General features: G+C 40.9%; 93 protein-coding genes and 1 pseudogene (1 of these 94 running past the window's edge). 39 read left to right on the top strand and 55 right to left on the bottom strand.

All coding sequences use genetic code 11. The features are described from left to right. The 9 genes from H6G28_RS15545 to H6G28_RS15505 form a co-directional block, all read right to left on the bottom strand. A protein-coding gene (locus tag H6G28_RS15545) for a beta strand repeat-containing protein (protein WP_190671920.1) crosses the window boundary here: on the bottom strand, nt 1–430 show its 5' portion. The gene continues 2,015 nt to the left of window position 1, outside the view; 430 of the gene's 2,445 nt are visible here — the first part of the coding sequence; its start codon is at nt 428–430; its stop codon lies off the left edge, out of view. A gap of 86 nt (nt 431–516) precedes the next feature. Then, nucleotides 517–2,961 carry a beta strand repeat-containing protein gene (locus tag H6G28_RS15540; RefSeq protein WP_190671917.1) on the bottom strand — a complete coding sequence of 815 codons (2,445 nt, stop codon included), beginning with the start codon at nt 2,959–2,961 and terminating at the stop codon, nt 517–519. 66 nt (nt 2,962–3,027) lie between these two features. Further along, complete coding sequence (locus H6G28_RS15535; RefSeq protein WP_190671914.1) at nt 3,028–5,481, bottom strand: beta strand repeat-containing protein; 2,454 nt, start codon at nt 5,479–5,481, stop codon at nt 3,028–3,030. Between the two features lie 65 nt (nt 5,482–5,546). Continuing rightward, nucleotides 5,547–8,177 (bottom strand): two-partner secretion domain-containing protein, encoded by a 2,631-nt coding sequence (locus H6G28_RS15530; protein ID WP_190671911.1) that lies wholly within the window; start codon nt 8,175–8,177, stop codon nt 5,547–5,549. Between the two features lie 63 nt (nt 8,178–8,240). Continuing rightward, nucleotides 8,241–10,688, bottom strand: a complete 2,448-nt coding sequence (locus H6G28_RS15525; protein ID WP_190672028.1) for a two-partner secretion domain-containing protein — start codon at nt 10,686–10,688, stop codon at nt 8,241–8,243. A 91-nt stretch (nt 10,689–10,779) separates the two neighbouring features. Beyond that, nucleotides 10,780–13,227, bottom strand: a complete 2,448-nt coding sequence (locus tag H6G28_RS15520) for a two-partner secretion domain-containing protein (RefSeq protein ID WP_190671908.1) — start codon at nt 13,225–13,227, stop codon at nt 10,780–10,782. 85 nt (nt 13,228–13,312) lie between these two features. Beyond that, on the bottom strand, nt 13,313–17,455 hold the full coding sequence (locus H6G28_RS15515) for a two-partner secretion domain-containing protein (protein WP_190671906.1): 4,143 nt from the start codon (nt 17,453–17,455) through the stop codon (nt 13,313–13,315). Nucleotides 17,456–17,520: 65 nt separating this feature from the next. Further along, nucleotides 17,521–19,977 carry a two-partner secretion domain-containing protein gene (locus H6G28_RS15510; RefSeq protein WP_190671903.1) on the bottom strand — a complete coding sequence of 819 codons (2,457 nt, stop codon included), beginning with the start codon at nt 19,975–19,977 and terminating at the stop codon, nt 17,521–17,523. A gap of 461 nt (nt 19,978–20,438) precedes the next feature. Then, the gene (locus tag H6G28_RS15505; RefSeq protein WP_190672025.1) at nt 20,439–22,178 is read right to left on the bottom strand and encodes a ShlB/FhaC/HecB family hemolysin secretion/activation protein; all 1,740 of its coding nucleotides are present in this window, start codon (nt 22,176–22,178) and stop codon (nt 20,439–20,441) included. An 820-nt stretch (nt 22,179–22,998) separates the two neighbouring features. Between H6G28_RS15505 and H6G28_RS15500 the strand changes: the two genes are divergently transcribed. Together H6G28_RS15500 and H6G28_RS15495 are read left to right on the top strand one after the other, a co-directional pair. Next, nucleotides 22,999–24,285: a GAF domain-containing sensor histidine kinase gene (locus H6G28_RS15500; RefSeq protein WP_190592901.1), complete on the top strand. Its 1,287-nt coding sequence runs from the start codon at nt 22,999–23,001 to the stop codon at nt 24,283–24,285. Nucleotides 24,286–24,560: 275 nt separating this feature from the next. After that, nucleotides 24,561–26,306 carry an ABC transporter ATP-binding protein gene (locus H6G28_RS15495; protein ID WP_190672022.1) on the top strand — a complete coding sequence of 582 codons (1,746 nt, stop codon included), beginning with the start codon at nt 24,561–24,563 and terminating at the stop codon, nt 26,304–26,306. A gap of 256 nt (nt 26,307–26,562) precedes the next feature. On the opposite strand, the gene H6G28_RS15490 is transcribed toward H6G28_RS15495, so the two are convergent. From H6G28_RS15490 to H6G28_RS15480, 3 genes are read right to left on the bottom strand one after another with little or no spacing between them, the layout of a single operon-like run. Then, entirely contained in the window at nt 26,563–27,180 is a 618-nt protein-coding gene (locus tag H6G28_RS15490; protein WP_190592902.1) for a response regulator transcription factor, read from the bottom strand. Next, entirely contained in the window at nt 27,177–27,992 is an 816-nt protein-coding gene (locus H6G28_RS15485) for a S1C family serine protease (RefSeq protein ID WP_190671900.1), read from the bottom strand. The genes H6G28_RS15490 and H6G28_RS15485 overlap by 4 nt, the downstream gene beginning before the upstream one ends. Before the next feature lie 26 nt (nt 27,993–28,018). After that, on the bottom strand, nt 28,019–28,924 hold the full coding sequence (locus H6G28_RS15480) for a S1C family serine protease (RefSeq protein ID WP_190671897.1): 906 nt from the start codon (nt 28,922–28,924) through the stop codon (nt 28,019–28,021). Nucleotides 28,925–29,818: 894 nt separating this feature from the next. Between H6G28_RS15480 and H6G28_RS15475 the strand changes: the two genes are divergently transcribed. Together H6G28_RS15475 and H6G28_RS15470 are read left to right on the top strand one after the other, a co-directional pair. After that, nucleotides 29,819–30,895 (top strand): M4 family metallopeptidase, encoded by a 1,077-nt coding sequence (locus H6G28_RS15475; RefSeq protein WP_190671894.1) that lies wholly within the window; start codon nt 29,819–29,821, stop codon nt 30,893–30,895. 260 nt (nt 30,896–31,155) lie between these two features. Next, nucleotides 31,156–31,458: a protealysin inhibitor emfourin gene (locus tag H6G28_RS15470; RefSeq protein WP_190592906.1), complete on the top strand. Its 303-nt coding sequence runs from the start codon at nt 31,156–31,158 to the stop codon at nt 31,456–31,458. 124 nt (nt 31,459–31,582) lie between these two features. Here H6G28_RS15470 and H6G28_RS15465 read toward each other — a convergent pair whose 3' ends face one another. Continuing rightward, entirely contained in the window at nt 31,583–32,509 is a 927-nt protein-coding gene (locus tag H6G28_RS15465; protein WP_190671891.1) for a cobalamin-binding protein, read from the bottom strand. Nucleotides 32,510–33,084: 575 nt separating this feature from the next. On the opposite strand from H6G28_RS15465, the gene H6G28_RS15460 reads away from it, so the two are divergent. The 6 genes from H6G28_RS15460 (at nt 33,085) to H6G28_RS15435 (ending at nt 40,382) form a co-directional block, all read left to right on the top strand. Then, the gene (locus tag H6G28_RS15460) at nt 33,085–35,196 is read left to right on the top strand and encodes a hybrid sensor histidine kinase/response regulator (protein WP_190671888.1); all 2,112 of its coding nucleotides are present in this window, start codon (nt 33,085–33,087) and stop codon (nt 35,194–35,196) included. Nucleotides 35,197–35,570: 374 nt separating this feature from the next. Then, complete coding sequence (locus H6G28_RS15455; RefSeq protein ID WP_190672019.1) at nt 35,571–36,521, top strand: J domain-containing protein; 951 nt, start codon at nt 35,571–35,573, stop codon at nt 36,519–36,521. Next, nucleotides 36,521–37,735: an ATP phosphoribosyltransferase regulatory subunit gene (locus H6G28_RS15450; RefSeq protein WP_190671885.1), complete on the top strand. Its 1,215-nt coding sequence runs from the start codon at nt 36,521–36,523 to the stop codon at nt 37,733–37,735. The genes H6G28_RS15455 and H6G28_RS15450 overlap by 1 nt, the downstream gene beginning before the upstream one ends. A 113-nt stretch (nt 37,736–37,848) precedes the next feature. Next, complete coding sequence (locus H6G28_RS15445; protein ID WP_190671881.1) at nt 37,849–38,073, top strand: ferredoxin family protein; 225 nt, start codon at nt 37,849–37,851, stop codon at nt 38,071–38,073. A gap of 324 nt (nt 38,074–38,397) precedes the next feature. After that, nucleotides 38,398–39,138, top strand: coding sequence for a PEP-CTERM sorting domain-containing protein (locus H6G28_RS15440; protein WP_190671877.1), 741 nt, complete (start codon nt 38,398–38,400; stop codon nt 39,136–39,138). A 500-nt stretch (nt 39,139–39,638) separates the two neighbouring features. Further along, nucleotides 39,639–40,382 carry an ABC transporter ATP-binding protein gene (locus H6G28_RS15435; RefSeq protein ID WP_190671875.1) on the top strand — a complete coding sequence of 248 codons (744 nt, stop codon included), beginning with the start codon at nt 39,639–39,641 and terminating at the stop codon, nt 40,380–40,382. Between the two features lie 56 nt (nt 40,383–40,438). On the opposite strand, the gene H6G28_RS15430 is transcribed toward H6G28_RS15435, so the two are convergent. Genes H6G28_RS15430 through H6G28_RS15420 form a run of 3 tightly spaced genes read right to left on the bottom strand, consistent with a single transcriptional unit; the run spans nt 40,439 to nt 41,431 of the window. Beyond that, entirely contained in the window at nt 40,439–40,849 is a 411-nt protein-coding gene (locus H6G28_RS15430; protein WP_190671872.1) for a DUF5615 family PIN-like protein, read from the bottom strand. After that, entirely contained in the window at nt 40,842–41,168 is a 327-nt protein-coding gene (locus tag H6G28_RS15425; RefSeq protein WP_190671869.1) for a DUF433 domain-containing protein, read from the bottom strand. The genes H6G28_RS15430 and H6G28_RS15425 overlap by 8 nt, the downstream gene beginning before the upstream one ends. A 41-nt stretch (nt 41,169–41,209) precedes the next feature. Next, a complete protein-coding gene (locus tag H6G28_RS15420; RefSeq protein WP_190671866.1) occupies nt 41,210–41,431 on the bottom strand; it encodes a hypothetical protein in 222 nt (73 codons plus the stop codon). 212 nt (nt 41,432–41,643) lie between these two features. On the opposite strand from H6G28_RS15420, the gene H6G28_RS15415 reads away from it, so the two are divergent. Continuing rightward, a complete protein-coding gene (locus tag H6G28_RS15415; protein WP_190671863.1) occupies nt 41,644–43,137 on the top strand; it encodes an IS1380 family transposase in 1,494 nt (497 codons plus the stop codon). Between the two features lie 382 nt (nt 43,138–43,519). On the opposite strand, the gene H6G28_RS15410 is transcribed toward H6G28_RS15415, so the two are convergent. Continuing rightward, complete coding sequence (locus H6G28_RS15410) at nt 43,520–45,178, bottom strand: serine/threonine protein kinase (protein WP_190671860.1); 1,659 nt, start codon at nt 45,176–45,178, stop codon at nt 43,520–43,522. A gap of 134 nt (nt 45,179–45,312) precedes the next feature. On the opposite strand from H6G28_RS15410, the gene H6G28_RS15405 reads away from it, so the two are divergent. Next, nucleotides 45,313–46,932, top strand: coding sequence for an ArnT family glycosyltransferase (locus tag H6G28_RS15405; RefSeq protein ID WP_190671857.1), 1,620 nt, complete (start codon nt 45,313–45,315; stop codon nt 46,930–46,932). A gap of 82 nt (nt 46,933–47,014) precedes the next feature. Here the strand turns inward: H6G28_RS15405 and H6G28_RS15400 are convergent, their stop codons facing one another. The 8 genes from H6G28_RS15400 to H6G28_RS15365 form a co-directional block, all read right to left on the bottom strand. Then, entirely contained in the window at nt 47,015–48,205 is a 1,191-nt protein-coding gene (locus H6G28_RS15400; RefSeq protein ID WP_190671854.1) for an MFS transporter, read from the bottom strand. Nucleotides 48,206–48,274: 69 nt separating this feature from the next. Then, on the bottom strand, nt 48,275–49,447 hold the full coding sequence (moeB, locus tag H6G28_RS15395) for a molybdopterin-synthase adenylyltransferase MoeB (protein ID WP_190592915.1): 1,173 nt from the start codon (nt 49,445–49,447) through the stop codon (nt 48,275–48,277). Nucleotides 49,448–49,509: 62 nt separating this feature from the next. Next, the gene (locus H6G28_RS15390; RefSeq protein WP_190671852.1) at nt 49,510–49,983 is read right to left on the bottom strand and encodes a M67 family metallopeptidase; all 474 of its coding nucleotides are present in this window, start codon (nt 49,981–49,983) and stop codon (nt 49,510–49,512) included. Beyond that, a complete protein-coding gene (locus H6G28_RS15385) occupies nt 49,980–50,339 on the bottom strand; it encodes a four helix bundle protein (RefSeq protein WP_190592917.1) in 360 nt (119 codons plus the stop codon). The genes H6G28_RS15390 and H6G28_RS15385 overlap by 4 nt, the downstream gene beginning before the upstream one ends. A 160-nt stretch (nt 50,340–50,499) precedes the next feature. Further along, complete coding sequence (locus tag H6G28_RS15380) at nt 50,500–51,228, bottom strand: carbonic anhydrase (RefSeq protein ID WP_190671849.1); 729 nt, start codon at nt 51,226–51,228, stop codon at nt 50,500–50,502. 425 nt (nt 51,229–51,653) lie between these two features. Continuing rightward, nucleotides 51,654–52,367, bottom strand: coding sequence for a carbonic anhydrase (locus tag H6G28_RS15375; RefSeq protein WP_190671846.1), 714 nt, complete (start codon nt 52,365–52,367; stop codon nt 51,654–51,656). A 140-nt stretch (nt 52,368–52,507) separates the two neighbouring features. Next, nucleotides 52,508–52,933: a hypothetical protein gene (locus H6G28_RS15370; RefSeq protein WP_190671843.1), complete on the bottom strand. Its 426-nt coding sequence runs from the start codon at nt 52,931–52,933 to the stop codon at nt 52,508–52,510. Nucleotides 52,934–53,014: 81 nt separating this feature from the next. Then, nucleotides 53,015–53,497, bottom strand: coding sequence for a universal stress protein (locus tag H6G28_RS15365; RefSeq protein ID WP_190671840.1), 483 nt, complete (start codon nt 53,495–53,497; stop codon nt 53,015–53,017). 65 nt (nt 53,498–53,562) lie between these two features. Here H6G28_RS15365 and H6G28_RS15360 point away from each other — a divergent pair, with 65 nt between their 5' ends. Further along, nucleotides 53,563–53,742: a hypothetical protein gene (locus H6G28_RS15360; protein ID WP_190671837.1), complete on the top strand. Its 180-nt coding sequence runs from the start codon at nt 53,563–53,565 to the stop codon at nt 53,740–53,742. 112 nt (nt 53,743–53,854) lie between these two features. Here the strand turns inward: H6G28_RS15360 and ppsA are convergent, their stop codons facing one another. Then, nucleotides 53,855–56,296: a phosphoenolpyruvate synthase gene (ppsA, locus tag H6G28_RS15355; RefSeq protein ID WP_190671834.1), complete on the bottom strand. Its 2,442-nt coding sequence runs from the start codon at nt 56,294–56,296 to the stop codon at nt 53,855–53,857. 276 nt (nt 56,297–56,572) lie between these two features. Here ppsA and H6G28_RS15350 point away from each other — a divergent pair, with 276 nt between their 5' ends. Further along, nucleotides 56,573–56,848, top strand: coding sequence for a hypothetical protein (locus H6G28_RS15350; protein ID WP_190671831.1), 276 nt, complete (start codon nt 56,573–56,575; stop codon nt 56,846–56,848). Between the two features lie 97 nt (nt 56,849–56,945). On the opposite strand, the gene H6G28_RS15345 is transcribed toward H6G28_RS15350, so the two are convergent. Continuing rightward, on the bottom strand, nt 56,946–57,746 hold the full coding sequence (locus tag H6G28_RS15345) for a pentapeptide repeat-containing protein (RefSeq protein ID WP_190592582.1): 801 nt from the start codon (nt 57,744–57,746) through the stop codon (nt 56,946–56,948). Nucleotides 57,747–57,756: 10 nt separating this feature from the next. Beyond that, complete coding sequence (gene ccmP / locus H6G28_RS15340) at nt 57,757–58,398, bottom strand: beta-carboxysome protein CcmP (RefSeq protein WP_190592583.1); 642 nt, start codon at nt 58,396–58,398, stop codon at nt 57,757–57,759. A 107-nt stretch (nt 58,399–58,505) separates the two neighbouring features. Here ccmP and H6G28_RS15335 point away from each other — a divergent pair, with 107 nt between their 5' ends. Beyond that, nucleotides 58,506–59,249 (top strand): maleate cis-trans isomerase family protein, encoded by a 744-nt coding sequence (locus H6G28_RS15335; RefSeq protein ID WP_190671829.1) that lies wholly within the window; start codon nt 58,506–58,508, stop codon nt 59,247–59,249. A 20-nt stretch (nt 59,250–59,269) separates the two neighbouring features. Here H6G28_RS15335 and H6G28_RS15330 read toward each other — a convergent pair whose 3' ends face one another. The 8 genes from H6G28_RS15330 to ftsH all read right to left on the bottom strand — a co-directional run bounded on the left by H6G28_RS15330 (nt 59,270) and on the right by ftsH (nt 68,945). Further along, a complete protein-coding gene (locus tag H6G28_RS15330; protein WP_190671826.1) occupies nt 59,270–60,757 on the bottom strand; it encodes a DNA methyltransferase in 1,488 nt (495 codons plus the stop codon). 5 nt (nt 60,758–60,762) lie between these two features. Beyond that, complete coding sequence (locus H6G28_RS15325; protein WP_190671823.1) at nt 60,763–61,833, bottom strand: XcyI family restriction endonuclease; 1,071 nt, start codon at nt 61,831–61,833, stop codon at nt 60,763–60,765. Between the two features lie 252 nt (nt 61,834–62,085). Further along, a complete protein-coding gene (locus H6G28_RS15320) occupies nt 62,086–62,883 on the bottom strand; it encodes a tRNA(His) guanylyltransferase Thg1 family protein (RefSeq protein WP_190671820.1) in 798 nt (265 codons plus the stop codon). Beyond that, on the bottom strand, nt 62,873–63,322 hold the full coding sequence (locus H6G28_RS15315; RefSeq protein WP_190671818.1) for an AAA family ATPase: 450 nt from the start codon (nt 63,320–63,322) through the stop codon (nt 62,873–62,875). Before H6G28_RS15315 ends, H6G28_RS15320 begins: the two co-directional genes overlap by 11 nt. A gap of 18 nt (nt 63,323–63,340) precedes the next feature. Next, nucleotides 63,341–64,732: a histidine--tRNA ligase gene (gene hisS / locus H6G28_RS15310; RefSeq protein WP_190671815.1), complete on the bottom strand. Its 1,392-nt coding sequence runs from the start codon at nt 64,730–64,732 to the stop codon at nt 63,341–63,343. Nucleotides 64,733–65,011: 279 nt separating this feature from the next. Next, a complete protein-coding gene (locus tag H6G28_RS15305) occupies nt 65,012–65,458 on the bottom strand; it encodes a DUF3598 family protein (protein ID WP_190592590.1) in 447 nt (148 codons plus the stop codon). 69 nt (nt 65,459–65,527) lie between these two features. Further along, nucleotides 65,528–66,808, bottom strand: coding sequence for a 3-phosphoshikimate 1-carboxyvinyltransferase (gene aroA / locus H6G28_RS15300; protein ID WP_190671812.1), 1,281 nt, complete (start codon nt 66,806–66,808; stop codon nt 65,528–65,530). Between the two features lie 199 nt (nt 66,809–67,007). Further along, nucleotides 67,008–68,945 carry an ATP-dependent zinc metalloprotease FtsH gene (gene ftsH / locus H6G28_RS15295; protein ID WP_190671809.1) on the bottom strand — a complete coding sequence of 646 codons (1,938 nt, stop codon included), beginning with the start codon at nt 68,943–68,945 and terminating at the stop codon, nt 67,008–67,010. Nucleotides 68,946–69,208: 263 nt separating this feature from the next. Here ftsH and H6G28_RS15290 point away from each other — a divergent pair, with 263 nt between their 5' ends. Together H6G28_RS15290 and H6G28_RS15285 are read left to right on the top strand one after the other, a co-directional pair. Next, entirely contained in the window at nt 69,209–69,403 is a 195-nt protein-coding gene (locus H6G28_RS15290; protein WP_190592593.1) for a hypothetical protein, read from the top strand. A gap of 66 nt (nt 69,404–69,469) precedes the next feature. Next, entirely contained in the window at nt 69,470–70,606 is a 1,137-nt protein-coding gene (locus tag H6G28_RS15285) for an AI-2E family transporter (protein WP_190592594.1), read from the top strand. 105 nt (nt 70,607–70,711) lie between these two features. Here the strand turns inward: H6G28_RS15285 and rimJ are convergent, their stop codons facing one another. The 6 genes from rimJ to H6G28_RS15255 form a co-directional block, all read right to left on the bottom strand. Beyond that, entirely contained in the window at nt 70,712–71,287 is a 576-nt protein-coding gene (gene rimJ / locus H6G28_RS15280; protein WP_190592595.1) for a ribosomal protein S5-alanine N-acetyltransferase, read from the bottom strand. A 247-nt stretch (nt 71,288–71,534) separates the two neighbouring features. Further along, entirely contained in the window at nt 71,535–72,239 is a 705-nt protein-coding gene (locus tag H6G28_RS15275) for a hypothetical protein (RefSeq protein WP_190592596.1), read from the bottom strand. A 500-nt stretch (nt 72,240–72,739) separates the two neighbouring features. Beyond that, a complete protein-coding gene (locus H6G28_RS15270) occupies nt 72,740–73,462 on the bottom strand; it encodes a Uma2 family endonuclease (RefSeq protein WP_190592597.1) in 723 nt (240 codons plus the stop codon). Between the two features lie 415 nt (nt 73,463–73,877). Continuing rightward, complete coding sequence (ndhD1, locus tag H6G28_RS15265; RefSeq protein WP_190592598.1) at nt 73,878–75,455, bottom strand: photosynthetic/respiratory NAD(P)H-quinone oxidoreductase subunit D1; 1,578 nt, start codon at nt 75,453–75,455, stop codon at nt 73,878–73,880. A 282-nt stretch (nt 75,456–75,737) separates the two neighbouring features. After that, a complete protein-coding gene (locus H6G28_RS15260) occupies nt 75,738–77,876 on the bottom strand; it encodes a PAS domain-containing sensor histidine kinase (protein ID WP_242054590.1) in 2,139 nt (712 codons plus the stop codon). A 336-nt stretch (nt 77,877–78,212) separates the two neighbouring features. Continuing rightward, nucleotides 78,213–78,689 carry an NAD(P)H-quinone oxidoreductase subunit 4 gene (locus H6G28_RS15255; RefSeq protein ID WP_190592599.1) on the bottom strand — a complete coding sequence of 159 codons (477 nt, stop codon included), beginning with the start codon at nt 78,687–78,689 and terminating at the stop codon, nt 78,213–78,215. A 566-nt stretch (nt 78,690–79,255) separates the two neighbouring features. On the opposite strand from H6G28_RS15255, the gene H6G28_RS15250 reads away from it, so the two are divergent. Next, nucleotides 79,256–79,525 (top strand): UPF0175 family protein, encoded by a 270-nt coding sequence (locus H6G28_RS15250; RefSeq protein ID WP_190671806.1) that lies wholly within the window; start codon nt 79,256–79,258, stop codon nt 79,523–79,525. Between the two features lie 71 nt (nt 79,526–79,596). On the opposite strand, the gene H6G28_RS15245 is transcribed toward H6G28_RS15250, so the two are convergent. The 3 genes from H6G28_RS15245 to H6G28_RS15235 all read right to left on the bottom strand — a co-directional run bounded on the left by H6G28_RS15245 (nt 79,597) and on the right by H6G28_RS15235 (nt 83,445). Then, nucleotides 79,597–81,687, bottom strand: coding sequence for an NAD(P)H-quinone oxidoreductase subunit 5 (locus H6G28_RS15245; protein ID WP_190592602.1), 2,091 nt, complete (start codon nt 81,685–81,687; stop codon nt 79,597–79,599). 239 nt (nt 81,688–81,926) lie between these two features. Beyond that, on the bottom strand, nt 81,927–82,313 hold the full coding sequence (locus H6G28_RS15240; RefSeq protein ID WP_190592603.1) for a thioredoxin family protein: 387 nt from the start codon (nt 82,311–82,313) through the stop codon (nt 81,927–81,929). Nucleotides 82,314–82,722: 409 nt separating this feature from the next. Further along, a complete protein-coding gene (locus tag H6G28_RS15235) occupies nt 82,723–83,445 on the bottom strand; it encodes an NnrU family protein (RefSeq protein WP_396020689.1) in 723 nt (240 codons plus the stop codon). A 207-nt stretch (nt 83,446–83,652) separates the two neighbouring features. Here H6G28_RS15235 and H6G28_RS15230 point away from each other — a divergent pair, with 207 nt between their 5' ends. The 3 genes from H6G28_RS15230 to H6G28_RS15220 all read left to right on the top strand — a co-directional run bounded on the left by H6G28_RS15230 (nt 83,653) and on the right by H6G28_RS15220 (nt 87,332). Then, nucleotides 83,653–84,666: a LysR family transcriptional regulator gene (locus H6G28_RS15230; RefSeq protein ID WP_190592604.1), complete on the top strand. Its 1,014-nt coding sequence runs from the start codon at nt 83,653–83,655 to the stop codon at nt 84,664–84,666. 81 nt (nt 84,667–84,747) lie between these two features. Further along, a complete protein-coding gene (locus tag H6G28_RS15225) occupies nt 84,748–86,109 on the top strand; it encodes a serine/threonine-protein kinase (RefSeq protein ID WP_190671803.1) in 1,362 nt (453 codons plus the stop codon). 188 nt (nt 86,110–86,297) lie between these two features. Further along, nucleotides 86,298–87,332: a PstS family phosphate ABC transporter substrate-binding protein gene (locus H6G28_RS15220; protein ID WP_190671801.1), complete on the top strand. Its 1,035-nt coding sequence runs from the start codon at nt 86,298–86,300 to the stop codon at nt 87,330–87,332. Nucleotides 87,333–87,955: 623 nt separating this feature from the next. Here the strand turns inward: H6G28_RS15220 and H6G28_RS15215 are convergent. Next, nucleotides 87,956–88,714, bottom strand: coding sequence for a Crp/Fnr family transcriptional regulator (locus tag H6G28_RS15215; RefSeq protein ID WP_017654928.1), 759 nt, complete (start codon nt 88,712–88,714; stop codon nt 87,956–87,958). A gap of 542 nt (nt 88,715–89,256) precedes the next feature. Here H6G28_RS15215 and H6G28_RS15210 point away from each other — a divergent pair. Next, a complete protein-coding gene (locus H6G28_RS15210; RefSeq protein WP_242054589.1) occupies nt 89,257–89,865 on the top strand; it encodes a glutamate acetyltransferase in 609 nt (202 codons plus the stop codon). Between the two features lie 182 nt (nt 89,866–90,047). Here the strand turns inward: H6G28_RS15210 and H6G28_RS15205 are convergent, their stop codons facing one another. The 6 genes from H6G28_RS15205 to H6G28_RS15180 form a co-directional block, all read right to left on the bottom strand. Further along, nucleotides 90,048–90,908, bottom strand: a complete 861-nt coding sequence (locus H6G28_RS15205) for a Cof-type HAD-IIB family hydrolase (RefSeq protein ID WP_190592608.1) — start codon at nt 90,906–90,908, stop codon at nt 90,048–90,050. 314 nt (nt 90,909–91,222) lie between these two features. Next, nucleotides 91,223–91,678: a PPC domain-containing protein gene (locus H6G28_RS15200; protein ID WP_190592661.1), complete on the bottom strand. Its 456-nt coding sequence runs from the start codon at nt 91,676–91,678 to the stop codon at nt 91,223–91,225. Nucleotides 91,679–91,751: 73 nt separating this feature from the next. After that, nucleotides 91,752–92,435, bottom strand: a complete 684-nt coding sequence (locus H6G28_RS15195) for a ComF family protein (RefSeq protein ID WP_190671795.1) — start codon at nt 92,433–92,435, stop codon at nt 91,752–91,754. Nucleotides 92,436–92,440: 5 nt separating this feature from the next. Then, on the bottom strand, nt 92,441–92,923 hold the full coding sequence (locus tag H6G28_RS15190; protein ID WP_190592610.1) for a GNAT family N-acetyltransferase: 483 nt from the start codon (nt 92,921–92,923) through the stop codon (nt 92,441–92,443). A gap of 178 nt (nt 92,924–93,101) precedes the next feature. Next, a complete protein-coding gene (locus H6G28_RS15185; protein ID WP_190671792.1) occupies nt 93,102–95,798 on the bottom strand; it encodes an EAL domain-containing protein in 2,697 nt (898 codons plus the stop codon). Nucleotides 95,799–96,121: 323 nt separating this feature from the next. Beyond that, nucleotides 96,122–96,829 carry a CAP domain-containing protein gene (locus tag H6G28_RS15180; protein WP_190671789.1) on the bottom strand — a complete coding sequence of 236 codons (708 nt, stop codon included), beginning with the start codon at nt 96,827–96,829 and terminating at the stop codon, nt 96,122–96,124. A gap of 364 nt (nt 96,830–97,193) precedes the next feature. Here H6G28_RS15180 and H6G28_RS15175 point away from each other — a divergent pair, with 364 nt between their 5' ends. From H6G28_RS15175 to H6G28_RS15155, 5 genes are all read left to right on the top strand, one after another. Continuing rightward, nucleotides 97,194–97,874: a HEAT repeat domain-containing protein gene (locus H6G28_RS15175; protein ID WP_190592613.1), complete on the top strand. Its 681-nt coding sequence runs from the start codon at nt 97,194–97,196 to the stop codon at nt 97,872–97,874. A gap of 71 nt (nt 97,875–97,945) precedes the next feature. After that, nucleotides 97,946–98,509: a phycobiliprotein lyase gene (locus H6G28_RS15170; protein WP_190592614.1), complete on the top strand. Its 564-nt coding sequence runs from the start codon at nt 97,946–97,948 to the stop codon at nt 98,507–98,509. A gap of 53 nt (nt 98,510–98,562) precedes the next feature. After that, nucleotides 98,563–98,751 (top strand): hypothetical protein, encoded by a 189-nt coding sequence (locus H6G28_RS15165; RefSeq protein ID WP_190592615.1) that lies wholly within the window; start codon nt 98,563–98,565, stop codon nt 98,749–98,751. Between the two features lie 149 nt (nt 98,752–98,900). Then, complete coding sequence (locus tag H6G28_RS15160) at nt 98,901–99,125, top strand: hypothetical protein (protein WP_190592616.1); 225 nt, start codon at nt 98,901–98,903, stop codon at nt 99,123–99,125. Nucleotides 99,126–99,250: 125 nt separating this feature from the next. Continuing rightward, on the top strand, nt 99,251–99,409 hold the full coding sequence (locus tag H6G28_RS15155) for a type II toxin-antitoxin system RelE/ParE family toxin (protein ID WP_242054588.1): 159 nt from the start codon (nt 99,251–99,253) through the stop codon (nt 99,407–99,409). 129 nt (nt 99,410–99,538) lie between these two features. On the opposite strand, the gene H6G28_RS15150 is transcribed toward H6G28_RS15155, so the two are convergent. After that, on the bottom strand, nt 99,539–101,017 hold the full coding sequence (locus H6G28_RS15150; protein WP_190671787.1) for a site-2 protease family protein: 1,479 nt from the start codon (nt 101,015–101,017) through the stop codon (nt 99,539–99,541). A 256-nt stretch (nt 101,018–101,273) separates the two neighbouring features. Between H6G28_RS15150 and H6G28_RS15145 the strand changes: the two genes are divergently transcribed. Further along, nucleotides 101,274–101,960 (top strand): MBL fold metallo-hydrolase, encoded by a 687-nt coding sequence (locus H6G28_RS15145; RefSeq protein ID WP_190592619.1) that lies wholly within the window; start codon nt 101,274–101,276, stop codon nt 101,958–101,960. Nucleotides 101,961–102,120: 160 nt separating this feature from the next. Here H6G28_RS15145 and ctpA read toward each other — a convergent pair whose 3' ends face one another. Beyond that, nucleotides 102,121–103,368 carry a carboxyl-terminal processing protease CtpA gene (gene ctpA / locus H6G28_RS15140; protein WP_190592620.1) on the bottom strand — a complete coding sequence of 416 codons (1,248 nt, stop codon included), beginning with the start codon at nt 103,366–103,368 and terminating at the stop codon, nt 102,121–102,123. Nucleotides 103,369–103,734: 366 nt separating this feature from the next. Here ctpA and petB point away from each other — a divergent pair, with 366 nt between their 5' ends. From petB to H6G28_RS15115, 5 genes are all read left to right on the top strand, one after another. Next, nucleotides 103,735–104,382 carry a cytochrome b6 gene (petB, locus tag H6G28_RS15135; RefSeq protein ID WP_062297765.1) on the top strand — a complete coding sequence of 216 codons (648 nt, stop codon included), beginning with the start codon at nt 103,735–103,737 and terminating at the stop codon, nt 104,380–104,382. 227 nt (nt 104,383–104,609) lie between these two features. Further along, nucleotides 104,610–105,092 (top strand): cytochrome b6-f complex subunit IV, encoded by a 483-nt coding sequence (gene petD, locus H6G28_RS15130; RefSeq protein ID WP_190592621.1) that lies wholly within the window; start codon nt 104,610–104,612, stop codon nt 105,090–105,092. Between the two features lie 375 nt (nt 105,093–105,467). Then, nucleotides 105,468–105,902, top strand: a complete 435-nt coding sequence (locus H6G28_RS15125) for an ATP-binding protein (protein ID WP_190592622.1) — start codon at nt 105,468–105,470, stop codon at nt 105,900–105,902. Between the two features lie 179 nt (nt 105,903–106,081). Beyond that, nucleotides 106,082–107,248, top strand: a complete 1,167-nt coding sequence (locus tag H6G28_RS15120) for a glycosyltransferase family 4 protein (protein ID WP_190671784.1) — start codon at nt 106,082–106,084, stop codon at nt 107,246–107,248. Nucleotides 107,249–107,326: 78 nt separating this feature from the next. After that, nucleotides 107,327–107,698, top strand: coding sequence for a hypothetical protein (locus H6G28_RS15115; RefSeq protein ID WP_190671782.1), 372 nt, complete (start codon nt 107,327–107,329; stop codon nt 107,696–107,698). A gap of 241 nt (nt 107,699–107,939) precedes the next feature. On the opposite strand, the gene H6G28_RS15110 is transcribed toward H6G28_RS15115, so the two are convergent. Next, nucleotides 107,940–108,686: a DsbA family protein gene (locus H6G28_RS15110; protein WP_190592625.1), complete on the bottom strand. Its 747-nt coding sequence runs from the start codon at nt 108,684–108,686 to the stop codon at nt 107,940–107,942. 524 nt (nt 108,687–109,210) lie between these two features. On the opposite strand from H6G28_RS15110, the gene trpS reads away from it, so the two are divergent. The 6 genes and pseudogenes from trpS to H6G28_RS15080 all read left to right on the top strand — a co-directional run. Further along, a complete protein-coding gene (gene trpS, locus H6G28_RS15105) occupies nt 109,211–110,218 on the top strand; it encodes a tryptophan--tRNA ligase (RefSeq protein ID WP_190671779.1) in 1,008 nt (335 codons plus the stop codon). 172 nt (nt 110,219–110,390) lie between these two features. Continuing rightward, nucleotides 110,391–111,320, top strand: coding sequence for a methylenetetrahydrofolate reductase (locus tag H6G28_RS15100; RefSeq protein WP_190671776.1), 930 nt, complete (start codon nt 110,391–110,393; stop codon nt 111,318–111,320). A gap of 216 nt (nt 111,321–111,536) precedes the next feature. Next, nucleotides 111,537–112,676: a DUF262 domain-containing protein gene (locus H6G28_RS15095; RefSeq protein ID WP_190671774.1), complete on the top strand. Its 1,140-nt coding sequence runs from the start codon at nt 111,537–111,539 to the stop codon at nt 112,674–112,676. Next, a complete protein-coding gene (locus H6G28_RS15090; protein WP_190671772.1) occupies nt 112,673–113,782 on the top strand; it encodes an AAA family ATPase in 1,110 nt (369 codons plus the stop codon). Before H6G28_RS15095 ends, H6G28_RS15090 begins: the two co-directional genes overlap by 4 nt. A 3-nt stretch (nt 113,783–113,785) precedes the next feature. Next, on the top strand, nt 113,786–114,736 hold the full coding sequence (locus H6G28_RS15085; protein WP_190671770.1) for a hypothetical protein: 951 nt from the start codon (nt 113,786–113,788) through the stop codon (nt 114,734–114,736). Nucleotides 114,737–115,012: 276 nt separating this feature from the next. Then, nucleotides 115,013–115,343: pseudogene (locus H6G28_RS15080) on the top strand (helix-turn-helix domain-containing protein); the annotation flags it as partial.

Raw genomic sequence — 115,343 nt, 5'->3', positions numbered from 1 at the left:
CACTAAATTCTGAACCATCAGCAAATTTAATGCTATTAGCAGTTGTGGCAACAAAGGAACCACCAATATTCAAACTGGCATTTTTGCCAAAGATAATCCCGGCTGGGTTGAGTAAAAATAAATTGGCACTATACTGGGCGCGGATTTCACCATCAATGTTGGAAATCTGACCACCAGTCACTCGACTAAAAATATTTTGAATATCAATGTCATTTTCAAATGATGCAGAACCATTTGTCGGGATAGAGAACTGACTAAAGCTATGAAATAAATTGTTGCCGACGCGAGTGCCTTTTGTAATGCTGTAACTACTACTCACATCTGTGTTGAGAGTCCCGTCAGGAGTGACTTGTGCATGAACACCATTGTCGCAAACAGCAGAAATACAGATTGCACAAAAAACGGCAACCCCAGCAAAAGTTAATTTCATAAAATAGGATCTGAATCTTATAGTTTATTCCGTATATATTTTTCCCATTTTGGTTATTTATGTAACATAAAATACTGCTAATTTAACTAATTTTCAGGTATGGACGCACAGGTTAAAGCTATTTGTACTTGAGCGGGTAATTTAGCCGCAATTAATTCAATTTTGCCTTGGGGATTACGTCGCCAAGAAGTAGCTTGGATAAGTGTTGTGGGTGATTTTGGTGTTTGTGCTTGTTGTTTGGTGTGGAATGCAGAAATGTCACGAGTATCCGACCAAATGCGATCGCTACTCAATTCCTCTGTGGGATTTTGCGGCACACCACCCCTTCCTGTAGCGACAAAACTACTACCAGTATTCGCAAAACAACCACTGGCAATTTGTTGAGAAGGATCGGTGACATTAGCTGGTAATTCGACTAAACCAGAATTGGGGTCAACACCAATGTTATTAATTTCCACTGTCCCATTCACCCCAAACTCGGAACTGGCGGTGATGTCATTTTCTGGTGTCAGTTGGGAACGGTATTCTAAACCAATAATTCCCTGAGTGGAGATGTTAATATTACCGCCTTTACCTCGCACAGCATTGGCAGTGATATCGCTGTTTTCTAAGCCGACAATAGTAGGTGAATTAATGGTAATATTACCGCCATTACCCGTACTGCCTGCGGTGGTTGTAATTTTACTGCGATCGCGCATCAGTAGCACATCTCCTACTTGCAAACTGATATCACCACCATTACCCGATTCTGTTTGCGCCTGAATTAAAGCTTGATTTTTCAATTGGATCTGATCAGCAATAATTTGCAGATTTCCGGCATTCCCTGTACCTTGACTAGTAACTGTGACTGTTCCGCCGTCGGTGAGTGTGAGTTTTGGTGTAGTGATACTCACACTACCTGCATTTGCTGATAGTATATTTGGCAACTTAAACAATTGACGTAATTGTGGACTTAAACGCACAACCGAAGAATTGATATTACTGTTATTATTACTACTGCTACCACTAATGGCGATCGCTTCACTAGCATTGATTTGGACATTACCGCCATTACCGATAAAGAATGCAGATGAACCAATAGTGCCACCATTGAGTATTTGCAAAGTCCCTGTATTTAAGATTAAATCTTTGGCATTTCCATTGGCAAATGAAGTAATACTAATGTTGCTGTATAGTCCAAAAGGGTTTTCACCCATGACGGTGGTATTTTGATTGTGAACTATCACCTGACCACTAGAGCCACTACCAAATGTCACTGATGATAATGAACCTCCCCCAGAGATGAGTAAATTATTCCCATTCACCACGATATCTCCAGCCGCTCCTTTTCCATAAGTACTAGTAGCAATGGAGGTTACACCAGTGGGATTGAGGGGTGAAAAACCTGATACTTCTATATCTGCGGCTTGAATCTGAATGTTACCACCGTGAGCAGTTCCATAGGTTAAAGCATTAATTCCTGAACCTTCTTGCATGATCAAGCGGGGAGTAATAACGCTGATATTGGCACTAGATCCAGTTCCCAAAGCTTCCGCACGAATCCAACTACGAATTTTAGCATCGGGTGTAGTGCCAATAATGGCGATCGCTTCTGATGCTTGCAAATTAATTTCCCCCGCCGCCAGATTGCCATAATTCTGCGAGAAAATCAACGAACCATCGGTAAATTTTATATTTCTTCCCCGGAGTTGAACTGCACCGGAGTTAAACCCACTCACATCTAATAGTGACTTCTGCGCTAGTTGAATATCAGCAAAACTTTGTCCTTGCTCATACCCCAACTTATAGCCTTGGGTGATTGGTACTAAACTAACTAATCCTGCTCCTTCCAGACTCCCTAATTCTATTTGACCTTTTGCCGCGCTCAGAGTCGCACCATCCAAACTGATATTTCCACCCACTAATGCCAAAGTTTTTCCTGACGGCACTTGTAATTTTGTAGAGCTAGAATTGGAAATTACAGGAGAAAAAGTATTAAGACTATTTAGGCTATGTCCTGTACCTTGGACTTGTATTGGTGCGGGATAATTACCCATTTGCAACCCAATGGGTACAGTCATTGTTAATAATGGTTTAGCGGCAGTATCCACAGCACTAAACTCTTGCCCATCAGCAAATTTAATACTGTTAGCTGTTGTTGCTACAAATGAACCACCAATATTTATGCTGGCATTTGCCCCAAAAATAATCCCGGCTGGGTTGATTAAAAATAAGTTGGCACTACCATTGGCATTTATGGCACCATCTATATTGGAAACATTACCACCAGTTACCCGACTAAAAATATTCTGAATATCAGCGTCATTATTAAATGATGCAGAACCATTTGTCGGGATAGAGAATTGACTAAAGCTATGAAATAAATTGTTGCCTACACGAGTGCCATCCTTGATACTGTAACTATTGCCACTACTTTCTACAAGCGTTTTGAGGGTGTTATCGGGAGTTACTTGTGCGTGAACACTATTGTTATAAACAGCAAATAAGCTGATTATACTTAGCACACCAAACCCGACAAAAGTTAATTTCATTGATCCAGTTCTTGTTTCTGATTCTGCAATTTATTGTTCCCAATAGAGTCAGTTTTGTAACGGTAATTAATTTTCGGCTACAGATGCACAGGTTAAGGCTGATTTTATCTGCGAAGAAGATTTAGCAGCAATTAATTCAATTTTGCCTTGGGCATTACGTCGCCAAGAGGTAGCTTGGACAAGAGGCTGTGGTGATTTTGGTGTTTGGGCTTGTGCTGGTTGTGTTTGATGGAATGCAGTCAGATTGCGGGTGTCTGACCAAGGGCGATCGCTCCTCACTTCTTGCATCGGATTTTGCGGTACACCACCCCTACCTGTAGCAACAAAACTACTACCAGTATTGGCATTACAACCACTAGCAATTTTTTGGGAAGGATCAGTGATATTTGTAGGTAATTCTACTAGCACAGAATTGGGATTAACACCAACATTTTTAATTTCCACTGTGCCATTAACACCAAATTGAGAACTTGCAGTGATGTCGTTTTCTGATGTGAGTCCGGGACGATATTCTAAGCCGATAATTCCCTGAGTAGTGATGTTAATATTGCCACCACGACCTTGCACTGCATTGGCGATAATATCACTATTTTCTAACCCAATAATCACAGGTGAGTTAATCGACAAATTACCACCATTACCTGTCCCCGCAGAATTGGCAGAAATTAAGCTATCGTGCCGCATCAGCAGGTAATCTTGCAGATTCAAGTGAATATTTCCCCCGTTACCAGAGGCGGTTGAGGCTGAGATACTACCTTGGTTGTTGAGAAAAATTGAGTTGGCGTTAATTTGTATATCTCCAGCTTTACCTGGGCCATCATTTTTCACCGTGACTAATGCGCCATCCTTAACCCGTAATGATGGGGTGTTAATCGTCAAAGCACCTGCATCACCAGTGGGAATGGCTGGTAGCCCATAAATGGCTTGAAAAACAGGGTCGAGAATTTCCGAGGTGGAAGCAATGCGACTCGATGTGATTGATCCAGGTGCGCGACCACTCACCTCGATAAAATCTGAAGCATTAATCGTCACACTTGCTGCTGAACCCTGACCGAGAGTGCTAGATCCGAGAAATCCTCCGTCTCGAATAATTAATCTGGATGTGTTGACCACGGTGTTATTTGCATTACCCATAAAAAGCGTTGACGAAGTAATTGAGCTGGGTAATTTTGAAATAGGGTGATTGCCAGCAATTTCGATCAGGTCTTTGGTATTGACCTGTACTTTTCCAGTTTGTCCAGACGCTACACTAGAAGAACCAATACTACCCCCATTCCCTATTCTGAGGTTAGTGGTAGAAACAAGAATATCACCTGCATTACTAGAGCTAGTGGTGATTGTGACAATCGAAGAGGGGATAGACGGATTACCAGGGACAAAGCCATTCAAGTCCATCAAGCCTTCAACATTGAAAGTAATATTCCCACTAACTGCTTTGGTAAAGATCGAATGCCAAATTTGCCCCCCATCTGCCAGGGAAAGTTGATTAGCTCCAATCAAAATATCTCCGGATGAACCTGTTCCCAAATTCTCAATTTTGATTATGCTGCCTAGTCTTTGGTCTGAAGTATTACCTGTTAAACTCAAAGACTCTGTGGCGTGGACAGTAATTCCTTGTGATTGTTCCCCCAAGTTTTGCAGCACGACAGCCGAGCCTGCGCTCAAGTTGATGTTTTTTCCTTGGATTTGAATTGAGCCATTGCTACCACTAGCATCTAGCAGAGATTGTTGCCCTAGATGGATATTATTAAATTTCTCAACTTGGGAATAATCTCCTACCCATCCTGTCCGAGTAGAATTGAGCCTGACTTTACCCTGTTCCACACTCCCTAGTTCTAGATGTCCACCTCCATTGATTGCCACAATACCACCTGAGAAATTCACCTCATTACCTATTAGTGCTAAGGTATTGCCTGCCTTAACTTGTAAACCTGTAGGATTCTGAGTGCGATCTAAAGGTGTAAAAACATCACCAGTTATCCGATGCCCTAAACCCTCGACAGTAATCCCCCCGGAATTTTGACCCATTTGCAAACCCACAGGTACACTCATTGTCAGCAAAGGTTTATCTGCACCTTGTACCGCACTAAATTCTGTGCCATCGGCAAATTTGATGCTATTGGCTGTAGTTGCGACAAATGAACCACCAATATTTAAGCTGGCATTCTTACCAAAAATAATCCCGGCAGGGTTGAGTAAGAATAAGTTGGCACTACCATTGGCACTAATAGAACCATCTATGTTGGAAATATTACCACCAGTCACTCGACCAAATATATTTTGAATATCGGTAGCATGATCAAATGATGCTGAACCACCTGTAGGTACAGAAAATTCACTGAAACTATGAAATAAATTGTTACCGATACGAGTGCCATTGGTGATAGTGTAATTATTACTGCCAGTCACCAAGGTATTTAGGGTGTTATCTTGAGTTACTTGGGCGTGAACACTATTGTTGTCAATAGCAGATATGCAGATTGCACTCAGAACACCAAACCCAACAAATGTTAATTTCATTCACCGATTTCTGATTTTTTGTTACGTATTAATTGTTCCCAAATTAGTATAGTTTATAACATTTATTAGTTTTCAGCTACAGCAGCACAGGTTAAGCCTACTTGCACCTGACTAGGAGATTGATAGGCAAATAACTCAATTTTGCCTAGGGCGTTACGTCGCCAGCCAGTGGCTTCTACTAGAACTTCTGAGGATTTTGGTATTTGTGCTTGTGCTGGTTTTGTGGTGTGGAATGCAGAGATATCGCGGACATCAGACCAAGTGCGATCGCTCCTCAATTCCTGTGTCGGATTTTGCGGTATGCCACCTCTGCCTGTGGCGACAAAACTACTACCATTGGTATTAGCACAACTACTTGCTATTAGCTGTGATTGATCAGTGACGTTTCCCGGTAATTTCACTAACCCAGAGTTGGGATCAACGCCAATACTACTAACTTCAACTGTGCCGTTTACTCCAAATTGGGAACTGGCGGTAATATCGCTGTCGAGAGTTAGCTGATCACTAAATTTTAGTCCCAAGATACCGCCAGTAGTGATTTGAATATTGCCACCACTTCCCAAGACAGCGTTAGCGGAAATATCGCTGTTTTCTTTTGGTACAGTCACAATCAAGCCTGCATTGATATTGATGTTACCTCCTGTAGACAGGCCGCGAGCATTGGTAGTAATATTACTGCCCTGGCGTAATAACAGGACTTCATTGGCCTGAAGTTGGATATTACCTTGATCGCCTTCATTTACTTCGGAACGCAGACTTGCGCCATTCTTAAGGAAAATTCTGTTGGCGGAAATATTCAGATTACCAGCATCACCATTACCTATATTACTGACGGTTATTTCTCCATCATTGCGAACATTGACTGTATCAGATTTGATATTAATTGACCCCGCCGTAGAGTTAGTTGTTGAAGATGCGGCGATCGCACTATACAGGTAATTACCGTTAACTGTGGTGGGGGAAATTCCTTGGACATCAATGTCTTTCACTTGTAGGTTAATATTACCTGCATTTCCCCGCCCTTGAGTAGAAGCGGTAATCTGTCCACCTTTAGAAACTTGGAGACGATCTGCGGTCAAGTTAATTGTCCCACCAGTACCTGTGACATTCTTACCCACAGAAACCGTAATGCCACTGGCTAGTTGACTCAATTGATCTAATACTGGTTCACTGACAATTACTTCTGTAGCTTGAATATTAATATCTCCCGATGTCCCATTTCCAGCTGCGGCACTGCTAATAATTCCCCCGTTGCTGAGTTGTAACCTTCCAGCCGTAATTGTAATGTCTCCAGCCTGACCTCCCCCAGAAGGTTGAAGCGCGGTGGTTACTCCAGAGCGCAAACCACTGGGTGTTCCTCCAGAAATTTCAAAACTCTCATTAGCGCGGATAGAGACATTACCACCATTCCCGGTAGCAATGAGATTATTCAAGCCCAGAGTTTGCCGCAAGTTAAATATACTGCCACTGATCAATCCACCATCAACAGTACGCAAGCGATTGGTTTCAATGATAATATCGCCACCTTGATTATTTGTTCCCGCCATAATCAAGGTAGTAATATCGGTAGGTACAAAAATACCAGCCGCATTCGGCAGAGGATTAGCCCCGATTACTTCTACATCTGAGGCTCGAATAGTCAAATTTCCGGTTCTGGAGTTGCTACCAAAGGTGGTAGATTGCAACCAAGCTCCATTATTCATGTATAGCTTGCCAGTTTCAATTAATACATCTCCGGCTCGCCCGGTGGCTGGTGGCCCGAATACAGCCCCTACCGAAGTTCCAATTCCTGGATTGAAAATAGGTCTGGGGCTTGAAGCTCCCAACAAATTAATAAATTCCGTGGTTTTGACAACAATACCTTTTCCGACTCCAGACTGGGTAACAGAAGTAATATTTGAGTTTTCTTTAACCGTTAATCCCCGCCCTTGAATTTGGATTGCACCGCCGTTAGTGCCATTAACATTAATCAATGAGCCTTGCTGCAAAGTAATTGTACCCCAGTCAGCCGCAGCCGCAGAACTCCCTAATTGCCATCCTGTTTGATTGTCCATCTTGATGTCAGCATTTCTGACCGCCCACAACTCCACCCGACCATCTGCGGCTCTCAGGGTGGCTTGTGTCATGTCAATTTGACTACCAACCAAAGCCAAAGTTTTGCCAGTAGGAACTTGTAGTGTTCCTTGAACTTGGACAGATCCGGCATCACTTCCCAGTTGCAAACCAATCGGTACCTTCATGGTTAACAAAGGGGATTGAGTTATGTCAGTGCTGAACACATTACCATCATCAAATTTAATCCCATTGGCAGTTGTACCGACAAATGAACCACCTATTCTCAAACTGGCATTTTTGCCAAAAATAATCCCGGCAGGGTTGAGTAAAAATAAGTTGGCATTACCATTGGCACTGATTCGACCATCAATATGGGAAACCTGACCACCAGTCACCCGGCTAAAAATATTTTCTACAGTAGGATCATTACCGAATGATACGGAGACACCTGTAGGGATAGAGAACTGACTAAAGCTATGAAATAAATTGTTGCCGATGCGAGTGCCTTTTGTAATGCTGTAACTATTAACATCTGTGTTGAGAGTCCCATCAGGAGTTACTTGGGCGTGAACACTATTGTTATAAACAACGGATATGCAAAAGACACTCAGCAAACCAAACCCAGCAAAATTTACTTTCATTAGTCAGTTTTTGTGTTTATTACGTATATATTGTTCCCAGTTGGGTAAGTTTTGTAACGGGAATTAATTTTCGGCGACAGCCGCACAGGTTAATGCTGTTGATATCTGCAAAGGTGATTTAGCTGCAATTAATTCAATTTTGCCGTTGGTGTTACGTCGCCAGCCAGTCGCTTGCACTAGTACTTCTGGAGACTTGGGTATTTGGGCTTGTGTTGGTTGTGTGGTGTGGAGTGCAGAGATATCACGAGTATCTGACCAGGTGCGATCGCTCCTAATATCCTGTGTTGGATTTTGCGGTATGCCACCTCTGCCTGTGGCGACAAAACTACTACCAGTATTTACATTGCAACCACTGGCAATTTGTTGAGATGAATCGGTAAAATTGGCTGGTAATACCACTAAACCAGAGTTGGGGTCAACACCAACATTATTTACTTGTACTGTACCATTCACCCCAAACTCGGAACTGGCGGTGATATTGTTTTCTGCTGTCAGTTGGGAACTGTATTCTAAACCAATGATTCCTTGAGTGGTGATGTCAATATTACCGCCTTTACCTTGAAAAGCATTAGCAGTGATATCGCTATTTTCTAAGCCGACAATGATAGGTGAATTAATGGTAATATTACCGCCATTACCTGTACTGCCTGCGGTGGTTGTAATTTTACTGCGATCGCGCATCAGTAGTACATCTCCTACTTGCAAACTGATATCACCACCATTACCCGATTCTGTTTGCGCCTGAATCAAAGCTTGATTTTTCAACTGGATCTGATCGGCAGTAATTTTCAGATTTCCCGCATTCCCAGTACCTTGACTAGTAACTGTGACTGTTCCACCATCTGTAAGTGTGAGTTTTGGTGTCGTAATACTCACACTCCCTGCATTTGCTGTGAGGATATCTGGCAAACCGAACAATTGACGTATTTGCGGACTTAAACGCACAACAGCAGAGCGAATGTTACTATTATAACTAATACCACGACCACTAATGGCGATCAACTCACTAGCAGTGATTTGGACATTGCCACCATTACCAACAAATAACGCAGATGAACCAATTACTCCACCATTTAATATTTGCAAGTTTCTAGTATCTAATCTCAAATCTTGGGAATTGCCGTTAGCAAAGGCAGTCATACCAATAAAACTAGCAAGCCCAAAAGGATTCTCACCAATGACGCTGGTATTTTGATTACGAATCATAATCTGACCAGTAGAACCGCTACCAAATGATACCGACGATAATGGAGATCCTCCAGAGACTAATAAATTATTCCCATTAACCGAGATATCTCCCGCAGATCCTTTTCCAAAAGTGCTAGTGTTAATGGCTGTGACTCCAGTGGGATTGAGGGGTGAAAAACCTGATAATTCTATATCTCCTGCTTGAATCTGGATGTTACCACCCTTAGCTGTTCCAAAAGTTAAAGTACCTATTCCTGAACCTTCTTGGAGCGTCAAACGGGGGGCAATTATATTGATATTGGCACTAGATCCAGTTCTCAAAGATTCCGCACGAATACCACTGCGAATTTTTACATCGGGTGTGGTGCCAATAATAGCGATCGCTTCTGATGCTTGCAAATTAATTTCACCCGCCGCCAGATTGCCGTAATTCTGGGACAAAATCAACGAACCATCGGTAAATTTGATATTTCTTCCCTGGAGTTGAACTGCACCGGAGTTAAACCCACTCACATCTAATAGTGACTTCTGCACTAGTTGAATATCAGCAAAACTTTGTCCCTGTTCATACTTCAATTTATAACCCTGTGTAATTGGTACTAAACTCACTACTCCTGCTCCTCCCAGACTACCTAGTTCTATTTGACCTTTTGCTGCATTCAGAGTCGCACCATCTAAACTGATATTTCCACCCACCAATGCTAAGGTTTTTCCTGGCTGTACTTGTAATTTTGTCAAGCTAGGATTGGGAATTACAGGGGAAAAACTATTGGTTATATCTAAGCTATGTCCTGTACCTTGGAGTTGTATCGATGCAGGATTCTGCCCCATTTGCAAACCAATGGGGACATTCATTGTTAATAATGATTTAGCAGCAGTATCCACAGCACTAAATTCTGACCCATCAGCAAATTTAATACTATTGGCTGTTGTCGCTACAAATGAACCACCAATATTTAAGCTGGCATTTTTACCAAAAATAATCCCGGCTGGGTTGAGTAAGAATAAGTTAGCACTACCATTGGCACTTATTCGACCATCTATATTGGAAATATTACCACCAGTCACTCGACTAAAAATGTTTTGAATATCAGTTGCATTATCAAATGATGCAAAGCCATTACTAGGAATAGAGAATTGACTGAAACTATGAAATAAATTATTGCCGACCCTAGTGCCGCCAGTAATGTTGTAACTACTACTTCCAGACACAGCAGTGCCGAGAGTACTATCGGGTGTCACTTGTGCCTGAACATGGCTGTTACCAATACCCAAGATGTAGACTGCACCAATTAAACCAAAGTTAGCAAAAGTTACTTTCATCATCCAAAGTTGTAATTATCTACCTTGTGTCTAGTCTTCCCAAGATAAATTTTGCTATTTGGGTGGCTGTGTAATTTTATGGTGAGTTTTTTCAGCTTTTATGAACAGCAGCACAAGTTAATGATGGTGCTAAATTTACAGAAGATATATCGGCAATTAATTCAATTTTGCCGTTGGTGTTACGTCGCCAGCCAGTCGCTTGCACAAGTGTTTCTGGAAATTTAGAGATTTGGGCTTGTGCGGGTTTTGTGGTGTGGAATGCAGAGATGTCACGCACATCAGACCAGGTGCGATCGCCCCAAAGTTGTTGCGTCGGATTTTGTGGTATTCCACCCCTACCCGTAGCGACAAAACTACTACCATTCGTATTAGAACAACCACTTGCTATTTGCTGTGATGAATCACTCACATTTGCTGGTAATTCCACTAAACCAGAGTTGGGGTCAATACCAACATTATTTACTTGTACCGTACCATTTACCCCAAACTCGGAACTGGCGGTGATATTGTTTTCTGCTGTCAGTTGGGAACTGTATTCTAAACCAATAATTCCTTGAGTGGTGATGTTAATATTACCGCCTTTACCTTGGAAAGCATTAGCAGTGATATCGCTGTTTTCTAAGCCGACAATGATAGGTGAATTAATGGTAATATTACCGCCATTGCCTTTACTACCTGCGGTGGTTGTAATTTGGCTCTGATCGCGCATCAGTAACACATCTTTTACTTGCAGGCTAATATCACCACCATTACCTGATTCTGTTTGCGCTTGAATTAAAGCTTGATTTTTCAACTGGATCTGATCGGCAATAATTTGCAGATTTCCGGCATTCCCAGTACCTTGACTAGTAACTGTGACTGTTCCGCCGTCTGTGAGTGTGAGTTTTGGTGTGGTAATACTGAGACTACCGGCATTCGCTGTGAGTATATCTGGCAAACCAAACAATTGGCTTAATTGTGGACTTAAACGCACAGCAGAAGAATTGATATTACTGTTATTAGCACTACCACGACCACTAATGGCGATCGCCTCACTAGCATTGATTTGGACGTTACCGCCATTACCAACAAATAACGCAGATGAACCAATTACTCCCCCATTTAATACTTGCAAGTTTCCAGTATCTAATCTCAAATCTTTGGCATTGCCATTAGCAAAGGTAGTGATACTCATATTGCTATACACTCCAAAGGGATTTTCACCCATGACGGTGGTATTTTTGTTGCGAATTATGACCTTACCAGTGGAGCCACTACCAAATGTTATTGATACTAAGGATGCTCCGCCAGACATTAGTAAATTATTCCCATTCACCACGATATCTCCAGCCGCTCCTTTTCCAAAAGTGCCAGTGGTAATGGCTGTGACTCCCGTGGGATTCAGGGGTGAAAAACCGGATAACTCTATATCTGCTGCTTGAATCTGGGTGTTACCACCCTTAGCTGTTCCATAAGTTAAATTACTGATTCCTGAACCTTCTTGGAGTGTTAAACGGGGACTAATAATACTGATATTTGCACTATCTCCAGTTCCCAAAGCATCAGCACGAATCCAACTGGGAATTTTTGCATCAGGTGTGGTACCAATAAGTGCGATCGCTGCTGATGCTTGTAAGTTAATATCTCCACTAGGAAGATTGCCGTAATTCTGGGACAAAATCAACGAACCATCGGTAAATTTGATATTTCTTCCCTGGAGTTGAACTGCACCGGAGTTAAACCCACTCACATCTAATAGTGACTTCTGCACTAGTTGAATATCAGCAAAACTTTGTCCCTGTTCATACTTCAATTTATAACCCTGTGTAATCGGTACTAAACTCACTACCCCTGCTCCTCCCAGACTCCCTAGTTCTATTTGACCTTTTGCTGCACTCAGAGTCGCACCATTCAAACTGATATTTCCACCTACTAACGCTAAGGTTTTTCCTGACTGTACTTGTAATTTTGTGGAGCTAGAATTGGGAATTACAGGGGAAAAACTATCGGTTGCATCTAAGCTATGTCCTGTCCCTTGGACTTGTATCGATGCGGGATGATTACCCATTTGCAACCCAATGGGTACAGTCATGGTTAATAATGGTTTAGCGGTAGTATCCACAGCACTAAACTCTGACCCATCAGCAAATTTAATACTATTAGCCGTAGTTCCGATGAAGGAACCACCAATATTTAAGCTGGCATTTTTGCCAAAAATAATCCCAGATGGGTTGAGTAAAAATAAGTTGGCACTACCATTGGCTTGAATTAAACCATCAATATAGGAAACATTACCGCCTGTGACACGGCTAAATATATTTTGGATATCTGCGGCATTGTTAAAGACTGCGGAACCATTACTGGGAACTGAGAATTGGCTGAAGCTATGAAATAAATTATTACCGACACGAGCGCCATTAGTGATGCTGTAATGATTACTCCCACTCACAGCAGTATTGAGAGTCCCATCAGGAGTGACTTGTGCCTGAACACCACGAGCGCAAACGGTAGAGATGCCGATCGCACCAACAACGGCAAACCCAATAAAAGCTAATTTCATGAGAATATATTTTAATCTTGTATTTTATTCTGTATAAATTCTTCCCTTTTTTGTAGCTTATCTAACATTGAGTCTTTTAAGTAAATTAATTTTGAGGTATTGCTGCACAGGTTAATGCGGTTTGTCCCTGACTAGGAGATTGATCAGCAATTAATTCAATTTTGCCTTGGGCATTACGTCGCCAAGAGGTAGCTTGGACAAGAGGCTGTGGTGGTTTTGGTATTTGGGCTTGTGCAGGTTGTGTTTTGTGAAATGCAGATATATTGCGGGTATCAGACCAGGTGCGATCGCCCCAAATCTGCTGTGTGGGATTTTGCGGTATGCCACCTCTACCTGTGGCGACAAAACTACTACCACTGGTATCTGCACAACCACTAGCAATTTGCTGCGATGAGTCAGTAATATTTGCAGGTAATTCCACTAAACCAGAATTGGGATCAACACTGACATTGTTAATATCGACTGTACCGTTCACACCAAATTGCGAACTGGCGCTGATGTCGTTTTCTGGAGTGAGTTGATGACGGAATTTTAGCCCAAATATACCTTGAGTAGTAATGTTAATGTTCCCACCACGACCACGGACAGCGTTGGCAATAATATCACTATTACCAGTGCCGATGATCAAGGGGGTATTGATAGTAATGTTACCACCATTGCCTGTAGTGCCAGCTTCGGCGTTGAGGAGACTGCGATCGCTCACTCGCAACAATTCAGACAGATTTAACACTAAGTTACCGCCATCACTAGAGACTGTAGAGGCGTTGATTTGAGCATTTTCCTTGAGAATCAATGATCGCCCGGTAATCTCAACCGTCCCACCATTACCAGTTCCGGTGCTGCGACTGGTAATTTGTGAGCCAGTTTGCAAGTTAATGCGATCGCTGGCGGTAATGTTTAAGTTACCTGCTTTTCCTGATTGGGAGGAGGCGGTGGAAACAGTAGCATTGTCAATTAAATCTAAAGTTCCAGTGGTAAATTTCACCGTACCACTGTCACCACTACCCGAAGATTGACTACTAATGGTGCTTTGATTGAGTGCGATCGCGTTAGCTATGACATCGATTGCACCTGCATTACCAATACCTGTGGTGTTACTGGAGATGATACTTTGATTGCTGAGTTGTAAAGTGCCTGTATCCAGTGTAATTTCACCACCCTTACCACTACCACTGGTACTAGCTGAGATTGTACCATTGTTAAGTTCTACGGTGTTAGCTGCCTGAAGCTTGATATTTCCCGCATCGCCACTTTCAGATAAGGATTGACTAGTAATGTTGCTTTGATTAAGTGCGATCGCGTTAGCTTTAACATCAATTGCACCAGCATTACCACTACCTGTGGTGTTGCTGGATATAATACTTTGATTATTTAGTCGTAAATTGCCTGTATTGAGTGCAATTTCTCCACCCTTGCCACTACTACTTGTACTGGCTGAGATTGTACCATTGTTAAGTTCTACGGTGTTAGCTGCCTGAAGCTTGATATTTCCCGCATCGCCACTTTCAGATAAGGATTGACTAGTAATGTTGCTTTGATTGAGTGCGATCGCGTTAGCTTTGACATCAATTGCACCGGCATTACCAATACCTGTGGTGTTGCTAGAGATGATACTTTGATTGTTGAGTTGTAAAGTACCTGTATTCAGGGCAATTTCTCCACCCTTGCCACTACCACTTGTATTAGCTGAGATTTTACCATTGTCAAGTTCTACAGTGTTAGGCACATTAAATATAATATCTCCCGCATTGCCACTGGCAGATGTTGAGGAGTTAATGGAACTGCCATTGAGGAAGGAGAGGCGATTTGTGGTGACATTGACATCTCCAGCTTGTCCAGTACTCTTTGTAGTGGTGAAAATTTGACTATTATTCAATGTCGTTAAACCAGGACTGGTAAGGGTGACATTACCGGCGGAGTCCCTACCTTTGGTATCGCTTTCAATTAGGGTGTTAGTTAGAGTAAGGTTCCCCGCACTACTAATGTTGACATCACCTGATCGCCCTTTGCCATCAGCCGGAATGTTGATTGTGCCTGTTAATGCGGTTCTGATGGTGATTGGTTTACTTGTTTGGATGGCCAGATCAGCGATCGCCAAATCGCCCTGTCCCAAAATCGACACCATCCCTGCCTCAGCAGCAGAAGATGTTGTTACTACTGTCAATCCAGATATCTGGTTTAGAGCATCTAATCTTACAGAACCACCATTGTTTGCAGTTCCTTGGGGCGCAACGCTAAAACTATACAAGTTACTGCCGTTGCCCAAAATATCCCCGTTTTGTGCAGTCAGGGCGATATCACCACCCTGACCGCTATTCCCTACTGCTGAGTATGAGAATGAGTTTAAATTGCTCTGGTTAGAGAGGTTGCCATTGATTGCTGTCAGGGTGATATCGCCGCCATTACCACTATTACCCGTTAAGGAGTGGGACAGGGATGACAACTCGGCTTGGTTAGAGAGTTTGCCATTGATTGCAGTGAGAGTGATATCGCCGCCTTTGCTACCATTCCTCGCCGTTGATTCCATTCGGCCCTGGCTGGAGAGGTTGCCATTGGTTGCAGTGAGGGCGATATCGCCGCCATTACCACTCTTCCCGAATATTGAGTTGGAAAAAGACAATAAACTGCGCTGGCTGGAGAGGTTGCCATTGGTCGTGGAAAGAATTATCTTGCCGCCATTGCCACTTGTACCATAAAAGGTCAACAGGTATGAAGATGCGCCGTCGACAGAAAGATTGCCGTTAGTGGTAGTGAGGGTAATATCGCCGCCATTCCCTCCTTGATTGAGTCCGAATACTGATGAATCTAGACCGCCATTGACAGAAAGATTGCCGTTAGTGGTAGTGAGGGTAATATCGCCGCCACTCCCACTTGTAAGGAATGAAAGAGAAGATGAGTTCACATTGCCATTAATCGAGATATTGCCATTAGCGAACAGCTTGATATCGCCACCATTGCCACTATTCCCAAAATACAACAAAGCCGAGGAATCTAAGTTTCCTGTGACAATATCCCCAGCAGCATTCAGGGTAATTGCACCACCATCTCCCCCTGTTGTATTTGATGTGTTGATACTGCTTACCCTAATACTTCCCGGTGGCAAACCTGCTACTGTCCCCGTCGTGAAGCTCAATTGTGGCAAATTTGCAGTCGGTACTGATGCCACCCCTGCCCGCAAAATCGCCGCCGGCTCAGTTGTGAGTATCAGATAATCTGGGTCGCTACTGGGAACGCTCACATCAGGGCCGGTAATCACAATATTCCCCCCCTCAATACTCCCTGTCGCCTCAATCTTCAATGCTACTCCTGTGTAGTCACCAAACACCACATCCCCATTGGCATAAATTATCGGGTCAAACAAACTCACAAACTTCCCTGGAGTCCCTGCTAAAGTCTGAAATGAAACAGTGCCACCACTGAGAAAATGTGCATCCCCAGAAATATTCCCGTTGCTGATCAACCTCAGATTACCCCCACTCTGAAGTGCTGCTACAGGATGACTCAATGCCAAGATATCAATGTTTTGATTCCCCTGAATTGTTAAGTTTCTCCCGGCTTGGGCGAGAAATGGAATTGTGGCATGATCCCTGATTTGCACTGTGTCTTGGGCTTTGAGGGTTAAATCTCTCCCTGCTATGAGTTGTCCTTGTAAGTCTAGGCTACCTGCTTCTAGTGTTAAATCTTGTCCGGTGGTGAGATGACTCTCGACTCGAATCGGTGCGGAATTCTGCCCCATCTGTAACCCGATTGGTACACTCATTTTTAACAATGGTGTATTACTGGGGTTGGTGGCACTAAATTCTGTACCATCGGCAAACTTTATACTATTGGCTGTTGTAGCGATAAATGAACCGCCAATATTTAAGCTGGCATTTGACCCAAAAATCATCCCGGATGGGTTGAGTAAGAATAAGTTGGCACTACCATTGGCTTGAATTAAACCATCAATATAGGAAACATGACCGCCCGTGACACGACTAAATATATTTTGGATGTCTGCGGCATTGTTAAAGACTGCGGAACCATTACTGGGAACGGAGAATTGGCTGAAGCTATGAAATAAATTATTGCCGATACGGCTACCGTTAGTGATGCTGTAATGATTACTCCCACTTACAGCAGTGTTGAGAGTCCCATCAGGAGTTACCTGAGCGTTTACACTACTGTTGCAAATAGCAGATGTCACAATTGCACCAATTAAGCCCAAACCAGCAATAGTTATTTTCATTAATCTATTTCTTGTGTTCTATTCCATATTTATCTTTCCCCAGACAATAATCTTTTTAACAGTAGTTAATTTTCGGCTACAGCCGCACAGGTTAAGGCTGATGGTATCGGTGAATTAGTATTAGCTGCAACAAGCTCAATTTTGCCTTGGGCGTTACGTCGCCAAGATGTAGCTTGCACAAGGGTTTCTGGTGATTTTGGCATTTGGGCTTGTACTGATTGTGTTTTATGGAATGCAGATATATCGCGGATGTCTGACCAGGTGCGATCGCTATTCAACCCTTGTGTCGGATTTTGTGGTATTCCACCTCTGCCAACGGCAACAAAACTACTACTAGTATTAGCATTGCAACCACTAGCAATTTGCTGAGATGGATCAGTGACATTTCCGGGTAATTCCACTAAACCCGAATTGGGATCAACACCAACATTATTAATTTCCACTGTGCCATTCAAATTAAACGCAGAACTGGCTGTAATATCATTGGTTAAATCTTCTCTTGGAGTCAGAGTATCGCGGAATTTTAGACCGATAATGCCTTGAGTTGTAATGGCAATATTACCGCCCTTTCCTTGCACGGCATTGGCAATAATGTCACTGTTTTCTAGCCCTACAATTACTGGCGCATTAATACTAATATTGCCACCATTGCCACTACCACCGGCTTCTGCACTAATAAAGCCACCATCACGCATGAGCAATAAATCTCGCAGTTGCAGGTTAATGTTTCCGCCTTCGCCTGCTTTTGTCGAGGCTAAAAGGTTTCCACCATTTTTAAGTGTGAGGGTGTTTGCATTAATTTCCAGATTACCTGCTGTCCCAGAGCCAGTATTTTGAACAAAAATTGTCGCACCATCAGAAACGTTAACAATGGGGGCGTTAATAGTAGTGTTGCCGGCATTGGCACGGGAAATTATACTAAAAGCACCAACAGGCAGAACAGCAGTACCAACATAACTGGGGGTTTCGCCAGGTTTTATACCACTCACATCAATTGATTCTGAGGCATTGATAGTCAGTGAACCTGCATTGCCTAAAATTATGCTAGAAGCCGATACTCTCCCACCATCTTGAACAGATAATTTACGGGTGTCAATGTTCAAATTGCCTGCATCACCAGGCCCAAAGGTAGCGGCCGAAACTAAAGTAAAATAACTACCTTTTGGCGCACCTGCACCTAATACCTGGATTGTATCTGCTTTGATATTTAGATCACCGCCCTTACCTGAAGAATAAGGTCTAGCTGCTATATTAGCTCCGGCTGAAACAGATAAATCTTGAGTGGAAATAGCAATATCCCCGCCCTTTCCCTTACCAAAAGAAGCAGCTAGTATTTGACTGACGGCTCGAAAAGCAAGCGGATCGCCTGATGCAAACCCATTGATATCTATTGCATCACTATTGATGATAATGTTACCCCCAGAGCCGGTACTAAATGTGCGGTTTAAGATGTAACCGCCTTGATCAATATTTAACTTCGGGGTATTAACGATGATCTGCCCCGCCGCCGCAGAAGATACGGTGTCATTAACTAAACTGCTAGAACTTATAAACCTAGGGGATTTACCGCTAATATTCAGTGATTCTGTAGCATTTACAACAATATCACCAGCAGCTTGGTTACTTCGATTTTGGACTAACACCAAAGAACCATCACGGATACTTACTTGTTTCCCTTGAATGTTTACAGAGCCGCCATTTCCTCGGCTGAGATCGCGTGTAGATGCTAAAGCGCGTTGGGTAAGGGTAATATCACCAAAACTCGTTATGTTGGGATAACTCAGGGTAAATCCTTGGGAAGTGGAATTGAGAGTAACGTTAGCGTTACTGATGCTACCCAATTCTATTTTTCCTCCCGGTGCAGAAAGTAAACCGCCATCCAAGGCAATATTCCCACCCACTAATGCTAGGGTTTTGCCAGATTGTACTTGTAATCCTCTGGTGCCAATATTGAGTCCAGATATTGAAGATGATGCAAGAAAATTGGCATTGTGTCCGGCTCCTTGAACGGTAATCGCTCCTGGATTACTACCAAGTTGCAAACCAACAGGGACACTCATCGTTAATAAAGCTGGCGATGTGGTATTTGTGGCGCTAAACTTCAACCCATCGGCAAATACTATGCTATCGGCAGTTGTGCCGACAAAAGAACCACTGATGCTTAACTTAGCATTAGCTCCAAATACAATCCCGGCTGGATTTAGCAAGAATAAATTAGCACTACCTTGGGTGCTGATTGTGCCATCGATATTCGATACACTACCACCTGTAACACGAGCAAAGATATTTTGGACAGTAGTGGGATTATTGAATACAACAGAGCCACCTGTAGGTATGGAAAATTGGCTAAAGCTATGAAATAAATTATTGCCGACAAGAGTGCCATTAGTGATGGTGTAATTACCATTCACATCCGTCTTGAGAGTGTTATCGGAAACTACTTGGGCGTGAACACTACTGTTATAAACAGCAGCTATACAGATTGCACCGAGAAAGCCAAATCTACCAAAAGCTAATGTCATGAACCCAGTTCTTGTTTTTGATTCCGTGTTTATTGTTCCCAATGCAGTCAGATCAATTCACTTGATGGATATATAGATATAGCAGTCCTATTTGAGAGATGAACAAAAGAGACAAGGGAGACAAGGTAGACCCGAATTTCTCACGTATGGGTAGCGGGTGTGGAGAGAGGGGAGTGTGGGGGGAAAGATTTTTTCACCATCCTCCCACACTTCCCGGATTTCTCACACCCCTGGATTTCTCACAAGAGAGAAATCCAGGGTAGAGAGATGTTTGTATATCATAGGACTTACGCAGTGAGACGAAAAACCAAGGGTTTTGGGAAGGGTGTAAGAGTTTATGGGTATAGAGGTGTATGTGTCCAAAACTCTTACACCCCATACCCTTTAACCCTTACACCCAGTCTCCGCAGAAAATTTTTGTGCGTAAGTCCTGAATCTATATGCGTCAATCTTGATGGCTATTAAAATAGCGAATACTGCATAGAGAAGTACAATCCGTTTTCTTGGAGCGATCGCTTGTCGCCCTCAACAGAGATAATTGGAATACCCCAATCTAAACGGGCGGAGAAGTTATTCCCTTGTTTCCATAACAACCCAAACCCAGCACCGACTAAGGTATTGGTTGAGGGATTGTCACCTTTACTATTCCAGCCTTGGCCGACATCAACAAATGGTGCTAGTTGTAAGACTCCTTGGATTTTTTTCGCCCGCACAATGGGAAAGCGAAATTCTGAGGAAAACAAGAAGCCGTTATCTGTGAGTAATGTATCTTGGCGATAACCCCGCACGCTTAACTGTCCACCTAATCCAAATTGCTCTAAAGGTACTAAGTTATTGGCGGCTAGTTGTAAATCAGCCCTAGTTAAAAACAAGGTATCTGGAGCAAATTGTCTTACCCACTGTGCTTGTCCTCGCCAACTAAAGAAGCGGCTATCGGGAGCCTCTTCACTCACACTTGCTCCCAACCAATCAACTCCCAAACTAAATTGCGATCGCGCGGCGAAAACTTGTGTGTTGCTGCGCTGGGTATACTCTTGGGTGAAGCGCAAGGCAGAAATTTTCGTTCTGCCATTATCATCGGCTCCAGGAGATAAGGGAAAGCCACCTATATTATCTAAACCAATGATTGTTTGACTTTCTTGGCGGGAGAATGATACCCCTACAGCTAACTCTTGAGTGGGCTTTTGCAGTAATGGTTGACGAAATCCGAATTCGTAGGCGGTGCTATTTGACTGAATATCTAGAACGCTGAAAGGGTCTTCTATAACGTTGTTCCAGCCTTGGTTAACACTAAAAGATACAGCGCCGTTGTGGGCATTCACAGGCAATGTGTAACTAGCGGCAATTGTATTACTACCATTGGTATTGGTATAGCCCACATTCAAGGTATCCCCTAAACCTAATAGATTGGCCTCTTGGATATCTATACCCCGGCGGAAACTACCAACACTAGGCGATCGCCCATTATCCAAGCTGAGTGAGCCTGTGAAGGTGTCGGCTTCTTGAACTTCGACACGTAAGATATTGCGTCCGGGAGTTGTACCGGTTTGCAATTCCGCAGAGAGATTTTTAATGCGTGGATCGAGTCGGAGTAGTTGCAGTTTTTCCAGTAATCGCGGCACATTCAGGGGTTTTCCTGCACCTAGACGAATGCGATCGCGAATGTAGTTGCTATTCAATCGTCGATTACCCACGATTTTGATTTCTTGCAAACTACCTTCTACTACCTGAATTGTCACAACTCCTGCATCTAGTGTTTGGGGTGAAATTAAAGCCCCAGTGGTGACGTAGCCTTTATCGGTGTAGAACTTGCTGATGGCTTCTTTGACTTGTAATAACTCTGCAAAAGATGCTTCGCGCCCAATAAAAGGATCTGTAATCGGCGCAAAATCTTTTGGTGTAAATACTGTGCTACCAATAACTTCAATGCGTTCCACCCGGAATTTAACATTAGGATCATCCTCTCCTGTCGTTGGCTGATCAGGTAATTCCACAGGCGGAAGTAATGGCTCTTTTTCTGATGGCTGTGGTAGCGCATCTGATGGTAAGGGCGTAACCGGAATTTCTTCTATCCTTCCTGGTGGTAAACCTTGCTGGTTGGTTGTTTGGGCGTATACCTGATGATAATTACACAATACTGCGGCAATAACAAACCCGAATGTCAAAGGTTTTAGTATTGTTATGCGCGGCTTACAAATCATTTGATGCTTGTGTGTATGGCTAATTATAAATTTTGTCTTCACACTAAATACCCACGCATAAATATTGAGTCATTTTTCTCGGCAATTATCAAAGTTACTTTTATATTTCAACTGATCAAAGTTGCCTTGCTTCAGTGATGTAAGGAGTATCATATATATATAAGATTACGCTTTATTTTTTACAAATGTACCCAGTGTAAATACTGTTTTTTCTTGATGAAGAAATTTGATTCCGCATGATTACAGATAATCATCAGAAGAACTCTTATCGCGGTATTCCAGCATAACTTTTGTGATCCCGAACAACCCCTTTTAATCTGCCATGTCACAGACTGACTTGAGTTTTATCCTGGGAGTATGGTACATTTAGAATGAGGTTATTTGCTGTAAAAATTGGTTATGGTTATTTTGGCTAAAATTAACGTTTAACCATCAAACTATTAAAGATATCAATACAATTTATCGAATTCTTAGCCAGTCATTCAAAAAACATTGTTATTGATTAGCTATTTTTTAACAGAGATTAACCTAAAATTAACTTCTAGACTGCTGATAAAAAATAGTTACTCTTCAATGAAGGGTAAACTATCTTACTTACCGGGTTAATCTCTAAATTAGAAATAATACTAAAATTTATTAAAATAGTAAAAAAAATATAAACATCTAGTGTTTAAGAGTTTAATTATAGTAATGTTTATATTGATAAAATCAAAATCCAAAGTTATTAAATTAATATAAAAAACCAGAATTATTGCTGGAAAAAGTTTTGAACTTAGGATTAATGATTATAAAAAAATATTAACTTCTGCAACAGGCATATATGAGCAAAGCCAATGGTAAAACAAGTTTGTTGCAAAAACAATTATGGCAGCGCGAAAGACGAGCGATCGCATTTTTATCTTGTTTGAACTATCGCTCTGGAGAATTATCTAGCTACCTACAAAGCATTGCCTGTGGAGTCAGCGAGTTATTAGAAATTGATTGGTCAGTCGTGACTGTTTGCCAAAAAGGATTTGAGAAAGTACTAGCCAGTAGTATGGATATGGGCGAGGGTGAGCATGTCTATTCACTACATGGTTTACTCACCGGCACAGTCATCGAAATTGGTCGCCCTTTGGCGGTAGAAGATGCAGTCAAAAATCCAGAGTATGGGCAGATTCCCGAAGGTTACTGTGCTTATTTAGGCATACCTTTAAAAACAGCAGAAGGAAAAGTCATTGGTACAATCTGCTCTTTTCACCGCCAGCACAGAGAATTTACACCAGAAGAAATTCAAGTAGCCGAAGTATTTGCCGAACGTGCAGCTACAGCCATAGATAATTATTATCTCTATCAACAACAGTGTGAATTTAATCAAATTTTAGAATCAGAAGTAGAAAAACGTACTATTGAACTGCGAACCGCCCAAGCCAAACTCGTAGAACAAGAACGCCTCGCAGCAATTGGTGAATTTGCTGCCATGATTGTCCATGAAATTCGCAATCCTTTGACAACAATGCTCATGGGATTAAAGTATTTCCAAAAGACTAATTTAAACCCAGCCGCACAAGAGCGATTATCGTTAGCATTAGGTGAAGCTTCTCGCTTAGAAAATCTATTGAGTGAAATTTTGCTTTATGCGAAACCTCAAGTGTTGCAACTGGATGAGTTAGAGATAAATGACTTGATTCGAGAGTTGCTGAAATTAATTTGGGAAATGCCAGAAGCCTTAGAACGGGAAATCAAATTTATCCCTAGCCCAAACCCAATCAAAGTTTTAGGGGATCAAGACAAGCTCAAACAAGTATTTATTAATATTGTGCGTAATGCTTGTGAGGCAGTGTCTCCTGGAGATGTGATTATTTGGGAAGTCAAAAATTCATCTTTAGATCAAGTTAGCATTAATGTTTGTAATGGTGGCGAGCCAATACCAGCCGAAATTCTTGCACAACTAACGCAGCCGTTCTTTTCTACTAAATCTAACGGAACTGGTTTGGGATTAGCCATTTCTAAACGCATTGTTCATGCTCATGGTGGAGAATTATCTATTCATTCTGATGCGGTATCTGGTACTACTGTTACAGTGCAATTACCTGTAGCAACGGTACGGAAAACGGGTGGAAATTAAGTCAAAAGTTAAAAGTTAAAAGTCAAAAATTCTCTGATTTTTGACTTCCTCGTAGGGGTGTAGGTGTTCAAAATTCTGATACCCCATCTCAACAACTCAATTTGTGTCAGTCCTCAGAGTCATTTCATACTTTGGTGATGTGGTTTATGATTACGCAAGGGTGGGGAAGTCAATAACCCCTACACCTGAAAATCTTACGTAAGTCTTATTTTTAAGTATCTAGTTTGAGGTGAGGACAATTGGTGCAACAACCAGAACTGCGGCAAAATTCGCCGATGCGATCAATTGGGCGCGTGTTGAAGAGTTTAGGCAATTACCGTTGGATTTCTGTGGGAGCTTTGATTAGTGTCTTACTATTAACAGTTGCCAATGCTGTGACACCGCAATTATTTCGTTGGGGAATTGATCAAGGTATTGCACCGCGTAACTTACAAATAGTACTTTATAGTGCAGCTTGGATGGTAGTAGCTGCGATCGCACGGGGTTTGTTTAACTTTGGTCAAAGCTATTTAGCTGAAGCTGCATCTCAAGGTGTGGCTTATGATTTACGCAACAAGATTTTCAGCAAAATTCAAAATTTAAGTTTTAGCTATCATGACCAGTCGCAGACTTCTCAATTATTAACCCGTGTCACCAATGACATTGAGCAAATCCGCACTTTTGTGGGGACTAGCTTGATTCAAGTGATTGGGGGATTAGTGACATTGGTAAGTATTGCCATGATTTTGCTAGTGATGAATTGGCAACTGGCTTTAATTACCTTGTCGGTAGTGCCGATATCTGCATGGTTAATGGCAAGGTTTGTGAATCGGAATAACCGACTGTTTGGGCAAATCCAACAGCAATTGGGTAATTTGAATGCGGTTTTGCAAGAGAATTTGTTAGGGATACGGGTAGTGAAAGCCTTTGTGCGTGAGTCGGCGGAAAAGTCGCGTTACACAACCTTAAATGATGCCCTCGTCAGCGCAAATATGCAGACGATTATGGCTATTCGTAATACATTCCCGTTTATCTTTTTACTGAGTAATTTGGTGACACTGGCAGTCTTTGGCTATGGAGGTATGCTGGTAATTGGTGATAGCTTTTCGATTGGGGAATTAGTAGCATTTAACTCATACTTAGTGTTAATTTTTCAACCCATATTATTAATTGGGTTTGCTGCCCCAGCGATCGCCCAAGCCGCAGCCTCGGCTACACGAGTGTTTGAAATAGTTGATGCGGCTGTGGAAATCCGCGATCGCCCGAATGCGATGTTATTTGATACTTGCGGTGGTCGCATTACCTTTGAAAACGTTTCCTTTCGCTATCCGGGAGCCACCACCGAAGCTCTAAAAAATGTATCTTTTGAAACTAAGCCCAAAGAACTGATCGCGGTTCTAGGAATGACAGGTTCTGGCAAAAGCACAATTATGAACTTGATTCCCCGCTTTTATGATGTGACTGGGGGAGCGATACGCATTGATGGGCGGGATGTGCGAGATTTTACACTCCAAAGTTTGCGATCGCATATTGGCATAGTTTTTCAAGAAAGCACCTTATTTTCTGGAACCATCCACGATAATATTACCTACGCTAAACCAAATAGCAGTTTAGAACAGGTAATAGAAGTGGCGAAAACTGCCCAGATTCATGATTTTATTATCAGCTTGCCCGATGGCTACAACACAATTGTCGGCGAACGGGGTGTGGGTTTATCTGGTGGACAAAAACAACGGATTGCGATCGCCCGTACCTTACTCACCGATTACAGTATTCTGATTTTGGATGATAGTACCTCTGCGGTGGATGCTAAAACAGCCACCCAAATTCAAGCCGAACTAGATAATTTAATGCAGCAAAAAGCTTGTGTCACCTTTGTGGTAGCCCAACGCATTAGTACAGTCAAAAATGCCGATCGCATTTTATTAATCGATCAAGGTCAATTGGTAGCCCAAGGAACCCATGAAGAATTGATGCAAACTAGTCCACTTTATGGGGCAATTCTCGAATCTCAAATTCAACATCATCAAGTAAAATCTTGATTTATGGCGTTTCTGATTCTAGTGAAGTACAAGCAAGAATAATTAACCGCAGATGGACACAGATGGACGCGGATAAATTTGTACCTCAGTAGACTAAGAAAGGCTATATCGCACCAAGCATAGTAACAATTTTACCTCCTGCCTCAACCGCGTAGCGGTAAGTCAAAAGGCAAAAGTAAAAAGGCAAAAATCAAGAATACTTTTGACTTTTGGTTTTTTACTTTTGACTTCTCCAGCTTTGCCGGATTGCCTTCTACTACAGCATAATTAAACCAAGCCTGACACCAGCCGTCACCGCTTCGGTACGGGAAGAAACAGCCAGCTTTTGAAAGATGGATGAAACATGAAATTTCACTGTATGTTCGGAAATTTGTAGACGTTTTGCGATCGCTTTGTTACCCAACCCAGAACCTAACATTCCCAAAACTTCGATTTCTCTGGGTGTCAAAGTTTGCACGGGGTTAGCCACAACTTTTTCGCGGATGGGGAGTAATTCTAAATAATCTGGGTGCAGTACTATCAAACCCGATGCGATCGCCTCAATAGCCGCAGTAATTTCCGCTTCTGTGCTAGTACTGGGTAATATTCCCCGCACACCAGAACGTAAGCTATTTTCTAGGTCAAGACTCTCGATATCTTCTGTAATCAGTAGAATTTGTTGTTCTGATATCAGTTGCAATTTTGTCCAAGTTGATGAAAGATTACTGCTGAAATCTAACAGCAATACATCTGGTTGGAGTTGTTCAAATTCCTTGGTGAATGTCTCTAAATCTGATGTTGTTCCCACTACAGTTAGTTGGGGATGTTGATTGATCAGTGATGACAAACCCACCTGCACCACCACAGAAGCAGCAATGACCACCACTCGGATCATGTCGCCTCCACAGAGGTTTTCTGGGCAATGTCAACAATAAATTGCTTTCTCCCCCGTCGCACTTGTAATGGTATAGACTCTTGGTTGTGATGCAGATATTTAGCCAAGTCATTAGGTCGAGTAAATAACCGTCCTGCAACCCCAATTAACACATCGCCAATTTGCAAACCAACAGTTTCTGCCACACTATCAGGAACTATAGATAATACTAATAAACCGAGACTGCGCCTGTCTAAAACCACAGGTTGCAAGGTGACTCCAAGTTGCCAACGATGACTACCACTCAGAAAGCGGTTAACAGTGTTGCTGGGAATTGCCACCGCCAAACCGTTGACAATCATTGTATTAATCCCCACAACTCGCCCCAGACAATCAGCTAAACATCCACCAGAATTACCAGGATAAAGCTGTAAATCTGCGATGACGGCTGATTGATGATTGCTGTGAACCATCCCCATTGTGAATGCACCATCATCACCTAAAGGATTACCCACAGCCAGAACTAATTCACCAACTCGCAATGTATCAGAATTAGCAATGGTGGCAGGATGTAAGTTAGTTGCAGAAATTTTGAGTGCGGCTAAATCTTGCTGGGGGTCAAAGTGCGATCGCACAGCCGCAAATACCCGACCATCAGATAATTCTACAGTTGGCTGCTGACTGGTCGCTACATGAGCATTCGTAATAATCAACCCGTCTGCTTGCCAAATCACCCCAGAACCAACTCCCAACCCACCGCTTTTAACTTTGACTGTGCTTTGACGCAGTTTAGCGGCAACTACGGACAGTTCATCATTGAATTGTGTCATCATATTTGCTTGGAATTATGAGAAATTACTTACTCAACGGTACGTTCGCCAACCACAATATCTAACTCAACTAATGTCCCACCCCGGACAAGCTGCACTTTAATGAGTTTACCAATGCGATCGCTATTATTTAGGAGTGCCAAGACATCGCCTGTATCACTTACGGCGACATTATCCAACCTTACCAACACATCCCCCAGCAATACACCTGCATTGTCAGCCGGACTAGATGATTCCACATTGACAACAATTACCCCCGTTGTCGTTGGTAAATTCAGAAGATTTTTCAAGTTATGCGGTAAGCGTACAGGCTGCATACCTACACCCAAATAACCGCGAGAAATGTGTCCTTTAGTAAGTAATTGATTGACTACACGCTCAATTGTACTAGCCGGAATTGTCAAAGCTGTACCACGCCTTCCAGATGTATTCATTCCCACCACGTAACCAGCCGCATCAACTAGCGCCCCGCCAGCAAAACCAGGGTAAAGCGTGATATCTGGGCGAATAAATTGGTCAATATTGCCACCACTCATACTCCGCCAAGCCCCACTAACTACACTCACCGCCCCCATCGCCGCCCGTATATCACCTTCGCTACTTCTGGCTAATCCCAAAACTAAATGACCAACTTTGAGTTTTGTGATATCACCAATTTGTGCAACTGGAATTGCTGGATTTTGTAGTTGAAAAACAGCTATATCAGTACTAGGGTCATGACCGAGAAATGACAATGGTACAGTGTTTCCATCTGCAATAGTCGCAGTGATTTCGTCATAACGCCCCAGAGATTCATCTGAAGTCACAATAATATTATTACGCCAGTGAATACCACTGGAGGAAAGACGTTTACCAGCATTGACAGCAACTACAGCATTTCCAGCCTGTTCTACAATGTCCGCTAAACTGTTGGAAAAATCTTGCAATGAAGACATAAAATTATTCGCCAATATTTTGTGATGCTTCTATCTTGTCGCTTTCTATTCAGAAATAGCATCGGAAAAATGGGGAGAATGTCACCTAGAAAAATGGCTAGTACAAACAAGGTAAAAGGCAAAAGTCAAAAGGAAAAAGAAAGAAGGTCACTGAGCGTACTTGTACTAAGTGACTTGCCTTGAGCGTTCGCGCAGCTTCTCCGTCAGGAGAAGTCGAAGTGTGGTCTGTTTATTTATGCCGACCTGTACTAGTTAAACATGATATGAAAAATATACTGATTATCATTTTCGTTAGCTAATACGTAGCTAGATTAACTAGGTTGTCAATCAGCCAAGAATGAACTAAGGTAGGACTGAATTTTTATAAGGTAAATTAATATAAACTTTTCCGAAATTTAGTCTTAATAATTGGTAACTGCTGAATGTAAGTCATTGATTTGGCGGATAAATAGCAGATTCGCCGTTTATGATTTACAGCAACTGATTGAAAAAATTAATGAGTAATGAATAATGAGTAATGAGTCAAAAATTTACTTATTACTAACTACTTATTACTCATTACTTAATACCCAGTTGTAAAAACATCTATATATGCAACAAAGCTTAATAAAGTATTTAGGAAATATCCTGTAAAAGAGCTTGAAGAAATAGCATAATCGTTATTAAAAGGAAGTATCATTTAGCCCTGCTAGTTCTGTGGATAGTTGTGATTGATTTGTATAACCACTAAGGCTAAAATTACAGGTTTTAAGTTTTGTGACTCACTATTATAGATGCTGGACGAACATATCCAAAAACTAGTAGAAAAGTCAATAAAAATTATTTCTAGAGGATATGTTGATTGCATGAATTAGCATAGCGATCGCGTAGTTTTTTTGAAGGAGAATATCTTATATGGCGCGTAAGAAAAAATCATCAGGTTTTCAATTTCAACATTCAATTTACACAAGATGTCCTATTTGTTGTATTTTGCCACCTCACATGCTAGAGCATGTGGCTGTGAATGGTAATCCGCAGCAACGTTCTTGGGCGTTTCATACGTTAAACGTTTCCGCGCAGTTCCGTGGGCGACGGAATGTTGTCGGGAATATTTTCTTCTCTCCTTCTCCGGGTGAGAAGCGACGCACTATCTACGACGCGAAAAATGGACAGCAACTTCCCGGTACTTTAGTACGTAGTGAAGGTGATCCGCCAAGCACTGATGAAGCAGTGAATGAAGCTTATGATGCTGCTGGTGCTACTTATGACTTGTATTATGAAGTATTTGAACGCAACTCGATTGATGATAAGGGTTTGCGTTTAGACTCTACTGTACATTATGGTGTCAAATATGACAACGCTTTTTGGAACGGGGATCAAATGGTCTATGGTGATGGCGATGGCGAACTGTTCCAACGCTTCACAAAATGTATTGATATTATTGGGCATGAGTTAACACATGGAGTAACTCAATACGAAGCTGGTTTGCAATATTATGGTGAACCAGGGGCTTTGAACGAATCCTTTTCAGATGTTTTTGGTTCCTTGGTCAAACAAAGATTAAAAAATCAAACAGCCGACCAAGCAGACTGGATTATTGGTGAAGGTCTTTTAGCGCCCGGTGTGAAAGGTATTGGTATTCGCTCGATGAAAGCCCCAGGAACCGCCTATGATGATCCTGTGTTGGGCAAAGATCCGCAACCAGCCCACATGCGCGATAAATACACTGGTTGGGAAGATAACGCGGGTGTGCATATCAATTCTGGTATTCCCAACTATGCCTTTTATTTAGCCGCCGTGGAAATTGGCGGTTATGCTTGGGAAAAAGCTGGGAAAATCTGGTACATTGCTTTACGCGATCGCTTGCGTAACCAAGCACAATTTAAAACCGCCGCTAATGTCACCATCCAAGTAGCGGGAGAACTCTACGGTACAGATAGTCTAGAACAAAAAGCTGTACAGAATGCTTGGCAAAAAGTAGGAGTAATTTAAGCAGAATTCAGGAGTCAGAAGCCAGAATACAGAACGGACTGTGCAGATAGTAAGACGAAAAATTAAGGTTTCTCGATAGGGTGTAAGAGTATAGGGTGTAAGGGTTTTGAACACTTACACCCTATACCCATTCACCCTCACACCCAGTCTCAACAGACAATCTTCTTGCGTCACTCCTGTTCTGACTTCTTTTCATTGTTGCTAAACTGGGGGAAGATAGTTTTTTCTCCCAGCTTTTATATACAACGGAGAGCAAAACAATGCGGATCACATTTGAACGCACAGGTGGCTTTGCTGGAATAACAAAGAAAACAACCCTAGACACCAACAATCTTCCACCAAAGGAAGCTAAAGAACTACCATTATTAGTCCAAGCGGCGGATTTATTTCGCTTACCTGCACAAATTCCCTCGCCAAATCCCCAGAGCGATCGCTTTCAGTATAGGTTAACTGTAGAAGATAACGATAAACAGCACACAGTCATTGTTAGTGAAGCAGCCTTACCCGGAACTTTAAGACCTTTAATTGAATGGCTCAATCATTTGGCTATTCAGAGGGGGTAGGATTAGGGGGACAAGGGAGACAAGGGGGACAAGGGAGATAGAGGTTTTTGAGTTAATCAAACTAGCAAATTTGTTTTTTGTACTAACTAAAAAATCATTACTCAGCACTTAGCACTCAGCACTTTTACAAAACTTCCCAAGCAGTACCTTGATAACCATAGTCAAAAATTTCTGGATGCAAAATTTCTGCCAAAATTTCCAAAGAATCAACTAATCTGGGGCCGGGACGGTTAAAGTAAGAATTACCATCAGTAATATAAACTCTACTTGTTTGGCTGGCATGGAGTTTTTGCCATTCTGAACGTTGAATTAGTAACTCAGCTTCTTGGCGAGTGCGAATTAAATCAAAGCCACAAGGCATAAATACAATCACATCGGGATTACTGGCGATGAATGTTTGCCATTCCAAAGTTCCAGAAGGTTTACCGGGATGGCTAAACAGCGATTGTCCGCCTGCAAAGTTGACTAATTCTGGAATCCAATTAGCTCCTGTCATCAAAGGATCTGTCCACTCGATACAAGCAACTTTGGGCAGTTCGTTGAGTGCTAACCCTTGGATTTTTTGTTGTACGATTTTAACTCTAGCTTCTAGGTTTTCCAGTAATTTTACTGAGTCCACATCAAAGATATGAGCAACTTGTTCAATATCAGTCCAAACATCTTCCAGAAGATTAGGTTGTAAAGAAATAATTTTTGGCGAAGTTGAGATGAAATTACTAACAGCTTTTTCCACTTCTGGTAAGCTGACGGCACAAACATCACATTGGTCTTGGGTGAGAATGTGAGTCGGTTGTAACTGTTCTAAAACATCGGTTTTGATGTGATAAATACTCAATGCTGATTGCAATAAATCATTGACTTTAGTGTGAATATCGCTGCTAGGAACATCAATATTAAAGCGTGCTTCTGTGCATACAGGAACATTTTGAATATGTGGCGGATAATCACATTCATGCGATCGCCCTACAATTGCATCAGTTAACCCCAGTGTGGCTAAAATCTCTGTTGCACTTGGTATTAAAGAGACAATTCTGAGATTGCTATTAGTCATTGTTTTATTTCCCGAATATCTGCTACCAGTTAAATTTTTACAAACTTCAAATAATTAAGTATCTTTCTGTAGGAGAATGCCGCAAGTTATGAGCCTCATAATTAACTGGGCAAATTGACTATTTGATAAAGTTAAAGTGCCATAAATCAAAATATTCTTATACCTAATTATCTTTCATTTTAGGAGATATCGTCTTCAGGAGTGATGCTATTCTCTTGCCTTCTATGGTATTAGGTATGAGACATCAATCATAAATTTGCTGATAACAAGCATGTTGTAACTGTATGAGCTGGTTAATAGCATAGTAGCTATATGGAAATGATCTCTGCAAATCATAAAATTTTTAACAAACAGTCATTCCGTACGTAGTTATATACCGGAGGATTGCCAAAGTTGCATAACTAATAATAATGTAATTTTAGTAATAAGTATTGCACTGTACCTAAAGAGATTGATGAAAAAAAATATACTATCCTGTTCTGAAAAATCCTCTGGAGTATTTGTAGTTATAAAAGATAGTTTTGTTTTTGTGATAACTCCCTCAGACATGGTAATTACTTAACAGGTGTAGTTAGATGCAGTTAGCAGTGGTTAATGATGGTCAAGCAGAGATTGTGCCGATTAGAGACAACGAACAGCGTAAGCAAATTCAATCCTTAGTGCAGTTAGCCAGGAGTAAGACATTCCAAACAGGCAATCTCCAGGCAACACTCCAAGAAATTACAGAGGTAGCAGCAAAAACACTGTTGGTTGAGCGAGTGGGTGTATGGTTATACACTGCGGACAACACTGCTATAGAGTGTAGTAATTTGTATGATGTGCGGAAAAACATACATATATCAGGTCAGACTTTATTAAAAGCTAGTTATCCTAATTATTTTCAAAGTTTGGAAATGGAACGTAGTCTGGCTGTAAATGATGCGATTAACGATAAGAGAACCCAAGAATTAGCTGCATCTTATTTAAAAATACTTGGCATTACATCATTCTTGGATGCGCCTATTTGGTTAGGAGGACGTGTAGTGGGAGTAGTTTGTCATGAACACTGTGGTGAAATGCGCCAATGGACTGTTGAAGAAGAAAATTTTGCTAGTTCAATTGCCGATTTTGTAGCTTTAGCAATAGAAGCCAGCGATCGCCACATTGTACAAGAAGCTCTAGGCAAAAGTGAAGCACAATTTCGCGCTATTTTTGAGCGTTCATCAATTGGGATTGGAATTGCAGATATCAAAGCCCAAATAGTAGATATTAATCCGGCGCTATCTCAAATGCTGGGATATAGCCGGGAAGAACTTTACGGGAAGTATTTTATTGATTATATTTCCCCCCAAAAAGGAGATTTAGAGCTATATAAGCAACTCGTAGCAGGAATGTGCGATCGCATTGAAATCGAAAAACACTTCCGCCACAAAAATGGTCAGTTAGTGTGGACGAAACTTTCGATTTCGATGATTCCTGGGAGTAATGGAACACCAGAGTTTTTTTTAGCAATTATTGAAGACATTACAGAACGCAAACAAACAGAATTAAAACTGCGTGCGTCTCAAGCGGCGGCTGAAGCAGGTAATCGAGCCAAAAACGAATTTTTAGCGACAATGAGCCATGAATTGCGAACTCCTTTAAATGCAATTATGGGCTTATCACAGTTATTACAACAAGATATGGTTGGCTCTTTAAATGAGAAACAACAAGAATATGTTAGTTGTATCTATAGTAGCGGCGAACATTTATTAGCAATCATCAACGATATTCTGGATTTATCAAAAGTAGAATCAGGCAAAGAAGAATTACATTTATCAACTGTATCGGTCTTAGATTTATGTAATTATGCCCTTTCGACAGTACGTGACCAAGCTCAAGAAAAAGGTTTAAAACTAATCAGCGAAATTGACCCAGAAGCAGAAATTTGTCGAGTTGATATTCGGCGCTGCAAACAAATGCTAATTAACTTAATGACCAATGCAATTAAATTTACACCAGCAGGTCAGGTAAGTTTAGAAATCAAAAAAGTTCCTGAAGGTATTACATTTACTGTTGCTGATACTGGTATTGGTATAGATAATAGTCAATTTCATTTGCTGTTTGAACCATTTAAACAGCTAGATAGTCAACTAAATCGTCAGTATGAAGGTACAGGACTAGGATTAGCTTTAACACGTAAATTAGCGCGATTACATGGGGGAGATGTCACCGTCGAATCAAAATTAGGAGAAGGTAGCCGCTTTACTTTATTTATTCCAGAACCAGCAGATTTAATCACAGAGATAGATATGAGCGATGAAGATAGTAATCAGTTATCTTTGTCAGCCAGTCCATTAGGTCAAAAACGAATTTTAATTGCCGAACCAGAAGAGAATATTGGGATATTTTTACAAGACTATCTACAAATCATTGGCTATCAGGTGGAATGGATCAATAATCAAGAGCAAATTTTAGCAACTATCAAAATTTTTCAGCCAAGTTTACTTTTACTAGATACGCAATTTTTGGCAAATCATAGTTTTAGATTAATGCCAGCTTTAAAGCAAAAATCTCAACTGCTCAATATGGCTGTGGTATTTATGGGTGTTCAGGGAAATGATTGGCCAGAATTAAATAATCTACCACTAGAAAAGTATGACTATCTTGTCAAGCCAATTCGGATTATGCAGCTTGAATCGATTTTGCTGCGATATTTAGGCAGTTGAGGCTAATCCTGGGTGATTTGCGCTTGTTCAACACAAATGACTAATGATAAAAAAATATTCAAATTGAATGTCTAAAATTTCACAGTAAAATTATACTCAATTTGTCCAGGATAAATTGTTCAGTGTAGCCGAAAAACAGGCTGTTTTTGGCTTTTTAGAAGAAAAATATTGCTATAACTAGTGTTTAAGCTCTGGGTGTAGTCCGTAGATGGAATTGCGGGTTTCTAAAAAGACCTTTCTAGCCTCAGTGTGAGGATCATAGAAAATATTGACTCTTGGCTAGGGAATAAATGAAAAATTGCTACTGACAATCCACTGAGTGAGCGAAGTAAACTAGAAGGAATCTTATGAGTCCTTTGGTACAAAACCAACCTATGTCGCTAAAAATAGATCGTGGATTGTTTAAATATGACTTTATAGATCATCACGCAGTCTTATGCGTTACTGTGGATGCGGACGTGAAAGACATTCGGAAGCGTTATTTGCAAATTGCGCGGCGGTTGCATCCAGATAGTAATGCTTCTGCTACGCCTGGGGAAAAGAAGTTGGCTAGTGAATTATTATCTAAGTTGGTGAACCCAGCTTATGAAGCACTATCTAACGATCGCACCCGCACAGAATATATGGTAATTTTGTCCCAAATGGGTAAGCGTTTGGTGCAAGAGTCAAGCTCGATAGAACTTACCACTGATTTAGGCAGACAATTGGCAGCTACACCCAATATTGATCATGCCTATAAAACTGCGATCGCTAAAATTGCTGAAACTCAATTTACTTCCTTACAGCAAGTCATCCCTATTGTTGCTCAAATTAGCGAGTTGAACTTGGTTTATTTAATGCGGAGTGCTGGTAAAGCTTTCTCTAACCAAGCGTCTGCACAAAAATCTCCCGCACCAACAGCTAACACAGCCCCAAATACAGCTGCTGCACCCCCACCACCAGCGCCACCCAAAGAAGACGCAGCCGTAGAACAATATATTCGGCGGGCGCAAACTTTAATTGATAAAAACCAATTTGCTCAAGCCAAGGTCGAATTGCAAGACGCGCTGAAACTGTCTCCCAAGAGTAGCCGTTGTCATAGCTTGATTGGCTTGGTCTATTTAAAGCAAAATCAACTCAAAATGGCCAAGATTCATTTTGACAATGCTTTAAAATTAGACCCGAATGACCAAACAGCGAGCGCATGGAAACCTAAAATAGATAAAGCTTTGAGTCAACAATCCGGTGGTTCTAAAGCGACTCCATCTGCCAAAACTGGGACACAACCAGATAAATCAGGCGGTGGAGGTTTATTTGGCGGTTTGTTTGGTGGGAATAAAAAATAATGGTGTATCAACCAGCAGCGGGAGCAAGGGATTTATTACCTTTAGATGTAGCTCAAAAACGCTGGATTGAAGATAGGTTACAACAAGTGTTCCATCGTTGGGGATATCACAAGATTATTACCTCAACGCTGGAACGGATGGACACTTTGATGGCGGGGGAAGCAATTCAACGCCAGATGGTGATTCAACTGCAAAATTCTGAAGATGAAGAACTAGGGTTGCGTCCAGAATTGACAGCTTCGATTGCGCGTGCTGTAGTGTCGCGCATGGAAGGTGTCACTTATCCGCAACGACTTTATTATCATGCCAATGTCTTCCGGCGCATTTGGGAAAATCGCCACAATCGTCAGCAAGAGTTTTATCAAGCTGGTGTGGAACTTTTAGGCGTTGGTGGATTACGAGCTAATGCTGAAGTATTGCTATTAGTAGGTGATTGTTTAGACGCGCTTGGTTTGCGAGATTGGCAAATAGTTTTAGGCGAAGCGGGAATTACTCGCTCGCTTTTACAGGCTTTTCCGGCTAATGTACAAGCAAAAGTACGTCAGGCGATCGCTCACCTTGACCGCGTGACTATTGATACTTTGCCCTTGAGCGAGGATTTACGCGATCGCGCCAGAATCATGCTCGACCTGCGCGGTAAAAGTCAAGATGTATTACAAAAAGTCAGTAGCCTGGGTTTGGATGCAGAACAGCAAGCTGCTGTCAATCATCTGAAATCGCTGGTAGGGTTACTGGAATCAGAAAGAAAGTTTCCCATCATCTTGGATCTGAGTTTGATCCAAACCATTGACTATTACACAGGTATTGTCTTTGAAATTGTCCACAACAGCGATTATCCAGCCACAGTTTTAGGGCGGGGTGGTCGCTATGACCAACTTTTAGGACTGTATCATCCCCAAGGCGAAAACATCCCCGGAATTGGTTTTGTTCTCAATATTGAGGATTTACACCAAGTTCTGTTATCGAGCCAGCAATTACCCCAAGATATCCCCGCTAGTAACTGGTTAGTAGTACCAGAAACCGAAAGTGCGGAAGCCGCGGCTTTTGCTTATGCTCAAAAACTCCGTGATTCTACTCACCTAGTCATAGTCGAAATGGAATTGGGGGGAAAAGATGCACAAGCTATTCGTCAGTATGCCAGCGATCGCCAAATTGCTCAAATCGCTTGGATTAAAGCCGATGGCTCACCCACAATAGAAAGTATTAGTCAATAATCATTTGTCATTTGTCCTTTGTCATTTGTAAATAAAAATAGCCAATGACCAATGACCAATGACCAATAACCAATAACCATTGACTTGATCACTAAAGAGAGGGAATCTATCAAATGCCACATTCAATTGTGACTGACGTTTGTGAAGGTATTGCTGACTGCGTAGAAGCTTGTCCTGTAGCCTGCATCCATGAAGGGCCAGGCAAAAATGTGAAAGGAACCGGTTGGTACTGGATTGATTTTTCTACCTGTATTGATTGTGGAATATGTTTCCAAGTCTGCCCAGTAAAAGGTGCGATCGTTCAAGAAGAACGACCTGATTTGCAGAAAACACCTTGATAAAACCAGGCAGGGAGCAGAGGGAAAAAATCTCCCCCTTGCACCCTGCTCACAAGTGTAGGTTTTTAACAGAGTGATGAGTAGCGACTTTAAAATCACGATTTAATCAGAGTTCCATCACCCTCACACCCTAAATCAATTTCATCGAGACTGTTCAGCAGACTTTTAATTTTTAATCTTACGTATAAAAAGTTTATATAGTTTTGATATCTTCTTCATCACATCTGATAAAATATCTAGTTGATTACCTCAGTTAGCATCATTAGCTAAATCTGACACATCAGTAAATATTTGTATTTATCTGAAAGAAAGATATTGAAATTCATGAAACAACTAAGTAGTCTTCCTAGTGTTAAGTTTTTAACGTCTAGTATAGCTACCTTAGCTATTAGCTTGATTTCAAGTCAAAGTGCAACAGCCGCAACGATCGCGCTTGGCTTTACGAAGCTAACAGGGGTTACAGGTGGTTCTCCGGCAAACACCGCAGTTCTACGGGCGGAAATTCCGGCCATTAGCTTTGGTAAGATTGCTTCTATCGTAATTAAAGATATCAGTGATAGTAATGCTGGTTCTCCTGGGAATGTCACTGGGTTTGATTTAGATGCCATTAAACTGAGCTACAATGCTGTTGACAATGCAGCAGATGTGAATACCATCTCAGCATTAGACTTGTTTGATTTTAGTCCGACAGGAACTGTCCTCACCCCCGGAAGCCAGCGTCCGCCTGCATCATCAGCATTGTTTGGGACTACAGGTGGTAATGTCAATAATGCAGTGGCTACCCTGGGAAATTTTGATGCTAACTCCACTACTGACCCTACAAAAATTTTTGGATTTTTCAGCTTAGGGAATAATGGCCAAGTTGCATTTAAACTCAAAAGTCCGATTACTACAAATAGTCCGCTATATATTTACCTCGGCGAAGTCGGCGACAATGGTGAGTTAGCAACTGGGGAAATCATTGTCTCACAACCAGCACCTCCCGTTCCTGAACCGAGTAGTCTAGCTGTACTATCATTGGCGGGGATATATTTGGCAGTACGTTACCGACGCAAGAATGGATAGAGGATAGGTTATAGGTCAATACGGTTCAGTTAACGTTGTCAGCTTATCGATTTCAGAAGAACCAAGACTTGGGGGATTCTCCCCCAAACCCCCGATTGGGAGACGGTTGCGTCCCCCAAACCCCCTCCAAAAAATAGTTCTGTTTTATGTGTAGCAGTTAATTTATTTTCTTAACTGAACCGTATTGGGTTATAGGTGACAGGTTATAGGTGAGAGGTTATGGTTCAGACTCGGAATAAATTCCGAGTCTCATAGTGCAAGTTCTCTAAAGAGGACTCAAATAGAAATTCATTTCAGTCTACTTCAGTAGACTTTGGCTATGAGCCTGGAACTTTAGTTCTAGGCGGGGATGGCTGGAAAATAAAAATTTTCGACTTGTGTTTACACCTTAGCCGACAAGGAGAGAATTTGGGGTAGAGGTCAAAACGTTATTCAACGAACTCAAGTTAAAATTTATGCGATCGCGTAGCATCATAAGATTAAATTAAATCAAGGATTGTATGTCAGGTTCAGTTGATCACTCTGCCCCAATACTCGAAGTTACAAATGTCCATGCTGGTTACATCAAAGATGTGGATATTTTGCAAGGTGTTAATTTTCGGGTAGAAGTTGGAGAATTGGTGACGGTAATTGGCCCCAACGGTGCGGGAAAGTCCACCTTGGCAAAAACTATTTTTGGGCTGTTAACACCCCATACAGGCACAATTACCTTTAAGGGTGAGAATATTGCTGGACTAAAGTCAAATCAAATTGTCAAAAAAGGTTTGTGCTATGTACCCCAAATTGCCAATGTTTTTCCTTCTTTGAGTGTGGAAGAGAATTTAGAAATGGGGGCGTTTGTGAGTAATGCACCATTAAAGCCTGTCAAAGATAAAATATTTGCGATGTTTCCCAAATTGAGCGATCGCCGCAAGCAACGAGCTGGTACACTCTCTGGAGGAGAACGGCAAATGTTGGCAATGGGCAAAGCGTTGATGTTAGAACCCAGTTTATTACTATTGGATGAACCTTCGGCGGCTTTGTCTCCAATTCTCGTTACCCAAGTATTTGAGCAGATTAAACAAATTAATCAAAGTGGTACTGCGATCGTACTGGTAGAACAAAATGCGCGTAAAGCCCTAGAAATGGCGCATCGTGGTTATGTGCTGGAGTCTGGACGAGATGCGATTTCTGGCCCTGGTCAAGAATTATTAACAGACCCGAAAGTGGGTGAATTGTATTTGGGTGCGGGGAAAGGTCATTGAAGTTATGAAGTCTGAGCCAGACTGATAATTTTGCATTACTTACAATTGTGTCGTACTCATCTTGGGTATTCTTGAATGATAAAAACTTGTTTGCTGGATTGAGGCTGGTTTTGCTTCTTGACACGAATAAGGCGATCGTGCAGTGATGTTTCCCATGCAAGACTTTGTGACTTGATATTTTGCAAGTAGGCGTGGAGAGTTTGAGTTTGTCCTACATAGTCTCTATCAGTTTTGCAGATGATGATGCCATTATGAGAAATGCCGCTACGATGTAATGCAATGAAGTCGTCGCGGTTAAGAGTGATGACAACTCGGTTGCTTTGAGTGGCAAATGCGAGAACTTCATCATCGGGAATACCTTGATTTGCTTGTCCTGCTTCGTAGGAAGTCAGCACATCATAGCCTAACTGGCGCAGTTCTCTCACTATATCCATTGGAAAATTTTCATTAGAGTAGAACTTAACCATCGTCATCTTCTGTGAATGTGATGATTGCTCTGTCTAATTGCTCGCGGTGCTGTTCATAATAATTCCACGCGGCCTTTAAATCATCCAGTGTTAGGCTAGGGTAGTTTCGCAGCAACTCTTCTTCATCTGCTCCTTGTTGGCGAAAAGTAACCAATGTCCATACGGGGATGCGTGTATTGCGAATGCGTGGTTGTCCTCCACATACACCAACTGTCACTTGAATTGGCTGGCTGCTTAGTTGTTCTTGCAAAAAAATGCGTTCTTCTGGGGTGAGAGATTCGATTATTTGTACTAATGAATCGACCAATCGCGTGTTCATGGTCTACTATTATCGCTTCTAAATTGATAATTTTGCATTACTTAAATTGTGTCATAGATAGCATCATCTTCGCTGTAGCCTTTTAATAATTGCTCGGCTGCAAGACGATGCCAAGCTGCTTGTTCTTGTTCTTCTTCTGTGGGTTCATTGACGAGAATAATGACTTTTACTTGCTGGTTATTGGCTAACTGTTGCAAAATTCCATCTGGTAATTCTATTTTGCCTTCAGTGGTGACATTCGCGGGGAATTCGTATGCTTTCATATTGTTTTTATTGTGTGCTAGTTCTAATATTATTGTGACGCTGTTATTGCATAACTTGCTACGTCGCCAAACTTTGATATTGCCGATATCGTCTCCAGCAACCAGCCCATTGCCATCGGGGGTAAAAACCCGGATTTCTCACAAAGAAATAAAAAAAGGGGTCAAAAACTGCGAAAATGTATATAGGATAAGCATTTCAGCAGCTATAGAGCATGACCCCAGTATTCACAGATCGTACACCAAAACAGTTCAAATTCTCAGTTGAAAAGTCGCGCCCCATCGTAGTTAATTTCCAGGGGGGGACGGTAACATCAGATGCAGGATTGAGCTTAATTGCTGAAATAGATAGAAAACTGCAAATCACATCACAGCTTGCACAGTGTTTCCAAGACTACCGTCAGCCAAATCGAATTGACCATTCAATAGAGAGTTTAATTAAACAACGAATATACGGGCTGGTCATGGGGTATGAAGACTTGAATGATCACGAAGAATTACGTGATGACCCGATGTTTGCTTTAGCATTAGGGAAAAAAATAGGAGTAGAACAACAGTCGGCAATTTTAGCTGGAAAGAGTACATTAAATCGGTTGGAACATTGTCCTGAAGATGTGGAACCAGGAGCAGACAGCCGTTACCATAAAATCGGGCATTCTCCAGAGCAAATTGAAAGCTTATTTGTCAAAATATTTCTAGAATCTTACGCCAAAGAACCAAGACAAATTATTTTGGATTTAGATGTAACTGATGACTTGGTACACGGCAATCAGGAGCAAGTTTTCTTCAATACTTATTATGGGGGATACTGCTATGCTCCACTTTATATATTTTGTGGGAAACAAATACTCGCAGCCAAACTTCGCCCTTCTAATGTAGACCCAGCATTTGGGGCGTTAGAAGAATTGCAGAGAGTGATTAAACAAATACGTCAACAATGGAAGAATGTTGAGATTTTAGTACGTGGAGATAGTGCCTATTCTAGGGACGAAATCATGACGTGGTGTGAATCACAGCCTGGTTTAGATTATGTTTTTGGATTGGCACAAAATAGTCGTTTAATTGGGATGACTACGACAACTCAAAGTAAAGCCTCGCTTGAGTTTGAGCAAAAACTATCAACAGTAGTTTCATTTTTAGAAACAGTATTTAAGCCAGATGAACAACTTTCTTCTCTTGCGTCTGATTTGATTGATAACTCAATTTGGTACAAGTCTTTAGACTATCAAACCCGTGAATCTTGGAGTCGTAGTCGTCGTGTTGTTTGTAAGGTTGAATATGGGACGAAGGGCGCTAAAATTCGTTTTGTTGTAACTTCCTTAGCTACTAATAAAGTACCTCCTAGTCAACTGTATAAACAAAAATATTGTCAGAGAGGGGAGATGGAAAATCGCTTTAAAGAACAACAATTAGAATTAGAACTTGTTAGTGATAGAACAAGCACCCACACATTTGCGGGAAATCAATTACGTCTGTGGTTTTCTTCTGTTGCTTACGTTTTGATGAATGCGTTGCGTCAAAAATGTTTAGCTAAAACTGAATTACAAAATGCCACTGTTGGAACTATTCGGACGAAATTATTAAAGTTAGGAGCGTTAATTACTGTAAGCGCACGCCGCATTTTAATTGCAGTGACTAGCTCTTGTCCGTATAAACATATCTTTGCTGCTGCTCATAGATGTTTAAAAATGCTCCCTAATACTGCTTAATTGAAGTTAAATTGCCTTTTCCGTATTTCTAATTAATGATACTTTAGGCTTGGGTTGATACAAGTCTTTTTTGAGAATGCGGGCATTTTATCAACCGAGTATTTTGATTTTAATCTCAGTAAAAATATAGTAATTATTTTAGCTTTATAACTGCGGTTTTATACTTAACTCATCTCCGCACCTAAATTTTCATTGATGATGTATCAAAAAAATGTCTCATATCAGGTCATGTAAATTGATTTTTTACTGCTTGTGAGAAATCCGGGTAAAGGCGACGCAACGAACGCTATTAAAAGATCGCGAAACCCAACAAAGTCTTGAGGATGTTGGGTTAACCTGCGGGAAGCCGCTTTGCGTCTACGTTCCTCAACCTAACCTACGCCTAAATATCAGTCAATCTTGTATCATACTTTCCAGTTAATAACCAGTATATTGGTGCAACTAAACCAAAAGGTTTCCAAATTGCAGGATTTTTAAGATATCCATATTTTGTATAATCATCTTCATAAGAATATTTAAAATTTGGTTCATACGAATTTTCCATCATACCAAATGCAGAATAGGCAAAATAAGCAACTGAGCAATGCCAAGTAAGACTCCAACTTTGTAAAATCATCTGTGTTTCAGGAAATTTCAGAGTAATAAATTGGTTGAGATTATTTCTGTAAGGATATACTTCAGGTAGATCAAAATGGGAGAACATCACTGCTATCCGATATTTAGATTGCTCACTTGCAGAAACTCGTCTATTTAACTCGCCTTCCAAGGTTGACAAAGCTTGAGCAGTGAGTATATCTGCTTTTGATGTAGCATTGATTATTAATGCTAGATATTTTGTCTTTGAACAATCATCTAGGAACTCATCACGGATCAATGGAAACCAAACAAGTCCATCATTAAACAGTTCTCCGGGATATAGTTCGCAACTAAAAGCAAGTTTAATTTGTTGTTTTCTGATTAAATTAACGTTAAAATTTAGGGTGATTGATAGCGAATAACTATAGTTTCTGTCCATTGGAGGCAAGTTTTGCCCGTTAGCTAGAAAATGCTCTGCCATCTCAACTAAATTATGGCCATCGTGCTGTTCAATAGACTGCAATATATCTGTTTTTAGCAAATTTGGTAAGTAAGCTAAAGTTTTCACATAGGTCGACTTACCAGAAGGTCTTGGGCCGAAGATGATAATTTCTCCATCATAATTTTCTGGTATTGATGGTGCAGTATCTAGCAACACATCCAACCACTCTTGCACCGACTGGGGACGCAACTTGTAATTTAGCTCCATCCCCTTCATAATTGCCTCATTCACCCTGTCGCTAATTTTGGGATTTAAATATTGGGGTTGTTTCAGGTTATAGTTACACTGTCTTTCAAATGCTGATATGGGCGTTTGTCCAGTCAGCAAAGCATAAAGCGTTGCTGATAAAGCGTAAACATCAATATATTCTCCCCGTTCTGCTTTAGGTAAATACTGTTCTGGTGGCGCAAAACCAGGGGTAAGATGTTGTGTGTGTTGTTGGACTTCACCGGAAATAAATTGTCTGGCAATACCAAAGTCAATTAACACCGCTTCTTGTTTACCCGCCCGGAGCATAATGTTATTTGGCTTTAAATCTCGATGCAGCAAGCCCTTTTCGTGAACTACAGTCAATGCGTCACCAATTTGCCTAATGTATAGCAGTGCTTCGGCTTCTGATAATGCTCCTTTCTCGATAATTTTATCCGCTAAATCTTGACCTGCGATATACTCCATTGCCATACATGGCAAGTTATCCTCATCAAAGACATTCTCTACTTGCACAATATGAGGATGGCGACACAAAGCCAGTAGCAAAGCTTCATTCCGAAAGTCTTGGCGTAATTTTTCTTGCTGGCTTCTCCACGCGGGACGATTCAGGATTTGTGGTTTGAGAGTTTTAATAACGCGCAATTCACCGCGCCGATTTTTAGCCAGGTAAGTCAGACCAATCCCACCTTCGCCTAATTGTCTCTCGATTGTGTAGCGATCGCCAAATAAATGCTGCCCTGGATTCCACGCCATTGGTCAAGACCGTAATTTTACTTACATTTTATTTTGGCACAGGCAACACTCTGTTTTTGCTGTATTGTATAAAGGGAAAATCTTATAAATATCTTTACGATGTGCAAATTTTTGAAAAAACAAAATATAAATAAATGCAAATATCTCAAAAATGTTTGACTAGAAAAGCTCATCAATCAGTGCTTTTTTTATTGGTCGGAGGATTATTATTTAGAGCCATAATTGCTTTTTGGCTTTACCCTACCTTTGATGAAGCGTACTACTATATTTACAGTTTACATCTCGACTGGAGCTATTTTGATCATCCGGCGATAGTCGCCCTCACGACTGGTTTTGGAACTTGGTTAACGGGAGAAGTTTCACAATTTACCATTCGTTTAGGCGCGATACTTTGCTATACAGGTAGTTTGATATTTTTATATTTAACGAGTCAAAGAATATTTTCTGTCAAGGCGGCTGTGTTTACTTTAGCCATTGCTACCATCAGCCCCATTTTTCAAGTTGGTTTTGGTGTATTGAGTTTACCAGACAGTCCCTTAATCTTGTTTTGGTCGGCTAGTTTATATTGTGCGGTGGCTGAGTTTCTCCGCAGGTCTTTGTATGTTCCCAGTTACCGTTTAGCCATTTTGGGAATTTTGGTCGGGTTAGCTTGTAATAGTAAATATCATGGGTTTATTTTAGGACTAGGGTTAGTTGGTTTTTGTGCGACTAGTCCACCGCATCGGGTTGTAGTGCGATCGCCTTGGGCATGGTTTAGTTTAGGATTATTTATAATCACCATCTCCCCGATTGTGTTCTGGAATATGCAGCATAATTGGGTATCTTTTAGTTTTCAATCAGCAAGAGCCGTACCTCAAAGTGGCTACAATTTACTAAATGTATTATTAGTTGCTTTGGCTCAAGTAGCTTATTTATTTCCCACTATAGGTTTCCCTTTATGGCATATTAGTTTACAGCCAATTATTAGAAAAATTCAGCAAATTTTGGCGCAAAAATCATTAACTTATCAAGATGATTTTTATCCCGCTAAACTCTTAATTTTCTGGCTATCTCTACCTTTAATATTAGGCTTCACTTTGATTGGAGGATATCGGCAAATTTTACCCGCTTGGGCAATGCCGGGATTTTGGGGAATTACTTTATTATTAGGACAACAAGTTGTAATTTGGGATCAGAAATCATCACGCTGGGTGCGACGCTGGCTATTAGGTTCAGGAATGATAATTGCTAGTATTATGCTGATTTTATTACTGCAATTAACCATCGGTATATTCCAAAAACCTAGCCAGTATGCTTTATTGGGTGGATTTTTACCTGTTAAGTATGACCCTTCTACAGAATTAATTGATGTTCAACAACTCCGAGATAAATTTCGTGAATCAACAATTTTGAAAAATGCACTGCAAAATTCTAGTTTTATATTTACTAATCGCTATTATGTAGCAGGCCCGATTGCGATGGCGTTGCAACCTTTAGCAGAAATTCCGATTACTTGTTTTGATATTGGCAATGATAACCGTGGCTTTGCTTTTTGGTCTACGGCGGAACAATGGGTAGGTAAAGACGCGCTATATATTACCACTGCACCGTTTAATTTGAGACAAGATTTAATGGCTAGTTATCGCCATCATTTTCGCAGCTTGGAAGAAATTGAACAAATAGTATTGCGTCGGGGTGGAGAGGTTGTAAATGTTGTTTATGTTTATCAAGCCAAGACGTTGCTGAAACCATATCATCGTAGTTATGGGATTTGACTCAGGATTTAAACGCCAAGGTCGTCTGTTGAGACTGGGTGCAAGGGTTTACGGGTGTAAGAGCTTTGAGATACCTATACTTCTACACTTCTTTCTTAAACCATTGATTAGCAGTTGTGACGCAAATACCTACTAACAAGAAAGCCAAAGCACAAAACAAACTGCTATTTATCGGTGTGATTTTTGCAGCGTGGGGAAATAACCAGCCAAATAAACTCATGGCTAAAGCAAACCCACCAAAGTAAGTCCCTATACCCAAACCTCCCCAATTGGGAGGCATTAATTCCAAAGCTAAAGGAATTACACCATTGATAATGGTACTAAAACTTGGTACTAACAAAATAATTAGCGGTAAGATAGCACCTGTAAAAGCGATCGCTAATATGGAAATAATTGTGGTAACTACACCCACTAGCATTGCCTGACTATTACCGAGTTTGACTGCAAAAACTCCGGCTGGTAGGGCAGAGATGGCGATCGCCAGCCCAATGTAAACTAGTAGCATGTCAATATTTTGCCCAGAAAATTGTAACTTGAGCAATTGCGTTAAGGTGTTCATTAATAGCCTTGTACCCCAGGCGACACCAATACCAGTGGCAAAAATTAAACTCAATGTGAGATAAGGTAATTTGACAGTTGTGGTTTCCTGCTGAAGATTTGGTGTGTCGGGAGGGTTCAACCAACGTAATAGCCAAGCCACTGCCAACATCACAAAAGAAGCAATTGTAAAGGCGAAAACTGCCCCAAAACTCAGAATATATTGACTTGCTATGGGTCGAAACGCCCCAATTGTACCCCCAACCACAGTCACAATGCTCACGGCTGATGGTAACTGGGGCGGTGTGGCATATTTCCACAATAAAGCCATAGCCGGACTGCGAAATATAGTCATAGCTAACGCCCAGGCTACCAGAGTTAGCGGTAAAAGCGATCGCATAATTGCCGTTGGCTGGACAAAAGTTACCATACATGGTATTGCAATGAACAGGGTTGATGAAAGAATCACACCCACAGAGATGAAGGGAAAACGACTTCCTACCCAACGCTGAGATTTATCGGAAAGTCCACCCATCACAGGTTCTAAGACTGCACTCAAAGCATTTTCAACAACTAGCAAACCAGCCGCCAAAGATGCAGAAAAACCAAACTGCGTCAGTAGTTGGGGCAAATATGAATTGTAAATTAACCAAGCTAGGCTAATTGACCCTTGTACGGCTGCTAACGCTAATACTTGCAACCATAAAACCTGGGCAGGCGATCGCACAATACTCATAACAGAGAAAGGGGAAGTAATTTATATTACCTCCCCCCGGATTTTTTCTGTTTAATTGACAGATGATTCTTAATATTCAGGAACCGAAGAATCAACTTCTCGACTCCATGCGTTGATCCCGCCTTTGACATTTGTACCAACAATTCCCGCGTCTTTGAGGATGCTGAGGGCTTTGGCAGAACGACCGCCCATCTTACAATGAGCAATCAAGCGGTGTCCGTTGAGGATTTCTTTTACCTTAGCTACACCATGACCGCTTTCAATATCTGGTAGTGGTACTAATACCGAACCAGGAATTTTCGCAATGTCGTATTCGTGAGGGTTACGCACATCCAACAAGACAAAATCTTTAGCACCACTATCTAGCAATGCTTTTAATTCTGTCACAGTCATTTCGGCAATTTCTTGCTGTTGTTTGGCTTCTTCCGCCTTGGCTTGGGTAATACCGCAGAACTGCTCGTAGTCTATCAGCTTTTCAATCACTGGGCGGATGGGGTTAGGACGCAGTTTCAACTCCCGGAATTTCATATCCAGAGCGTTGTATAGCAATAATCTACCGCTTAAAGTATTACTATTACCGAGAATAATTTTGACAGTTTCCGTGGCTTGAATCACACCAATCATTCCTGGTAAAATGCCCAAAACGCCGCCTTCTGCACAGGAAGGAACCATTCCTGGTGGTGGTGGTTCGGGATACAAGTCACGGTAGTTCGGCCCACCTTCGTAGTTAAATACCGTTGCTTGACCTTCAAACCGGAAAATCGAACCGTAAACGTTGGGCTTGTTCAGCAATACACAAGCATCATTGACTAGATATCTCGTGGGGAAGTTATCAGTTCCATCCACCACGATATCGTAAGGACGAACAATATCGAGGGCGTTTTCGGAACTCAGACGAGTTTCGTATAAATCAACCTGACAATAAGGGTTAATTTCGTGAATGCGGTTTTTAGCTGATTCAATTTTGGGTTTACCTACCCAAGAAGTACCGTGAATTACTTGACGTTGTAGGTTAGAAGTATCAACAACATCAAAATCCACAATACCAATGCGGCCGATACCAGCTGCGGCTAAATATAGCAGCAGTGGAGAACCTAAACCACCTGTACCGATACATAATACACTGGCGGCTTTTAAGCGTTTTTGACCTTCGACACCGACTTCTGGCAAAATCAAGTGGCGAGAGTATCGTTCGTAGTCGTCTTTAGTTAGCTGGATTTCATCCAGGTTGGGATTTAACATAGCAGTTGTGCTGTGGACGAACGGATCATTAATCCTATCGAAAAATGATGTGTTTATTTAACTTAAGTAGCTGAATTTATGGTATCGATTGTCTCTCGTTGAAACTGATGCTGGTCATCTAAACTCCAACTAAGGAGTTCGCCAGCTTGGCTATTTTGAACGGAAACTATTATATACGAGTATGCAGGCCAAGCATACAGGCGATCGCATTCGGAAGGAATTGCGGGGTTATCAGGGTGGGAGTGATAAATGCCAATTATGTTTAATGATTTATCCCGCGCTGATTTTTGTATTTGTAACATATCTTGGGGTGCGATCGCATATCTGCTGGTTTCGCTGCGTTCTGTGTTAGGGGCGAAGTTCGCTGACTCAGCACTCCAGGCGTTTTCTGTGGGGATAATTTCGACGACAGTTTTAATCTGATTTTCTAGATAGCCCAGGATAATTCCGCAGCATTCGTTGGGGTAGGTACTTTCGGCGTGGCTGCGGATCATTTGGATGTGTTGTGGTAGAAGTTTAATAACTGCTATATTCAAAAGTTCCGACTCTGCTTGTCAATAAAGGATATTAAAAGTTGCTTGACTTCCACTACACTGCTAATCAGGCGATCGTAATCAGATGGGGTGAGCATATCTAACTCATAACAAAGCAGCAGATAATATTCCACTTCAATCGCTGCATCCTTCGCCAACACCAGCAAGTTGATTTGTTCGGTTTTATCATCGCGATCGCATCCTTGGGCTATTTTAATCGGAATTGCGGCACAGGCTAACCGAATTTGCTGTGTTAAACCCAATAATTCCGCTTCGGGAAAGGTTCTGGTAATTTCATAAATAGCAACTGTGAGTTCATGGGCTTTTTCCCATACGGGAATTTCTCGAAAGTCTGTCATTGTCAGTTCTGGTTAATTGGTATAAAAAAAAGGTGAGATTTCCTCACCCTCATCATATCTACTCTTTATTCTGTGATTAGCAGCTATCAGTTATGTAAATTTATTAAAATCTGATTCTCTTGCAACTTAGCAATTTTTATTGACAAAGTTACTCGCCATCTCACGCTACCAGTGTAAATTTACCTGTTGTCAGGTCATAACGTCCGCCAACTATCTTCAATTTACCTTCTTTGACTAAGCCTTTTAAAATTGTCGAACTTTCAGATAATCTTGCTACTTGATACTGCACATTGGCAATAATCGAATTTTCATCTAAACTGCCTGTTTTGTGCCTCACCGATTCTACTGCGGGTTTGATTTCCTCTACAAATACTCCAATTCTTCCCGGTAGTGGTGCGCCTTGAATTGCTGCTGATACTGCACCACATTTTGCATGACCAACAACTACAATTAGCTGTGAACCTAATACAGATGTAGCAAATTCTAAACTACCGATAGCTGTTTGGCTGGCGACATTTCCAGCAACTCGCACAACAAATAAATCTCCTAATCCTTGGTCAAAAACAATTTCCGCAGGTACTCTAGAATCAGCACAACCTAATATAGAAGCAAATGGATATTGGGCGACAGCAGTTTCTTGTAAACGCAATCTTGATTGATTGGGGTTGAGTCGCTTTCCTTCTACAAATCTTTGATTACCTTCAATAATTCTTTTCAAAGCTGTGCCAGGATTTACAGGTTCCGGCTTTGCATCAGTATCAGGTTTTTGTTGAGCAACGGCTGGTTCTCCTTTTAAAAGACTAGTAGCAGCAGCACTCGCACCAATACTACCTACACCAGCTATTTTCAAAAAATTTCGCCGCCCTACAAAGCCATTAATCTTGCTCATTAGTCTACCTCACTCCCAACAGTAAATTTTCCCTGAGTTACTGTGTACAGTATCAAATTAAATTCTTTTACCTAAAATACAATGCTGTATACCATACTTTGTCTTTTAGGTAAAGATAGATTTGTTACTTGAACTTAGTAATTTTCAATGTTTGTCATTTACTGCAATATATCAGAGTGGTGTATTTTTACTAAACATAATTTTCATGGCAGAATAATATGGTGAAGTATGGATTTAATCTATGGTTAATTTTTCTATGTCCACAAGACTTAAGTCACAAATTAGTGTATGTAAGACATAAACAGCATTGATCGCACTTGGAATTATTGGTGAACGACAAAATCCCCAACTTCTGGAAAAAGTCGGGGATCTGAAGCAGTAGGATGTCCACAAATCAAATAGAATTGCTGTATCTACCTGATAATTTAAGTAATTAAATTCACCTTGCCAGTATCGATATCGTAGCAAGCACCAACTATTTGAAGTTTTTTGGCTTTTAGTAATTGAGTTAATATTGGCGAACTGTGTTGTATTTTTTTTGACTGATACTGCACATTGGCAATGACCGCATTAGTGGGATTCAAGTTGGTTAATGCTGGTTTAATACTTTCAGCTATGTCGCTAATCATACCGGGCATTGGGTCGTTTTTCATGGCTGCGGCGACAGCACCACATTTTGTATGACCCAAAACCACAATCAATTGTGTACCAAGGACGGCTGTAGTATATTCCAAACTACCGATAGTCATGTCACTAGCGACGTTACCAGCAACGCGCACCACAAATAAATCTCCTAGTCCTTGGTCGAAAATAATTTCTGTGGGAACTCTAGAGTCAGCACAACCTAAAATAGCAGCAAAAGGGTACTGTGCTTTGGCTACTAATTTTAAACGTGCCAATGATTGATGGGGATATTGGCGTTTGTATTGGATAAAGCGTTGATTCCCATCCAGCAAAAGTTTGAGAGCCTGACTAGGATTGACTGGATTTGGATTAGCTGGATGAACATCAGCGATCGCAGTTTTTGGGATATTACCTATTAAGCTACCACCAATAGTTGTCGCTGCGATCGCTAAACTACCTGTCCCGGCAAATTTCAAAAAGTTACGGCGACCAATAAATCCATTAATTCTTGTCATTAATCTACCTGACAACACTTTCGCTGTTAACAGGAAGATATCAATTTTAGGCAATTGGAAGAGTACCTTCTGAGACGGTTTTCTCGTTATTTAACCCAGAAGCGATCGCATTCATCAAATCAGCTACACTATTGCCAAAACTAACGCAATGCTATCAGACGCTGACGTATATTATTCATCTGTGATTGGCGGGTTTGTTGTACAGGATGATGTTCACTGAGTTTTGAACGGTCTTTGGCATATTCTACTTCTAATTCTCCTAGTTTTGACTCTAGGGCATTGGTCGTAGCAACCACAACTTGAGTTTGATAACTCTGCGACTGTAATTGTTCAAGACGTTGTGCTAAATTTGCTTTTTCTGCAATCACTTGAGTAAATTGTGGTGCATCTTGTGTATATATAGATGCTAAAAGTGCTTGTTTTACTTCCAGTTGAGCAATTTGCTGCGTCAAGTTTGTTACTAATACTTCATCAGTAGATTTTGATTCGATCTGTCTTGTAGCGATCGCACCAACAGATAATAAACTCACAGCACAAGCAATCAAAATTATCTGCTTTCGGTTCATAACTTTTGATATTGGTTAAAATGCTCTGCCTACACGACGCTAATCAACCACAATAAGTTTCTGCTAAAATCTCATATCAATTCACGAATAATTGAGAACTGTCAAAACTGAACAGGGTGCATGATGCAAGACGTAATTACTCACGCTACCCAGAAATAATTCCGCAAGTCCACTTTTAGCACAACGACCAATAACTATGACATCAATATGGCAATTTTTAGCCACTTCACAAATCATGCGACCAGGATCACCTAATTCTTGGGTAAATTCTGCGGCTATCCCTTTAGCGATCGCTTGATTGGCTAGTAATGTTAAAAACTCAATGCCTTGTTGCTTTAATTTTTCCCATTCTCCTAAATAATATTCTATATTCTGCCTCTGGGATGATGTATAAGTACTATGTATTTCCGTGGTTGAAGTATTGAGAAATTCATCATTTAAAGGAGAAATTACTTGCAATATCATTAACTCAGCATTAGTTAAATTTGCTAATGATAAAGCTTGTTCAAAAACATGATGACCAATTTCTGTATTATGAACAGCTACTAAAATTTTCTTGAACATAGATTTAAAATTGTTTGTCATTGATTTCTTGGTTATTAAGTTAAAAAAGTATAGGTGTAGGTTAAGTGGAGGAACGTAACCCCAACATTCACGCATACTTTGTTGGGTTACGCGATCGCTACACCCAACCTACTATTCTCTTAACTGAACCATATTGGGTTATGAGGTTAAAAAAGCAAAAATTGTATAGGTATAGGTTGTTGAAAAAATCAAATATGATTGATGCTGATGATTTAAAAAAATAAAAATGGCAGAACTGTAGAAGTAGAGACGTTGTATGTAAAGTCTCTACTTCATGTGAGATTAGGCAGTGGGGAGAGTAGGAACAATATTATGAAATTCTGACAGCTACAGACTTCATTCTTGTTCTTCCGCCTTGGCAATTTCTAACAATGTCTTGAGTACCGAGTCAGGGTTGAGACTGATAGAATCAATTCCCTGTTCAACTAAGAAGCGGGCAAATTCTGGATAGTCGCTTGGTGCTTGACCACAAATCCCAATTTTGCGACCATATTGCTTAACAGTGGCGATCGCATTAACAATAGTTCTCTTCACTGCTTCATCCCGTTCATCAAATAAATGGGCGACTAATTCCGAATCTCGATCAAGTCCCAAGGTCAATTGCGTTAAATCGTTGGAACCAATGGAGAAGCCATCAAAGATTTCACTAAATTTATCTGCTAATAGGACGTTACTCGGTAATTCACACATCACATAAACTTGCAGTCCATTTTCCCCGCGCACTAAACCATGTTGTGCCATTTCTGCTAATACACGCTTACCTTCTTGGGGAGTCCGACAGAAAGGAATCATCAGAATGACGTTAGTCAAACCCATTTCATCCCTTACCCGCTTCATCGCTTGACATTCTAGGGCGAAACCTTCACGGTAACGAGGATCGTAATAACGCGAAGCACCACGCCAACCAATCATCGGGTTTTCTTCTTTGGGTTCAAATTGCTTACCACCCAAGAGATTGGCGTATTCGTTACTCTTGAAATCGGATAGCCGCACAATCACAGGTTTCGGATAAAAAGCAGCTGCGATCGTGCCAATACCTTGGGCTAGTTTATCAACAAAGAATTTAGTTTTATCTTCGTATTGGGCAGTTAACTCAGTAATTTTGTATCTTGCCAATTCATCTTCTAACTGATCAAAGTGAATCAAGGCCATTGGATGGGCTTTAATGTGGTTGTTAATAATAAATTCCATCCTGGCTAAACCTACACCATCATTCGGAATCGCAGTTAAACCCAAAGCTTCTTCAGGATTAGCCAAATTCATCATGATTTGTGTACGTGTGCGGGGCAAGTTTTCTAAAGGTAATTCTTGGACTTCGTAAGGTAATAAACCTTGATAAACTTTCCCCGTTTCACCTTCAGCACAACTGACAGTAATTTCTTGCCCAGTTTTTAAAACAGTTGTGGCATTTCCGCTACCAACAAGCGCCGGGATTCCCATTTCTCTGGCGATAATCGCTGCGTGACAAGTCCTACCGCCAGAATTAGTAACAATGGCACTCGCCCGTTTCATAATTGGTTCCCAATCAGGGTCAGTGCGGTTAGTAACTAGTACTTCTCCCGGTTGAAATTGGTTAATTTGGCGAACATCTAAAATAACTCTGGCTTTACCTTGGCCAATCATTTCACCAACGCTGCGACCTGTTAGCAGTACCTCTCCCTTTTCTTTGAGTTGATATTGTTTGAGAACATTTTTGGTTTTTTGCGATTGGACGGTTTCTGGACGGGCTTGCACAATAAATAATTCATTGGTCAAACCATCTTTCGCCCATTCAATATCCATCGGCGTGTAAGTTCCCCGCACTTGGGAATAATGTTCTTCAATAACGCAAGCCCAGTTTGCTAATTGGAGAATTTCTTGATCATTGAGGGCGTATTGATTTCTTTCGGCGCTGGGGACGGAAATATTTTTAGTTAATTTCAAGCCTTCTAGGTCATAGACCATTTTGATTTCTTTCGTACCTAGACGCTTTTGAATAATTGGTTGATAACCTTGTTTGAGCGTTGGTTTAAATACCAAATATTCATCGGGGTTGACTGCACCTTGGACAACGTTTTCGCCTAGACCATAGGCGGCGGTAATTAAAGCGGCATCTTTAAAACCTGTTTCGGTATCAATGGAAAACATTACACCAGACACCGCCAAATCAGAACGCACCATTTTTTGTACGCCCACTGATAAGGCAATATTAAAGTGATCAAAGCCTTTAATTTGGCGATAGGAAATCGCACGGTCAGTAAAAATCGAGGCAAAACACTTATGGCAAGATTCTAGAAGTGCTTGCAGTCCGTGGACATTTAAATAAGTTTCTTGTTGACCAGCAAAACTAGCATCAGGTAAATCTTCGGCGGTGGCGCTAGAACGCACAGCAACATCAGTATCAGCACCGTATTCTTGGCAAAGATTTTGATAAAATTGAGCGATCGCATCCTGTAAATCTGCTGGAAATGGAGTTTGCAACATCAACATTCGTGCTTTTTTACCGCATTGCCGCAGATTCTGTACATCCTCCACATTTAAATCGGCAAATATCTCTCTGAGTTGTGCTTCTATTCCAGCCGCAGAAATAAAGTAACGGTAAGCAAAAGCAGTTGTCGCAAAGCCTGTTGGTACTTTGACTCCCTTACGCCGCAATTGCTGAATCATTTCTCCTAAAGAAGCATTTTTACCGCCAACTAACGGGATATCTGCAATTCCTACATTTCTTAAAGGTAAAACTAAAGCTTGTTCTTGATCTGCCGAGAGAGATGTTGCTGAATCTAACAATGTGTCTAGCATAATAGAGTTTCCATAACAGATAATGATATCTAAGAACCTCTTACTGTCTGCTTATTAGCAAGTTTCATCGCAACACATTCAATCTTAAAACTGATAAATTCAATTAATACTCAAAATCTGGTATTTTGAGCTTTATTTCCCTCAGTGTTGCTGACGAAAATCGTGATCAATAATTGGCTCTTAGCTCTCACACTGTTATTTATAGAAAGATAATTTGAGGAAGTTGTGAGGATAAAGTAACTCATCGGTAAATTCTGGTTACTATAGCTCTCACGTATGGGTGTGGGGAGTGTGGGAAGTGTGGGGAGTGTGGGGAGTGTGGGAAGTGTGGGGGGTGTGGGAAGTGTGGGGAGTGTGGGGAGTGTGGGGAGTGTGGGGAGTGTGGGGAGTGTGGGGAGTGTGGGGAGTGTGGGGAGTGTGGGGAGTGTGGGGAGTGTGGGAAGTGTGGGAAGTGTGGGAAGTGTGGGGGGTGTGGGGAGTGTGGGAAGTGTGGGGAGTGTGGGAAGTGTGGGGGGAAAGATTTCTTCACCATCCTCCCATCTCTACCCTTGAAATTCCCCCTTGTCTCCCTCATCTCCCTTGTCTACCTTGTCTCCCTCGTCTCTCTAGCATCATTCCCAAGGCTTCTTTCCTACTCCCTATCAAAAGATTAACGACATACTTCAGGTAAAATTGCATCCTCAAGATTAGCGCCGATAAGATTTGCGCCGCGCAGTTTAGTACCGATGAGATTAGCACCAGTTAAATTAGCACCAGCCAAGTTTGCGCCTTGCAGATTTGCCCAGCTTAAGTTTGCACCTGTTAAATCAGCTTCACTGAGGTTAGCTTGCAACATATAGGCACTAACTAAGTAAGCATGACTGAGATTCGCATTATGTAAATCTGTTTTGTACAGATAAGCCCCAATTAAATCTGCTTTGTAGAGGTTGGCTTTACTGAGATCGGCTGCAATTAAGTTGGCTTCAATCAAGTTAGCGTAGGCGAGGTTAGCGCGGATGAGTTTGGCTGCACCCAAATCAGCACTTTTGAGGTTAGCATCTTTGAGGTCTGTGCCGATTAGGATAGCATGGGCGATCGCAGCTTCTTTCAAATTTGCTTCACTTAAATCCGCACCAATCAAGTTGGCATGACTCAAATTTGCCTGGGTTAGCGTTGCACCCTTTAAGTTAGCCACACTCAAGTTAGCACCACTTAAGTTGGCTTCAATGAGCTTGGTTTGTTCCAGATTTGCGCCACTAAAATCTGCACCGTTCAGATTTGCACGTACCAGTAAAGCCTGACTCAAATCTGCTTTGGTCAAGTTGACTTGAGAAAGATTTGCGCCTCTGAGGTTATCTTTTTGTAAGTTCGCAGCACTGAGGTCTGGTTGAATTTGCGGATTTTTCTGTCTCCATTCGCTCCAGGTAACTGCACCGGCTCTCAGTAAAACCAGATGCTCTTGATTTGCCATTTTCTCTCCTTTACTCCTGGCGGCCACTATTGGGATTTGTCCGACCAGCTACACTTTCAATCGCGGTTAACGCTCCCCTCGCTCCTGCTAGAATATCTTGTTCTTGTCCACCTAAATACAACCTGCCAAAACTTCCTACAGCTTGTACCTCTAAAATATTAATCGCCGCCGCTTTTTCGGCTTCGTTGGCGGCTAATGCAGCATAAGCAGCAGGTTCCACTTCTAAGACATATAAAGTTTGTCCCGCTAATAGCAATTGTCCGCGACGGGTACGATTGATTAGTTGTGTTTGGTAAGCGTCAATATTACGGATAATTTGACTAGACACAACACGCGGTTTGAGACATTCTTCACGCTTAACTCCTAACAAATCCAAAATGGCTTGACCTGCGGTGCGTGTTTCTCCTTGGGAACCAGAATGAACTTCTAATAAACCGTATAATCGCTCAACTACTTGGACTCCGGGACGAACAGAGGCAGATTTTAAGGCGACATCAGTAATTTTATTGATTTCAATCCCAGGAGAAATTTCAATCCACAATGATGTGTCTCCTGGTAAGGGTAAGAAACCTTGAGCTACTGTTCCCATATAAGCTGCGTGTTGCGGCTGCAAGCTGTCAAGAAATACGAAACTGCGTAGTTCTATACCCAAGGTTCTGCTCTCCAGTCATGAAGTAAAGTTTACATATTGCAATAATATGCCGTAACTTTAAACTACCATAAGCTACAGTCAATCTTTTATGTACTGAGTAGTGAACAATGACAGATGCGTTAGGATGGCGAAAAAAATTTGGCGTGCTTGCGCCTAGTACAAATACGATTGTCGAACCTGATTTTCATACAATGGCTGTGCCTGGGGTGACTTCTCATACATCACGGATTTATCTGAGAAACCAGGATTTGAGTAGTGATGAAAAGATGGTACAGCTTTTGGAGGCGATCGCCCAAGAAATGTTTTCGGCAATTGATCGGGTGATGACTGCGGGTGTCGATTACCTAATTATGGCGATGAGTGCGGAAACTTTTTGGGAAGGTAAAACAGGCAACATCGAGTTTATCAAGCGAGTTGAAGATTATGCTGGGATAAAGGTGGCTTCTTGTGCTTCGGCATATCAGGCAGCACTGACAGCCTTTCAAGTGAATAAAATCGCTGTCATTACCCCTTACCAAGCTGTAGCTGATGAAAGAATCCGCCGCTTTTTTAGTGACATTGGTATAGAAGTTGTTCGCCTTAAAAGTCTCCGTTGTCCTACTGCAATTTCCATTGCAGAGGTATCTGAAAATACTTTAAGAACACATCTTCAGGAACTTGATGGTGATGATGTAGAGGCAATTGTACAGATGGGGACTAATTTAAGTATGCTCCGATTGGCGGATGAAATGGAGCGAGCGATCGCTAAACCAGTAATTGCTGTCAACGCCGCTACTTGGTGGTACGCCCTACGCCAAAATGACATTCACGATCAAGTTTATGGCTGTGGTAGACTCTTGCGAGAATTTTAATCTAATACAGTTCCGTCTTTTTATATTTTCTCAGGCTTTCTCCAAATCGTAATACTTTTACGCAGTGATTCTTTACCAAATCGCTTCATTTGTTGACTACTATTGCCCTTCCGTTGGGGTAAAACATATATTTTTTCTGGGACAAAACCAATAGCCTCAGCTATTTCAGTACACAGCATATCAACAGGTATAATTTCTCCACCATAGCGTACATTGTCATTAACAAAAGCAACGTAAGCACCTTTTTTACAAGTTCTAAATATCTCAGCAAATAAAAAAGTTAATTCATAAAAATAACCTTCTACCATAGACAATATACCGGGGTTATTAATTTCTCCACGTTCCTGTCTAACTTTTAAAGCCGAATTGACTTCTTGAAAAACACTATTACCTGTAATAATTTTGCAAATTGCTTTAAAGTTATCTATTCTACCTATATCTTGATAAATTTGTTCAAGTTTATCTAATTTAGAGCGATTTTCAACAGTACAGCATAGCTGATTTTGTCTGAGTTTACGAATATCCAAATCATCTGTGCCTAAATATGCCAGTTCCAAAGCATAAGTTCTTGTATAATCATATCTATTGCAATAGGGTGGTGACGTAATTACACCAGAGAATTGCTCACTTTCATACTTTGGCAAATTTTCAAGCACACTACCATTTATCACATTCTGAAAACTGTCACTTGGTAAAGTGTATTTTAGTGATTTTATATCCAGAATTACTTTTTTAAATATCCGCAGTAAAGCTTCTTTAACGGTTGGTATTGCTCCTTTATCAAACTGCTTGACAGGTATTTTATCTTGAGCAATTCTTACTTGATTTCTCTGTTGAACTTTCTGAGAGCGATAATCCCATCTTAAATATTGACCATCCTTTCTTGTGTAACTAACTTCTTCTAAAACGCTAGTTATTAACAGTTGATATAAAACTTTTGTTTGTTTTGATACTTTTTGAGTATTAATCCAATTAGTGAAGAACATTAAATCATTTTCTGTTGCTTGAGAAAACGCATCTCTAGTAATAGTGATATGAGGGAAAGCAAATTCTGTTTTAGTAGGTATAGTGTTGCTCAATTTCTCAAATAGATGAGTTAATTCTTCAATATCGTAGTCTTCAAGATAAGATTTAGCTTCCCACATTAAATGGCATACAGGAAGTATTTCAAAACCTAAAGCATTAATTCCTAAAGCTTTGCATACCAGTAAAGTTGTGCCAGAACCACAAAAAGGTTCTAGTATTGTATCTTTCTGTTTAATCCCAAATTGTTTGATTAAAGTTTCAACTAATTTAAATGAAAATCCTTCCTTATATCGAATCCACCCATGAGCAATTTCTCCTTTATTTCCCTGGTAACTTACTAACTGACGATTAAACTCATCAGTTTCTTCTAGAAGTTCAGAATATCGTTCTTCTAAATCAAGTCTAGCTGAATCATTACAAACCTGTTCATGAGAAAAATTGATTACTTTTAAGTTAGAATCAAACTCAAGTGAAAGACTCAATTTTTCTACTTTTTTTTTTGAATTTGTTCAGAATTGCTCTGTTGAATATTATGAGTTTCTATATTGATGTCTATATACTTAAGTACATTAGCAGCAAAACGATATCTCGTTTCTTCACTAGTAACAATTTGTGTTAAATTATAAACATGATTAACAGCTTCATCATTTTGTAAACGTCGATGAACTTCATCAGTTATACAGCTTGCGAGAAGTATTGTAACTACATTAGAGTTAATTCTTCTAGCTTCTTCAAAACTCTTTTTAGCAGCACCATATCTCTCTAACGCACCTGCTGTATCTTTTCCACCCTTTACCTCAATAACTGCAACTGCTTCACCAGCAGAATTTAATAGCGATAAGTCAGGTTCACTAGAAAACAGAATACTAGTTTGATTGTTCAGACGCACGCCAGAAAGTAAATCGACTTTATCCACTAAATCTTCTAAATATTCAGCATCTAACCTCGAAGAACCATCTTTGAGAATTGCAGCAACAATATAATTTTCCTCCAGTAGAGAGCGAATCAGAATTCGTCTTGTTAATAATTCTGCTTCTTCTCCAATTTTATTTAACCAAGAACCATTAATTTGTGCGCCAGCAGACGCATACATTAACGCCTGCATATCAGTCTGACTATATTCATTAGTGCTTTCAATAATTAGGCTTGAATGCGAATTGTAAAGTTGGCAGAGGATTAATGCTTTATCTTGGGATAACTTTCCCTTTCCTTCTTCGATAGAATCAATGCTGGAAAAAGCTAATTTTTTAGCAGCTTTCTGTGGAAGAACTGCAACACTTCGATAGTAGCTAGAAAGTTTTGGTTGTTCTTGAAGCACTCTAGGGTGAGCAAATACAGAAATTTTAGGGATACCACTATGTTCCAAAATATTCCAAGCAGTTTCAGAAATTCCCCAGTTGTGTCTAGATTCCCAATTAAAGTTATCTGACAGTTCGATTAATTTGTCAATTTCAGTTAAGAAGCTATTAAAACCCAATTCATATAACTTTCTGTAAAAAAAGGTAGAGCGTAATCGATAGTCAATTTGCAGAGCTTCTTTTAATACTTCTTTATCCATTAGATTTATGATTAATCATTCAGTTGAAATTATGATCTCTGCCCAGAAGTAAATACTTCTATGTAAAACCTTTACTGACACCACATACAGCAATCTAGATATATGACTCATATTTGATTTTTGAACAGATATATAGTGGCGTGATTAGACTAAGATGTTGCATTAAAAAACCTATTTTATCCGCGTTCATACGTGTTCATCTGCGGTTAATTTTTCCCGTATAATGCACTATTTTAGCCTAGACAGGCCAATTTAATTCTCTAGCTTCCTAAATTCAAGATCAGGATGCTCCCGCAGTACAATATCCTGGACAAATTTACTGTAATCATCTTTCATCGCCAAATCCATATCAACTTTGATACGTCTTCTCATCGCCAAGACTTTTTCTCCCGTTTGGGGATTGGTTGCTTCCTTTTGATAGGATTCCCAATATAGTCCTATACCTCGTTTCTGCCAATTAGGTAAGTTATTAAAATTGATGTTTGCTTGCTGGTAAAGTAATTCATTTTTATCACTGACTGAAAGCCTATCAAGCTTTTCTGTAGCGGCTCCAGCACTTTCACCTGCTTTGCGTAGCATCCAGTAACAGTGAGCATTTAAGGCATTGCGATGAGCGTCTTCATTCCGCCAGCGAAAGTAATCGACTACTAGATTTAAGGTAGGAAGTTGTGACACTCGACAATCAAAAGCGGCAATGCTATTGAGTAGAAGTGAAAGCTTTGCACTTGCCTCTCCTGCCAAAATAGAGTTGAGTTTCCGCAATTTGCGACTAAAACTTTCCTCATCTCGGTGAAATAGAAGTGAGATTTCGTCACTTTGCGTATAGCCATAAATGATCCGGAATCCACAATTCATTAGGTGTTCTACTGTAGATACCATGTAATCTCGAAATTGAGCATCAAAGGGAGCTTCAAATTTGTGAGTTTCCTTTGTCAAGCGAGTAAAGTTACGTCCATCAATTCGAGCAACCATAAATAGCCCTGGCAATACGCATAAATCGTGGGCTGTTTCAAAAATTCTCAGTCTTGTGTCTAATTCTTCAAACTTCATTCAGCCACTCCTGTACAGCAAACTCTCCTTTTGGTATTAACCGAACATAATAGAGTTCGTCAAAACCTTCTTCATATTTGGGAAGTATCAGCCTTGAGTATGTTCCTCTAATACCTTTATCTGGTACCTGCTGTTCAGGTTTGCGATTTTGATTACGTTGAATTGAATCGGCAATTTTTGATTCAAAATAATAGCCAGTAATCCGAAATCCTTGATTCTTGGCTAACAAAATGTAGCGTTCTCGCTCTTCAGGTGTAGGATTTGTATTATCTACAACAAATGATTGACCAACTTCCAGACAAGTTTCTATCAATCGCTTTTCTCGGTGTCTAGTTTTGAGCATATCGAGGTTGATTCTGATATGAGTATCAGAAAACCGTTGACTGTAAAAGGTTGATTTGCCGCTTGCCTGTATACCAATAAAAATGATTAATTGCACGGTTAATTTAACGTTGAATCAAAGTTCTAATCGCCGTTTAACTTCTTGGGCTAAATCTGCTAATGCTACTTCTATTTGTTCGCCTGTTTGCAAATCTTTGAGTGAGGATTTTTGCGCGGCGGCTTCATCAGCACCGATGATTACACAAAATCTAATTCCTTGTTTATCTGCGGCTTGGAATTGTTTACCTAATGGGCGTTTTTCAAAGTTGGTAATGACATTAATGCCTGCTTGGCGTAACTGTTGGGATACTTTTAAATAAGTCGGCATTAAATCTTCTTGCATATTTACTACTACTACTTGCGCTGGTGTTGCAGGTAGAATCTTTAAAATACCCGCTTTGAGTAGTCTGCTAATTAAGCGAGTTAAGCCAATAGAAATACCAACTCCTGGCATTTTCTCGCCGATAAACATCCCCACTAATTCTTCATATCTGCCGCCAGAACAAATACTACCTAAAGCTTCATGGCCGATGAGAGTTGTTTCGTAGACTGTGCCTGTATAGTAATTTAAACCACGGGCAATAGACAAATCAATACAAAAACGTTTATCGGGAACTCCCAAGTTACGCACACCTGTAATTACTGTTTCTAATTCAGTAACGCCTAAACTAAATTGTTCGGCTGTTGGTAAGTTTTGTGATAAATGTTTGAGCTTATCTAATACTTCATCAACATTGCCATCAATTTTGATAAAATCAATAATCTTCTGTGTATTTTCTGCTGATATACCTTCTTTTTCTAATTCTTGTTTGACTTTCGTTTCGCCAATTTTTTCTAGATTATCAATAATACTAATACAGGTTTTAATTTGAGTTTCGGCAATGCCTAATGACTGGAAAAAGCCAGTTAATATTTTGCGGTTATTGATGCGAATTAAAAAGTCACCAATATTCACTGCCTCAAATATTTCGGTGATAATTGCAGGCATTTGCGCGTCATATAATAAGCTGAGTTCCCGCCGCGCAATTACATCAATATCACATTGACGAAATTGTCGGAAACGTCCATCTTTGGCGCGTTCTCCCCGAAATACTACATCCATTTGATAACGGGCAAATGGGAAAGTTAATTCATTTAAGTGACGGGCAATATAGGCTGCTAAGGGAACAGTTTGGTCAAATTTTAAAGCCCGTGCTTCTGAACCAGTTTCGCCTGCTTTATCTCTTTCGGCTTGGCGATTAGGCGGTAAAATTGGGTCAATACCATAAATAATATTGTCGCCTTGATTACCCTTAGCTTGTAATACTTCTAACCTTTCAACGGCTGGGGTTTCTATGGGGGTAAATCCATAGCTTTCATACACTCTACGGATGGTATCTAGTAAATATAATTCCAAGCGTTTTTCACTAGGTAAAAATTCTGGGAAACCGCTAGGAGTAGAAAAGTTAATTTTGTCAGTTTTGGCCATATCCGTAAGTTATAGATTTAAATATAATGAACTATCTATTATGTCATAAAATAGTTCGTTACACTACGTTAACGCACCTTAGAGTTTATTTTAAAATTTGTTCGTTGTGTTTATTGGCTCTTCCAGATCCCCCCAACCCCCCTTTTTAAGGGGGGCTAAGAGTTTCTTCAAGTCCCCCTTTTTAAGGGGGATTTAGGGGGATCGAAAATGTTTGACTACCAACAATAGGACTTTTAAAACATCCTCTTAGCTAGAAACTATTTTTGACTTTTTAAATGACTATCTAACTCTTTGTTCTTGAATAAGGGTACGTTGATAAATTTGATGATTTTTAAACCAATGCCATGTGCGGGCGCGATGATTATTATCTGGGCTAATTTGAATCATTTCATACAAATATGCGGCTGGAACTGTCTTATAAGAAAACCACAAAATTAAAGTAGAATCGTCTATTTCCCAGGATTTGCCTTCAATCCGTTCTGTATCAAAGTAGAGAATCTTATCACGATAGGTTCCGGGAAATTTATGTTCTTCTTGTTTACCGTCAGCCCAAGTATAGCGATTAATTTGGTAGTAAGAATAAGGACTATCATCGGGAAATTGACAGCTTAAATGAGATTCATGTTTATCTAAAATTTTGCCTTCCGTATCTACTAGTGTATAAGTTCCTACCCAATTGCCTTCATGACGGGCGAGTACTGGCATTTCTTCACGAATGTTAGACATGATGCAACTCCTATAAAATTGCGTGAATACTTATCGTTAAGATTAAGGTAGGAACTGAATATTAGCCAGCTATTGTTCAATCATTTTAAAGAAGCGGGTGAAGTAGTCAGGGAAGGTTTTGGCTGTACAACCGGGATCTTGAATTACAATTCCGGGAACCTTTAAGCCTGTGACAGCAAATGCCATTGCCATACGATGATCGTGATAAGTTTCAATAGCAGCTGGTGTAATGGGGCTGGGTTCAACTTTTAAGCCATCGGGGAATTCTTCAACCTTCACACCCAAGCGACGCAATTCAGTAACAACAGCGCGGATACGTTCAGTTTCTTTGTAGCGGATATGTTCGACATTACGGATGGTAACGGGTGAGTTGGCAAAAGGCGCGATCGCTCCTAATGTTTGTACAAGGTCAGATATATCATTCATGTCAATATCGATACCCTGTAATTGTTCTGGCCCGGTAACTTCGATATAGTCATCAGCCTCACGGACTTGACAACCCATCTGTTCGAGAACATTCAGCCACAGAATATCACCTTGATAAGATTGCTTGGTTAAATACTTAACTCGCACCCGTCCACCAGTCACAGCAGCCGCAGCAAAAAAGTAAGACGCATTAGAAGCATCCGGTTCTATGGTGTAATGTCGCGCTTGGTAACGCTGTCCCGCTTTGATATGAAATTGATTGTCGCCAACTTGATTCACCCCTACGCCAAAATCTGCCATGAGGCGACAAGTCATTTTCACGTAAGATTGAGAAACTAGTGTGCCTTCCACTTCAATAATTGTGTCTTGTTGAGCATAAGGCGCAATCATTAACAGGGCTGAAAGTTGTTGACTAGTTTGATTGGCTTTGATGCGAATATGTCCACCAGCAAATTGCTGACTGTAGATAGTGTAGGGCATATAGCCAGCATTACCCTCAAAGTTAACAGTGGTTCCGCCTGTTTGGAAGACTGTTAACATATCGCCCATTGGCCTTTCCCGCATTCTCGGTACACCATCTAAGCGATATTCCCCCTTACCGAGTACCACCAAAGCTGAGATAAATCGTGCGGCTGTACCTGCTAAACCGACAAATAAATCCGCCTGGGTTGCGGGAATTTCCCCTCCTTTGCCTGACACTTGCATCTGTGCTAAATCAGGATTTAAGGTGATGGGAATGCCCAAATTTTCGACACATTTGGCAAAATATTCACTGTCTTCACTAAATAAGGCATTTTCTAAAATTGAGTCGCCTTGTGCCAAAGCAGCAACAAGTAACGCCCGATTAGTAATACTTTTAGAACCAGGAATTTCTACCGTGGCATCCACTGGGCGATCGAGAGCAGGTATAGCAATGGTATCCACGTTAAACCTCTAGATGGTCAGCTACAACTTAAATATTACGTGAGTTCGAGGGATTAAGAAATATGGGGAGTGGGTGTATGGGTGAAAGGGTTTAAGGGTGTAGGGTTGAAAAGTTGTGGGTTGTATTGCAATGGATAAAATAGCTAAAAAAATATGGTGCGTTGTCGCAAAAGACAACGCACCACACAGATTTAATTATTTAATTCAACACAGATTGCATCAATGGTTTATCGGGTGAGACATTTCCTGAACGTAACCATTCTGACAGGTCTTCGGGGGCTTTGGCTTGTTTGAGGCGATCGCGCAAGTCTGTACCTTCGAGAATTTCTCTTTGCAGTAGTTCTTGGGCGGTTTCTTCTAACAAGTCGCGGTTTTGTTGCAAAATACTCAAGGCAATATGATGAGCGTTATCTACTATCTGCTTAACTTCGTTGTCGATTTCTTGGGCGACTTGGGGACTAATAGAACGGCGGGCGTTACCGTAACCATCCAGAAACTGCTGTTGGGTTTTCTCAAAGGCGACAGGGCCAAGTTTATCGCTCATTCCATATAAGGTAACGTAACGTTCCGCTAAGTCGGTGGCTTTTTGAATATCGTCACTCGCGCCTGTGGAAACTTTGCCAAACACGACTTCTTCGGCGGAACGTCCACCCAGTAAGGTAGCAATGCGACCGCGAATTTCATCTTCAATCATCAAGAAGCGGTCTTCTTCAGGCATTTGGATGGTATAACCCAACGCGCCCACACCACGGGGAACTACGGAGATTTTCTCAACTTTACCCGCCCCAGGCATCAACGCACCGATGATGGCGTGACCAACTTCGTGATAAGCGACGGTCTTCTTCTCGGTTTCGTTCAGCACACGGGAGCGTTTTTCTAAACCTGCAACTACCCGTTCGATCGCTTCGTTGAAATCTGCCATAATTACGGCTGGGCGATTTTGCCTTGCGGCTAACAATGCGGCTTCGTTAACAAGGTTGGCTAAGTCTGCACCAGCAAAACCAGGAGTTCTGATGGCGATGGTGGCGAGGTTAACATCATCCGCCAATTTAACGTTACGTGCATGAACCTTGAGAATTGCTTCTCGACCAATTTTATCAGGGCGATCGACCACAACTTGGCGGTCAAAGCGTCCAGGACGGCGTAAGGCTGGGTCAAGTACTTCGGGACGGTTAGTTGCAGCGATGATAATTACCCCGGTGTTGGCATCAAAGCCATCCATTTCGGTGAGTAATTGGTTGAGGGTTTGTTCCCGTTCATCGTTACCGCCGACAAAGCCACCTGCACCACCGCGAGATTTACCCAATGCGTCTAATTCATCGATGAAGACAATACAAGGTGCTTGTTTTTTCGCTTGTTCAAACAAGTCGCGTACCCGCGCCGCACCGACACCAACGAATAATTCGATAAATTCGGAACCAGAGATGCTGAAGAAAGGAACACCCGCTTCCCCAGCGATCGCTTTTGCTAGTAATGTTTTACCTGTACCTGGAGGCCCGACTAATAACACACCTTTAGGAATTTTCGCGCCTAAGTTGGTGTATTTGGTCGCATTCTTCAGAAAATCGACAATTTCTTCAAGTTCGACTTTGGCTTCATCTACCCCAGCCACATCGGGGAATTTTACCCCAGTGCTACCTTCAGAATAAATCCGGGCTTTGCTTTTACCAACAGTGAGTGCAGCCGGGCCACCACCTTGGCGATTAATTAAAAAGCCCCAAATCCCAAAGAATATTAATGGTGGTGCAACCCAACTTAAGAGTGTGCCAATCCAAGCATTTTGGTCTGGGAGTGGTGCAGCAAACTCAACCTTATTCTCGCGCAGAATCTTCGGTAAATCTAAATCTAAGGCTACAGGTGTGGTGGCAAATACCTGTTCAGTAGTTTTATCATCGGCAGTCTGACCTTTGATAGTGTATTCAATGCGATCGCCTCCTACCACAGCACGGTCTACTTTACCTTGCTGAACTAGTGCCACAAAGTCACTATAAGGCACTTGTGGCAATCGTGGCCCAAAGAAACTAGGAACAATAAAATTAAGCAGTAATAACAGAGTCAGTAGTATTAGTAAGCTACCACCAAACTGCCTCACTCTTGGCGGTTTGATAGGATTTTGGTTATTTTTTTCTACAGGCATTTTGATTTATCCTTAATTTGAATTTGTCATTTGTCATTGGCGTTGACTAATGACTTTTCAACTTAAAAGTCTGAGTGCAGCGCAAAATATACTAGTACAGTTTGGCGGAAATCAAGCACCCTTGCTCAATCCCTGAAACCCTGACTCTACAAGTTTCTTCATTTCATACTTCACACTTCCTACTTCACACTTATTGTAGAGAGTCTGCCTTTGAGCTTATATTCGGGTATACCCTACAGAAAAAGGTGAATTGCCGTACTGCTATGCCAAACCAGTTAATTTTTATTGCCAAACTGCTTGTACTGTCAGCTTTGTTATCTGCGGCGATTAAGTACATTTTGCCAAGTGTGCCACTTCCGGCGACAACTGCCAATGCCTTAATTTTAGTGTTGTCACCGACTGTAATTATAGCGATCGCTTTATTCTGGCGATTTCAAACAAAAACAAATTTAACTTAAATCGTCTAGGCGTTATTGCTAAAATCAGCTAACCTAACTGCATCACCAACAGCCGGGAGTTAACCTGTGAATCTTGGTCAATGGATCGGTTTAATCGCCATAATTCTTTCTTTATACATTTTGTGGCAAATCAAAGAAGTTTTGTTGCTGATGTTTGCCGCCGTAGTGTTAGCCAGTACTTTAAATCGGTTAGCCAAACGTTTCCAAAACTTAGGAATTAAGCGCGGTTTTGCTGTCATCATTTCAGTGGCTCTCTTTTTTGCTGCGGTGGTGGGTTTTTTCTTGTTGATTGTGCCACCTTTTGCCCAACAATTTCATGAGTTAACTTACCGGGTTCCCCAAGGTATAGAACGCTTTAATAGTTGGCTGGATGAAATGAAAACCAGGGTTCCCAGCCAATTAGTTCCCTACATCCCCGATCTCAATAGTTTAATTCAGCAAGCACAGCCTTTTATTAATCGCGTTTTGGGGAGTTCCTTTGCCTTTGTCTCCAGTTCTTTAGAAGTTGTTCTGAAAGTTTTGTTGGTGCTAGTGTGGACAGGAATGCTGTTAGCTGATCCTTTAGCTTACCGCCGAGTTTTTATTCGTGTATTTCCTTCCTTTTATCGCCGCCGGGTAGATGGCATTTTAGATAAATGCGAACTTTCACTGCAAGGATGGGTGACAGGTGCGCTGATTGCGATGGGTGTCGTCGGTTTGATGAGTGTGGTTGGCTTATCAGTTTTGGGTGTGAAAGCAGCCTTGGCTTTAGCTGTGTTGGCAGGATTTTTAAATTTAATACCCAATCTTGGCCCGACACTGAGTTTAGTCCCCGCAATGGCGATCGCTTTATTAGATGCTCCTTGGAAATCTGTTGCTGTTTTGATTCTCTACTTTTTTATTCAACAAACTGAAAGTAATTTTATTACACCTTATGTCATGGCACAACAAGTTTCATTGTTACCCGCCGTGACTTTAATTTCTCAACTATTTTTTGTGACATTCTTCGGCTTTTTAGGCTTATTTTTAGCTTTGCCTTTAACAGTTGTTGCTAAAATTTGGGTACAAGAAGTTTTAATCAAAGATGTATTAGACCAATGGGGAACTCACCACTCTAAAGAAACAGAGGTGGTGATAGTTTGTAACCCTCCTAATAATCATGATGAGTTGTATGAGGAAAATCCCCCTACTTCTGTAGATGAGAATTTGCCTCAAGAAGATTAATTTATAGCGTTTCTTATTCTAGTGAAGTACAAGCAAAAATAATTAACCGCAGATGGACGCAGATAAATTTGTACCTCAGCAAACTAGGAAAGGCTATATCAGAATTTAATATTTCTCTGGTTGCCAATGAGGATTAGTGAGACTGGTCAGAATATGGTCTTGCCACTTGCCGTTAATTAATAAATAGTCTCTGGCATATCCTTCAACCACAAAGCCTAAACGTTTGAGGACATTGCCGCTACGTTGGTTATGTGGCATATAATTTGCCATAATGCGATGAAAATTTAAATCATCAAATACATATTGAATTGCGGCTTTTAATCCTTCTGTCATGTAGCCTTTACCTTGCTGATGTTCGGCTAGGCTATAACCTACATAACAAAAATGGGCGGCTCCCCGAATAAAATTATTAAAATTAATTGTACCAATAATAATTTTAGGATTTTTGCGAGGAAAGATAAATAATTTTAAAGATTGGTCATGAATAAATTCTAAAAATGTATTTTCTAGTTGATATTGCCAATACTCTTCTGTAAAAAAACCATCCCCCCATTTAGGATAAAAAGGAGTTAGATAAGATTTGTTGTCTAAAAAATATTTTAGGATTTGGGGAATATCTTCTTTGATGGCAATGCGTAATAATAAGCGATCGCTAGTAATAATTGGCAATTCCGAGTGCATACAAACTTGACCGGCTTGATAACTGATGGCTACAGTATTTTATTCTGGCTGTTTGCGGTTGTGAGTACCAAACAGTAAAACTGTTATAACAAGATTTAGCAGAGTTAGCATTTTCGAGATTTTGTCTACCTTGTCTACTCTGTCTCCCTTGTCTCCCGTATTCAGAGATTATAAAAGAGCGATCGCCCTCCACCAGGTGATAAAATTCGGTAAATTAGGCGATCGCACTTTCAATATATTCAATACTTTAATAGCTCAGAGCCAGTTGTAACTTGAGGTAGTCCACAAAATCTACAAGTTCTGTCTCCGAGAGATGGTAGCGTGATTTCTTGCCATATTTTTGCTGTAAATACTCTCTCCCTTGCTGGGGAGTCCAATTTAACTGTGATAAATATGCGTCGGTTTTAGCAATAAAATCAGCACGAATTTCTGCTGTAACTTCATTATTCAGTATTTCTCTTGTGTCTGAAGTTACAGTTTTTGTACCGTTAATTTTCAGACTTACTTGTTTTCCTAAAACTTGCCAGTCTATTTCCTTATGTCCATCCCAACTTACGCCTACAGAGCGATAAGTCACTGGATGATAAATTGTACAAAATACTATGGCTTTTTCCCCTGGACTCACCGCAATTGTTAGTGGCTGAAGCAATTGTTCATAGCTTAAGGCCTCAAGTGAGAGCAGTAAACCCTTGGAGAAATAAGACTCACTTCCTGAGCGAATAATATAAGGCTTATCTGCCAAAATATGTAAATCTGTTTTTTCACTTTTTCCCTGAGAAGTTTCTACTATTTTGTTAACTTCTATTTCCGTAATCACCCCTGTTAACGCTCTGTCATAAATGGGTATTTGTTTACCATCATCAGAAAGCATATACCAACAATGATCACTTTCTTTACTCACAAATACATACTGAGGTTTTGGGATAGAGCCGAACCCTAATTTAATGTCCATATTCTAGGAGAATATTTATGCAACTAAATTGTCAACAAGCAATTAGTTTTATAATTCCCTAGTTAGTTGGTTGATTAACAACCTTGCACCAAAAACAGATCCAAATATAGCAATCCTATTTGATGTGTAAAAATCGAGAGGCTCAGATCCCCGACTTCTTGAAGAAGTCGGGGATCTTTGAGTTTACGAATGATTTAGGACTGCTATAGGAATACGGTTTGATTCCTGAATCTAGTTGTGTAAGCAGGGAGTAGGGAATGAGGAGTAGAGAGTAGGAAAGACGGCTGATCTGGGTGTACTGATTTTTTTCAGAAATCAAATATGATTCCTACATATCACAAGTCATGTTACTCAATCCTGTCCTTTCCTTCATGTGGCTTCGATTTTTACGAGGTACAGCAACTGATTGAAAAAAGTAATGAATAATGAGTCAGAAATTGACTTATTACTCACTACTTACTACTCATTACTTAATTTCAAAAGTTCTGTAATAATAGTCTTCAGGCTAAACTTTCAGGTTCTACACCTAAAGCTCTTAATTGTTCAGCCAGCAATTGCATTTTTTGTTCTGTTTGGATACGTAGCTGACGCTCAAAATTTAATTGTGCTTCGATTTCGTAAATGCGTTCTTCGGGGGTGAGTATCTTTTGTCCTTCCTCGTTATACCAATACAACCATTCTCGTGCAAGACCTTGATATATTCCCCGTTCTAGACCAATTCCTAAACCAATTTCTGGTAGCCAAACCGGGTTTCCTGGTATTAAGAAATACTCCCCGTCCTGTAATTGATAAACTTCCAGAGGGGGCTTTTTCTTTCGCAGAGGTTTGTAGATAACGTAGTATAAAACACCCAATTCTTTAGCGTAAAATTCTTTTCTGGTACTGTATTCACCATGACTAATCTGAGAAACGACCTCTAGTGCTAAAACTGGTGGTTGTTTTTCTTCCCACATTACATAACTCAGGCGTAAGTCACCATCAATAAAGCGTTTAACCCCCACACTGAGAAACGCATCAGGCGCGATCGCAGCTTTTTTTGGGTCGTAATAAATTCCCATCTTTAAGCCAAAAAACCAATCCCAACGCTCAGACCACACAAAGGCGAGTGTCGATTTTAGCAAGCTGGGAATTAAATCTTGTAGTTCATTATCCACAGGTGTATCCTCTGAGTCTGGTAGCTCTTCGGAAGATGGTAAACAGTGTAACGGGTTGTAGTTTAACATGAGTGGTCTGAGTAGATGCGATTTCTAGAAAGATTTTAGAAAATAATGGAATTTTGATATATGTAGATATCGCAAAGTTTTCATATCTAAATTATTACTTTAGTTGTATATAGGACTCATATTTGATTTGGGAAAAAAATCAGTACACTCAGATCAGGCTTCTTTCCTACTCCCGACTCCCCATTCCCTATTCCCTACCTACACAAATAAATTCAGAAATCAAACCGGATTACTATAGCAGCCCTATAAAGCATTTCTCTCTCCTCTCTACGTTCTCTGTTCCTCTGTGGTTCGTTAACAAGTTTATAGAGTTTGGTATCTGATATCTCTTGTTCATTTCTCAAATAGGACTGCTATATAAAAAAGGCGAGTATCAAACCCGCCTGAAAAAATAATTGTATTTATCAATTGCTGACTAATTACCAATTGTTGGCGCATTCAATGAAAGCTTTGGTGCTTCTTCTTTTTCCTGTGCCAAAGTTGGTACAGAATCGCGCAATCTTGCTGTCAATTGTACGGTTGTAGCGTCGTAAATTTGAGTCAGCAATTTAGGATAGAACCCGATACCAATAATTGGTACTAGCAAACAAGCAATGATAAAGACTTCGCGGGGTTCGGCATCGATAAGTTTCTGGTGCGAAACCAATTCTTCGTTTTCTTTGCCGTAGAAAATTTCCCGCAACATTGATAGCAAATAAATTGGGGTTAAAATTACACCCACTGCCATCAAAAAGACTACGATAACTTTGAAGGTAGAGCTATAAGCATCGCTAGTGGCAAAGCCCACAAATATCATTAATTCTGCTACGAAACCGCTCATTCCTGGCAATGCTAAAGAAGCCATTGAACAGGTAGTGAACATAGCAAAAATTTTCTGCATCCGCTTACCAACACCGCCCATTTCATCCAGCATTAGGGTGTGTGTGCGATCGTAGGTTGCACCAACCAAGAAGAACAAACTTGCCCCAATTAAGCCATGCGACACCATTTGTAATACTGCGCCACTCAAGCCCAAATCGGTGAAGGAGGCGATACCGATAGTCACAAAGCCCATGTGGGAAATTGAGGAGTAGGCAATTTTGCGCTTGAGGTTTCGCTGGGCAAAGGATGTCAGGGCGGCGTAGATAATGTTAACTACCCCTAAAATGACGAGAACTGGGGCAAAATACGCATGGGCATCAGGCAGCATTTGGGCATTCATCCGAATCAAGGCGTAACCGCCCATTTTCAAGAGAATACCAGCCAGTAACATGTGTACGGGTGCTGTTGCTTCACCGTGGGCATCGGGTAGCCAGGTATGCAGGGGAATGATGGGTAATTTGACGGCGTAGGCAATCAAAAAGCCAGCATAGAGTAACAACTCAAAATTGAGGGCGTAATCTTTGAGGCCGAGGGAGTGCATATCAAAGGTGACTGTATCGCCATAAAAGGCCATCGTCAACGCGCCGACCAAAATAAACAGCGAACCGCCAGCTGTGTACAAAATAAACTTGGTCGCTGCGTATTGCCGCTTTTTACCACCCCAAATTGCCAGTAGCAGGTAAACCGGAATCAATTCCAGTTCCCACACCAAGAAAAACAGCAACATATCCTGCACAGCGAAGACGGCAATTTGTCCGCCATACATCGCCAGGATTAAAAAGTAAAATAGCCTGGGTTTGAGGGTGACAGGCCAAGCTGCTAATATCGCCAGGGTAGTAATGAATCCAGTCAAAATAATTAGGGGCATGGATAAGCCATCTGCCCCTACTGACCACTTCAAATCTAGCTGTGGTACCCAGGCATAACTTTCAGACAGCTGCAAATCTGGGTTGGAGAAGTCGTACCCGGTATAAAAGGCGTAGACAATCAGCGCGAAGTCTATCAGCCCGACAATCAGGGAATACCAACGCACTGTTTTACCATCTTTATCCGGGATAATCGGAATCAAGAGTGATGCCGCAATCGGCAAGAGGATAATTGTCGTCAGCCACGGGAAATTAGCTGTATTCATCACAATTTGTCTACAATCAAAATCATGTTTATCAAGGAAGCCCTAGCTATTAAGTAGCAGCTTTTTGGGGATTTGGCATTCCTTGTTAGGTTGATTTAATTAAGTGGACAATCCCCATTTGTGGTTGTGGTAGTATTTTTTAACTTTAGCGGTGACTCAGTATCGGTGAGAATACCCGCTTTCAGCCAGCAGTTTATCTAAAATTTTAGGACTGCGATCGCACCCTTTTATAAAAATTCGTAATTCGTAATTCACAATTCGTAATTAAGATTGTTGTTCAAATCAACTGTCTGCCCTTAAGTGAACGGGAATTGTCATGATAAATTCAGCACCCTTTCCCGGAGAGGAAATACATTCTAAAGACCCTTGATGTCTGTTAGAAATAATTTGGTAACTAATAGACAAACCCATCCCTGTTCCTTTACCTATAGGTTTACTTGTAAAAAATGGGTCAAATATTTTTTGTCTGACTTCATCTGACATCCCCACACCATTATCAATGATGCTGATTTTGACTTGTGTGGAATTTGGCATAGCTGTACGAATGTAAATAGTTGGTGTTAGCTGCTGGACATTTTCTTCTAACGCATCAATCGCATTCAGCAAAATATTCATAAATACTTGGTTGAGTTGCCCAGCATAACATTCAACTAAAGGTAAATTACCATATTCCTTAATGACTAAAATCTTGGGTCTATCTGTTTTAGATGCCAGACGATGCTCTAAAATCATTAAAGTACTATCCAGACCCTGATGTATATCAGCAGCTTTTAAATCAGATTCATCCAGACGAGAAAAGCTGCGGAGAGAAGCGACAATCTCGCTGATGCGATTTGCTCCAACTGTCATTGAAGAATAAAGTTTTGGCAAATCCTCGACTAAAAATTCCAAATCACAATTTTCAGCTTCTTCTTGAATTTCTAAGTCTGGTTCTGGATAATGAGACTGGTAAAGTTTCAGGATGTTGAGCAAATTTTGAGTATATTGATAGGCATGTTTGAGATTGCCAAAAATAAAACTCACTGGGTTATTGATTTCATGAGCAACCCCCGCAACTAGTTGTCCCAAAGAAGACATTTTTTCCGTTTGAATCAGTTGCAATTGTGTATGTTGTAATTCCTCTAAAGCTTGTTCTAATTCCTTGGCTTTTTGACTGAGTTCTGCTTCTGCTTGTTTACGCGCAGTAATATCATTACGAATGGCTACATATTGTTGGGGTTTGCCTTGCTCATCTAACAAAGGCACAATTGTCGTATCTACCCAATAATAAGTGCCATCCTTAGCTAAATTTTTCACTTCGCCTTTCCAGACTTTCCCCTGGCTAATAGTGAACCACATCTCTTGAAAAAACTCTTGGGAATGATAGCCAGAATTGATAATTCTATGGGTTTTCCCAATTAGTTCTGCTGGTTGATATTGGGAAATTTGACAAAACTTATCATTCACATATTCAATCATCCCTTTATTGTTAGTTACCGCAACAATTGATGATTGATCTAAAGCAAATTTGATATCTGCTACTTCTTTGAGCGATTTTTTGAGCGTGATTTCTGTTTGTTTACGCGCAGTAATATCATTACGAATAGCTACATATTGCTGGGGTTTACCTTGCTCATCTAAAACAGGTACAATTGTTGTATCTACCCAATAATATGTGCCATCCTTTGCCAAATTTTTAACTTCTCCTTTCCATACCCTTCCCTGGCTAATAGTTAACCACATCTCTTGAAAGAACTCTTGGGAGTGATAGCCAGAATTGATAATTCTATGGGTTTTGCCGATTAGTTCTGCTGGTTGATATTGAGAGATTTGACAAAAATTATCATTCACATATTCAATCATCCCTTTATTGTTAGTTACGGCAATAATCGATGATTGGTCTAAAGCGAATTTGATATCTGCTAATTCTTTCAGGGATTTTTTGAGAGTGATTTCTGCTTGTTGGTGGGCAGTAACATAAGTATTTTTATGACTTGTAATATCTTCAACGATAGACAAAACACCAGTCACATTTCCTTGACAATCAACTACAGGAGTGTGATGCCACTCGCAAGTAATCATTTTGCCATCTTTCGTGAAATTCTCCTTGGTGCAGTAATTTCCTCCATGTTGTTTGAGTAATGCAGTCATTAACTGATTGACATCTTCTCTAGGAATACTAGGTAAGAGAATTTCCCCAATATGAAGGTTGAGTACCTCTGGTTGACTGTAACCAAAGATACGTTCAGCCGCCGGATTCCAGTCTAAAACCTCAAAATCTATATTCCATTGAATAATTCCTAACGGATGATACTCAACCAACGCAAATAATTTCTGCTGAGTATCTTGAAGTGATTTTTGTGTATTCTCTAAATCTGTTATGAGATGATCTCGCTGCTGACAACAAGTTGGTAGCTCTTGATACTTAGATTCAAGCAACATAGTGATTAATCTCCAGCCCAGTTAAAAGAGGGAAAACAAGTAAATTGCGATGTTCTTAGTATTAATATTGCCCAAATCAGTCTGGGTAATTTACTTGTGTGGCGAAGACTGTTGATTGATACCAAGCAGGAAGTCTGGGACTATACAAACAAAGCCTGCTTGCACAGGCTAACTCTCATTAATACATTTTATAGCATTACACTACAAGTATCATATCAGGTGAGTTAAAAGCAGGTATTGTGGATATTGAGTTAAGCAAATTTTGACTATCCTAACTCACCCGATAGACTAAAAATAGATGGGCATTTATGCACCAATCAATTATTTAGTTGTTGACTAAGCTTTCTTTTCTTGCACTAGAGCATTAATTTTGGAATTAATAGCTTTTAATACATCTTTGGTTTCATCAATTGTCAGGGTTTCATTTTTGGAAACTTTGCCCTTCAAGCTTCTGTAAGAGGCAATTGATGAATCAAAACTTTCAGTTGATGCACTTGGATCAGCTGCTAAAACATCTTTCTTTTCTTGTACTGCGGCATTAATTTTTGCGTTAATAACCCCTAAAGCGCCTTTGACTTCATCTGTTGTCAGGGTTTCATTTTTGGAAACTTTGCCCTTTAAGCTTCTGTAAGATGCGATCGCAGCATCAACATCTTGAGTTTGTGTACCAGCATCAAAGGCAAGATACTGTGTAGCTCCAAAGTCTACAGAAACCGCCAGAGCGTTAGGTGGTGTTAACAACAAACCACAAACTGTAACTAGCAATACCAGTGAGTAAGCAACAAGATTTTTCAGAGATGTAAAGAGTTTCATTTTTTATACTCTCTATGACAGTAAGATTACCCCACGCATACTAAAGCCATGTCGGGAAAATACATCAAAAATTTAAGATATTTTTAATAAAAAAGCATATTATTCGGAATTGCATACTGTACAAAGCGAGTATCTTGTGTATTAACGTAAATACGTTGTTTCAGACTTTAATTAATCTTCTTTGATTGAGTGCGTAGACGTAGCCCGCCGTAAGCTTCGCTAAAATATCATTCAAAAATCCAGCTATCAACCTGTAAACTTTACCTGTTATTTTGGCTTTGCTGTCAATATCTAAGTGTTGATTATTAGGATTTACACACAAAAATTTTCTATGAAAATTGGGTTTATGGGTTTGGGTGTAAAGGTTTGGGATACATACACATACCACTTGGCTCAGAGACTGCCAAATAAAAAGATATACCATCGCTGTGTAAGAAAAATATCATCTCTCGAAATTGGATTTTGCCTGCGATCGCCTAGTCTAACCGGAGCATTGCTCAAAATCTCTGATGCTGCTCAGTTATTCTTAAAAAGAAGGATCATACATCCATCAAAGGATAGTACAAATGCAAATTACCATTGAAATACCCGATGACATTGCCCATCAACTCGCTAATACCCCTGACCAACTTTCTCGCCGCGCCTTAGAATCGCTGGTAGTGGAAGCTTATCGCCATCGGCAAATTTCTACTGCTCAAGTTCAACGTCTGTTAAATCTTTCTTCTCGACTAGCTGCCGATGCTTTTCTTAAAGCCTATGAAGCTTACCAAGCCTACACCTTAGCTGACTTAGAGCAAGATTTACAAGCTCTTGACCTGTGCGTAATTCTTGACTAAAAAAAGAGCCTAAATTCAGACTCTCAATAATAAAAAAAATTAAGGGCGGACAGTCGCCCACCCCTAAAAAATCAGGTAATCCCAAAAACGATCACCAAGCCCAAAACTGCGCCAAACACAATCAAGGCATAGAATTGAACGCGACCATTTTCTAAATATTTCAGCCCTTCGCCACTGACTAGGGTGAAAAAGCCTGTGAGGTTAACAGCACCATCAACAACGCGGAAGTCAACTTCCATGACTTGTCTAGCTAGGCGACGCAAGCCGAGGACAAAGACACGATGGTAAATGTCATCAAAGTACCACTTGTTGAGGGATAGCTCGTACAAAGGTTTGATTTTTGCTGCGATCGCAGCAGGGTCAATTTTCCGTTGCAAGTACATCAAGGAAGCCAAGGTAATCCCAATCAAGGAAATTCCCACAGAAGCCCCCGCCATAATATAAAATTCCGTCGGCTCAAATTCGGCGGCTTTTTCTAAAACTTCAGCGAGAGTTTCGTTAGGTGAGTAAATAAATTCCTCGAAATAATTAGCAAAGGGAGTTCCTACCAAACCAATCAAAATTGAAGGTACAGCCAACACTAATAATGGCAAGGTCATTGTCCACGGTGATTCATGGGGAGAATCGCTGTGATGACCATGAGAACCATGATGGTCTCCTGTTGCGGCTAGTTCACCATGTTTCATCGCCCCAGGGCCAAAATTCGGGGCTGGTTCTTCAGCTTCTAATTCCAGAATGATGGTTGATGCTTTCTTAAGTTTGGCTTTGATTTTCTCGTCAGTACCCCGGAATTTGCCTTCAAATGTCATGAAATACATTCTGAACATATAAAAAGCAGTGATTCCCGCCGTTAGCCAGCCAATGATCCACAAAAATGGATTAGCAGCAAAAGCCTTACCGAGAATTTCATCTTTTGACCAAAAACCTGCAAACGGAGGCATCCCGGAAATTGCCAAGCAGCCAATCAAAAAGGTAATAGCTGTGATGGGCATATATTTCCGCAGTTTGCCCATCAGTCGCATATCTTGGGCTAAAGCAGGGTCATGGCCAACGACTCCTTCCATCCCATGAATCACAGAACCGGAACCCAAGAACAGCATCGCCTTGAAGTAAGCGTGAGTCATCAGGTGGAATAAGCCAGCACTGTAAGCACCTACGCCCATTGCCATCACCATGTAACCTAATTGGGAAATGGTGGAGTAGGCCAAGCCTTTTTTGATGTCGTTTTGCGTAATCGCAATTGTCGCCCCTAAAAATGCTGTAAATGCCCCAGTAAAGGCAATTACGTTCATCGCGGCGGGGACATGCTCAAACACAGGGTACATCCGGGCTACGAGAAATACACCTGCTGCCACCATTGTGGCGGCGTGGATTAAGGCGGAAATTGGTGTCGGGCCTTCCATCGCATCTGGTAGCCAGACATGGAGGGGGAACTGGGCTGATTTAGCAACAGGGCCGAGGAAAACCAAAATCGCAAACAGTATGGCGAGGAAATTGCTGATTGTTCCTGATTGCACCAGTTGGGCGAGGCGATCGCCCATGATATGAAAATCAAAGCTACCGGTTGCCCAAAACAGGCCTAAAATCCCCAATAATAAGCCAAAGTCACCAACGCGGTTGGTGACAAATGCTTTTTGACAGGCATCGGCGGCTGACTTGCGATCGTACCAAAAGCCGACCAGCAAGTAGGAACACATCCCTACCAGTTCCCAGAAGATATAAATTTGCACTAAGTTGGGACTGACCACCAGACCCAACATTGAGGAGCCAAATAAGCTCAGATAAGCGTAAAACCTTACATATCCTGGATCATGTGCCATATAGCCATCGGTATAGACCATGACTAAAAAGGCTACGGTTGTCACAATTACCAGCATAAGGGCTGTCAGGTGGTCAATTGTATAGCCCATGCTCAGGTGAAAATTCCCTGCTGCTGCCCATTCCAAAGTCCGCAGATAAGTCGGGTGTCCTTGAATTTGACTCCACAGCAAGGCAAACGACAAGCCCATCGCTGCTCCCATCAAGGAGATAATCAACGCAGCGTTGAGTTGCCGCAGGCGGTTCGTCACCTGATTGATCGAAATTAATCCCAAACCGACCAGCATCGCCCCTAAAAGAGGGAACACCGGAATCAGCCAGGCATATTCATAGATTGCTTCCATCACTGACGCATAATTTGAGAATTCTTGACTAGCTTAGGACAGTTTTGCGGCGGCTGTCTTCCGCAGGCAACTGTCCTGGTCGGAACTGTTAATAATTGTGACACACACCCCTGATGATAAAATACCCCACCCAAAGGTAATTGGGCGGGGTAATTAAGCATGGTTTTAGATTTGGCTGAAGTCAATAGCATCTTTCACTAATGATCATCAACTATTGACCATTGACAAATCACGCTATATTATGCAGTCCGACATTCTAAATCGGCTGTTTGGGAGTGGTTGTATGTTTTAGAACAGTTGGTGTAAGTGAGCTTGATTTCTTCTAGAGCCAGACGTAAATCGTCTCTGCCACGAAAACCTTCTAGGCGATGTCGGATAATGCCGTTTTCTACTAAAAGTAAAGTAGGTAGTGACTTGAGACGATAAGTATTGGATAGTTTGAAGTTTTCATCTGCATTCACTCCCACCAATTTAATTTGCTCCCCGCATTGAGATTTAAATTGTAATAACAAAGGGTGGATGATACGGCATAGGCCGCACCAAGGTGCTTCAAAATTCACTAAAACAGGTACTGGAGATTCTAAAACTTCTTGAGTAAATGTCCGCTCACTAACCGACAACACCATGATGCCTCGAAAATTATAGGGTTTTAATATCAAACTAGCTATCAGCAGGAAGAATTGGCAACTTAGTCAGCACCTATCTATGAGTTAGCATTCAGGATTTAAGATGATTAAAAAATTACTGCCGCTTTGATTTTAACTCTGATAAAAAAGCCAGCACGACTTTCACGGTGGCCTTTAGATTTTTTTAACTCCTGATTGCCGCTTTCATCGAGGGTGTTGAGAAGACTGTGCCATGAAAATCTCAACTAAGACTTATGACCAGCGACTTACCACTATATGAAGATCAAACTGGTTAAGCTTCCCCCCACTGACAACTATTTGATTTGATCCTACATTGATTTGGCAGCAATTGATAAGCTGAAATTGGCATTTACGCAGATTTTTTGTTGATAGCTGGGATCAGTAAAAATCACCATTCTATTTTACTAGTTGCTACGATCAACAGTGGATGTAACCACCACAGTAGACCAACAAAAATTGCTACTCCTAAATAAGCAGGGCGGATAAATTCTGGCCATTTCAGAGACTGACGACCATCAAGAATAGCTTGGAAAGGGATGATGGAAGTTCTTTGTTTGACAAGTTCAAAAGCTTCGCCGTAGCGTTGGGATAAGCGGCGATCGCCATGCCAAACTCCAAATAGGTGATGTAAGACTAATCCCAAAGATGTGACTAAAGTAAAGCTTGTCCCTAACCACAGCGTATGGGCGAAACACCAAATAACTTGTCCTACCATCTGGGGATGACGGGTAATACGGATAATCCCAGTTTCATACAAATGAACTTGGGGCTTTTGAATAGCAGCAATTTCTAGTAGATTGAAGGTGGCAGGATACAAAAATAAAAACGAAATTGCTGACAACACCCAAACTACAGCTTGTATTCCTGGGACTCCTTGTACCTGCCAGAGTTGCCAGCCGTCATAACGATGGTTAAAAAAGTAAGTAATTAAGATGACAGCCAACGGTAAACTAACTAATGCAAACAAAATGCGATAAAGCCTTGCTCCTATGTGCTTCTCAGCCAATGGACGTAGAGCAGCCCCGCCACTGTGGGCGATCGCAAAAGCAAATTGTAACCCCAACATGACAAAATGACTGGGAGTAAACAAAGGATTAGGCATCGTAGACATGGGTGAAGTTATTTAAACAAAAGTTAATACAGTACAACCAATAACACAAAGTATTCAACAGGGGACTTGCGCGAAGATGCAGTAGCACTGTTTTTTTCGAGTCAAGTCTTCCGATTTGAAGATGGAATAAATCATTTTTTACTTTTTGGTGATCAAATCCGATGTATTGCCAACTCTGCTCCTTTCAAAGTTTGTGGGTTGAACCTTATGTCTGACCTTCCTTTCACTTTAGATCAGTTACGTATCCTGAAAGCGATCGCACAAGAAGGGAGCTTCAAGCGTGCTGCTGATAGCTTGTATGTCTCCCAACCTGCCGTGAGTTTGCAAGTGCAGAACCTGGAACGGCAACTAGATGTCCCTTTATTTGACCGTGGCGGCCGTCGCGCCCAATTAACCGAAGCTGGACATCTATTGTTAAGTTACGGCGAAAAAATCCTCAGTCTGTGCCAAGAAACCTGTCGCGCCATTGAGGATCTACAAAATCTCCAAGGTGGGACTTTAATTGTCGGTGCATCTCAAACCACCGGGACTTATTTATTACCCCGGATGATTGGCATGTTTCGCCAAAAATATGCCGATGTGGCAGTGCAACTGCACGTCCACTCAACTCGCCGCACTGCTTGGAGTGTCGCCAACGGCCAAGTTGATTTAGCCATTATCGGTGGGGAAATTCCTGGTGAATTAGCCGAATCTTTGGAAATTATTCCTTACGCTGAAGATGAGTTAGCCCTGATTTTGCCAGTGTTTCATCCCTTTGCTAAACTTGAAACCATTCAAAAAGACGACTTATATAAATTACAATTCATCGCTTTAGATTCTCAATCCACTATTCGCAAAGTCATCGATCAAGTACTAGCACGCTGCGAAATTGATACCAGACGTTTCAAAATCGAAATGGAACTCAATTCCATCGAAGCCATCAAAAATGCCGTACAGTCAGGATTGGGGGCGGCTTTCGTCTCGACATCCGCCATTGCCAAAGAGTTACAAATGGGTGTACTGCACTGCTCACCCATCGAAGGCGTGATTGTTAAACGCACACTCTGGCTGATTTTTAATCCCAACCGGTATAGATCCAAAGCCGCAGAAGCATTCAGCCAGGAAATATTACCCCAGTTTGCAACTCCAGGATGGAACCAAGACCTGATAAAATTGTCACAAAAAAAGCTAGTAGCAAATACATTTGATGTAGCAACACCCAGTTCCTCTGACGAGGGCTGATACTTGTCAATAGTCAATAGTCATTAGTTAAGGGCTACAGGCTATTGACTATTCACTGTGGACTATTGACTAAAAACTAACATGGAAGCTTACTGCACTCGTCCACGCTGCCCCCGCCCAAAAAATTATTTTGCCGACCTAGATGATGTGTCAACCCTCAAAACAGCGCAGCAAAAATATTGCGCTACCTGTGGTATGCCACTCATCCTTGATGGGAGATATATGTCTACCAAATTACTGGGTCGGGGAGGATTTGCCTCTGCCTTTCTCGCCCGCGATCGCCGCATTCCAGGAATTCGCGCCTGTGTAGTCAAACAGTTCCAGCCTGCGGAAAATGTTAGTGCTAATCAACTGCGAATCGCTCAACAATTGTTTGAAAGAGAAGCAGATGTCTTAGCCGAAATTGGCCGAGAACACGAACAAATTCCAGAACTCTACGCTTTTTTCCAAATTACTGTTCCTAGTTTTACTCAACCCAATCACGAAGAACAGTTTTTTTACTTAGTCCAAGAATATATTGATGGTCTGAATCTTGAGGAAGAATTAACCCAAAAGGGGAAATTTTCGGAAGCAGAAATTTTATATATGTTGCAGGAAATTCTCAAAATCCTCAAGTTTGTCCATGATAAAAATATTATTCATCGAGATATCAAGCCATCGAATATTATGCGCCGCCAAGATGGGAAATTATTTCTGTTAGATTTTGGCGCAGTCAAGCAAGTGACAAATGTGGCATCAGGGACAGTCGCCTCATCTACAGGAATTTATTCCGCCGGATTTGCCCCCCCAGAACAAATGACAGGAAATCAAGTATTTCCCTGTACAGATTTATATGCCTTAGCGGTAACTGCTGTGACTTTACTCACCAGTCAACCAACCACCCAGTTATTCGACCCACTAATTAACCAGTGGACTTGGCGATCGCATGTGGATATTGACCCCCGACTAGCCAATGTTTTAGATAAAATGCTGTTGCCTGCTGTCAGTCAACGTTTTCAATCCGCCGAGGAAGTACTCAAAGAACTGTTTCCGCAGTTCATCCCCCCAACTACACTCACAAATACACCAACTCAACCGCCCCTTATACAGCCACCTGCAACTTTTTCGACCACAGAGTTATTATCAGGGGCTGCTGTGAGTGGTTTTGAAGGTGCATTAATAGCGATCGCTCTCTCTAGTCTGATATCACCCATGATCGCTTTCACTATTGCCATCGTGATTTTGAGTGGGATGATTTTTGCTCAAACTCGACGCTGGATTAAAACCACAAATTTATTAATTGTGGCAGTAATATCTTTTGCGATCGTTCTTTTTGTTCCTGCCTTGCAAGCAGGAATGGATATTCAACAAATAGTAATATTAGGAATTGCCGGCAGTTTAATAGCTATTGCCGTAACCACACTATTTCAACTTATATATAAATTATTGTCTATTATGTTTTAAATAAAATACAGTAAAAGTCTATGTTTACTGTACTGCCAGTAATTTCAGGAATCTCATCTCCTTACTGTGTAGCATATTTCGTACCAATAAAATGGCAACTAGGAAATTAGAGTTTAATCAAACTTTAACCTAGCGTTACCCATAAAATGAGAAATTACTTTCAGGGTAAGAAAACTACACCACCAACTATGACACAACAACATAGAACTAACGAGACTAAAGTTTTGGTTCTAACACTAGCAATCACCTTGGGGCTAGTAGGTGGTTTGTTGTGGTGGTTTTCTCACAGCTATGGCATCAAAGGCAGTTATCTCACAAGAACAAGGGTAGAAACACCAAGTACAGATACCTTCTCGCAAATACCGGATGTCCCGACGGGGTTATTTAGTTATGGGGGTAGCACTACTTGGGCTCCGATCCGCCAGCAGGTAGATTCAGCCGTGGCCATTGTCTGGCCCAAATTTCAACTACGTTACACCGAGCCGATAGAAGCTGCACCCGGTTCTGGGACGGGAATTAAGATGCTGCTGGGTAATCAGTTAGCATTTGCTCAATCTTCTCGCGCTGTGAAGCCAGAAGAAAATGAACAAGCAAAAAAATTAGGGTTTGCACTCAAAGAAATACCTGTAGCAATTGATGGAATTGCGATCGCAGTTCACCCAACTCTCAATCTTCCTGGCTTAACCCTCACCCAGCTAAAAGATATCTACACGGGTAAAGTTAATAATTGGGAACAGTTAGGCGGGCCAAAATTACCCATAACACCATATTCTCGCCGTCCAGAAGATAGTGGCACCATTGAGTTTTTTGAAGAAAACGTCCTAAGTGGCGAAAAATTTGGTAGCAACGTCCAATTTATCGACACTACGACTAACGCCTTAAAAGAAGTAGCCAAAAATCCTGGTACAATTTACTATGCTTCCGCACCAGAGGTAGTCGGACAATGCAGCGTCAAAGCCTTACCCCTAGGTAAACAGCCAAACAAATTTATTGAACCTTACACAAAACCTTATATCCCCCTAGACAAATGTCCAAAACAGCGTAATCAACTGAATACTGAAGCATTTCAAACTGGTGATTATCCCATCACCCGACGTTTATTTGTCATCGTCAAACAAAATGGACAAGCAGATCAGCAAGCAGGTGAAGCTTACGCTAACTTATTGCTGACAGATCAAGGTCAAGAATTAATTGCGAAAGCTGGGTTTGTCAGACTGCGCTAATCAAGACTGATAGGGCTTACGCACAAAGATTGTTTGTGGAGATTGGGTAAAGGGGTGTGAGGGTATGGGGTGTAGAGGTTGTGAATAGATACACCCCCATACCCTTTCACCCTACAGGCAAAAATGACAATTGGAGCCTAGGGTTAGGCTCCAATTCTTTGAATTAATTAACCGTATTTTCACTGCACCACTGATAACAACAAGACAGACAATGGCACTGAAAAAGTCTTGGGTAATCAATACTTTCGACTCTAATTTTGAGTTGTTTTCAGACCACCCAAACTTGATTGAAATTTGGCTGATCTTTATGACTGGAATCTACTACACTTTTGCCTTAAACAAGCATTATCTTGATTATTCAACCTAGTTCCTGTTGTTAGCAGGCAAACAAAATCCGAAAATTTAGTTCTCTACCAAGAACTATGATTTTTCCCTAGTGAATATCTTGTACATTCACACACAGGCTGTTTTATCCAGAAAATACCCGATTACGCACAATCTGTTTGTGGTGGTCAAACAGATTGGTTAAACACAAAAGTAAGGAGGTGTTGCTGCGCCAACTTACTGATGACAGATCGGGATCAAGTTCTGATAGATGCCGTTACAGGAACTTGGATAGCGTCTTAGCTTGCTCTATTAATCGACTCTGCTGGCAAGCAAATGAGATTATCTCCTTGAGTGAGGATTAAACCTCTTTGACGCAATTTGCCCATTAAGCGGGTCACAGTTACACGAGTAGAGCCGATCGCGCTACCAATTTGGGCATGAGTAAGGGGAAAAGGCAAACAATAGCCACGAATCACATCGGGATCAGTTTCGCTCATTGCGGGTTCGCCATATTCCTCAATTAACAATGTGAGGAATCCTAAGAGGCGGTCAATTGTGCGCCGTTGACCCAAGGCACTCAACCACAGCAATTTACGCTGATGCTGATACCTAAAGGCATCCATAACCTCGCGCCGGAAGTGAGGCCAGTTGTCTAAATCATGCCAGTACATCCACAGCACCGCAGTTTGGTCAACATGGGCGTATGCTTGGAGGGTGAATGGTGACTGAGCCACAATTTCAAATGGTTGTCCTGCTCCCACAAAACCCAAGAAAGCTTCTTCTGGAGTTCTGTTAATGCGTCGAGATGTTAACTGACTGGCAGTAGCACTCACTTGAGCGGTACCTACCATACGGATCGCACCTCTTTGCACCAAATACAGCAAACCAGGTCTAGCTGGAATGCGCTCATCTTTGCTAAAGGTGCGGCAACGATAGTGTTCTTGAGCCCAATCAAGAATACGTTGCCAAGTCAAAAAGGGGCGTGATGCCTCAGAAAAGGAGGATGGAGATTGCATAGGTAACAAAGAGCGTTCGGCTGAAGACAAAGACGTCATAAAACAAGGTGCAAGGAGTGTCTTTGTGTTGACGGGTAGGCTTAACGCCTAACAGCGCCAGCCATCCAAAGAGTAGAGAGCAATTTAGCGCCTACTCTTTTGTTATACTTCTTACTGTACAATGATGGTAGTAAAGTTTACTTACTATTCATAGAATATTTATTAAATTTTATGGTCTTCTCATTTTTCTTTATATAGATAAAACTTATATCTCAAGGAAGATGACAACCCACTGTTGGGGAAATAATCAAAAGCTGTTCTTATCAGATTAAGTGGATTATTGGTTAATAACAAGCAATCAGCTATCAATTAAGCAGTTATTAAATAGTTTGTCACAGGAAACACTCAGTGATTTTACTAAGACTGAAAAAATACAAATTAAGGAATTTAAAAAAAATCATCTATACAAAGATAGAGATAATAAAAAAATCTTGTATATCTCAGGAGTGGCACAGCAGTTAGCAAAATCTCATAATTGCACTGCTATGGAGATAGCTAATACTCTTGTCCCTAGATTATTGGCGACCAGTGGCGACGTTTTTATGGTTACAATTGTTCCACCTGGTTGGATTTATTTTGAATTGAAACCAACATATTTGGCAAGTTGGCTACAAAACTGGGTTATGGGGTGTAGAGAACAACTCGGAAAGATGGGAACAGAAAACACAACTCCCAAATTTAACAATTATAACCCGTCCCATATATTTGCAATTCAACACGCTTATGCAAGATGTTGCTCATTAATCTTGCTGGGTCATCGTGAGAAATTAATTAAACTGCGGGAACCTCTACCAGATACAAGTACAACATTGTGGCAACCAGTATCTCAACAACCAATACCTTGGTTGAATCATGACAACCTACTTTGGCTGCATCACTCCACAGAGAGGGATTTACTGGCTCAGTTAGTGGAGGTGGTGGACGAATTGGTATGTTCTGAGATTGGTGATGCAATTCATTGGCAAAAAACCGCTTGGAAGTTGAGCCAGGCTTGGGAAAAATTTTGGTGTCAGTGTCGCATTTGGGGCGATGTAAAAATTAATTCACCAGAATTGGCTCAATCTCGCTTGGGTTTGGTTATAGTGACCCAACATTTGCTGAGATATTTACTAGTAGAAAAACTAGGAGTTTCTGCTGTGTGGGAGTTATGAACATCAGTATTGTTTCTGAGGAAAATATAACGGTTTTTATCATAGCTATTGACTCATAAAAGTAGTTCGACTATACTTGCAGTTGTGTGAGGAGCGAACCAGCAAGAGCGCCGAGACGAAACACGGCCAGTCGTCGGCGCTCTTTCTGATTTCATAATGTAAAAAAGTTTAAACAGTTTGTTTTAAGAAAGTAAAAATTTTTGGATAGCGATCGCAACTCCATCTTTTTCGACACTGGGGGCTATCCATTGAGCAATCGCTTGTACTTCTGTGGGTGCATCACCCATCGCTACACCAATACCAGCGTATTCCAACATTTCTACATCATTAAAGTTATCACCAATAGCCATCACGTTATTCCTTTCTAAACCGAGAAGTTCTTCAGCGAAATAACGTACAGCCGCACCTTTATTAACAGCAGGATTTGTGGCTTCAAAAAAAGTAGCAACAGAAGTTGTGAGATAAAGTTCTGCGGGCGTATATTGGCGACGCAAATTCCCTAATAATTGGCTAATTGCTTCTGTGTCATCACACAAAGCTAAAATTTTTGTCGGTTCATATTCAATTAAAATGTTGCGTAAATCACCTACAGCAATGGGGGTAATTCCTGAACGTTGTGCGTAAATTTTAGTTTCTCTAGTTAACTCCCGGACATACAGTTGATCATTAATGTAAAAGTGAATAGAGAGAAGCGATCGCCACTGGGGTTCTTCAAAATAGTCTAGTAGTTGGTATGCAATTTCTCTGGCTACAGGTAAGTGATAGTGGATTTTTTGGTTAGTTGGGTCTTGAATCCAGGCTCCCTGATAAGCCGCTAATGGCAAGTTAGAGCGAATTTCTTGATGAAAGCGTAACGCAGAACGATACATTCTTCCAGTAGCAATTGCAACATGAATGCCTTTGGCTTGGGCTGCTGAGATCGCTTGCTTGACTGGTTTGCTTAAAGAATTAGATTTGCCAGCGATCGTACCATCGATATCTAAAACTAGTAACTTAATGTCTTGTTTAGGTAGAGCTTGATTTTCAGACGATGCCATATACATAAATTTTTAACCTGTGAACTTCCAGTATGAGGTTAACAGGCATTGGCATAATCTGATTCAGGCAAAATAATTAAGCTACAACACATCTAAATTCCTAGAAAACACAATAACTTATCCAGGACTTACGCAACTGGCACAGAGCGATCGCCAGCCCACTTTATCATTTAAATACCCTTGTTGAGAATAAACGTAAAACTAAGAGTTTCAGATGATTCTCTGCTCAAGGTAACAAAAGCGGGATAACTACTCAGCACTTTCAACTCAGCAACGCCAGTTGCTACAACTTTGGGAACCAAAGCAACGCACTCAGCAATTTACTTAATCGGTTGCAGTTTTGTCACCTTCAGTTTAAAGTTACCCACTCCAGTTTCCCCAAAAGACCGAACGCGGATAATATATATTCCTGTTTCGTTGATGCGGGTAAATAATAGGGAGTTACTTGTACCATCGGGGCCGTCATCATTTTCTGCCACCGTTGAACCATCTGGGGCTAACAGCGTAATAATGCAGTCAAAGTTTTCGGAAGATAAATCAACTGCCAGGTTATCACCTTTATTCAATTTAACTGTATAGTCACGGGCAAACCCACCCTGTCCTGTGGGTATATCTTTTTCCGAGAGTGTATCGGAAAGTTCTGTCAAATTAGTTAACGGAATTGGACTGTACAACTTGCTTTGGGCGAATGCTGCTGTTGTACTGATACTAATTGTCAGAAAAATAGTAGGAACAGTGATGAATCTTTTGAAACCTGCTGCAAAAGCTTTACTCATAATTTCAGGCTGTGTTGCCATACACAAGGTATTCGCTTAATTATAGATTTGTCAGATATGACTCGCAGAGGAATTAGTTATGTTGGTCTTTGATGGCGATCGCAACTGCGGCTAACCCCAACACTGTAATTCCCGACTGGCGAAGTGTTTGTACGGCAGATTTGGTGGTTGCACCAGTAGTGTAAATGTCATCGATTAACAATACTGGCATACTGGGGCATTGACGGCGAAATTCTTTACCGACAGCAAAAGCTTCAGCTAAGTTTTTTTCCCGTTCAGAAGCTGATAAACCAAACTGCGCTTGAGTTTCTCGCACCCTTTCTAAAACATTTAGATTTAATTTTAACTTAGTTGTCTGACAGAAGCTTTCGGCAATTAAGGCAGCTTGATTATAACCACGTTGCTTTTGCTTGTCTGGGTGCATCGGTATGGGTACAACTACTGGTTGGGTATGAGGCTGAGGAGAGTTTAATAACCATGCTTCACCCAAGTATGTACCCAAGATACGGGCAATATTCGGTTGGTTTTCATATTTCATCACGGCGATCGCTCTTTTGAGGCTACCACCATACACACCCCACCCAAATATCGGTATTTCACCTTGCCATGATGCACTAGGATGTTTTTGACCGCAGTTGTGTAATTGTCTGGCACAGTATAGACACAAAGTCTCCGATGTACTTCGCTGACACAAAGGACAATGGGACTGTAAAAACAGGTTCAGGAAACCTTGGAAATGATTCTGCCAACTGGGCATAGAAATTAGTCTAGATATTTCACATACACGCGATCGCATCGTGCAGTTTCCACACCCGTCGCTGGTTGATAACCATTACTTTCGTATAACTTCACGGCTTCTACTAATATGCTGGCTGTTTCAATCCAAATTTGCTGGAAACCACGATTAGCGATCGCTGCTTCTAGTTGTTGTAACAAATATTTCCCCAAGCCAATACCCCGGACACTTGGTAAAAGATACATTTTGCGAATTTCCACAGCTTTTTCCCCGCGATTTATGGGGTAATATGCCCCAGTACCGACTATTTGGCTTTGGTGTTCCACTACCCAAAACTCACCGCCAGTAGCTAAGTAATATTCCTCAACTTGTAATACATCTTGGTCAGCACCGTTGGGTTCCCAACCCAACCCGTATTCTGATAATACATAACTGATGACTGCGGCCGCCCTGGAGCGATCGCCCTTTTCCCAGTTACGAATTAAGAAATCTCGATAATGTTCTCTCATTCCGATATGTGGGTTAGGTTGAAACAGAAAAATTTTCTGGATATATACCCAATTTACCCACTAGATAGCGATTCTGGCCAAAATCATCTCAGGGTTTATGCTTAATTTATCAGGACTGATGTACAAAGATGATTGTTGAGTCCAGGTGTCAGGGTGGAATTTTCAGGCTTTTCCAAGCCTACACCATTCTCTCAACCTCAGATTTTACGTGCTTATACCCTGTGCCATTTTTCTCCTCTAGTTCAGAAAAATGTCTGTTTTGCAGAACTTCTGTTGCTTTTTCTGATGGCATTGGTTTATAGAAAAAATAACCTTGGACATCCTCACAATTAATAGATTTTAAGAAATCTAGTTCTTCTTGCTTTTCTACACCTTCAGCCGTGAGTCTTAAACCTAAATTACGTCCTAAAGTGACAATTGCTTTCACAATATGAGCTACTCGCACATCTGTGGTTAACTCTTGAATAAAGGAGCGATCAATTTTCAGGTTGTGTAGTGGTAGAAGTTGTAGCCGTGAAAGCGAAGAGTGTCCGGTACCAAAGTCATCAATGGAAAGGTGAACCCCCATTTGTTCTAACTTTTGTAAAACATTTCTGGTAAATTCTAAATCAGCGATCGCTGTTGATTCGGTAATTTCCAACTCTAGAAAATGTGGCTCTAATCCTGTCTCCGCTAGAATGTTCGCTACATCCTCTACTAGGGTAGCTTGGCGAAACTGTTTAGGTGATAGATTGACAGCCACTGTTAAAGGCGGCAATCCTGCTGCTTGCCAAGCTTTATTTTGGATACAAGCTGTGCGTAATACCCATGCACCAATCGGAATAATTAATCCACTTTCCTCAGCTAACGGAATAAATATATTCGGCGCTACTAGTCCCATATCTGGGTTTTGCCAGCGCACCAAAGCTTCCATCCCAGTAATTTTGCCAGTCACAATATTAACACGGGGCTGATAATACACCGTCAATTCGTTTCTTTCTACGGCATAGCGCAAGCTTTTTTCTAAGTTAAGCAGTTCTGGAGTTTTGCCACTGAGGGTAGTGGTATAAAACTGATAATTATTTCTGCCTTCATCTTTGGCATAATACAGCGCCGTATCTGCATGTTGAATTAAGGTTTCAACATCATGACTGTGGTCATCAAAAACAGAAATACCAATACTCGCACTGATGTACAGTTCATGGCCATCAAGACAGAAAATCTTTTCTAAGGATTGCAGGATTCTTTGGGCTACTTGAGCTACTTCATCAAGATATTTAATATGGGGCAACAAAATTGTAAATTCGTCTCCTCCCCAACGAGCAACAGTATCTCCTTCTCTGAGAGATTCTTTGAGCCTTTGTGCCACCATTTGTAGTAGTCTGTCACCAATGGTATGCCCTAACGTATCATTAATCACTTTGAAGCGATCTAAATCCAGAAACATCACAGCTAAACTTTCACGGTTGCGTGTGGCGTTGGGTATAGCTTTAGCCAAGATTTCATTAAACAAGAACCGATTGGGTAAGCCCGTCAGCATATCGTGCAGTGCTTGGTAGCGGATTTTTTCTTCTACTTTTTGACGCTGCCAAGCACCGCTAATACTAGCCGCCATTGTCAATAGTGTTGATTCTTCATGCCTTGACCAAGTACGCTCAGAAGTACAGTCGGCTAAACCAATACAACCCCAAAACTCATCTTCTAGCCTTAAGGGAACTAAAAGCAAAGATTGAATTCCATCTTTTGCTAATAGCTTTTGTTCTGCTACCGGAAATTCCCTGATATTGCCACTAATCGATTTTCCGCACGAGAGTGTGCCATACCAACGCGCTAATTCTGAAGATTGATAAAGTTGATTTTGCCAGTGAAAACGAGATGCGGTTAAATTTGTTCTTGTCCAGAAAAATTGCAAGCTCAGGGCCATTTCGCCTGTATCTGAATGGCGATGGTTTTTAAATAAATAAGCGCGATCAGCCTTAGCTGCTTCTCCTAGTACAGCCAAAGCTTTGTCTATGCCAGTTTCGTAATTCATTTCCACTAGCAAATAGTTAGCAGCTTCGGCTACTGCTTGCAATAGGCGATCGCGTTGCCGCAATTCTGCTTCTGCTTGCTTCTGCTCTGTAATATCCCTAACTATAAAAGTTCTAATTAAGTCACTTTCTGGTAAGTAGTGAATAACTTGTTCAAACACTTCCTGATCAACCGTGATCTCACGGGAAAAGGAATTGATCTGGTGATCTTCCAAGGCATGGAGTAAACCTGTCAGTACAGGATGCTTGTTACCAATTTCTCGAATCTTGGGAAATTTTGCCGATGCAGCTGGATTGAGATAGGTAATTGTTCCCCCCAAATCCATCTCAATAATTGGGTTAGGAATGAGTTCTGGGAACGATGCTAGGCGTGCTAGGGCAGTTTCACTGGCCGCTTCAAAATTAGGGTCAACCGCTAAGGTGGGAAAAGGATTGGCCGCATGAGCCTGCTCTAAGAGAAAATCTGAGATGTTTTCAATATCAACACTTTCGGAAAAAGCTTTTTCCGAAATATGCGAAACTGCATAGTATTTAGCTTGGACTTGATTATTCCCAAACGCAATCACATCACCATGCTGAAGATTATGGGAAACGCATTTCATTCCATTGACGTATAACCCGTTAGTACTAGACTTACCTTTAAAGTTGCCATCAATAATCCGAAACCCATATTGGTCAGTTTCGGGAAGAGTCACACGCAGTAAAATGGCATGTTGTCTAGATACGGAACGAGATCGCAACACAATCGCATTTCTGGAATCTCGACCAATGGAATAAGTAGTTTCTTGTAGTGGGATGGTTCTTTGTCCTTGTAAGTCTTGGACAACCAAAAGGTGACGTATTTTTTCCCACTCATTTCCTGGCATTGCTCTTCCTCAAAATCTCGTATCCTGGATTGAATGTTGAAAAATCCTACTTGTTTCAGTCACTTGCTTTTTGTTGAATACTTGCTCCAGTATCTAGGATAAAACAAACGTATACTATTTTACATAGCAAAAATACTTATTTTATGGAGTCAGGCAAATCTACCTTGCTTCAAGGTTTTAGTAGTCAGATATTTAAATTTAATTTATAGCAGTAATATACCTAGTAAAATCACTTAAATTTCAGGGATTTTTTGATTAAACCATTGTTCTCCTCGCCACAACGCATTGATTCATCTTGACATAGTTAACAGAGATTTGCCAGTCTAATTTTCTTTCTCTTGATAATCTCCAGCGTAGTTAATTACACAGATAGTTTGATATTTTTTATGAGTTCCATAAGCGACACCACTAACTTTAAATGCAGGGTTAAAGATATTAGTACGATGACCGCGTGATGGAACTCCATCATCGATAATTAATTGCATAACAATATCTTGGGCTGTATTCGGGCCATAGCTGATATTTTCTGCCGCAGTCTTCTGCCATTTACCATAGCGATTTAGGCGATCAAAAGGACTACTCCCATCACCACCATAATGACCTGTAGTCCCTTTATTACCTTGGTCTTTAACATGAGCTTTTGCAGCTAAAGACATTCCTTTAGATATACTTAATGCTCCGACAGGGCGTGCTGATTTAAGAAAGGCGATCGCTTCATCCACAGCTTTATTTCCTTCTTGGGTAATTAAGTAAGAATTGGATGATAATCTCACACGTTTACCTTGAAACCTCTGGCGATAGCTTTCCAAAATTGGGATATATGATTTAGGATTTTGTCTAACTTTATTTGTCTCACTAATTACTTGTTGTTCTACAAGTGAAAGATCATCTGACTTAGCTACTAAATATAAATTTAAACTGGCTGCTTCATCTAAAATTAAATCTGATTTTGCTAAAGATATACTATGTTTAAAAATTTGAGTGTAACAAACAGTAATTAAAATGCTGATGATTAAGGATGGTAACTTCATGTGTTTGATCATGGCTACATAAGTTCTATATATAAAGTAATTTTTATTACCTGTCACCCTCGAAGATATGTAATGAATTAAGTATAATAAATCATTTACCTTACGGAGATACTCGTCGTCAAGCCAAACTACCTGGATTTCTCACAAGAGAGAAATCCAGGGGAGTGGGAAGTGTGGGAGGGGTGGGAGAATAGTGAAGAAATCTTTCCCCCCACACTCCCCACACTCTCTACCCATACGTAAGAAATTCGGGACTAGAAGTAGCTAGTCGAGGACTGATACCAGAACAAAAAAATTAATAACAGCAGTCTACTGGGCAAATCAGTTAAAGTAAAGATAAGTAAAGAAAGTGCTTGAATCATAAATGGCCGCTCTACCCTTACAGGAAATTTCTGCTCAGTTAGAAAGTTCAAACTTACGCGATCGCATGGTTGCACTTGCCAGTCTGCGCGATGTCCCTGCTGAAGATGCAGTCCCTTTAATTAAAAAAGTCTTAGATGACGATTCTCTGCAACTGCGTTCTATGGCTATCTTTGCCTTGGGAGTCAAGCAAACTGACGAATGCTACGCTATTTTGGTCAGAATTTTGCAAACTGACCCTGATTATGGCATTCGTGCCGATGCTGCTGGTGCATTGGGCTATTTAGGTGATACCAGAGCATTTGAAGCATTAGCTAGGGCATTTTATGAAGATACTGATTGGCTAGTCCGCTTTAGTGCAGCTGTCGCTTTAGGCAATCTGAAAGATCCACGCGCCCGTCAAATTCTCTTGCAGGCTTTGGATAGTAATGAAGCGGTTTTAAAAGAAGCAGCGATTTCTGCACTCGGTGAAATTGGCGACTTAGAAGCAGTTGATAGTATTCTCAAATTTGCTCAGTCAGATGATTGGTTCGTTAGACAAAGACTGGCAGAAGCTTTGGGGAATCTGCCAACTCCCAAGAGTATCTCCGCTTTAAAATATTTAGAGAAAGATAGTCATCCTAACGTTGCCGAAGCAGCAAGAATCGGCCTCAAGCGAATTGAAGAAAAAGGCAAGCAAACATAAAATTTCCTTCTCCTGCTACCTTTTAATAATAAGAGGGACTTTTAGTATTTCGATGCAGGGTAATTTAATTCATGAATATTGAAGAGTTTTTTGAATTAAGTGCTGGTAAATGGTTTTCACACCGCACTAGCCATCACTTAGCATTTAAACAGTCTGAAGATGGTAAATCCGATATTGTAATTGAGATGTTGGCAGCAGATCATCCCGAAGTGATCAAACTGTGTCAACAGTACGAAGTGAACCCCAGTGAAGCTACCTGTGGTGCAAGAGTCACCTGGAACGGCACTATGGAATGGGATGAAGAAAAACACACAGGTTCAACGGTGCTAGTTACTGTCCCCGATGCTGATAATCCCAATGAAGGTAGATTACTGCGCGAAATGGGTTATGCCGAAAAAGCGCCTGTCGCCGGTCGTTACAAAATGGGTAGTGATGACGCATTAACTTTAACCACAGAATACGAAACTATGTGGTCGGAAGAACGTCTGTGGTTTGCCAGTCCCAATTTAAGAATGCGCGTTAGTATTCTCAAACGCTTTGGTGGCTTTAGTATGGCTTCCTTTACTTCAGAAATTCGGATGGGTGGTGCTTCAGCTGCGACAAAAGCAGCAGAAGTTAGTAATTCAGCTTCCTAAAAAAGTAGAGACGTGCGATGTTGCACGTCTCTCTTTTTCTGACTGGAATCTCTATGAATGTCATATTTTTGATGAAAACCGAATTTTTAAGCCATAATTTTTACTTTTCGATCGCTACCAAGTCCTTGACTGGATGCCAATGCACCGACATTCCGTTATTTGTGCATTGGATAATCTCTTCACAGTTGCCCGTGCCAACATTCCAGATTCTCACAGATTACAAACCAGGACGTGGACAATAAAGCCATAGGACAGCCAGTAAAAATTACAAGTGCGTAGACACGGAGTGGCTTGTCTTCAGACATCGCTCATAGCTGGGGATAGTTGTGAGCGATCGCAGGCAGAAGCAACTATGATTAAATTAGCCTGAATAACCTAATTTGAGTCAACAATGACAGATATCTCCAAAACTTCTCGACTGCAAAATGCGATCGATGTTGCAGAATCCTTATCGCTAGAAGAACAGCAATCATTACTAGAAATTTTAGCAAAACGCTTGCATAGAAAACAACGCCAGCAGCTTTTGGAAGAAGTCCAAGAAATTCGCCAAGAGGTTGCAGAAGGCGGAATTAAATACGGTTCTGTGAAAGACTTTTTAGCGGAGTTGGATGCTTGAGAGAAATCGCTTGGAGTCCAAAATCTCTACGTGCTTTTAAGCGTATGGTACGTCAAAATCCTCAATTACGCACCTTGATTGAAGAAACTCTATAACAACTTGCCACAGATCCTTTCCATCCTACGTTGAAAACTCATAAGCTTTCAGGCGAGTTTGCTGGAATTTGGGCTTGCTCCATTGACTACAGCTATCGCATTCTTTTTGAATTTGTGGCTAACCAAGAAGAAGGCAAAGAAGACGCAATTCTCCTACTAAATGTGGGTGATCATGATGATGTCTATTAGTGCGATCGCTAATCTTGTAGAAGGCCTTAGCGGTGAGAGTACGGCATCGCCGAATTTATTAATTAGCGATCGCTCCTAGCAGGGTGGGCTACTATCAATTTAGTCAGTAGGTATCGTTTGGAAGGATGTTTAAATTTGGAGTAAGTTAGCGATCGCCTGTGGTAGTGGCAAAATAATGATAATTAATAAAGCCATCGCCATTAATCCCAAAATATCGCGTCCATTATCCAATTCGCTAACATCATTTAATGCTGGTTCATCAACTAGCGGCATAAATAATAAAATTATTGCCCAAACAAAAAATTCTGACTGTACCAAAGACAGTAATAGCAGTAACAACCGCGCTATTTGACCAATCATCATAGCGGTGCGTTGTCCAAACATTGCATGAACAATGTGTCCGCCATCGAGTTGTCCGACGGGCATTAAATTTAAGGCTGTGACAATTAATCCTAAAAAACCAGCTACAGCTAAAGGATGTAAATCAATAGCAGATTTAGCTGTGAGTTGACTGCCTAAAGCTACCTTAGAAAGCAAAGCTAATAAAATAGAATATTTCGGATTCAAGGCATCAGGATTGAGAATACCCATTTTGTCATTCATTGGGACGATTTCAGAATGAGCTAAACCCCAGATTAAAATCGGTAATGTGGCGATAAATCCGGCAATTGGCCCGGCAATGCTGATATCAAATAAAGCTTTCCGGTTAGGAATTGGACTACGCATTTGAATGAACGCACCGAAAGTCCCTAAAAAGAAAGGCATGGGGATAAAATATGGCAGAGTGGAGCGAATTTTGTAGAATTTAGCTGTTAAGTAATGACCCAGTTCGTGAGTGCCTAAAATTGTGATTAATCCCAAGGAATATGGCAATCCTTCTAACAAAATTTGGGGATTAGATTGTAATGTTGTGAGTTCAACCCCAGAAATTCTAGCTCCCACAAAGGTGGTCGTGAAAAGAGTTGTAATTAATAGTAAAAGAGCTAATCCTGGTCTGGTTAATTTTTCGGTTTTGTTTTGATTAACTGCTGAAGCGGCTTGTGAGTTAGGCACTAAGACAAAAAATGGCTTACCATTTATGCCTTCTTGAAATATGAGCAAAAAGCGATCGCCAAATTGTGATTCGACGTTGGCTTTAATTCGCTGGTAAGCTTGCTGCGGTGTAGTTCGTAACTGTCCGCGACAGATAATTGCTTGGGGTCGATACTCAAGATTTTGAATATAGTATACAGACCAAGGAAAACAATTTCGTAGCTGGCTTTCTTCGGTAGGTTCAATGGGACGCACTGGTACTGGTTCTGCGGTAGGATGGATAACCGATTCTGGTTTGGGAGTTTGAGGTTCAGTTTGCTTATCTGTTGACGCTGTTCGCCCCCGTTGAAATAACAGCCAGTATAACAAGAGACAAACAATAGAAGAACCGATAATCAGTGATGGTGGCGGAGGTTGTTTAATGCCATATCTGGCTGTCCATCCAGTCAATAGTAATGCTGGTGTCATTAAAACTAGCCATAACAACCAAACAGGCGTACGTGTAATGCCAAGCGCACTGCGTTGCACCATCAAATAAGTAGCTAGTCCTAGGAGGAGGAGAAACCAAAAATTCATGTTTTCTTTAATAATTTGGAAAAATATCCCACCAGTAGTGTCAGCACCACAAAGCAGAATCTCAAACCCCAATTTTTAACAATAGTTAACTATTAAGGCAGAATTTTTTAGTACCAATTTGTTCCATCATGACCACAGATGAACTGCACAAAAGCTAATAAAACAACGGTTTGACAATCTCAAGCCGAAAATTAGATCAGTAGTTCAACTCTGTGATTAAATTTGTAGCACTCCTCATTTTTGTATAGTTTTTCTCATGGGTTCCTTACCTCAACCGCCCGGTCATCATGCTAAAGCACCACGGCCTGTACTTGACAGCATTTTTGCTTTTGTGCCAAATCGGGACACATTGGGAGGAACCTCCTATTTCATTGTAAGAAATGAAGGGAATATCCTCATCGATTGCCCAGCGTTAGAACAAATAAATCTGGATTTTTTGCGATCGCATGGGGGTGTACGCTGGTTAGTGATTACCCACCGTGGTGCCATTGGCAAAACCCCAGAACTCCAGCAAGCTTTGGGTTGTGAGGTGATCATTCAAGAACAAGAAGCCTATTTATTACCTAATTTAACCGTTACGACCTTTACCCAAGAAATTATTCTTACTTCCACAACCCAAATTATTTGGACACCAGGGCATTCTCCTGGTTCCGCTTGTCTTTATGACAGCAAATTCGGCGGCGTTTTATTTTCTGGTCGGCATTTATTACCCAATCAACAGGGTGAACCAGTACCATTACGTACCGCTAAAACCTTTCACTGGCCTAGACAAATTAAAAATGTTCAATCTTTACTAGAACGCTTTACCCCAGACACCCTTGAGTATCTTTGTCCTGGTGCGAATACAGGTTTTCTGAGAGGTAAGCGTGTGATAGACCAAGCATATCAGCGTTTAGCTGCCTTGGATTTCTCCGATTTGTTGCAGGTACAACTGATTTTATAGAGGGAATAGGGAGTAGGGAGTGGGGAGTAGGAAGGGGAAAGTTTTTGATCAAAGGCTGAGTCAAGACTTTCATGTTAACTTTTTCTCTCTTATCTACCTTGTCTCCCTTGTCTCCCTTCTCCCATTTCCAGGCAGATTGTAAAAAACCTACATTCTTCCCCTACTCCCGACTCCCCACAACTAAAGGATTCTGTGCCAATATTTCGACGGCGGCTTGATATTGGGAATCTGCTTCTGTGGCGAGTTGATCGCGGGTAATAGGTTGTTGGGTAACTATTTTATCTGGCTTAATTCCGAGTTTATTAATATCTCGATGTTGGGGCGTTTCATATTTAGCAATTGTGACTGCTAAACCAGAACCATCTGACAGTTCAAATAAAGATTGAATTAAGCCTTTACCAAATGTAGTTTCGCCTACTAATTGGGCGCGGCCATTATCTTGCAATGCGCCAGCGAGAATTTCACTAGCACTAGCAGTTCCTTGATTGACCAGAATTACTAAGGGGTCTTTTGTGAGTGCTGGACCAAAAGCTTCAAAACTGCCTTGAATACCTTGACGATTCACCGTGTAGACAATGGTGCCAGAATCTAACCACAGCCGCGCAATTTCCACGCCAGCCTGTAAAAGCCCCCCTGGATTATTGCGTAAATCTAAAATATAGGCATCAGCGCCTTTTTTCTCTAGACTATTAATAGCGTGTGCCAACTCTGTAGAGGCGTTGGCGTTAAATTGAGTCAGGCGAAGATAGCCAATGGATGTGCCTTGAGAAGAAGTACGCAATTGGGCAACAACTGGGTTAAGTTCAATGCGATCGCGCACTATACTAACTTCTCGCTCTACTTCGCCATCACGCTCAATTAACAGCGTTACTAAACTGCCAATGGGGCCGCGCATCCTGGCTGCTGCTTCATCCAAAGTTAAATTCTCTGTGGAAAATCCTTCAATTTTGAGAATGCGATCGCGCGGTCTAATGCCGGCTTTCTCGGCTGGTGAACCTTCAATCGGCGAAACCACCTCTAATTGACCTGTTTGGGGATTGAGGGCGATTTGCAACCCAACTCCAGTTAATTCTCCAGAAGTATTGACCTGCAAACTACGGTACTGTTCTGGATCTAAAAAACGGGTAAAAGGATCATCTAGACTCTTGAGCATGGACTGAATGGACGTGTAAGCAGCTTCTTTGTTAGTCAAAGGCTTCTCTAGCACCTTTTGTCTCACACTTGCCCAGTTTTGATGATTAAATGTGTCGTCTAAATAAGTCCGATTGACAATGCGCCAAACTTCTGAAACTAGCTTTTGTTCACTGGTCAATGCTGTGGCCGTTGGGATAAACCCGCCAAGCGCCAAACAAAATCCCAAAAATAGTGACAAAACCACCCGAAAAACGTACTTTTGCATGAACCCCATTCTCAATTCCACCTGAACCCAAATTGTATCGAACTGCCCAGTTCTCTCGTTGTTGATGAAATCTATCTCTCGACTATGTTACTTTTTTTATAGAAGTAGTGCATTGCTCTCATCAAATTGTTAAGGCAATCTATGAGTACACAAGGCACTCTACAAACGATAAAATCTTCTTTGGAACTGGCATTTGAAGTGTTTGGTTGCAAAGAGAACGCCATATATTTCATATTTACAGAGTGTTAAGTTGCTGAAAACGCTCATCACTCTGAAAGCAAAAAAACCAAACAAACAACCTTTTTGTGAAAATCCCAAAATTGCCAATTGGGAGATTTATCAACCGCAACCGATTTTTTAGGAACTTGAGATTGTATGGCCAACGTTTACGACTGGTTTGAGGAACGCTTGGAAATTCAGGCGCTTGCTGAAGACGTAACAAGCAAGTACGTCCCTCCCCACGTCAACATCTTTTACTGTCTGGGTGGAATTACTCTAGTCTGTTTTCTCATCCAGTTTGCTACTGGATTCGCAATGACGTTCTACTACAGACCAACAGTTACAGAAGCTTATGCTTCTGTACAGTACATCATGAACGAAGTAAACTTCGGTTGGCTGATTCGCTCCATCCACCGTTGGTCTGCCAGCATGATGGTGTTAATGATGATTCTGCACGTTTTCCGGGTTTACTTGACTGGTGGTTTTAAAAAGCCCCGCGAATTGACCTGGGTAAGTGGTGTCATCATGGCTGTGATCACCGTTTCCTTTGGAGTAACCGGCTACTCTCTGCCTTGGGATCAGGTAGGATACTGGGCTGTGAAAATCGTGAGTGGTGTACCAGAAGCGATTCCTGTTGTTGGGACATTGATTTCTGATTTGTTGCGCGGTGGTTCTAGTGTTGGTCAAGGAACATTAACTCGTTACTACAGCGCCCACACCTTTGTTCTACCTTGGCTAATTGCAGTCTTCATGCTGTTCCACTTCTTGATGATTCGCAAACAAGGCATTTCCGGGCCTTTGTAATTTCATTGTTGGTTCAGCCAAAATGTGAACAGGCATTAGCTATTTCCAGACAAATTTGTTTGTTTTAAACTGATGAACAATTAGATATGGCACATCAGTAAAAAATCACAGACAGTTTGACTAAGAAATAATGGCTATTCCCCCGTCTGACAAGACTGGGGTAGCCTCAAAGCAAATGGCTAACATCAATGCTTTAACTGAAATTCAGCAGGAGAACGCATTTAAAAATGGCAACACAGAAAAAACCCGATCTGAGCGATCCTATCTTAAGAGCCAAGCTGGCTAAGGGAATGGGTCACAACTATTATGGTGAACCCGCTTGGCCCAATGACCTACTTTATATATTCCCAGTTGTAATTATGGGATCTTTCGCTTGTATTGTGGCTCTAGCTGTACTAGATCCAGCAATGACAGGTGAACCAGCAGATCCTTTCGCTACACCACTGGAAATTCTACCAGAGTGGTACTTGTACCCTGTATTCCAAATTTTGCGATCGCTTCCTAACAAATTGTTGGGAGTTCTCGCAATGGCTTCCGTACCCCTGGGACTAATTCTGATTCCCTTTATTGAGAGTGTCAATAAGTTCCAAAACCCCTTCCGTCGCCCAGTTGCAACTACAGTATTTCTGTTTGGCACTTTGGTAACTTTGTGGTTGGGTATTGGCGCAGCTTTACCTTTAGACAAATCCTTGACCTTGGGACTTTTCTAAATTAGATTAGTTACCGAAAATTGCTTTGACGCTTGTGTAAGTTTGATTAGCATGTAAAAGGGTGTGGGTGGTGGCTAAAACCACTCATACCCTCTAAAATATGCTAGTGAAACAACTAACAAGCGTCAATTTTAGTAATTTAGTACAAAAAGGCAAAAGGAAGAATATTGATACCACAAGCTTTTTAGCAATTTATTATGGTCTGTTTATTTACTCCAACTGTACTAGGCAGTACCTGAGATTTTTTGGGTATATAGCAAAGCAGATTTTAGGACATTTAACTTTGTCCCATAACATCACAAGCTATACCAAAATTAAAAATCTCCCCAAGTCAACCAGTCAAAACATTTTTATTGAATACTCAAGTCAAGGTCAATGCTGAGAATGGTGGAGCGCGACCATCTGACTGTCAGGAGCGAACTTCCGCTCTTAAATAAGGTTCAACAATGGTTTGAGCAGTTTTGTCTCAAATATTTATGTCAACGTGGTTGGACAGAACACCAACTCTATTGTCTGAATTTAGCTTTAGCAGAGGGCTTTACCAATGCAGTTCGCCATGCTCATGAGACTTTACCACCGGAAACAACCATAGATATTGAAGTGAGTCTATGGGTTGACCGAATGGAGATTAGAATTTGGGATCATGGCCAGCCTTTTAATCCAGATGAAATCGCCGAGCCGGAACCTGGTAATCCCCAGGAAGGAGGTTATGGCTGGTTTTTGTTGAGGCGTTTGACGGATCGGGTGGTTTATGAACGTAGCACGGATGAGCGAAATTGTCTGTTAATTATCGAGTACAGTCACCAATAAATTCCAATGGTGAAAAATCAGGTGATTTAAGGGTAAATACAAAAAATCAGTGTATAAAAAATACACTCAGTCTGGTAAAGTCAGCATACGATTTTAGTGACATTTTTGGTAAAATTTGGCAGCAGTATAGAAATAATTCAAGCTGCACTAAAGTAGAACTTGTATTAATAAAAACTTAAATGCTGACTGATTTAACCCAAAGAAAACTACAAGGTATTAACAAAGTTCACCCAACTCCGCACCAATCTTTCGTTTTTATCGAAGTTTTTGGTTGTGAAGGGGGGATTCAGTCTTATGTCAAAGATATCTTTCAGGCTTATACAGAGTTGAATGCAGGTTACAAGACAGATGTTTTCGTCCTGCGAGATAGTCCAGACTGTGTTAATCCTTTTGTGTCTGAGAGTGTAAAATTCCATTATTTTAAAAATAAGTCGCCGCAAATTGGCAGAATGGCGATGGCTGGCGCTTTATTAAAGTTTCTTTTACAAAAACGTCCAGAACGTGTATTTTGTGGTCATATTAAACTTGCCGTCTTAATTCAAACTCTTTGTCAGCCGTTAGGTATTCCCTACACAGTCCTCACCTACGGAAAAGAAGTCTGGGAACCCTTAAATACTCTAGAACGCCGCGCACTCGCCGCAGCCAGTGAAATTTGGACAATCAGCCGTTACAGCCGCGATCGCGCTTGTGCGGCGAATAGAATTAACCCCGACAAAGTGAAAATGCTGCCTTGTGCAATTGATGGTGATAAATTTACCCCAGGGGAAAAACTACCAGAATTAGTCGAGAAGTATGGTTTAACAGATGCTAAAGTCTTGATGACAGTAGCACGCCTGTGGTCGGGTGATATTTACAAAGGCGTAGATGTCACAATTCGGGCTTTACCTCAAATCGCCCAGGCTTTCCCAGAAGTGAAATATTTGGTGATTGGGCGTGGTGATGATCAACCGCGATTAGCCCAGTTAGCCAAAGATTTGGGAGTAAGCGATCGCGTTGTGTTTGCTGGTTTTGTCCCTACAGAAGATTTAATCGCTCATTATCGCCTAGCAGATGCTTATATCATGCCTTCTCAAGAAGGTTTTGGTATTGTTTATCTAGAAGCAATGGCTTGTGGTATCCCAGTGTTATCCGGCGATGCAGATGGTTCGGCTGATCCTTTACAAGATGGGAAACTAGGCTGGCGAGTCCCACACCGTAATGCTGATGCTGTCGCCGCCGCTTGTATTGAAATTTTACAAAAGAATGATCAACGCTGTGATGGCAAATGGTTGCGCGAACAAGCGATCGCCCATTTCGGGACAGTAGCCTTTAAACAGCAGCTTGCAGCGTTAGTAAAAACATCTTAACCAATGACCAATAACAAATGACCCTTGACAATCTCTAAACTCGCTATCCTAGAAAGAGAGCAAGACTGTAATTAAAAAATGAGCTTTAACAATTCACAATTGAATATGCTAAATCTCCGCCCTTTGCTCACTTTCTTAGCAGTTATCTGGTTGCTAGGTTCATTGGGACTGGGTTGGTTAGTAAAATCTTTATTTATCCTGTTTGCACTGCTGTCACTAGCGCCTGTAGTGGCTTTCGTTGGGTTTCGCTGGTGGCTACAACGCAACTTAGTGACTGACAAGTGTCCTGTCTGCGCCTACGAATTCACTGGTTTGAACAATAGCCAATTACAATGTCCTAACTGTGGCGAACAGCTATCAGTCCAGAAAGGTCACTTCCAACGCTTTGCACCAGAAGGCACAATTGATGTGACTGCGGTAGAAGTACAAGCCCAATCATTGGAAGATTAATGAAGAAGTCTTCAAGTGTAGGGAGACAAGGTAGACAAGGTAGACAAGGTAGACAAGGTAGACAAGGGAGATAAGTTAGATAAGGTAGATAAGAGAGAGATAGGATTGCTATAACTTCGTGTCCTACTTGTCCTTTGTGGTTCTTTGATACAAAAAATTAAGGGTGTAAGGGTTTTGGATACATATACCCCTACACCCTTACACCCAGTGTTTACAATCTTTGTGTGTAAATTCCGTCTATTTAACTCGCACTACCCAATCTCGCTTCAATGTCGGCTGCTTGGACTGCACCAGTGTATTTATCAGTGTTGATAACTAGGAATGGTGTACCAGAGATACCTAAATCATTCGCTTGTTTGAGGTCTTTGTCAATGGCTGTTTTTGCCAACTTGCGATCGCTCTCAAACTTCACCAAATTGAGGTTTAGTTTTTTAGCAATATCAACGTATAAGGTTTCACCTAGTTGCTTTTGATTTTCAAACAAAGCATCATGGTATTCCCAGAACTTACCTTGTTGTTTAGCAGCCCAAGCCGCTTGCGCTGCGGGGAATGCTTCTGGGTGGACTCCAGTTAGAGGAAAATTCTTGTAAACCAATGTCAACTCGTCTTTATGCTTGTCTACTACTGATTTCAGAGTTTTATGTACTTCCGCACAGTAGGGACATTGAAAATCAGAAAACTCAACTAGCACTGTTTTGGACTTAGCCGCACCAGTGGTTGGTGATTCGCCAATGATATTTGCTGGGTTAGATTTTAAATCATCTAAAAAAGCTTGTTGGACTTTCTGTAATTTTTCTTGTTTAGCCAGTTGATACTCTTGCAGAGAGTTAAGAACGAATTGTGGATTGTTACGGATAATTTCTAAAACTTGCTTTTCGAGTTTAGAGTCAATGTCGGTAGCTGCTTGTGCAGGTAGTGTCCAGCCTAAGACCAAACACAGCAGGCAGACGATAACCCAGGTACGTAGATACTGAAATAATTGTCGCATATCAAAATACTGAAAGTGGTCTAGCACTATTTAAGTATTACCTACTGTCTGTAAAGTTAAAAAGCAGGGGATTGTAAATATTTCTTGTTGAGCTAAAGCAGAATTAAAGAGGGTTACAGCCTTGTGTTCTTTCTGAAATATTGATCTGAATTTGAAGTTTTTACTTAATTAAAAATTAAGGATTACTGATAACTCACCATATATCTTGGTGCGTTACGGCTAATTCTCATACTTTAAATCTAGGACTTACGCATAAAAACGAAAAATCAAGGGTTTTGGCGAGGGTATAGGGGTTCAGGGGTATACTGATTCAAAATCCTTACACCCCAAACCCTTTCAGCCTTTCACCCAATCTCTACAGATAATCTTTGCGCGTAAGTCCTGGCCGTAATACACCCTACTTTTTTTGGAGAGAAATTGCCACCTTGCCATCTTTGACGCATAAAAAGTCTATAATGCCGTGTGACACGGCATCATAAGGATGGATACGTGCATGAACATTTAGCAAGAACTAGAGTGAATCTATGGGTAAGCAGCGTGTGCTGTCAGGAGTTCAACCAACTGGTAATCTGCACTTAGGTAACTACTTAGGCGCGATTCGCAACTGGGTAGAAATCCAAGACCAGTATGAAAATTTCTTTTGTGTAGTGGATTTACACGCGATTACTGTACCGCATAATCCAGCGTCTTTGGCGGCAGATACTTACACCATCGCCGCACTTTACCTGGCCTGTGGGATTGATTTAAACCACTCCAGTATCTTTGTCCAGTCCCATGTTTCTGCACACAGTGAACTTGCTTGGCTGCTTAACTGCATCACTCCCCTAAACTGGCTACAAGACATGATTCAGTTTAAGGAAAAGGCTGTTAAACAAGGTGAAAACGTTAGTACAGGTTTGTTAATCTACCCAGTGCTGATGGCGGCTGATATTTTGCTTTATCAAGCGGATAAAGTGCCGGTGGGTGAAGACCAAAAACAACACATAGAACTGACAAGGGATATTGTCAATCGATTAAATCATCAATTTGCCAAGGATCAACCAGTTTTGAAGTTACCAGATCCTTTGATTCGGAAAGATGGCGCAAGGGTGATGAGCTTGACCGATGGGACACGCAAAATGTCCAAGTCTGATCCGTCAGAGTTGAGCCGGATTAATCTGTTAGATCCACCAGACCAGATTGCGAATAAAATCAAACGGTGCAAAACTGATCCTGTCCGGGGTTTAACTTTTGATGTTCCAGAACGGCCGGAGTGTAATAACTTATTAACTTTGTATATGTTGCTGTCTGGCAAGACCAAAGAAGCAGTAGCAGCAGAATGCCAAGATATGGGTTGGGGACAATTCAAGCCACTATTGACAGAAACAACAATTAATGCCTTACACCCCATCCAAGAAAAATATCAGCAAATTATGGATGACAAGGGTTATTTGGAGTCTGTGTTGCGTGATGGACGGGAAAAAGCACAAGCGATCGCTAATCAAACTTTAGCAGATGTGAAAGCAGCGTTAGGCTACTCTATGCCTGTGTAGTTCATCATGGCTTATAGGGAAGCTTGTACTTAAGTTTATACTTACGTACTTCCTAACTAGCAAGTGCTGGGGAAGAATGATCATTGTTTTTCTTCCCCACTTCCCGATTCTGCCCCTTGTTCTTTAAGGTGTAATTTGTTATACGCTTAAAAAGAACATAAAGAATAACGTTATGGAAGATAACCATAGCTGTGCTGCTTTAAATTATTTCCGTAAAGCCGCGCAAGCAGGGGAATTTTTAGTTACCGCCGAGGTAGCACCCCCAAAAGGAGGAAATCCTACTCATACAATTGAAATGGCGGCGACTCTTAAGGGGAGAGTTCATGCTGTCAATATTACTGATGGTAGCCGCGCTGTGTTGCGAATGTCGTCATTAGTAGCTTCAGCGATTTTACTACAAAACGGCATTGAACCAATTTGTCAGATGGCTTGCCGCGATCGCAACCGTATCGCCTTACAAGCCGACTTGATGGGCGCTCATGCTTTAGGTATTCGGAATATCTTAGCTTTAACAGGCGACCCGGTAAAAGCAGGTGATCATCCTGATGCAAAGGGTGTCTTTGATTTAGAGTCAGTGCGACTACTGCAATTAATTCAAAAAATGAATCAAGGTGTTGATTGCAACGATAAACCCTTGACTGATGGCGCGACAGATTTATTTGTCGGTGCAGCCGTAGACCCGCAGTGTGCAAGTTGGTCTGGTTTGCAAAGTCGCTTTGAACGTAAAATTTCAGCCGGAGCGCAGTTTTTTCAAAGTCAATTAATCACTGATTTTGAAAGACTAGAAAAGTTCATGGATAAGATAGCGTCTGTGCATAACAAACCTATTTTGGCAGGAATTTTTCTGTTGAAATCGGCGAAAAATGCTCAATTTATTAATAGGTGCGTTCCGGGTGTAAATATACCTGAACATATTATTGATAGATTAGCCAAAGCCAAAGACCCCCTAGAAGAAGGTGTCAAAATTGCTGCCGAACAGGTTCTAATAGCAAAGCAATTATGTCATGGTGTCCACATGATGGCAGTAAAGCGGGAAGATTTGATTCCCAAGATTTTGGATTTGGCGGGAATTGCACCAGTTAATTTGGTTGTAGCGAAGTAGTCTAAGTCAGGTGTCGGATTTTTTTCCAGCAGTTGGGATTAACCAGCTGCTTTCTTATTGACTAAGCTTGGATATTAAGATTAGTTTAGATTTATTCCAAACGCCAACGTCAAAAGAGAGTACGATCAAGAAAAGTCATCTAAGTATAATACTATTTTATCATGAGGTAGCATCTCCAAGGATTAGATAAAAGTGAAACAATAAGGAATAAGTATTATGTCGAATCAAAATAACATCAATTTCAACTCTCTATACGAAGACCATGAAGTAGAACAGGATGAAATTGAACTACTAGAAGAAGATTTAATCTATGAACCCTTCGATCCTAATCTTATTCGTGTTGATACTAGACCATTGACTATTGACTTAGTGTTGAAAAGAATTAAATTTAATGAAATTGATTTATCACCTAAGTTTCAGCGTCAAGATGATATTTGGACTCCTACTGCCGAAAGTAGGCTTATTGAATCTATTCTGATTCGTATACCGCTTCCAGCATTTTATATGGATGCTACAAATGATAATAAATGGTTAATCATAGATGGAAAACAAAGATTAAGTACGCTTAAAAAATTTGCTATAGATAAAACACTGACGCTACAAAATTTAGAATTTCTTACACATCTTAAGGGTAAAAAATATGATGAATTACCTCGTAATTATCAGCGTCGTATAGAAGAAACATACATTACAGTTTATCTAATTGATAAAGGAACACCACCTGATTTTACATATAATATTTTTAGGCGAATAAACACACTAGGAGTTCCTCTTTCACCTCAAGAACTACGTCATGCGTTGAATCCAGGACAAGCAACAGAATTCTTAGATAAACTTGCTAAATCTGAAGAATTTAAAACAGTTACTAACATCACAAAAGCTCGACAAAAACGTATGGATGATCATGAATTTGTCTTAGGTTTTATAGCTTTTTATTTAATGCCTTATGAAACTTATCTAACTAAACATGGTAGAGACTATTTTCTAAATGAGGCTATGATAAGAATTAACAAAATGACTCAGGATAAACTTTATGAAATAGAAGACAAATTTAAATTTGCTATTATGACAGCTTATTCTGTGTTTGATAAATATTCTTTTAGGAAAATTTTTAATGATAATCAGAAAATGCAACCTATTAATAAAGCCTTGTTTGAGGTTTGGTCTGTTACTTTTAGTAAATTAAATAAGCAAGAAGCTGAATTACTAAAACAACGAAAAGATAAAGTTATCAATGAGTTCATCAAATATATCGAACAAGATGAGGAATTTGTAAAGTCAATATCCCAAGCTGCTGATAAAGTTAATTATAGATTTCAGACAATCGAAAAAATTGTTAGAGATGCACTATTATGATTGGTTTATTGCAACTGCTAAATTTCAAACCTTTTGAGCAACAGTCAATTAAGTTAAAAAACCTAACTTTGCTTTCTGGACTTAACAGTACTGGCAAATCTTCTGTTATTCAGTCGCTTTTGCTGCTCCGTCAATCTTATCAGCAAGATTTATTACCTAATATTGGGTTAGCTCTAAATGGTGATTTAGTTTGCATAGGTACAGCTAAAGATGCTTTGTTTGAGGCAGCAAAAGAAGACTCAATTGGTTTTGAAGTATTTTGGAGAAATGGAGCAAAAGGCACATGGCTTTTTGACTATAACCAAGAAGCAGATGTTCTCGGCCTTGCGTCACCAGCAACATCCCCTGATATATATAAATCGAGTCTTTTCAGTGATAAGTTTCATTACTTGCAAGCAGAACGTATCGGCCCTAGAACATACTCTGATATCTCTGATTTCCAAGTAAGGCAGCATCAACAACTGGGAACTCAAGGACAATATACTGTCTATTTTCTCTCTGTTTATAGAGACAAAAATATTCCCAATTCCAAACTTAGTCATCCCAACGCTATCTCCTTAAGTCTGAAAAATCAAGTAGAAGCATGGATGGGAGAAGTCAGCCCAGGAACGCGACTGGAAATAAAATCTAATCAAGATATGGACTTGGTAAGTGTTCAGTACTCCTACGGACTAAGTAAACCTCACCGTGCGACTAATGTTGGTTTTGGTATTTCTTATATTTTGCCAATCATTGTAGCAGTACTAGCATCAGAGCCTGATACACTTATTCTAGTTGAAAACCCGGAGGCTCATCTTCATCCCAGAGGGCAAGCTAAAATGGGTGAATTGTTAGCACTTGCAGCTAGTTGTGGTGTTCAAGTAGTGATAGAAACTCACAGTGACCATGTTTTAAACGGAATTCGTCTTGCTGTTCATGATGGCAAGCTTAAACCAGAAGATGTGCAATTAAACTATTTTCAACGGCAGGAACAACACGGTAAGTTCTTTACAGAAGTAATATCACCACACATTAACCGAAGTGGAAGAATAGACAAATGGCCAGATGGTTTCTTTGATGAATGGGATAAGAGTTTGGAAGTCTTATTAGAGCCAGTGGAAGAGTAGAATATGGAGATAGAAATCGTTTTTAATGAACTCTGTTTACTTACTCCTTCTATTGATATTAATACAGCCAGACAGTTAATGTCTGATTTCATAAATACAATAATTGCTATCAAACCGCCAAGTGGAATTAAAAAGAAACTCCGTACACAAAGCAATTTTAATGATTTACAACTTGCACAAGATTATCTAATCGCTCAATGGCGTAATGATCCAGATGTAGATATAGAAGCTCGAAGATTGATTAGAAGTTTACAAAATAGAAATGATCCTCCTTTACCAGATATTGCCGATCCAGAAATTGAGGTGATGTATAAAGGACAGCAAACAATTGGAATCTGTTACGCTTACGTTTCAAATTCTCTAGCAATAAGTTTGCAGTCAGAATTACATTGGAAAGCGAGTAATTTGGAGATTCAGGTAACAAAGATAAATGAAGAAGAGCAATTAGTTACTAATAACGACAATGTTTTACACGCTAGTTGTACTAGTCACGTACAGGAACACTATAATTGGATTCAGGATATTCAAGAGCGCATCTGTCAACAAGTCGCCGATGGTGAAGATATCTGGAAAAGAAAAGAAGAGTTATTTCCAAACTTAGAATTTTGTGAAGTTGTTGGTAGGCAGCTAAAAAATATTCGTACTAGACAGTTAGAACTTCAGCCTGTCTTTAAAATCTTGTATGAACTCCAACAATGTACAGAAAACTGGAAAACTGGCTCATTCAATGTTAAAGGTTATGCTCTTGAAGAGTCGGGAGAAAGTGAAGCAACTCTTAATCAATATAAAAATGAAAGAATGTTTCTTTGCCCCGATGGTGAAAAGCGTTTATTTGAGAAGCATATTAAATTAAGGTTTTGTAACTGGCGAATTCACTTCTTTCCAAAAGAACCAGGAAGAGTCATTATTGGCTATGTTGGTCGTCATCTTCCCACGGTGAAATATAAAACTTAGTAAACGCAGATGGACGCAGATAAATTTGTATCTCAGCAGACTAGTACAACAAGGCAAAAGTAAAAAGTGAGCCATTGCGGTGGACGGGTTTCCCGGCATAAAGCAAATGGCGACCCGAAGGGCAAAAGGAAAAAGAAAGAATAGTGATATCACAAGCCTTTTAGCAATTCTATATAGTCTGTTTATTTCCGCCGCGTTGTACTAGGAAAGGCTATAAGCTGTTAAGCATTTAAATTGTGTATAATAGAAAGCTGAATTAAGTAAAAAAAAGGAATAATGCCAGCAAAAAATCATTTAACTTCTCAGCAAATAGAGAAACTACAAAAAGCCTTAAAACTGGAAGAAAATGGAGAAATAAGAGAAAGAATACTAATTCTCTTGTTGCTTAATGACGGAAAAACACAAGCTAACATAGCAGAATTTTTGGGTTGTTCTTTAAATAAAGTATCATATTGGTGTGTACATGGAGATGAGCGAGAATCTAGAAAGCCTAAAAGATGAAAGGATGAAGGGAAACCATAAAAAAGCCACAGATAAGTATATAGAAATATTACTAGAAACTATAGATAAAGAACCAGAAGAATTAGGATACGAGTTTGGCAGATGG

The sequence above is a fragment of the Nostoc sp. FACHB-190 genome (assembly GCF_014696905.1).
Classification (GTDB): domain Bacteria; phylum Cyanobacteriota; class Cyanobacteriia; order Cyanobacteriales; family Nostocaceae; genus Nostoc_B.
This window is presented reverse-complemented; position numbering and strand designations above follow the sequence as displayed.

Excerpts from the sequence above, each read along its gene's own strand:
- H6G28_RS15540 (WP_190671917.1), bottom strand. The coding sequence starts at position 2,961 with ATGAAATTAACTTTTGTCGGGTTTGGTGTGCTAAGTATAATCAGCTTA.
- H6G28_RS15535 (WP_190671914.1), bottom strand. The coding sequence starts at position 5,481 with ATGAAATTAACATTTGTTGGGTTTGGTGTTCTGAGTGCAATCTGCATA.
- H6G28_RS15530 (WP_190671911.1), bottom strand. The coding sequence starts at position 8,177 with ATGAAAGTAAATTTTGCTGGGTTTGGTTTGCTGAGTGTCTTTTGCATA.
- H6G28_RS15525 (WP_190672028.1), bottom strand. The coding sequence starts at position 10,688 with ATGAAAGTAACTTTTGCTAACTTTGGTTTAATTGGTGCAGTCTACATC.
- H6G28_RS15520 (WP_190671908.1), bottom strand. The coding sequence starts at position 13,227 with ATGAAATTAGCTTTTATTGGGTTTGCCGTTGTTGGTGCGATCGGCATC.
- H6G28_RS15515 (WP_190671906.1), bottom strand. The coding sequence starts at position 17,455 with ATGAAAATAACTATTGCTGGTTTGGGCTTAATTGGTGCAATTGTGACA.
- H6G28_RS15510 (WP_190671903.1), bottom strand. The coding sequence starts at position 19,977 with ATGACATTAGCTTTTGGTAGATTTGGCTTTCTCGGTGCAATCTGTATA.
- H6G28_RS15505 (WP_190672025.1), bottom strand. The coding sequence starts at position 22,178 with ATGATTTGTAAGCCGCGCATAACAATACTAAAACCTTTGACATTCGGG.
- H6G28_RS15500 (WP_190592901.1), top strand. The coding sequence starts at position 22,999 with ATGAGCAAAGCCAATGGTAAAACAAGTTTGTTGCAAAAACAATTATGG.
- H6G28_RS15495 (WP_190672022.1), top strand. The coding sequence starts at position 24,561 with ATGCGATCAATTGGGCGCGTGTTGAAGAGTTTAGGCAATTACCGTTGG.
- H6G28_RS15490 (WP_190592902.1), bottom strand. The coding sequence starts at position 27,180 with ATGATCCGAGTGGTGGTCATTGCTGCTTCTGTGGTGGTGCAGGTGGGT.
- H6G28_RS15485 (WP_190671900.1), bottom strand. The coding sequence starts at position 27,992 with ATGATGACACAATTCAATGATGAACTGTCCGTAGTTGCCGCTAAACTG.
- H6G28_RS15480 (WP_190671897.1), bottom strand. The coding sequence starts at position 28,924 with ATGTCTTCATTGCAAGATTTTTCCAACAGTTTAGCGGACATTGTAGAA.
- H6G28_RS15475 (WP_190671894.1), top strand. The coding sequence starts at position 29,819 with ATGGCGCGTAAGAAAAAATCATCAGGTTTTCAATTTCAACATTCAATT.
- H6G28_RS15470 (WP_190592906.1), top strand. The coding sequence starts at position 31,156 with ATGCGGATCACATTTGAACGCACAGGTGGCTTTGCTGGAATAACAAAG.
- H6G28_RS15465 (WP_190671891.1), bottom strand. The coding sequence starts at position 32,509 with ATGACTAATAGCAATCTCAGAATTGTCTCTTTAATACCAAGTGCAACA.
- H6G28_RS15460 (WP_190671888.1), top strand. The coding sequence starts at position 33,085 with ATGCAGTTAGCAGTGGTTAATGATGGTCAAGCAGAGATTGTGCCGATT.
- H6G28_RS15455 (WP_190672019.1), top strand. The coding sequence starts at position 35,571 with ATGTCGCTAAAAATAGATCGTGGATTGTTTAAATATGACTTTATAGAT.
- H6G28_RS15450 (WP_190671885.1), top strand. The coding sequence starts at position 36,521 with ATGGTGTATCAACCAGCAGCGGGAGCAAGGGATTTATTACCTTTAGAT.
- H6G28_RS15445 (WP_190671881.1), top strand. The coding sequence starts at position 37,849 with ATGCCACATTCAATTGTGACTGACGTTTGTGAAGGTATTGCTGACTGC.
- H6G28_RS15440 (WP_190671877.1), top strand. The coding sequence starts at position 38,398 with ATGAAACAACTAAGTAGTCTTCCTAGTGTTAAGTTTTTAACGTCTAGT.
- H6G28_RS15435 (WP_190671875.1), top strand. The coding sequence starts at position 39,639 with ATGTCAGGTTCAGTTGATCACTCTGCCCCAATACTCGAAGTTACAAAT.
- H6G28_RS15430 (WP_190671872.1), bottom strand. The coding sequence starts at position 40,849 with ATGGTTAAGTTCTACTCTAATGAAAATTTTCCAATGGATATAGTGAGA.
- H6G28_RS15425 (WP_190671869.1), bottom strand. The coding sequence starts at position 41,168 with ATGAACACGCGATTGGTCGATTCATTAGTACAAATAATCGAATCTCTC.
- H6G28_RS15420 (WP_190671866.1), bottom strand. The coding sequence starts at position 41,431 with ATGAAAGCATACGAATTCCCCGCGAATGTCACCACTGAAGGCAAAATA.
- H6G28_RS15415 (WP_190671863.1), top strand. The coding sequence starts at position 41,644 with ATGACCCCAGTATTCACAGATCGTACACCAAAACAGTTCAAATTCTCA.
- H6G28_RS15410 (WP_190671860.1), bottom strand. The coding sequence starts at position 45,178 with ATGGCGTGGAATCCAGGGCAGCATTTATTTGGCGATCGCTACACAATC.
- H6G28_RS15405 (WP_190671857.1), top strand. The coding sequence starts at position 45,313 with ATGCAAATATCTCAAAAATGTTTGACTAGAAAAGCTCATCAATCAGTG.
- H6G28_RS15400 (WP_190671854.1), bottom strand. The coding sequence starts at position 48,205 with ATGAGTATTGTGCGATCGCCTGCCCAGGTTTTATGGTTGCAAGTATTA.
- moeB (WP_190592915.1), bottom strand. The coding sequence starts at position 49,447 with ATGTTAAATCCCAACCTGGATGAAATCCAGCTAACTAAAGACGACTAC.
- H6G28_RS15385 (WP_190592917.1), bottom strand. The coding sequence starts at position 50,339 with ATGACAGACTTTCGAGAAATTCCCGTATGGGAAAAAGCCCATGAACTC.
- H6G28_RS15380 (WP_190671849.1), bottom strand. The coding sequence starts at position 51,228 with ATGAGCAAGATTAATGGCTTTGTAGGGCGGCGAAATTTTTTGAAAATA.
- H6G28_RS15375 (WP_190671846.1), bottom strand. The coding sequence starts at position 52,367 with ATGACAAGAATTAATGGATTTATTGGTCGCCGTAACTTTTTGAAATTT.
- H6G28_RS15370 (WP_190671843.1), bottom strand. The coding sequence starts at position 52,933 with ATGAACCGAAAGCAGATAATTTTGATTGCTTGTGCTGTGAGTTTATTA.
- H6G28_RS15365 (WP_190671840.1), bottom strand. The coding sequence starts at position 53,497 with ATGTTCAAGAAAATTTTAGTAGCTGTTCATAATACAGAAATTGGTCAT.
- ppsA (WP_190671834.1), bottom strand. The coding sequence starts at position 56,296 with ATGCTAGACACATTGTTAGATTCAGCAACATCTCTCTCGGCAGATCAA.
- H6G28_RS15350 (WP_190671831.1), top strand. The coding sequence starts at position 56,573 with ATGGGTGTGGGGAGTGTGGGAAGTGTGGGGAGTGTGGGGAGTGTGGGA.
- H6G28_RS15345 (WP_190592582.1), bottom strand. The coding sequence starts at position 57,746 with ATGGCAAATCAAGAGCATCTGGTTTTACTGAGAGCCGGTGCAGTTACC.
- H6G28_RS15335 (WP_190671829.1), top strand. The coding sequence starts at position 58,506 with ATGACAGATGCGTTAGGATGGCGAAAAAAATTTGGCGTGCTTGCGCCT.
- H6G28_RS15325 (WP_190671823.1), bottom strand. The coding sequence starts at position 61,833 with ATGGATAAAGAAGTATTAAAAGAAGCTCTGCAAATTGACTATCGATTA.
- H6G28_RS15320 (WP_190671820.1), bottom strand. The coding sequence starts at position 62,883 with ATGAAGTTTGAAGAATTAGACACAAGACTGAGAATTTTTGAAACAGCC.
- hisS (WP_190671815.1), bottom strand. The coding sequence starts at position 64,732 with ATGGCCAAAACTGACAAAATTAACTTTTCTACTCCTAGCGGTTTCCCA.
- H6G28_RS15305 (WP_190592590.1), bottom strand. The coding sequence starts at position 65,458 with ATGTCTAACATTCGTGAAGAAATGCCAGTACTCGCCCGTCATGAAGGC.
- ftsH (WP_190671809.1), bottom strand. The coding sequence starts at position 68,945 with ATGCCTGTAGAAAAAAATAACCAAAATCCTATCAAACCGCCAAGAGTG.
- H6G28_RS15290 (WP_190592593.1), top strand. The coding sequence starts at position 69,209 with ATGCCAAACCAGTTAATTTTTATTGCCAAACTGCTTGTACTGTCAGCT.
- rimJ (WP_190592595.1), bottom strand. The coding sequence starts at position 71,287 with ATGCACTCGGAATTGCCAATTATTACTAGCGATCGCTTATTATTACGC.
- H6G28_RS15275 (WP_190592596.1), bottom strand. The coding sequence starts at position 72,239 with ATGGACATTAAATTAGGGTTCGGCTCTATCCCAAAACCTCAGTATGTA.
- H6G28_RS15270 (WP_190592597.1), bottom strand. The coding sequence starts at position 73,462 with ATGTTAAACTACAACCCGTTACACTGTTTACCATCTTCCGAAGAGCTA.
- ndhD1 (WP_190592598.1), bottom strand. The coding sequence starts at position 75,455 with ATGAATACAGCTAATTTCCCGTGGCTGACGACAATTATCCTCTTGCCG.
- H6G28_RS15260 (WP_242054590.1), bottom strand. The coding sequence starts at position 77,876 with ATGTTGCTTGAATCTAAGTATCAAGAGCTACCAACTTGTTGTCAGCAG.
- H6G28_RS15255 (WP_190592599.1), bottom strand. The coding sequence starts at position 78,689 with ATGAAACTCTTTACATCTCTGAAAAATCTTGTTGCTTACTCACTGGTA.
- H6G28_RS15250 (WP_190671806.1), top strand. The coding sequence starts at position 79,256 with ATGCAAATTACCATTGAAATACCCGATGACATTGCCCATCAACTCGCT.
- H6G28_RS15245 (WP_190592602.1), bottom strand. The coding sequence starts at position 81,687 with ATGGAAGCAATCTATGAATATGCCTGGCTGATTCCGGTGTTCCCTCTT.
- H6G28_RS15240 (WP_190592603.1), bottom strand. The coding sequence starts at position 82,313 with ATGGTGTTGTCGGTTAGTGAGCGGACATTTACTCAAGAAGTTTTAGAA.
- H6G28_RS15235 (WP_396020689.1), bottom strand. The coding sequence starts at position 83,445 with ATGTCTACGATGCCTAATCCTTTGTTTACTCCCAGTCATTTTGTCATG.
- H6G28_RS15230 (WP_190592604.1), top strand. The coding sequence starts at position 83,653 with ATGTCTGACCTTCCTTTCACTTTAGATCAGTTACGTATCCTGAAAGCG.
- H6G28_RS15225 (WP_190671803.1), top strand. The coding sequence starts at position 84,748 with ATGGAAGCTTACTGCACTCGTCCACGCTGCCCCCGCCCAAAAAATTAT.
- H6G28_RS15220 (WP_190671801.1), top strand. The coding sequence starts at position 86,298 with ATGACACAACAACATAGAACTAACGAGACTAAAGTTTTGGTTCTAACA.
- H6G28_RS15215 (WP_017654928.1), bottom strand. The coding sequence starts at position 88,714 with ATGACGTCTTTGTCTTCAGCCGAACGCTCTTTGTTACCTATGCAATCT.
- H6G28_RS15210 (WP_242054589.1), top strand. The coding sequence starts at position 89,257 with ATGGTTACAATTGTTCCACCTGGTTGGATTTATTTTGAATTGAAACCA.
- H6G28_RS15205 (WP_190592608.1), bottom strand. The coding sequence starts at position 90,908 with ATGTATATGGCATCGTCTGAAAATCAAGCTCTACCTAAACAAGACATT.
- H6G28_RS15200 (WP_190592661.1), bottom strand. The coding sequence starts at position 91,678 with ATGAGTAAAGCTTTTGCAGCAGGTTTCAAAAGATTCATCACTGTTCCT.
- H6G28_RS15195 (WP_190671795.1), bottom strand. The coding sequence starts at position 92,435 with ATGCCCAGTTGGCAGAATCATTTCCAAGGTTTCCTGAACCTGTTTTTA.
- H6G28_RS15190 (WP_190592610.1), bottom strand. The coding sequence starts at position 92,923 with ATGAGAGAACATTATCGAGATTTCTTAATTCGTAACTGGGAAAAGGGC.
- H6G28_RS15185 (WP_190671792.1), bottom strand. The coding sequence starts at position 95,798 with ATGCCAGGAAATGAGTGGGAAAAAATACGTCACCTTTTGGTTGTCCAA.
- H6G28_RS15180 (WP_190671789.1), bottom strand. The coding sequence starts at position 96,829 with ATGAAGTTACCATCCTTAATCATCAGCATTTTAATTACTGTTTGTTAC.
- H6G28_RS15175 (WP_190592613.1), top strand. The coding sequence starts at position 97,194 with ATGGCCGCTCTACCCTTACAGGAAATTTCTGCTCAGTTAGAAAGTTCA.
- H6G28_RS15170 (WP_190592614.1), top strand. The coding sequence starts at position 97,946 with ATGAATATTGAAGAGTTTTTTGAATTAAGTGCTGGTAAATGGTTTTCA.
- H6G28_RS15165 (WP_190592615.1), top strand. The coding sequence starts at position 98,563 with ATGAATGTCATATTTTTGATGAAAACCGAATTTTTAAGCCATAATTTT.
- H6G28_RS15160 (WP_190592616.1), top strand. The coding sequence starts at position 98,901 with ATGACAGATATCTCCAAAACTTCTCGACTGCAAAATGCGATCGATGTT.
- H6G28_RS15150 (WP_190671787.1), bottom strand. The coding sequence starts at position 101,017 with ATGAATTTTTGGTTTCTCCTCCTCCTAGGACTAGCTACTTATTTGATG.
- H6G28_RS15145 (WP_190592619.1), top strand. The coding sequence starts at position 101,274 with ATGGGTTCCTTACCTCAACCGCCCGGTCATCATGCTAAAGCACCACGG.
- ctpA (WP_190592620.1), bottom strand. The coding sequence starts at position 103,368 with ATGGGGTTCATGCAAAAGTACGTTTTTCGGGTGGTTTTGTCACTATTT.
- petB (WP_062297765.1), top strand. The coding sequence starts at position 103,735 with ATGGCCAACGTTTACGACTGGTTTGAGGAACGCTTGGAAATTCAGGCG.
- petD (WP_190592621.1), top strand. The coding sequence starts at position 104,610 with ATGGCAACACAGAAAAAACCCGATCTGAGCGATCCTATCTTAAGAGCC.
- H6G28_RS15125 (WP_190592622.1), top strand. The coding sequence starts at position 105,468 with ATGCTGAGAATGGTGGAGCGCGACCATCTGACTGTCAGGAGCGAACTT.
- H6G28_RS15120 (WP_190671784.1), top strand. The coding sequence starts at position 106,082 with ATGCTGACTGATTTAACCCAAAGAAAACTACAAGGTATTAACAAAGTT.
- H6G28_RS15115 (WP_190671782.1), top strand. The coding sequence starts at position 107,327 with ATGAGCTTTAACAATTCACAATTGAATATGCTAAATCTCCGCCCTTTG.
- H6G28_RS15110 (WP_190592625.1), bottom strand. The coding sequence starts at position 108,686 with ATGCGACAATTATTTCAGTATCTACGTACCTGGGTTATCGTCTGCCTG.
- trpS (WP_190671779.1), top strand. The coding sequence starts at position 109,211 with ATGGGTAAGCAGCGTGTGCTGTCAGGAGTTCAACCAACTGGTAATCTG.
- H6G28_RS15100 (WP_190671776.1), top strand. The coding sequence starts at position 110,391 with ATGGAAGATAACCATAGCTGTGCTGCTTTAAATTATTTCCGTAAAGCC.
- H6G28_RS15095 (WP_190671774.1), top strand. The coding sequence starts at position 111,537 with ATGTCGAATCAAAATAACATCAATTTCAACTCTCTATACGAAGACCAT.
- H6G28_RS15090 (WP_190671772.1), top strand. The coding sequence starts at position 112,673 with ATGATTGGTTTATTGCAACTGCTAAATTTCAAACCTTTTGAGCAACAG.
- H6G28_RS15085 (WP_190671770.1), top strand. The coding sequence starts at position 113,786 with ATGGAGATAGAAATCGTTTTTAATGAACTCTGTTTACTTACTCCTTCT.